Consider the following 110331-nt stretch of genomic DNA (forward strand, 5'->3'; position numbering starts at 1 on the left):
GAGTGCGGCGGCCCTAGCTCCCACACGTGCTCGCAGCACCGCCGCTAAAACGGCTTGCCGCACTCCGCTCTCACCTCAAGCCTACCCCGACGCAAAGACACAAGCCGCTTCAGCGGCGATGTGTGCTCGCGACAAGCGTGCCCGCTGCCGCGGGATCGCCGGCACAGCCGGCTCCCACAGGAAAGCATCCATCCATACAAGGCGGGCTGGATGTGGGCTGGAGCCGCTTTGGCGACTTCAGCCCTCGGGTTGCCGAAGCTTCTCCACGATGGCGTCCATCGCGCGGTCGAACAGCAGGGTGGAATCGAGCACGCGCGCCGTACCGCTGGCGAACGCCTGGGCGAGGCCGGCGAGGCTGTGGTCGGCCACCTTGAGGCCACGGCGGTTCACGAAGAGGTAGCGCCCGCTGATCGGGCTGATCCACGACAGCTTCGCGCGATCGGTGGTGCCATCGGGCGCCGTGAATTCCAGCCACTGGCCGACCTTGAGCTCACGCGCCTGCGCCAGGTAGCGTTCGTCGAACGCCTCGTCGGCCAGGGCTTCCACTTCCTCGTCCGGCTCCGGCGCGGCCAGCGGTTCTTCGATGGCCTGGATGGCTTCCGGCAGCGGCATGACGCTGGAAACGATGGTGCCCGAGGCGGTCTCGGGTGCGGCTTCGCCCAGCTGCTGGCGATAGAACGCATGCAGTTGCCCGAGCAGTTGCTCGGTATCCGCTTCCTGGAACGCCACCGCCGCGAGACCGCGGCGCAGCGTGCGCTCGATGCCGGGCAACATGGCACGAAGGTCGCGGCGGCCATTGAGGTCGTGCACCGGCCGCGCACTGGCGATGAAGTCGTCGATGAAGCGCAGCGATTCGCGGAACTCGGGCGATTCCTCACCCTGGCGCAGCACGGTGAGCACGATGTAGTTGGCCCACGCGCGCGTGAGCACGCCATAGACGAGAGGCGGCAGCGAGGTGCCGCCGATGCGGCCGACGATCTCCTGCGCGGCGCGGCGGCGGGCCTGCTCGAGTTTTTCGCGGCCGCGGGTGGATTCCGCCACGCGCTGCTCGGCCAGCTCCGCGCGCTTGCGGCTGACGTCCAGGAAGTCCTGCAGTTCGGCGGCGAGCTTCGTGAAGATGCCCACGTCGTCGTCGAAGTCGTGCAGCAGGCGTTCGACGATGGACTTCACCTTGTCGAACAGGCGTCCGTCGCGATCCGCCTCGACCGACCAGCCCTTCGCGGCGTCGGCCAGGGCATCCAGCAGTTGGCGCGCCGGATGCGTCTTGTGCGCGAACATGCGCCGGTCGAGCAGAGCGACCTTGAGATAGGGAATCTGCAGGCGCGCGAGCATCACCTGCATCTCGGTGGGGAGGTTGTGGTCCTCGAGGATGAACTCGAAGAGCATGCCCACCAGATCGATGGTGTCTTCGTCCATGCCGGACACGTGCGCGGTCTGCTGACCGCGCAACTGGCCGATCTGGGCGAGCAGTTGTTCTTTCAGTTGCGCCACGTCGCGCGTGACATCCGCCTGCGTGGCCAGCTGTGCCGCCTGGTTGGGCAACACGGCGATCTGGCTTTGCAAGAGGGTGAGCGCGCCGAGCAGCTCGGTGGGGCTGGGCAGCGGGCCCGTGGCGAGCGGCGTACCGGCGGCACCCGTTCCACCGTCGCTGCGCCGCGCGGAGAAGAGGGCATGCAGCGATTGCATGAACTCGGCGGCCGCGGCGTCCGTGACAGGCGCAGCGGCCTGGGCCGGCGCCGCGGCGGACACCGGACCGATGGGCGCGGGCGCATCGCTGCGGCGCGCGGGAATCTCGTGGCGCAGTTGCGGCAGCACGCCCGCGGCGGCCAGCTCGTTGTTGATGTCGTCGTAGAGCTCGTCGATGCCGGCGAGCACGTAGCGGTCGAACAGCTTGTAGATGATCAGCTTGACGCGGACCTCCACCATCAGCTCGCGCATCGCCTGCCGGAACGCCGCGGCGAGGGAGGCCGGCCCGACGGGGTTGCTGGCGTCGTCCATCCGGGTGCCGCCGCAGATCACCGAAAGTCGCTGGTTCACCGCGAAGAGCGCGCGGGCAAGGCGCTGCTCGTTCTTGCCGATCATGCTGGTGATGGCGAGCGATTCTTCCAATTCGTTCTCGCCGACGAGGCTGAGTTCGATATTGGCGAGCGGACGGGCGCCGGCGTCCGTGTCGGGCGCGCGAGTGCGCCCCGAGGAGAAATCGGCCAGATCGCGGGCGACCTGGCCGAGGAAGGTACGCTCGACGATCGCCCGTTTCTTGCGCACCTCGCGCATGCCGTCGAAGAACTGTGTCTGCGCGGCGTTGTTCTCGGCTTTCTCCGCCAGGTCGAACAGTGCGTCGTCGATGTTCTCGAACATGTTCGAGGCAAGCGCGTGCAGCCGCTTGGTGGCGAGGCCGCGCACCGTGACCAGCAGCGCGCCCACGCGCTCGCTGCGCGGGTCGAGGCGCTGACTCAGGTCGACGACGTTTGACGGCTCGCTCGCGTTATTCATCGCGCATCCTGGATGTGTTTCTGGCCCCCGCCCGAGGGGTCATTGTGCGGGAACGAATGCTTTATAGCGTGACCCGCGTCACGGATTTTGTGCGCGACCGCTTTCCTGAGTAAAGCCCGCCAGCTGGAGCGTGCCGATGCCGGCCTCGGGCAGCATGACGGGAATGCCGTCTTCCACCCGGTAGACGACCTGGCCGTCGGTAGTGATCAGGCCTTCGGAGACGGGATCGGCCACCTTTTCGCCGGCCACGGTGTCGACCGAGCCGGCCCGGATGGCATCGTTCAGCTGATCGCGCTCCTTCGCCGAGAGCGGACGGAGGGGGCGCTTGCTGACGGGGCAGCAAAGGATGTCGAGAAGACGCTTGTCCATGGCATGGGCCCCCGCAAGGGGCCACCTGATGAAAGGAATGCCTTTACAATAGCGACTTTTGGGTGCTCCGGCCATGACTTCCAACGGCGGTAACGAAGCGGACGCGCCACGCGTAGGCGTGGTGATGGGCTCGCGCTCGGACTGGGAAACGATGGAGCATGCCTCCTCCACGCTGGCCCGGCTCGGCATCGTGCATGAGGTCCGGGTGGTTTCGGCCCACCGCACGCCCGACCTTCTGTTCGATTACGCCGCCACGGCGCGCGACCGGGGCATCCAGGTCATCGTCGCCGGGGCCGGTGGGGCCGCCCACCTGCCGGGCATGCTCGCCGCGAAGACCCCGTTGCCGGTGCTGGGCGTGCCCGTGCAGTCCAAGGCCTTGAATGGCATGGATTCCCTCCTTTCCATCGCGCAGATGCCCGCCGGCATCCCCGTGGGTACGCTCGCCATCGGGCGCGCGGGTGCCGTCAATGCGGCCTTGCTGGCGGCGTCGGTCCTGGCACTGCACGACGCGGACGTGGCTGCGGCGCTGGACGAGTTCCGCGCGGCACAGACCCGCACCGTGCTCGACGACCCGGATCCGCGCACGTGAGCCGCACGCTTCCCACCGTAGGCATCCTCGGGGGCGGCCAGCTGGCCCGCATGCTGGCGCTGGCGGCGTCCCCGCTCGGCCTGCGCACCCTCGTGGTCGACCCCGTGGCGGACTCGTGCGCCGGCCAGGTCACCGACCTCGTCACGGCCGAGTGGGGCGATGCCGCCGCGCTGGCGGAGTTCGCCGGTCGGGTGGACGCGGTCACCTTCGACTTCGAGAACGTGCCCGCCGCCACGGCCGAGCGGCTGGCCGCACAGGTCGCCGTCCACCCGAATCCACGCGCCCTGGCCGTGGCCCAGGATCGGCTTTCTGAGAAAACCCTGTTCCGGGAGTCGGGTCTGAACACCCCCGAATTCGCCGCCGTGGACAGCCGGGACGATCTGGCCGCTGCGGTAGAGCGCATCGGCTTGCCGGCCATCCTCAAGACGCGCCGGCTCGGCTATGACGGCAAGGGCCAGTTCCGTCTGAAAACCCCGGCCGACATCGATGCCGCCTGGGCGGCCCTCGGCGAAGCCGGGGCGAAGCACGGCCTCATCCTCGAGGCGTTCGTGCCCTTCGACCGCGAGCTTTCGGTCCTGGCCGTGCGCGGGCGCGACGGCGAATTCCGCACCTGGCCGCTCACCCGCAATTGGCACGTCGACGGCGTGCTGTCGCTCAGCCTTGCGCCAGCGCCGGGCACGTCGGACGAACTTGAACAGGCCGCCGTTGCGCAGGCGAGGGCGATCGCCGAGCGGCTCGATTACGTCGGCGTGTTCGCCTTGGAACTCTTCGTTCGCAACGGCGAGCTGCTGGGCAACGAAATGGCGCCGCGCGTGCACAACTCCGGCCACTGGACCATCGAAGGGGCACACACGAGCCAGTTCGAAAACCATGTGCGGGCGGTGCTCGGCCTGCCGTTGGGCGATACGGGCGTGCGCGGCGCGAGTGCCATGCTGAACTGGATCGGCGAACTGCCCGATCCGGCGCCGGTGCTCGCCACGGCCGACGGCCACTGGCACGACTACGGGAAGGAAGCCCGTCCTGGCCGCAAGGTTGGCCATGCCACCATCTGCGCCAGCGACGCCGGCAGCCTGCGGGCGAAGCTTGTGGAGGTTGGCGCCGGGCTCGGCCGCGAGGAGCAGGTGGCGCCGGCGATCGACGTGCTGGGCTGAAGACTGTGGGAGCCGGCTTTGCCGGCGATCCCGCGGCAGTGGGCAAACCGGCCGCGAGCACCCATCGCCGCTGAAGCGGCTCCCACAGAAAGCAAAAGGCCGGGTCTTGCGACCCGGCCTTTCTTCTTTCCGGAAAGGAAATTCAGGCGAGATTCTTCGCCGCGAATTCCCAGTTCACGATGCTCCAGAAGTTCTCGAGGTACTTCGGGCGGGCGTTGCGGTAGTCGATGTAATACGCGTGCTCCCACACGTCGGCCGTGAACAGCGGCTTGTCGCTGCCCGTGATCGGGGTGGCGGCGTTCGAGGTGTTCACGATGGCCAGCGAACCGTCGGGGCGCTGCACCAGCCAGGTCCAGCCGGAGCCGAAATTGCCGGCTGCCTGCTTGTTGAACTCTTCCTTGAACTTGTCGACCGAGCCGAAAGCCTTGGTGAGCGCATCGGCAAGCTTGGCCGGCGGCTCGGCCTGCTGGGATGCCGGGCGCATGGAATGCCAGTAGAACGTGTGATTCCAAATCTGCGCGGCGTTGTTGAAGATGCCGCCGGAGGACGTCTTGACGATGTCTTCCAGGGACTTGCCCTCGAACTCCGTTCCCTTGATCAGGTTGTTGAGGTTCGTGACGTAGGTCTGATGGTGCTTGCCGTAGTGGAACTCCAGGGTCTCGGCGGAGATATGCGGCTCGAGGGCATTCTTTTCGTAGGGGAGCGGCGGCAATTCGAACGCCATAGCGGGACTCCTTAGCGGTGGCTGGGGGAAAGAGGGTAGGCAGGGAGGCAGGGTGCCAGCGCTGCTACACTACGCAACTAGTCGCATTCTAATGATGAAAACCGAGCTATGGACGTCGTAGACGAGATCAAGGCCATCGTGGCGGCCCATCCGATCGTGCTTTTCATGAAGGGCACGCCGGAATATCCCACCTGTGGCTTCTCCGACCGCGCGGTAAAGGCCTTGCAGGCGGCGGGCGCGACCTTCCACGACGTGAACGTGCTGGCCGATCCGCGCATCCGCGCGGGCCTGCCGCATTACTCGAACTGGCCGACGTTCCCGCAACTGTTCCTCCTCGGCGAATTCATCGGGGGCTGCGACATCGTCGAAGACCTGCACGCCGCAGGGGAACTCAAGCGCATGGCGGCCGATGTCGCGGGGGCCGCATCGTGAGTGCACTGCCGTCCGTGCGCCTGCCCGAGGGCTGGGCGCCGGCGCCCGGCGCGCTCGCCGGGCGCGTCGTCATCGTCACGGGGGCCACCGGCGGCCTGGGTGGCGAAACGGCGAAGGCCGCCACGCGGGCCGGCGCCACGGTGGTGATCACCGGACGCAAGGTGCGCGCGCTGGAAAAGGTGTACGACGAACTTGTGTCCCTGGGTGGCGGTGAGCCCGTCATCCACCCGCTCGATCTCGAAAGCGCCACACCGGCCGACTACGCCGCGCTCGCCGAGGGCATCGAGAAAGAGTTCGGCCGCCTCGACGGCGTCGTGCACGCGGCCGCGCATTTCAACGAACTCACGCCCATCGCCATGCACAAGCCGGACGACTGGCTGCGCGCGATGCAGGTGAACGTGTCCGCCCCCTTCGCGCTCACCCAGGCCTGCATGCCCCTCCTCACGCGGGCGGACGACAGCGCGGTGGTTTTCGTACTCGACGATCCCGATCTGGTGTCGCGCGCGCACTGGGGCGGCTACGGCGTTTCCAAGGCCGCCGTGGAACGCATGGCCGCGGTGCTGCACGCCGAGAACGGCCGCGGGCCGATGCGCGTGCACGCGTTCCTTCCTCCGCCCATGCGCACGGCCCTGCGCCGCGCGGCGTACTACGGCGAGAACACTCTGGAGAAGCCGCTGCCCACCGCTTCGGCCGATGCCATCGTCTATCTGCTTTCCGGTGCCGCGGCGGACGCGCGCGGTGCCGTGCTCGATACCCGCAATTAAGGAGCTCCACCCATGGAAACGCAGATGACGACCTTGTCAGCGGGCATCCTGCTGTTCCTGATCATGGATCCGCTGGGCAATATCCCGCTATTCCTGGCCCTGTTGAAGGACGTGCCGCCGCAGCGCCGGCGCAAGGTCATGGTGCGCGAGCTGCTCATCGCGCTGGCCGTGCTCGTGGCCTTCCTGCTCGGCGGTCAGTACATCCTCAAGGTGCTGCAGCTGCGCCAGGAATCGGTGAGCATCGCCGGTGGCATCGTGCTCTTCCTCATCGGCATCCGCATGGTCTTCCCGCCGGTGGAAGGCGGGGTGTTCGGCAAGCCCGGCGAAGGCGAGCCGTTCATCGTGCCCATGGCCATTCCCGGCGTGGCCGGTCCGTCCGCCATGGCCGCCCTGCTGCTGCTCACCAATTCCCAGCCCGGGCGCACGGCGGAGTGGGGTATCGCCCTGTTCCTGGCCTGGCTCACGACGTCGATCATCCTCCTGAGCTCCACGTTCCTGTTCCGTTGGCTGGGGGAAAGCGTGCTTACGGCCATGGAGCGGTTGATGGGCATGCTGCTGATTGCGCTGTCGGTACAGATGTTTCTCAGTGGTCTTTCCGCATACCTGCATATCGCCGTCTGATCGACGTTCGGCACATTGCCGCAAGAACATACGCGGCGGTAGGGTTACTGTCATAATTGCCCGCGAGCATGTGGACGTCTAAGGGAGCCCAAGCCATGCTGAGCATCGATCAGACCTTGCTGGAACGCATGCCGTGGTTGGCGCAGCATCCGCGCCTGCGCAAGCCGCTGGTCGGCATGCTGGAAAGCCTCGCGCACGAAGACCGTTTCAATCGCACGCTGGCCCTGGCCGGGCCGGCACAGGGCTTCGAGTTCTGCGAGAAAACGCTGGAAAACCTCGGCGTCAGCTGCCGTATCACCGAGCGCGAGCGGGAGAACATTCCGGTCGAGGGTCCGCTCATCGTCGTCGCCAATCATCCGCTGGGCATGGTCGATGCCATCGCTCTCATCCAGCTGATCGGGTCGGTGCGCCGCGACGTGCGCATCCTGGGCAACGATGTGCTCGCCGCCGTGCCGCAGCTCGGCTCGCTCCTGCTTCCCGTCGACGTGTTCGGCAAGGGGGCTACGTCCAAGATGCGCGCGGTGTTCCGTGCCATCGAGGCCGGCGAGGTCCTCATCATGTTCCCTGCGGGCGAGGTCTCGCGGATGCGCGCCGGCGGCGTGCGCGACGGCAAGTGGTCCGACGGCTTCGCGCGCATCGCCATGCGAGCCGGCGTGCCCGTGCTGCCGGTGCATATCGCCGCACGGAATTCCGTGGCGTTCTATGGCCTCTCCATGCTGGCCAAGCCACTCAGCACCGCCATGCTTCCCCGCGAAGCCACCTCGGGTCGCCAGCGTGTGGGCTTCCGCATCGGCAAGCTCGTGGACGCCGAAGAACTGAAGCAGGCCAGCGGCGGTTCGTCCGAACAGGCCGCCAAGCTCATGCGCCGTCACGTGTACCGCGTGGCGCGCCAGCGCGGGCTGGTGTTCGGCGGGCAGACGCCGCTCGCGCATCCGGAACCGGTGGAGCGCGTGGTGGCGGAGCTGGACCAGGCCGAGTGCCTGGCCGAGCTTGCGGACGGCAAGAAGATCCTGCTCATGCGCGGTTCGTCCGACAGCTACACGATGCGCGAGATTGGCCGCCTTCGCGAACTCACCTTCCGCCGCGTAGGCGAGGGCACCGGCAAGCGGCGCGACCTCGACGCCTACGATCCGCTTTACGAACACCTGGTGCTGTGGGACGCGAAGGCGCTGCGCATCGTGGGCGCCTACCGCTTCGGCCACGGCGGCCGCCTCATCGCCGAGCACGGCATGAGCGCGCTGTACACCTCGAGCCTGTTCGACTATTCGCCGGCGCTGGAGTCCCGCCTCGCACAGGGTCTCGAATTGGGCCGCAGCTTCATCGCGCCGGCGTACTGGCGTTCGCGTGCCCTCGACCAGCTCTGGCAGGGCATCGGCCTGTACCTGCAGCGTCACCGTGAGCTGCGCTACCTCTTCGGGCCCGTGAGCATGTCGGTCACGATGCCGCGCGAGGCCCGCGAGTGGATCGCCGCCGCCCACCAGCATTTCTTCGGCGCGCCCGGACTGGCCGCCGCCCGTCTTCCGTTCGTGATCCCCGAGACCACCATCGAATCGGTGCGCCGCGAACTGGAAGGCCTCGACCCCGCGACCGGCCTGGGCAAGCTCAAGCACCGGCTCGACGCGCTGGGTGTCACCCTCCCGGTGCTCTACCGGCAGTACGTGGACCTCGTGGAGCCCGAAGGCGTGCAGTTCCTCGCCTTCGGCGAGGACCCGGAGTTCTCCGGGTGCGTCGACGGCCTGGTCATGCTCGATCTGGCCTCGCTGAAGCCGGCCAAGCGCTCGCGCTACCTCGGCAAGAACTGACGAACGACGCCGGTTCAACGGCGTAGGACTCCGAAAGATGTGTAAGGTGGCTCTTACACCGATGCGCCTTCACATCTTTCTTCTGCACAAAATGGCTTGAAAAACAGTCATTTGGCCTGTCGTCACGCCCGACTAGGAAAAAGTGGTATTTATCAAATGGGCGTGAAAACGTTACAAATCTGTCATACAATGCCGTTAAAGTTGGCTTAACAACTGTCGCCACCGCGTCCATGGATCGGGCCGGCCCACACCGAGACGACGCAGCCAGAGATTGGGGTAACCGAACGAAACCGAGAGACCGGCCACAGGCCCGGCATCCGTTCGTTCGGCCAAAAAATTTTCATTGCAAGCCACAGGGTCGACCATTAATGAATAGCCGAGTCCGCGCCAAACTTCTGCCGTTTGCGATCGCATCGCTGCTTGCGGCACCTGCCTTCGCGCAGGAGACGTCCTCCACGATCAGCGGTCGCGTCGTCGACGCCAGCGGTCAGCCGGTCGCCAATGCCACCGTCGTGATCGTGCACGAGCCCTCGGGCACCACGAAGACCACCACCACCGACGCCAGCGGCCGTTATTCCGCGCAGGGCCTGCGTGTGGGCGGTCCGTTCGACGTCACGGCCACCAAGGACGGCATGCCGTCGGTCCGCCAGGACAACGTCTACCTGCAGCTCGGCAGCGACACGGCCGTGAACCTGAGCGCCAGCGCCGCCAGTGCCGCCGATGCCACCGCGCTGGGCGCGGTCACCGTGTCGGCCGTTTCCGGCCAGTTCACGTCGGAAAACAAGGGCCTCGGCACCAACATCTCGCAGCGCGAACTGAAGGCTGCACCGTCGCCGAGCCGCAACATCGCCGACATCGCCCGCCGCGACCCGCGCGTGAACGTCGACCACGGCACCGGCGCCATCTCGGCCAACGGCCAGAACACGCGCATGAACAACATCAAGGTCGACGGCCTTGGCGTGGGCGACCCGTTCGGTCTGAACTCCACCGGCATGCCGACAGTCGGCTCCCCGGTCTCGCTCGACACGATCGACTCGTTCAACATCTCCACGGCCAACTACGATGTCGGTTCGGACACGGTGGGCGCGGAAATCAACGCGGTCACCAAGTCGGGTACGAACGACTTCCACGGTTCGGTCTACTACGGCTTCAAGAACGCCAGCAGCATGGTCGGTGACGCCGGTTGGCTGGACAACAACAAGGAATACCGGGAGTTCGACCGCAACTGGACGGCTGGCGCCACCGTCGGCGGCCCGATCATCAAGGACAAGCTGTTCTTCTTCGCCGGTTATGAAAAGGAAGAAGTCACCGGCTTGAGCTCGGGCGCCGTGAACGGCCTCGATCCGTCCCTGTCCAGCTCCACCAGCAACCGCATCGCCCCGGGCGATCTCCAGAGCGTGATCGACGCCGCGCGCGGCCTCGGCCTGCAGCCGGGCTCGCTCGGCGCGAATGCCGGCACGCTGACCGACAAGCGTTACATCGCCAAGCTCGACTGGAACATCACCGACGGCCACCGCATGAACCTTGCGTACTCGCGTACCAAGGAAGTGAAGCCCAATCCGCAGGGTAACTTCAGCGATGCCGTGGGCCTGTCCAGCTACTGGTACACGGTCAACAGCGACATCAAGAACTACACCCTGCAGTCGTTCGACGACTGGACCGACAATTTCTCGTCGGAAACCAAGATCGGTTACAGCGATTACCAGCTGAACCGCTCGGTCGACACCCAGCAGCCCCAGGTTGCGGTGCGCATCAACAGCGTTCCGTTCGGCGGCACCGCCTCCGGTCCCACCGTGAACCTCGGCGAAGACCAGTACAGCCATTACAACTCGGCGTCGGTGAAGACGCTGAATGCCATGTGGGCCGGCACCCTGTACCTCGACGAGCACACCATCAAGGGTGGTTTCGAGTGGGAGCGTAACCGCATCTACAACCTGTTCGGCCGCACGGAATTCGGTGCCTACACCTTCGGCGCCGACGGCCTGACGAACTTCCCGCTCGGCCTGTACAGCAACTATTCGCTGTACCGTCCGGCACAGGGTTATTCGCTCAACGACATCGCCGCCCAGTGGGAACTGCGTCGCCACACGTTCTTCCTGCAGGACACCTGGCAGCCCACCGATAACCTGTCGGTGCAGTTCGGCTTCCGCGTCAACAAGTACCTGACCGACGACAAGCCGCTCTACAACGCCACGTTCCAGCAGCGCTTCGGCTTCAGCAACGCGAACACGATCAACGGTTCCAAGCTGGTCGAGCCGCGCCTGTCGTTCAACTACTCCTTCGACAGCGAGTACAAGACCCAGCTGCGCGGCGGCGTGGGCCTGTTCCAGTCCGATCCGCCGACCGTGTGGATGACGAACCCGTACCAGAACAACGGTATCAACATCGTCACCTACTCGTATGATCGCCAGGCGGACGGTACCTGCAAGCTCGGCAAGCAGCCGCTGCCGTGCCCGGCCTTCAGCCCGGATCCGTTCAATCAGCCGACCAGCGGCACCGGTACCACTCCGCAGATGGCCGTCGACACGGTCGACAAGAACTTCAAGCTGCCGAGCGTGTGGAAGTCGTCGCTGGCCTTCGATCGAGAGCTGCCGTGGCAGGGCATCATCGCCAGCATCGAGTGGCAGCATCTCGACGTGCAGGACGGCATCCTCTATCAGAACCTCAACATCGGTGCTCCGACCGGTATCATGCCGGACGGCCGCTACACCTATGCGGGCTGCATCGGCGGCTCGAAGCCGGTGGGTGGCGCGACGGGCGCAAGCTGCGGCAGCAACCTCAATGGTGCGAACACCGGCGGCTCGAACGCTCGTTACCGCCAGGACAGCCGCTTCGCCCAGGGCGTGACGTACCTGACCAACACCCACAAGGGTGGTGCGGATACGGTCACCCTGTCGTTCACCAAGCCGATGGAGAACGGCTGGTCGTGGAGCGTCGCGGCCACCGGCGGTCACTCGACCGAGGTGAATCCGGGTACGTCCAGCCAGGCCACGTCGAACTTCTCGAACAGCGCCTGGTACAACCCGAACGAAGACGTGGCCTCGACGGCCAACACGAATATCGCCAAGCGCCTCAATGCTTCGCTGACGTGGCAGCACAACTTCTTCGGCGACTACGCCACGACCATCAGCGCCTTCTACGACGGTCATAGCGGTGTGCCGTACAGCTGGATCTTCAGCAACGACGCCAATGGCGACAGCTACTCGAAGGACCTGGCGTACATCCCCACCCGTGGCGATGGCACCATCTTCAGGAACTCGAAGGGCACCGCCGCGGCTTCGCAGCAGCTGGTCGACCAGTTCTACAACTTCATCCAGAACGACGACTACCTGCGCAAGCACCAGGGCGAAGTTGCCCGTCGCAACGGCGCGAAGTCGGCCTGGGTGAACCAGATCGACCTGAGCCTGAGCCAGGAAATTCCGGGCATCTTCGCCGGCAACAAGGGCGAGATCCGTCTGGACATCTACAACTTCCTGAACCTCGTGAACAAGGACTGGGGCCAGCAGTCGTACGTCGGCTTCCCGTATACGCGTAACCTCGCTGCGTTCGGCGGCGTGGATCCGGCCACGGGCAAGTACGTCTACAACCTGCCGACCGACGCGAACGGCAACTTCCAGCCGGGTACGAAGACCATCTACGACGCGCCGACGGACAACAGCGCGACCAAGGTGAACCCGGTGTCCCGCTGGTCGGCCATGCTGACCGTGCGTTACACGTTCTAAGCGAAGGATTCGCCGAGCGATCCAGGCCGGCACCCGCAAGGGTGCCGGCCTTTTCTTTGGGCTTGACCCCCGGCGACCACTCGCGTGATCCTAGGCGGTCCGCTCCCACCCCGGGGCGGGGTTCGCCGCTAATTCGCGGTCAGAAGGACAGGTAACACCATGAATGCCATTCAGTTCGGGGAGCCCGTCAGCGGCAAAACCGTCAGCGCCCGCGTCTCGCCGGCCGGCGGCCTCGACATCCTTTCCCGTAACGAGGTGGCCCGCCTGCGCGACGCCAGCGGGTCGGGCCTGCACCAGTTGCTGCGCCGTTGCGCGCTGGCCGTGCTGACTTCCGGCAACCTCTCCGACGATCCGGGCAGCCTCTTCGAGCAGTACCCGGATTTCGACATCCAGGTGCTGCAGGAAGATCGCGGCATCAAGATCGAACTCAGGAACGCGCCGGAGCAGGCCTTCGTCGACGGCCGCATCATTCGCGGCATCAACGAACTGCTCGTGGCCGTCGTGCGCGACATCGTGTACGTGTCCACGCAGCTCGAAGCCGGTGCCTTCGATCTCGACGACACCGTGGGCATCACCCATGCGGTGTTCGAGATCCTGCGCAACTCGCGCATCCTGCGTCCGCAGGTGGATCCGAACCTGGTGGTCTGCTGGGGTGGCCACTCCATCTCGCGCGACGAATACGAGTACACCAAGCGCGTCGGCTACCAGCTGGGGCTGCGCAGCATGGATATCTGCACCGGGTGCGGTCCCGGCGCGATGAAGGGCCCCATGAAGGGCGCCACCATCGCGCACGCGAAGCAGCGCCGAAAGGGCAATCGCTACATCGGTATCACCGAGCCGGGCATCATCGCGGCGGAATCGCCCAATCCGATCGTGAACAACCTCGTGATCATGCCGGACATCGAGAAGCGCCTCGAGGCGTTCGTTCGTCTCGGCCACGGCATCATCGTGTTCCCGGGCGGCGTCGGCACGGCCGAAGAAATCCTCTACATGCTCGGCATCCTGCTGTTGCCGCAGAACAAGGATATTCCGTTCCCGCTGATCTTCACCGGCCCGCAGAACTCTGCCGCGTATTTCGAGCAGATCGACCGCTTCCTGCGCCTGACGCTAGGTGACGAGGTCGCCCGTCATTACAAGATCGTCATCGACGATCCGGCTGCCGTGGCCCACGCGATGGTTTCCGGCATCGAGAAGGTGCGCAACCACCGCCTGGACAACAAGGACGCGTTCTTCTTCAACTGGGCGCTCGACATTCCGTTGTCGTTCCAGCAGCCGTTCCGCCCGACGCACCAGGCCATGGCCTCGCTGGCGCTACACCGTGGCCGGCAGCGCCACGAGCTGGCGGCGGACTTGCGGCGTGCCTTCTCGGGCATCGTCGCGGGCAACGTGAAGGAAGAGGGCGTCAAGGCGATCGAGCAGTATGGTCCGTTCGTGATCGACGGCGAGACGGAGATCATGCGAGCGCTCGACGACCTGCTGAAGGCGTTCGTGGAGCAGCACCGCATGAAGCTTCCGGGCGGCACCGCCTACGAGCCTTGCTACGTCGTTCGCACCTGAGTCAACGGCCGGGTTCGGCTCCTGCCGTTCCCGGCCTTCCCATCGCTGAACGGGACACGCGAAAAGCGCCTTTGCGTCACGCGTTCTAGACGGTATGACGCGCGAGGATGCGGCCACCGAACCACGGCGGAGACGCGCAATGCTTTTCACCATCCTCATCATCGTTCTGATCATCGCCCTCATCGGCGGCCTGCCCACCTGGGGCTACTCCAGCGGCTGGGGCTACGGCCCGAGCGGCGGCATTGGCGTGATCCTCGCCATCGTGCTGATCTGCTGGCTGCTGGGCGTGTTTTGATGTGTGAACAGTGAACAGTGAACAGTGAACAGTGAACAGTGAACCGTAGGGCTGCCACTTACGGTTCGCTGCTTCACGGTTTACTCTTCCGGCCATGCCACGACCATTTCGTCCCGTACCCGATACCGAGACGCCTCATCCCGGCACCGCGCCGCCGCCGCTGGAGCACGAGCCTGTGGAACGGCCCGGGCCTGACCCGGACACCGACGGCGAGCCTGTGGAGCCCTGATGTCCTCGCGTCGACCTCGTTGGCCCGGCGCCGTGCTTCCCCGCTCCTTCTTCCATCGCGACGCGCGTGTCGTCGCTCCCGAGCTTCTGAACAAGGTGCTGGCGTGCGCCGATGGGCGGGCAGGGCGCATCGTGGAGGTGGAAGCATACGTCGGGGCCATCGACCCGGCCGCGCATACGTTTCGCGGTAAGACCAAACGCAACGCCGTCATGTTCGGGCCGCCCGGCCATATGTATGTGTATTTCACGTACGGCATGCACTGGTGCTGCAACACCGTTTGCGGCGATGAGGGCGAAGGCTCGGGTGTGCTCATCAGGGCGCTCGAACCTCTGTCGGGCATCGAACTGATGCGCGAGGCACGGCCCAAGGTCCGGCGCGATCGCGAACTGTGCAGCGGCCCGGCCCGCCTGACCCAGGCACTGGGCATCACGGGCGACCAGAATGGCATCGACCTCGTGCGGGCGCGGGACGGCTACACCGTGCTCGACGACGGCATGCCGCCACCGGACAACGTGCCCGGTTCGGCCCGCATCGGCATCCGCGAAGGGACAGACCTGCTCTGGCGATGGCTCGTCGCGGGCAATCCCCACGTGTCCCGGGCCTGACGAACCGCCGCCCCAGGCGCCGGTCGCTTGGACCGGACGCGGTAAGCGATATACCCTCCGCACATCCCCAGCCTGACAAGGAGCCGCCATGAAGCGCGCCGTCGTCGCACTCGTCCTCGCCTCGCTCGCCATCACCGCCACTGCGGCCGACACGTATCGTTTCGGCTCCCAGGTCATCTCCACCGGCGACAGCGAAGGCCGCCTGCGCCAGGTGGCCGGCAAGCCCGACCGCGAAACGCCCATCGAAACCCGCCGCGGCGGGCTCCAGGGCTATCGTCTGGAGTATTACCGCCGCGGCAAGTCGGTGCAGATCGAAGTGATCGACGGCAGGGTGGCTTCGATCACGCAACTGGAGAACTGAAACAGGGCTGCATCGTCAGAATTCGTTCCACACCGCTTCCTCCAGGACCCGCTCTTGACGGGGAGCGGCAGGCGGCGGCACCGGAGCGGGGCGCCGTACTTCGGGGGCGACGTCAGCCTCCATGCCCGTGATCCGGAAGAACGCGACCTGCCGCATCAGTTCTTCGGCCAGGTCCGACATCTGTTTACTGGCCGCACTGGCTTCTTCGACGAGCGCGGCGTTCTGTTGGGTGACCTCGTCCAGCGCCGTCACGGCGTCATTGACCTGCTCGATGCCGGCCGATTGCTGAAGCGATGCGGCGGCAATGTTGTTGACGATGCTGCTCACGCGGGTAGCACTGCTGCCGATCTCTGCCAGGACCTGTCCGGTGCGTCCGACCAGGACGGAGCCGCCGTCGACGCGATCCGCCGCTTCGGCAATCAGCCGCTTGATGTCGCGTGCCGCCGTGGCACTGCGCTGGGCCAGCGAGCGTACCTCCGACGCGACGACAGCGAAGCCGCGGCCTTGTTCGCCTGCGCGAGCGGCTTCCACCGCCGCATTGAGCGCAAGCAGGTTCGTCTGGAACGCGATCTCGTCGATGAGAACCGCGATATCGGCAACGTTGCGGCTGGTACGGGTGATTTCGCTCATGGCAGCCACGGCCTCGTCCGCCACGCCCTTTCCGAGCAGTGCCTCGTCCTGGAGCGTCGAGGTGAGAGCGCGCGCGGTGGCGGCACCCTCCGAGTTCTCTCGGACGGTCGCGGTCATTTCTTCCATCGACGCCGCCGTCTCTTCCAGCGAAGACGCCTGTTCCTGCGTGCGGCTGGAAAGGTCGTCCGTGCCGGCCGACACGTCGCGCGCGGCGTAGGCAACCTGCTGGGCATTGCTGCGCACCTGGCTCACGATGCTGGTCAACTGTTCGTCCATGGCCGTCAAGGCACGCAGCGTGTGGCTCAGTTCGTCGCTGCCGGTGACCTCGAGCTTGTGGTTCAGCTCGCCCTGACTGATGCGGTGGGCGAGATCCCGCGCGCGCAGCAGCGGACGCATGACGGCTCGCGCGAGTGCCCAACCCAAGGCGAGCACGACAAGTGCAGCGCCCAGCAATACAGCAAGGGTGACCCAGACCGTGCGCTGCTCACGGACACCTGCCTCGTCGAATCCTGCCTTTGCCTGACCCTTGTTCACCGACACAAGCGCGGCGATTTGCCCGGCCGCCTGTTCCAGGACGGGAGCGACATGCTGAATGTGATAGGCAACGCCGTCCTTGTCGCCGTGACCGAGTTTCTCGAGCAGCAATCCCATCTGCTCTTCCGCCGCGCCACGCGAGGCGATGAACGCTTTCGCCTGAGCACGCTCGTCTTCGCTCGTCACCAGGGCTGGGTAATACGCGCCCCAGTCCTTGTCCAGCCTGTCATGCGCTGCCGCGACCCGTTGCTTGGCGTTTGCCACCGACTCCGGGGTGCCGACGATCATCGCCCGGTTCACGGCGTTACGTTGTTCCGCAAGGTCGTCGCGTACGTCCGTGACGTGGACGATGGGCATGAGGTTTGTGTTGTACATCGCCTCCAAGCTGGCTTGGGTCCGATTGAGGGCGGCCAGCCCGGTGAGACCTACGGCGATGGCGGCAAGAAGGGCCGCGGCCATGGTGATCACGATTCGCCATTTGATGGTCATGCTTTTGCCTGCACTGAGTGTGTAAGTGCTAACGGCAGACCGAGGTCATGCTTTAGGTGAAAAGGCGACGTAAGTGGCTGATGCGACGAGTGAATCTACACATTGCTTAGGTGCGCCTTACGTCCGGTCGCGGCCACCCATCTCGTTCGCCAACCACGGAGGGCGCAGTGCCTTCCGCGCGGGTGAATCCAAAACGCCGCTTGGGCCGTATCAGGAAGATGGGCAGCCCTGGCAATCGGCGGCTCCTTTCTCCCGGGCGCCATGAGTGGAAACTTTGCGTATGATCGGCTTGGTCACAACTGTTTCCGGGGTGGTGCCTTTCGGGGCGAGGCGATCCGTGACTCATGCGATCAACAATACCCCGCTCGACGCACACTACTGGTCGGCGCAGATGTCGGCCGTCTCGGCGCAGCGCGACCGCGCCAGCTTCATGCGCATCTACGACCATTTCGCGCCACTCCTGAAGCGTTACCTGCGCAACCTGGGCGTGCCCGATCCGGAGGCGGACGAGCTGGTTCAGGAAGCATTGCTGACATTGTGGCGAAAGGCGGGCATGTTCGATCCGACACGCGCCAGCCTGTCCACGTGGCTGTTCCGCGTGGCGCGCAATCTTTACATCGACCACGTGCGGCGAGAGCCGCACTGGTTGCCGGTCCAGGAAGGTCTGGACCGCCTCGATCACGCCGAATCGGTGCGAATCGACTCACAGCCGGAGTCGTCCCTCGATCAGGACCTCCTTCTTCAAGCGATCGATCGTCTTCCGGCCATACAGGCGAAGCTGGTTCGCATGTGTTATCTCGAAAGCAAAAGCCACAGCGAGATCTCCTCTGAACTGGACATGCCGCTGGGTTCGGTCAAGTCGTCGTTGCGGCGCGCTTTTGCGAAATTGCAGCGCAGCATGAGGGCGCCGCGATGAAGCCGACTCATCATCTGGATGATGCCACCGTGCTCAGCTACTCCTCCGGCGCGCTGCCCGGGGCACTCGCGGTGGTCGCCTCCGCGCATCTGGAGCGCTGCGCCACCTGTCGCGACAGGCTGCTCGACGCCGACCGGATCGGCGGCCTGCTGTTACAGCAGCAGCGCGTCGAACCCCCGACGGAAGAGGCACGCTCCGCCATGCTGGCCCGGCTCGACAGCGAACCGGTCATCGCACCGGAGCAGGTCGGAGACATGGTGGAGGATCACGACCCTGACCGGCTCCCCCATGCGCTGCACCCTTGGTTCGGCCATTCCATGCGTGCCTTGCGCTGGCGCCGCGTGGCCCCGGGTGTGCAGCGCATCCGCGCGACCGGCATCGGCGGCGGCGACCTGATGCTTTTGCGCATCGCCCCAGGCAGCAAGCTGCCGCTGCACAGCCACGGGGGCAGCGAACTGACCATGATCCTCGATGGCGCCTACGATGACATGCTCGGTCATTTCGGTCCGGGCGATGTGGCCGATCTGGACGGCGAGATCCTTCATCAGCCGGTGACGTCGCCGGGCGTGCCGTGCATCTGCGTGGCAGCCACGGACGCGCCGCTCAAGTTCTCCGGCTGGGTTGCCCGCGCGCTGCAACCTCTGTTCGGATTCTGAGCCGCCAGCGGCACAGCTTTTATTAGCCAGCTGCCGCGCGCCGAAGGGAAGGGCTGGTCGGCACACAAGGTCGGGTGCATCCAATCGCCGCCGCCATGCGTATCTGTCATGAGCGCACAGGAACCGCGATGGACAATGCCCCGAAAACTTCCAGCCCCAAGCCGTCGCTACGGCGGTTGCGCCAGTGGTTCGACGCCGGCGCGGTCGCGCTGCCGGCGGACGATCCGCGTGCCGACCGCATCGACTGGCTGCGAGCGGCCCCCTTCCTGGCGATGCACTTCGCCTGCGCTGGAGTGATCTGGGTCGGTGTGTCGCCCATTGCCCTGATCGTGGCGGCCACGCTTTATGCGGTTCGGATGTTCGCCATCACGGGGTTTTACCATCGCTATTTCTCGCATCGCACGTTCCAGACGTCGCGTCGCGTCCAGTTCGTGTTCGCCCTGATAGGCGCGTCTTGCGTGCAGCGTGGACCGCTTTGGTGGGCGGCGCACCACCGCCACCATCATCGGCACGCCGATACCGCGCTGGATCCTCATTCGCCCGGCGTGCACGGCTTCGTGTGGAGCCATGTGGCTTGGTTCCTTACGCCGCGCAACTTCCGCACCGATCTGTCTCGCGTGCCCGACCTGGCGAAATATCCGGAGCTGCGCTGGCTGGACCGATTCGACATCGCCGTTCCCGTCGCGCTGGCCGTGGGTCTCTACGCGCTCGGCGTCCTGCTCCATCGCGTCGCTCCGCAGCTCGGCACCAGCGGGGGGCAGATGCTCGTCTGGGGGTTTTTCATTTCCACGGTTGTACTTTTCCACGCCACCGTGACGATCAACTCCCTGGCGCATCGCTTCGGCAAGCGTCGCTTCGAAACAAGGGACGACAGCCGCAACAACCTCTGGCTGGCCCTGCTGACCTTCGGAGAGGGCTGGCACAACAACCATCATTTCTTCCCTGGATCCTGTCGCCAGGGCTTTCGCTGGTGGGAAGTGGATGTCACCTGGTACGTGCTCAAGCTGATGTCCGCTCTTGGACTGGTGCACGGACTCAAGCCGATACCGGCGTGGGTCATGGCCAAGGCGAGGGGCTGAGCCATGCGTATCGCCGTGGTTGGATCGGGCATCTCCGGGCTGGCGTCTGCATGGTTGTTGTCGCGTAAGCACGACGTGACGCTGTTCGAAGCCGACGGCTATATCGGCGGGCACACGCACACCCATGACATCGAGCAGAAAGGTCGCCGTTTCCGGATCGACAGCGGTTTCATCGTGCACAACCCAGATCACTATCCGCTGCTGACGCGTATGTTCGACGATCTGGGTGTGACGTCGCAGCCGACCACCATGAGTTTCTCGGTGCACAGCGAGGCCAGCGGTCTGGAATACAACGCCAGCACGCTGGACTCGCTCTTCTGCCAAAGGCGGAATCTGCTTTCGCCGCGCTTCCTGGGGATGGTTCGCGATCTGGTGCGGTTCTACCGCGAGGCACCGGCGCTTCTGCTACAGCCGGACGACACGATCACACTGGGCGCTTACCTGGACAAGCAGCGCTATGGCGCGGCGTTTCGCGACGAGCACCTGATCCCGATGGCGTCCGCGCTGTGGTCGTCGCCGGCGACGCAGATTCTCCAGTTCCCGGCGCGCTACCTCGTGCAGTTCATGGCCAACCACCAGATGCTGCAGGTCAGCGGGCGCCCGCAGTGGCGCGTGGTGCAGGGTGGCTCTTCGACCTATGTGGCGGCGCTGCGGGCGCGCTGGTCTGTCCGCGAACGACTGAACTGCCCGGTGTTCTCGGTCCGTCGCGACCACGGCCTCGTTTGCATTCAAAGCGCCGCCGGCGACGAGCATTTCGACCAGGTGGTGCTGGCCTGCCACAGCGATCAGGCGCTGCGCCTGCTGTCCGACGCGAGCGAGCGTGAGCAATCGATCCTGGGCGCGATGACCTATCAGGCGAACGACACGGTGCTGCATACCGACACCCGCGTTCTGCCTCGGCGGCGCAAGGCGTGGGCGGCGTGGAATGCCTGGGTGCCGCGTGACGCCGGAGCTGCCTGCACGGTGAGCTATTGCATGAACCTTCTGCAGGGAATCGACTCGGCGGAACCGTTCATCGTTACGCTGAACCGAAGCGAGGCCATCGCGCCTGACAAAGTGCTGGCACGCATGCGCTACCACCACCCTGTATATACGCGGGCCTCGGTACGTGCGCAGTCGCGAAAGGCCGAGATCCAGGGCAGGAGCGGTACCTGGTTTGCCGGCGCTTACTGGGGCTGGGGCTTCCATGAAGACGGCATGCGCAGCGCGGTCGAGGTGGCGGCTGCGCTGGGAGTCCATTGGCCGTCCGACACCGCGGCGGGCGCCGTGGGGGAAGCGCATGGGCTGGAGGCGGCGGCGTGACGGCGAAGGCCGCCAGTACAGCGCTCCCCTGGGCCAGCGCCGTCTATGAGGGCGTCGTGCGCCATCGTCGCCATGCGCCGCATCCGCACGCTTTCACCTATCGCATGGCGCAGCTTTATCTTGATCTCGACGAGGTCGAGCAGGTCTTCCGCGGACGCTGGCTGTGGTCGGCCACGCACGCCAACGTGGCACAGTTCCGCCGCAGCGATTACCTCGGCCCCGATGATCTGCCGCTGGTCGAGGCCGTGCGCCGTCGCGTCGAACAGGCCACCGGTCGGCGGCCGATGGGGCCGATTCGTCTGCTGACTCACCTGCGCTACTTCGGGCTGGTCTTCAATCCGGTCAGCTTTTACTACTGCTTCGCCGAGGACGGCCAGACCCTGGTCTCGGTGCTGGCCGAGATCACGAATACCCCCTGGAAGGAACGGCACGCGTATGTACTGCCGGTCGACGGCGCCATCGATAGGGATGGCGCACTGCACTGGCATTTTTCCAAGACGTTTCACGTCTCGCCGTTCATGGCAATGGACTGCGAGTACGACTGGCGACTCAACATGCCGGACGAGCACTTGCGGGTGCACATGAATGTGCTGCGCGAAGGACGGCGAGAGTTCGATGCCACGTTGAGCCTCGAACGGCGTGCACTCTCCCCCGGATCGCTGGCGCGCGTGCTCTGGCGCTACCCCTTGATGACCGCGCAGGTGGTCGGGGCGATCCACTGGCAGGCGCTTCGGCTCTGGTTGAAACGGAATCCGGTCCACGATCACCCCGCGCTGCATGCGCGTGGTCCCGAATGACATTGCTTCCCCGAGGTTTGCCATGAACGAGATCGCCACACCCGTCGCGCAGGAAGCCGCCCCGTTCGGCGCCCTTGATCGCTTCCTGCGTCGACAATTGCTCGACCGCATGCGCGGGCTGCGCCATGGCCGTCTGGTGCTTCACGACGCCTGCGGTTCGGTGGAGTTCGGCGACCCCGCGAATGTCCAGACGGATCTGCAGATCCGTCTGCAGGTGAAGGACCCCGCCTTCTATCGCGCCGTTGCCCGTCGTGGCAGCGTCGGCGCTGGCGAGTCCTATATGGACGGTCAATGGAGTTGCGACAACCTTGTGGGCCTGATTCAGCTGCTTGTCCGCAATCGCGATCTCCTCGACGGCATGGAAGGCGGGCTGGCACAACTGGGCGCCGTGGCCCTGCGCGCCTGGCATGCGCTTCGCCGCAACACGCGCAACGGCAGCCGGCGCAATATCTCTGCACACTACGATCTGGGCAACGATTTCTTCGCCTTGTTCCTCTCGCAGGATCTGATGTACAGCTCGGCTATCTGGGACGATCCCGCCGATACGCTGGACACGGCCTCGGCCCGCAAGCTCGAACAGATCTGCCGCAAGCTCGACCTGAAGCCCACCGACCGGGTGATCGAAATAGGTACCGGCTGGGGCGGCTTCGCGCTGTATGCCGCCAGGCACTATGGATGCCACGTCACCACGACGACGATCTCCCGCGAGCAGTTTGCGTTTGCCGGCAAGCGCGTCGCGGAGGCGGGCGTGGAGGCGCATGTCCAATTGTTGCTCCAGGACTATCGGGACCTCGAGGGCCAGTACGACAAGCTCGTCTCGATAGAGATGGTGGAGGCGATCGGCGCGCAGTATCTGGATACCTATTTCGAGAAGCTCGGTCGCTTGCTCAAGCCCGATGGGCTGGCGCTGGTGCAGGCGATCACGATCGAGGACCACCGCTACGAGCAGGCCCTGACGTCGGTCGACTTCATCAAGCGCCACGTGTTCCCCGGCAGCTTCATTCCGTCGATCAGTGCATTGATGGCAGCGAAGACCCGTGCCAGCGACCTGGCGCTGATCCGGATGGAGGACTTCGGAAGTTCTTATGCACTCACCCTCAAGGCCTGGCGTGAGCGTTTCATGGCGAAGTTGCCGCAGGTCCGCTCGCAAGGGTTCGACGAAAGGTTCATCCGCCTCTGGGAGTTCTATCTGTCCTATTGCGAAGGCGGGTTCCGGGAGCGCTCGATCGGCGTGGCCCATCTGCTGTTGGCCAAGCCCGGACACCGTCCGTCCGCGCGCGACCTCGGGTAAGGGACGTTTCCATGAGCATCGGGTGGCAATGTCTGATCCTGTGGCTGTTGGCGGCGACGGTCATGACCCTTGGCTGGCAGTGGCAGCGCAGTCGTTCCAATGCCGGTATCGTCGACGTGCTCTGGGCGGCGGGCGTAGGGGCCGGCGCCGTGCTCATGGCGCTCTTCGGCAGCGGTGCGCCGATGATCCGGGCAGCGCTCGCGATCCTCGGCGGCGTGTGGGGTATGCGCCTGGCCCGCCATCTGTGGAAGCGTGTGCGCGGTGAACCGGAGGACGGTCGCTACAAGCACCTGCGCGCGCACTGGAAAGGCGCGCAATGGAAATTCTTTGCTTTCTTCCAGTTCCAGGCCTTGCTGATCGTGCTGTTCGCGCTGCCTTTCGCAGCCGTGGCGAAAAATCCGCAGGTGTCCGTTGCATGGCTGGCCGCAGGTGCTGTCGTCTGGTTGCTCAGCGTGGTTGGCGAGTCGGTCGCCGATGGGCAGCTGGCGCGTTTCCGCGCGGACCCGGCGAACAAGGGGCGTACCTGCCGCGAGGGTCTGTGGCGGTACTCGCGCCACCCGAACTATTTCTTCGAGTGGCTGCACTGGTTCGCTTACGTCTTCCTTGCCGTCGGATCGCCTTTCTTCTGGCTGGCGTGGTCCGGCCCGTTGGTGATGTACGTCTTTCTGCGCTGGATCAGTGGCGTGCCATACACCGAGGCACAAGCCTTGCGCAGTCGCGGCGATGAGTACCGCGAATACCAGCGCAGCACACCGATGCTGATTCCCTGGTTTCCCAAGAGGTCGGAACAATGAACGTCGCCAAGCCTGCTCCCCACGAACGGTCCAACGAACGACCGGCTACCGGTCTGCTCGGCATGGCCGAACGCGGCCATCTTCCGGATGCCCTTTTGCGCCAGGGGATTCGACGCCTCTGCGCGCAGCGCCTGCGTGAAGAGCGGGACGGCGGCTTGGAGGCTCAGTCGGCGCGTTACGCCGAGCGCATCTCGATGTTGCGGAGCAGCCCGCTGGCGGTCCATACCGACGAGGCCAATGCGCAGCATTACGAGTTGCCGCCCGCATTCTTCGAGCTTTGTCTGGGCAAGCGCCTGAAGTACTCGGGGTGCTATTACCCCCGCGGCGACGAAACGCTGGATCAGGCGGAGGAGGCCATGCTCGAGCTGTACGGCGAGCGCGCCGAGCTGGCAGATGGCCAGTCCATCCTGGAACTGGGTTGCGGCTGGGGTTCGCTGACGTTGTGGATGGCGCAGCGCTATCCACACGCCCGGATCACCGCGGTGTCCAACTCGAGTTCGCAGCGTGAGCACATCGAGGGACAGTGTCGCGCGCGGGGGCTGGCCAATGTGCGGGTCATCACCTGCGACGTGAATACCCTGGAGCTCGATCCCGCCCAGTTCGACCGCTGCGTGTCCGTCGAGATGTTCGAGCACATGCGCAACTACGACATGCTCATGAGACGCATCGCCCTATGGCTGCGGCCGGGCGGCAAACTGTTCGTGCATATCTTTGCGCACCGGACCCTGATGTATCCCTTCGAGACCCAGGGCGACGACAACTGGATGGGCCGCCACTTCTTCACCGGTGGCCTGATGCCGGCATCGGACACGCTGCTGTGGTTCCAGTCTGTCCTGCACATCGAGCAGCGCTGGCATGTCGACGGTACGCATTACCAACGCACAGCCAACCATTGGCTGGCGAATCAGGACGCCCGGCGCGAGCAGGTCATGCATGTGCTGAGCCAGGCCTACGGTGCGAAGTCTGCATCGCTGTGGTTTCAGCGCTGGCGCATGTTCTGGATGTCGTGCGCCGAGTTGTTCGGGTACGCCGACGGCCAGGAGTGGCTGGTTGCGCATTACCGCTTCGTGCGGCCCTGAGTCCATTCCCACCCATAGGAACCCGCCATGAAACTGCCCAAAGCCCTGCTGCTGGCGTGTGCCGTGATGGTCAACACCAGTGCGTGCGCCACCAAGTTGCCGCCGATCGACCCGGTGGCCCACGTCGACCTGCCTCGTTACATGGGTAGCTGGTACGTGATCGCCGCCATTCCCACGCGTTTCGAGAAAGACGCGTACGATGCCGTCGAAACCTACACGCTGAAGCCCAATGGCGAGGTCGCGACCTTGTTCCATTTCCGCAAGGGCAGCTTCGATGGCAAGCTGAAAGAATTCCGCACCACCGGGATCGTGAAGCCGGGCACCGATAACGCGGTGTGGGGAGTGCGGGTGTTCTGGCCCCTGAAAGCACAATACGTCGTTGCCTACCTCAAGGACGACTACAGCCAGGTGATCGTGGCCCGGGACGCGCGCGACTACGTCTGGGTGATGGCGCGCACGCCGACGATTTCCGAGGCGGACTACGGCGCCCTGTTGAACAAGGTGAAGGCCCTTGGCTATCCGATGGACAAGATCCGCAAGGTGCCGCAGAGGCCACGTGGGGCCGATCTTGGGACGGGCGCCCGGTGAGAGCGTTGGCCAGAAACAAAAAAAACCAGCAATCGCTTGCTGGTTTTTCCGAATTTGGCGCCCGAAGTTGGACTCGAACCAACGACCCCCTGATTAACAGTCAAGTGAACGATGTAGATATTTCGCGAGCATGCAGGCGGCAAATTTACATAAATGACCTATCTACGCGGTAGATCGGTCAACTACTTAGCCGGCTTTTTTACACGCTTCCCGGCCACGTCGACGACCGGGATCGAGTGGTCGTAGTGGTGCACCATCTGCTGCGTCTTGTGGCCACTGGCCTGCTGCTTTTCAGCCGTGTCGCCCTCGGTGTCCGTGATGCCGCGATGCTTCAGCCCGTGCAGCCCGAAGCGTTGCTCCTCGACGATCAACCCGGCCTCCTTCGCTGCGGCCATCGCGCGCCGCCAGGCACTGCTCATCGCACCCTTCGATAGTGGGGCACCGTCTTCCGAGATGACCAGCGGCCGGTCCTTCGCCTGTAGCGGGATGGGCATGCGCTTCCGCGCCCAGACCTCGGTGCGCCTCGCCGCCAACCAGTCGCAAGCGTCACGCAGCTCCGCACTCCAGCGAACCAGGGTCGGACGGCTACCCTTCCTTCGAACGACCATCAGGCCCTCGTCCGTGACGCTGGCATCAGTCAGGTCGCGCACCTCGACGCCGCGCATGCGGCAGAGGTAAGCGAGCGCAGCCACCGCCCATACGTACGGCGCGAGCGAACCCTTCCGGCGGCCGGACATCGCGCCACGCGCGCGCAGGAACGCCGCCACGCCCTTCATGACGTCCTCCTCTGGCATTCGGTGCGCGCGGCGCTCCTTGGCCTGCGCGACGCCCTTCGCGGGGTTGCCGGCGCAATGGCCGCGCCGCACCCCCCAGTTGAAGGCCACGGACAGGTAGCGCTTGATGGCGTTCGCCTTCGTGGGGAACTCCTCGGCGATCTGATCGACCAGGCGCTGTAGCAGCGGCGTGGTTATCGTCGAGAGCGGCAATTTCGCGAAGGGGATGCCCAGCTTCGTTGGATGCTTCCGCAGCGCCTCGTGGGCGTAGGCGTAGCCCTCCTGCGTCGCGGCCGCCAGGCCTCGGAAGTGCGCGGAGCCGTCGAACTTGTCCAGCAGGTAGTCCAGGGTGTCCGTCTTCACCCCTCGGACGGCTTCCATGGCCTTGTGCAGGTCCGACATCAGGACATCGGCCTCGGCCACGCGGATCCGCTTCGCCGGCTTGCCGGCGAGCGTGTACCAGTAGCGATCGCGCCGGTTCCAATAGATACCGACCGGCAGCTTCTTCTGGTCGATGTGGCCGGGGATCGTGGGATCGAACCGGCGCTTACGTCCTCGCGTCAAAGCACGTCCTCCGTGCGGTAGCGCGGCTCGTTCGACGGCGTCAGGCCGAGGGCCGCATTAACGGCCTCGATCGTAGTCCAGGGGAGGGGGCCGGCCCCCAGTCGGATCCCTTGCTCGCTGGCCCACTTCCGCACGGCCGAGGGCTTCGTTTTGTGCGAGAGCCGGCAGAGGTCGTCGAAGTCGACGAGGTGGGTGTTACTGCTCACGGCTTCGCCGCCTCCTGGAACAGGTCGCCGGAAGCCTTGCGCGCCGCGATGGTGGCGCGCCGAGTCTCGGCATGGTGGTCTTTGTCGTAGGCGAGGTGGCACCGCTGGCACCACGCACGAAGGTTGTCGGGCTCACAGTTCTCGGGCTGGTGATCGAGGTGGCCTATCGTCAGCACGATGGTCACGTAGCGCCCGGCCGGGTAGTCCACCAGGTGGACCTGGCCGAGGGCCTCCCCAGTGATGGCATCGAACACCTCGCCCGTGTCGAGCATGTAGGTGGCGCCGCTGTCTTCCCTGCAGATGCGCTCGCCGTTGGGAACCTTGCACTGTTCGCAGCAGTTGCCGGCGCGTTCGAGGATGGCCGGCCGGATCTCGGTAAACCAGTTCGACGGGTAGCGAGCGCGGTTCTCAGGCTTGATCGGCACGCGGCACCTCCACGAGTCGAAACTCGATGCACCACACCCAGGGGTTGTCGGCCCAGGTCGTTCCCGGCTTGGCTAGCCCATCCCAGAGGTCGGCGAACTGCTGGCGCAGGTCCACCACGGCGTCGTGCTCGCGCAGGTGGCTGACCATGCCCTCGGCGATAGCCTGTTCGGCGGTGATGCCCTGCAAACGCTCCACGCGCACGGCGGTCACTTCAAGGGTGATCCGGCTGGCCCATCGAGGCATGTGGATGGCCGGCCGCCAGTGCGGGCCCGTGTCGTGGTCGCGGCATTGGGCGCAGCTCGGGCGGTCGCAGCACAGATCCGGCGCGGGGTCCGTGGCGCGGTAATGCGCCTGGGTCCACAGTGGCAGCAGGCCGTCTACGTCGTCGTCCGGCCTGCGCCGCACGGGCCGCCCGTCAGCGTGCGGCGGCTCGCCTCCTTCGACGTCGTGCTCTAGGGCGAAGGTCTCGCGCACCCACAGCCGGTCGCCGGGCGCGCCGTAGGGGCACGGATACCAGTAGTCAGTCGCGCGGTTGAGATCTTCGCGCCACGGCCACAGGGAGCCGTCATCGCGTTCCTCGATGCTCTGGTAAGTCGGCTTCACCACCCGCCGCGTCACGGTCTTGCGGCCTTCGAGGATGGCGTGCACCATCGGCGCACTGAAAAGGATGGGGAGTTCACGCATGGTCAGTACCTTCGGGAAGTACGAGCTGCACACGGGCTTCATGCGCATCGAGGCCGATGGGGTGGAATTCGCGGGAACCTGGTCGGCCTTCGAGATGCTGGAAGACGGGATGAAACGGCGAATCCAAGACGCGTGGACCACAGGGCGGTATCCGAACGAGATACTCGCCTCCCGGGCCGCCGAGGACGAGGGCACGGCGTTCATCCGCACGCTTCCTCCGTGACGTCATGACTGCACCGCCTTTGCCTTCTCGGCAGCCAGCTCGCCGGCGGCGTGCGCATTCGCGAGCACAACGAAGTCGGCGATCTCGTCGGGAAGCTCCAGGCCGTTCCCTACCTCGGGACTGATGCGCTCCCCGTCGGGATCGTATAGCGTGGGCACCGCCGCGCCGCGCTCCAGAGCAAGTTCGATGATGTAGCCGTCAGGGAGATCGCGGCAGGCCGCCTCTACCGCCTCGCCGATACGGTGAAAGAAGGTTGCACTCACGACCGCACCTCCCCATCCCCCGCCGTGGGGGTGTCCTTCGGTGCTGGCCTACGCTTGCCTTTCACCGCGCGCTTGGCCTCTTCGATCACATTCTCGTAGGCCATCTCAATCGCTTCTTCAGGCGTGAGGCCATACTGTTTTTCCGCACCCCGCCTCAGGCGCTCGGGCGACTGATAGCTGGCAATGCGTTTGAGCGCGTCGAAATAAGCGGCTTCGTTGCTCACGGTTTCACCTCCGGCGCGGCGGCGAGCATTTCAGCGTAGCGCTCGCCGAAGTCACCGATGAAGACTGTGGTTCGAGCGAAGGAAAGCGGCGGCTCGTCGGATTGGAACGCCGAGCGCATTTCCGGCGTAGGCTCGACCGGCACGAGCTTCCACCCCTCCGGCACCACCGCCCCGGCGCTGGGCGAGGCGAGGGCGGTGCGCGCCAGGCACGCGCTGCACGTGTGACCGGCATTCTCCGGCACCGGACGGCAGCCGCATGCTCCGGGACCGTGGTCGAGGTCGTGATCGACAAGAAGGGCGGTCAACGCGCGACGAAGCTCCGTCACCTCGCCATCCTTGCGGACCTGACATTGGGCGGTGAGGGTACGGATCACGCTTGCATAGCAATCATGCATGTCAGCCTGACTGTCATGGCCCAGCTTCCGCTGCGTATCGCGTTCGCGTTCGTGCCATTCGATCACGTTCGATAGCCCATCCGTCACCTCGGCAGGCGTGGCGCCACTGCCGTGCACGAAGCCCTGGTCGTAGCCGTCCGCGAAAGCCTTACGCACGACCGGATCGGGGCTGCACTCGTTGGTGTCCGGGTCCAGCTTCAGACCTTCCTCGGCAGGCGTGGCGACAGCCGGGCGCGGTGCACATAGGGCGGCTTCCACACGGGCCACCGCTCTCCCGAACGAAATCTGGTCGCTGGTATCGCCGTCGAAACCTTTGCGAGCAATAGGAAGAAGGGATCGAACAGCGGCCCTAAGTTCATCATCCTCGTCAAGCGCGGCACACCGAGAGTCGATGATGGCTCGTACCTCGTTACGCACGTTCAAACGCGCTCTGTGATGCCCACGCTGGTATTCCGACAGTGTGTTGAACTCGTCTAGGTCAATATCTGGCCACGCCACGGCTTGCTCTATCCGAGCCACCACCCCATCGCCCACCGCCTGCTCGGGCTTCGGCTGGGCATTTCGTTCCAACCAATCGTTGTGGCGAGCTACGTCGTACCCTTCACCACTCGGCTGCTCGGCAGGCTGGGAGGCGAGGCTGGCGATCATGGCGTTGAGGCTCGCAACGGCCTGACGCACGCGAGTGACGTGGAGTGAGACGCGCGATAGGTTGCCGCCAACTTGCGCGGTTTCCAGCAGGTTGCGGATGTCGGTGAGGGTCATCGTGCTCATGGTGATCCTTAGAACTTGCCCAGCAGCGGGACGACCTTCCCCGACTGGTAGGCGATGGAGACGGTGGGAGCGACCTCGTCGTGCACGGTGCGTCCGTTGGGCAGCACGATGTGCGCAAGGAACTCGGCTTCGAAGGTGGTGATGCCGGACTCGACGGCTTCGAGCTTGGCCTTGATGCAGAGCGCGAGGGCGCGCCACTTCTGGCGCACGGCCGCTTCGTAGGCCTTGGCCGCGTCGGCAGGGCTGCGTAGATGGTTGCGGCCTGGCGTGCGCGTGAACTCCGTCGCCTGCGGATTCGGCATCGGAAGCTCGAACTTCACCCGCCGATCGAAGGCCTCGAAGGCGATGATTGCGCGGTCCGGCGCGGAGCCGTACATGAAGGACGTGGCGCCGTAGCGGCGGAGCGTGGACTCGATCTCCGCGCGGCTCTTGTCGCTGCTCACGGTCGTGCCTTGGGCGTACTTCGTCATACCTTGACGGCCTTCTTCTTCGGCGGCGGCGGAGGTGTGGCCGGCCGCGCATAGGTGGGAGGTGGGTTGGTATTCGGCGCGCGGCGGAGTGCCGGGGAATCCGTCAAGGCTTCACACCCCGCGCCGATAGCGCCCGGGTCGCTGGGATCGGTGAACTTCTGCCAGGGCACCCAGCCGCTCATGCAGTGGAAGCCCCACTCGCGGAACCGTGGACCGGTGATGAATAGCGTCAGGCACGGCCCGTCCACCAGCTCGATGCGATGGGCGGTGCTGGCGCCTCGGGCCACGACGTCACCCTCGCAACGCTCGGTGCGCGTGTGGATGCCGCCGGCGTTGATCCGGTGCTCGACATAGCGGCCGGCCAGCAGCATGCTGACGTTCCACCACGGGTGGTCGTGGAGCGCGCGATCGTCGTCCGAGCGCATGAAGACGTGCAGGTAGACATTGAACAGCCGGTTGCGCGGGATCACCCACCAGCGGAGCAGGTAGGGGCGATCCTGGCCGCCGATGACAACATCGGGTGCGCGCTTCAGGGTGCGGGAGGCGAGGCGATCGAGGAAGCGCATCATGCCGGAACCTGCACAGCGGCGGCGTATTTGAACGCTTCGGGAAGCGTCTGGACGAGCGCGACGAGGTAGCCGTAGATAGTCACCTGAAGGAATGGATGCCAGCGTCCGTGCTCATCGAACCATCCCTCAACGGAATGGCTGATTCGCGGCTTCTGGGGCTTGGGGCGGATGGGCAGGTCCATGGTCATCCCTCCACCGCGTGCGGGATCTTGGCGTTGTCGATCGTGACCTCGGCGACCCACTCGCGCACGCCGCTATGTCCGATCTCACGCTCATCGAAGTAAACGGATTTCACTGCCTCGCGAGGCGTGTCGGCCATGCCGGCGGCATGAAGAACTGCGTTCGCCACCAATCGCTCCATCTCGGCGCGGGCGAACGTCATGGCGACCTTGGTCGTGTGTGTGTGCTGGATCGTGGGCTTAGCCATGGTCACTCCGAAATACCGTCTTCGACGAGACGGGCGTTGTAGGCGTCACGGATGCGCTGGCGCTGCTGCTCCGCGTCGAGGTCGAGGTCGTCCACCGCGGCAAGGGCGGACTGGAAGGCTTCCCGGGCTTCGCTGGTGGAGCAGTCGCGGGCCACGCCCAGGACGTCGCTCCAGTGCTGGCGCGCGGGACCTGGGGCGGGAGCCGTCACACCCTGACGGGGAGCCGTGGACGGCGAAGGCGTGGCGTGCACGGTCGGTACGAATGGCGGCAGGCTGATCGGCGCCGGCGGCGCCGCTGCAGGGCTGGGAGCCAGACCGACGAGCCACCAGCACGTCGACCCGCCTCGCGTGTCGTGGCGCAAGACCTTTCCCGCCTCCTGCAGCTTCTGCATGCGCCTGCGCGCTTGCGGAACCGACAGGCCAGCCTCACGAGCAACCTCGTCCAGGTGCGGCCCGGTGAGCACAGCGGTCCGGTCGCCGCAGCGGAACGGGTCAACTATCATCCAGCGGTTCGCGGCCTTCATGCACGCACGTGCCAGGGCCTTCTCGAACTCTTCGGGCGTGATGGTGGTGGTCATGCTGTCTTCTCGAACAGGCTGGTCTGGCGGGACGCCTCGTCGTGCTCGCGCTGCGCATCGGCGATCCGGGCGAGGGCGATAGCCGCGTAGTCACGGTCCATTTCCATGCCGATGAATCGCATGCCTTCGAGCACGGCGCCGCGGCCGGTACTTCCCGAGCCCAAGAACGGGTCAAGCACGACGCCGCCTGCCGGCGTGACCAGGCGACATAGGTAGCGCATCAGGTCGGTGGGCTTTACGGTCGGATGGTGGTTAGCGCGCTTGGGCGGCTCGTACCCCTCGTCGCGGCGCGTGATGTGCTGGCCAGAGGTATTCGAGACCATGCCTGCGGCGCGCTTCTCGAAGTCAGCCAGGCCGGCCTCGCGGTCTTTCGCCGTAGCCTTGGCGCAATAGAAGAAACGGGCGGCACTGCCACTATCGTTCCGCGCTGGCGCGTCTGGCGCGGCGGGCATATCGCCGTAGATGCCGCGCGACACGCGCTTACGGGATTGCCCGCGCAGATCGCCCTGCTGGCCCGGGGCGTCCGGGAAGTAAGCCACAACCGTATCGCTTCCGTCGTGGATGACGTTCGCTGGCCAGCGTCCCGCGATATCACCACCGCGCGGGCCGGGCGCCGCAGCGAAGTTGGTGGCGCCGTTCTCCGCGTACCGTGCGTTCGCGCTGGGCTGGCCTGCGCGGCCGCGGGGCGTGTGCTCATCGTGACGGCACGGGATCAACCCCGCGCCGGCGCGCAGGGTCTCATCGGTCGGGATGCGGCAGCCGTCGATGTCGAGGCCACCAGTGCCCCACTTGGCGAAGTTCTGCGCGACGGTGCCTTCAAGGGGCTTGCGGGCCATGACGACCGGCTCGTGCGCAGGCTTGCAGGCGGTGCCGCCCCATTCGCCGTTGTGCGACTTCGGAAAGCCGCTGCCGAAGATCCACATGATCTGATCGCGCACTTCAAAGCCTGCATCCTCGATGCCGCATGCCATGCGGTGGTATGTGCGCGGGCTGGCGAATGAGAGAAGCAGGCCGCCGGGCTTGAGCACGCGGAAGGCTTCTGCCGCCCAGGCTTCGCTGAACCGCTGGAATGCCTTCATTGCTTCCGGCGCAAGGTCGTACATTCCCGCTGCCGCTGCCTTGCCATTGCGCGTGCGTCCTGCCTCCGAACTGTCGGCGCTGGCATGCCTGCGTTCAATGTCCGCGCCATCCCACGCCTTGCCCATGAACCGGATGCCATAGGGCGGGTCGGTGACCACCGAATCGACGCTGTTGTCGGGCAGCGTGCGCATCAGTTCCAGGCAGTCGCCGGTGAGGATGGTGACGCTCATTCCGGCCTCGGCAGCTTGAAGATCTCGGCGAGCCGATCGAGCAGGCGCCGGTGTTCGAGAGCCATCAGGGCGAAGGTTGCATCCCGCTCCGCCTCGCCGCTCTCGGGCTCCGTCTTCTCGTCGAGCACCACGTCGGTGAACCGGACTTTGCGGATCACCAGGTCTTCGCCGAGCACGAAACTGATGCGGTCGTCGAAAGTCAGGCCGATGCGGAAGACCTGCTTTCCGGTGCGAATGTGCTCGCGCACCTCGTCGGTGTCCAGATCCTGCCGGCGGCAGCGGGCGACGGCGCCGTAGGCGGTAGCCGGGTAGCGCAGTTCGATCTCGTCACCCAGGGCGAAGCCCGCCGGCAGTTCGCCAGTGGCGACCCAGTGGGTCATGAGGATGCGGGGCGATTCCTCCGGCGCGAGCGGCACGGCGGGGAAGCTGCCGAGGGCTTCGCGCAGCTGGGACAGCAGGCCTTCTGCGGTCTTGCGGCTGGCGGTGTTCACCACGACCCAGCCGCCAGTGAGGTTGGTGTAGGCAGCCGTCAAGGTCTGACGGACGAAGGCTCGCGGCAGCAACTCGTTGAGCACGTCGTCCTTGATCTTCCTCCGCTCGCGCCCGCTGACCTTGCGGCCCTCGTTCTCGGCGATCTTCTGCACGCGGCTGGCCAGTTCGTCATTCACGACCGAAGGCGGGAGCATGCGGGACTCGCTGCCCACCATGACCATCGTGTCGTGGCCCACCATGTGCGTGAGGCGGTCGCCGCCACGTCCGAAGGGCGAGACAAACCCGCGCGTCGACATCTCCATCGGGCCCACGGCGCGCAGCTGGTGCTCGGGTAGCACATAGTCAAGGCGTGACAGGTCGTCAGCGACGGCCGGCGAGAAGCGGAACAGGGTGAGGTTGCGAAAGAACATGCTCAGTCCTCCTCGCCGTCGTTTTCGCGCTGGAGGCAACGCAGCACGAAGTCGTCAGGGACATCGATCTCAAGGACTGGGTTGTAGAAGAAGCGGGCATCCGTAGCCGGGACGAAACGTGCCGGCCAGTTCGGAATCGGCCGGTCCGTGAAATCGGGGTCGAAGTTCGCGATGCCGATCAGCCAGGAGCCGCTGTGCTCGGGGCAATGCTGGCCGGTCACGATCAGTCCAGCATCCGGCTCGCTGGGCGCGGTGATCAGATACTCGATGGGTTCGCCGCTGGCGCAGTTGTCGAAGTCATCCTTCGTCACCGCGTACTCGCCGAACGTGTCGTCGCTGTAGCCTTCGAAGCGGAGCGTTTTCACAGGAATCCTTTGCCAGCCGAAGCTGGCGCAGCGTTGAAGATGGACAAGGAAGCCGCCTCACGGGCGAGGCCTGACGGGGGAGGGAGGAGAACCAGTTCCCGCGCCGAAAGGCGGCTTGCTTGTGCCCCGTTGCCCACGGGGCGAGGGCCTTACGGGTGGGAAGAAGCGGGATCGATGACCCAGCAGGCGGCGCCGAGAAGCCAAACGCCCACGATGAGCGCTACAGCGGTCTTCTCGTCGAAGGGCGCGGACGACCACCAGGTGAAGAAGCGGCGCATCACCAGTTCCCCACGGGAGCGAGCAGGGCGAAGAGCGTGAGGCCAACGATCAGCAGCACCGTGATGCCGCGCGGGCTTTCGACGAGCCGCTGCAGGTTCGGTGTGGACGACTGGGCGTGCTGGTGCGCTTCGGCTGCACGCAAGTCCCGGTCACCTTCGGACTTGAGCGTGGCGTAGCGCAGGGCCTGCCGCTGGCGGACGGTGAGGGCGCTCATGCGGCACCCCCGACGCGGGCGAGGGCGGCGCGGCTTTCGATTTGCGCCAATTCGGAAGCGCGGGCGATATTCATGGCGGCGATCACGGCGTCATTTCCCGCGACCTTCGCGACTGCATCGTCGTATCGATCATTCACCTCGTCCACCTGTTTGCTGTAGTAGCTCGGGCAGACGCGATGCACGCGATAGCGGCGCGTCGGCGCACGTGAACCCTTGAATCCAAAGCTGTCCGACTTCGCCCACCACTTCGATGGCTGGTCGGCCTCGATGGGAAGACGGCAGTGCGGACACACATCCACCCTCTGCGTCTCGTTATCCATGGGACGCCTCCAGGCGGGCAAGTGATTCGCGTAGCTTGCGCGTCCGTGGGTGTGTTGGCGCCAACACTTCGAGAAGATGGAGCGCATCGATTGCACGGATTGCCATCGCGGCGGTCGCATCTCGACGCTCCGTATAGACCGCAACGACAGTCTTCGGGCACAAGCCTTTATTGGCCGCGTGCTGCAAGCAAATCTCGATGGAATCAACCCTCTGCGTCTCGGTGCTCATCGCGCACCCTCCGCATCGGTGTAGCCCTTGGCCCGAAGGCAGGCGGGAACCGCTTCGTGCTGGATGTACGCCTCACGCTCGCGTTGCGAGATGTTGTCCGGCACGACGACGCCGTAGGTGCACTGCTCGATGTCGCGGTCGCGCTGGGTCTTCTGGACGGCGCAGCCGAAGGCGGCGAGGCAGGCTAGGGTGACGAGGCAGGTGCGAAGGAAGGCGTTCATGCGGCGTCTCCCTGCGCAATGACCTGATCCGCTTCATCGAGTTGTTTGATGAGGGCCGACGCGAAAGCGCGCCATTCGTCATTGCTTCCGTGAAATCCGCAGCGGAGGCTGCCCGCGCCCGTATCGAATTCGACGGCACAGCGACCTTCGCCACATGCCCGGCGCATGGTGTGGACGCTGACGCTGACATTGCCAATGGTCAGCGCCTCATGTTCTGCGCGAATGGTGTCGGTGCTCATGCAGCACCCCCAATCGCATCCCAGCACGACTCGACCGCCATCCGGCTGTAATGCCGCACCGCCTGCTCGCGCTGGGCGTCGAGTAGGGCAAGGTGCGCGGCATTCAGGGCGTCGAACGCGTCCTTCGCACGGAAGGCGGCATCGCCCGGGGCGTTGAGGTCGGACTCGATGTCCGCGATCAGTTGGTTGGCGACTCGGGCCAGTTCCCACGCGCGTTCGGCGAGCGTCTGGCAGTTCGGCTTGTTAAGGCTGGTGCCCATGGTCCTCTCCCTCGCCGGTGTTTGGCGGCGTGGAAGTGAGACTATGGCATTCCATAGATCACTGTCAATGGGATTCCATAACTTTTTTCGGCAGGCGAGAAAAAGGCCGCCGAAGCGGCCTCAGATGGAGCGCGGGCGTCAGACCGTTACAGGGTGGTGGGCGTGATCTCGACGCCCGAATTCGGGTTGATCGTGATCCGGAAGCGCTTCTCGTCGCCAGGCTTCAGGATCGTGGACACCTCGCGGCGATCCTTACCCTCCCTGTAGCCGCAGAGGCCGGAGCCGGTATTCCAGGTGCCGACGATGTGCTCGCCCGCGGGGACGTGGAAGGTGGCGCGCTCGCCGGCGGCTACTTTCGCCACGACCTTCCCGTCGATGAAGATGGCGCCGTAGCAGCCGCTGCCGGACATCCCGACGTCACGGGTAACCACGATGGTGGCGTCACCCTCGGTCGGGGACTGGAAGGCGAGTAGCCGTTCAGGGGGTGGCTGGCGCAGCTGGTCGGGTCGGGGCGGCTTCGTGACGCAGCCGGCAATGGCGATCGAGCAGGCGACAAGAATCCAGGCGTGGCGCATTCCCTTTCCCCTGTGGATGGTCGGTCCCGATGATACGAAAAAGCCCGCCGGAGCGGGCTTTTCGAGGCATTCAGCTACCTACGCCGAACCATCTCGCTATGGTAGCTGCTCCGCCATTGGCGAGCCATGCGATGGCCGTGCCCACCAGGCCAACTGCGGCCGATGCGGCACCGAACGCCCCCTTCCATGTGGGCAGATCTTCGACATCCTTCTTCACCAGCTTTATGTCGCTTTCGACAGTATTTATCTGCAACTTCATCGCACCAACGTCTTCCGAAACCTTCTGGAGTCGGGTGTCGATGCTCCGAAGCAGGGCGTCAGACATGGTTATGAATCCTGGAGTCTTGGTACCGAATGAGGCGCCAGCATACCCGGTGGGCGTGGCATTTAAGTTAAGCTGACCGGTATTGCCGAAAGTGCCTAGCGTTTTTGGCGGCGGCGCGGAGCCGGCCCCAGAAGTTACCATTGGGGCGATCCAGGCTGGCGGCGTCGCGCCGCTCGACACAGCATCGACGCTCATGCCTGGTTCTGATTCTCAGTCGCGGCTGCATGGGCTGCCATGGCCTGATCAGCTGCGTCAGCGTGGGTTATAAGGAGGGCTGCCAGCTGTCGAGCAGCCGCCGGCGCCATCTTCATGCGTCCGAGAATCGTGCGGGCGGGCAAAGTCGTGGGGAACTCGAATCGCGGGTTCGCCAAGCCATCTGAGGGTTGCGTCCCGACCATGTCACCTGTGACGCGCATGGTCGGGTAAACAATATGGTCATCGGCGAAGTCGACCTGTAGCGTTCCGTCCGAGATGGGGCCCGTGACAACCACCGCCGGGTTGGTGATGAAGAAATAGTTGGGTGCCAGGGTTACCGGCACTTCGAGATGACCTTCCATATTGTTCCCCTGCTTTGAAGCCAGATTTTCGCATTGAGGACTGCGCCCGTCTGTAGGACTTCGCCTACAACGATCGGCTAGTCCTCCCAGCTCCCGATCCACCGCACCCGGCCATGGATCTCGAACTGCCTCGATTCGTCGACCGCTACAGGCTTACGCCACTTCGGGTCGTCCTTATTGTCGCTGGCGATGAACCAGCGGCCGCCCAGCTCGACCAGCCGCTTGGCCATGAGGTCGCCCTCGTAGCTGATCACGTAGATCTTGTCGTCCCGCGGCTCGATATCTGAAGTGTCGAAGAGGATGGCGTCCCCGTTCTTTATGGTCGGGGACATGGAGTCGCCCCGGCCATAGAGGACTGCGAGGCGGTCGGCGTGGAGCTTCTTCCGGCGCAGGCTCTCGGCCCGAAACTTCAGTTTATGTGTCTCGGCGTATTCGTCGACCACGGCGCCATCGCCCAGGGCGGCCGCCTGGCGAACCCCGACGATGTCGGCCCAGCCTTCCTCGGCCGGCGGCTCGTCGCTCGCTTCCATGGGGCCTTTGCCGGTTTCCAGCCACTCCACGCGCACGCGGAGAGCCTTCGCCAGCACGTGGAGCTTCGTGCTTGACGACTGATCGCTGTTCTCGATACCGGCCAGTGTCGGATATGGCAGGTCCGCAGCCTTTGCCAGAGCAGGCCGAGACATCTTCAGGCGCTGGCGCGCCTCCTTGATTCGTTCACCCACGGTCATGGGCGAATGGTTATGGAAAGACGTTATGGGATGCCGTTGACAGCGAGTTATGGGATGCCATAGGCTTCGCCCCATGAAGCCATGGTCCGAACGAATCGCAGATTTGCAGAACGACGGCTGGTCGCTCACCGCGCTCGCCTCAGCCATTGGCTGCTCGCCTCAAGCCCTGTCGGACATCAAGCAGGGCAGGTCGCAGGAGCCCAGGGGAATGGCAGCTGTGCGCCTGCACCACCTGCACCTTTCCGGCGCGAAGCCTCCGGTCGACCCAGTCCCCGCCGGGAAGGTGGCCTGACGTGCTCACCGACATCCTCTGCCTACTGACGTTTGCCTCTCCGTCCATGTGGATGGTGTTCAAGGCGACGACCCCGAATCGAACTGAGAGGCGCCCATGAGCCTGATCGTTTCCTTGCTGGCGCTGGCCATCGCCGCTGGCAACCTTGTGTGGCTGGCGCGCATGCAGCGTCGATCGACTCGCGTCGGCGAGTTGACCGTAGACGTCAAGGTCGACGGTGCCGAACTCGGCCGGCGGATGGCCGAGGTGGCGCGTAAGACCATCGTAGGTGCATGGCTCGGTATACGAATCAGCGACGTTGCCGGTGAGCGCCGCCAGGACGGGTTCGAAGAGATAGACCCCTTTTCGCCGTCGCCTTTGGCCGCTACCCGCGATTTCATGAGGAGCCAGGTGCTCGCACAGAAGGCGAGCACCTGCAAGGACCCGCTGGTTAGCGCGCGTCTTTTGGCAGAAGCCAGCCTGCTTGCTCTTCGCTCAGCGCGAACTGCAAGTCCTCGTAGCTCATCGCCTTCACGTCCCTCGGGAGCCAGTGATGCTTCTGCATGAGGTAGTAGCGCACCGCGTCGAGACCGTGAAGGTCCGACTTGTACCCCTGTTTCTCCGCGAGAGCGTCGCCGAAAACGTCCAGTGAATAGGTGAGGTCCGCGTCCGCGTGATGCAGGCCCTTCCTCAGTTCGTAGTGCTCTTTCATGGGTTTCCTTTCGTTGATGGGTCGTGGTGTCGCAGCTCGATTCTGCCACGAAGGGAAACCCGCCTTTTCCGTACGCCGTGATGTCCATGGCGTAAGTGTCTCAACCAGTGAGATTCACCACCATGACGAAGCGTTTTCACGAAACTCGGATCGAACTGGTTCGCCGCATTGCCCGCGAGGCACAGGCCGAACGGCAGCTGGTGGTCACGGCGTTCGCCGACACGTTCGTGACCCTGGCCCACACCATGGCGGCCGCGGCGTTTGATGAGTCGAACCTGCGCCTGCCGCACCCGACCGACGGCACGCAGCACGAGAAGGATAGGGCACATAACCGCCAGATCGTTGATCGTTGGCTGCGCGGCAAGGTGGAGGAGTTCCCGGCCGAGTTCGAGGAACCGTGGGTGATGGCATTGCCCGAGCCTGCGCGCGAGCGCGCGCTGTTGGCGCTGTTCGATCGCTACGACCGTCTGCCGGCGAAGAAGCTGGCGCCCGACCAGGGGCTCTCGTCCTTCAGCGACATGCTGGCGCACGCGGCGCGCGTCACCGACGCCATGGCGCCGATCGTGGCCGACGGAAGGATCGATGAAGGCGACCGACCGCACCTGAAGCCCGCGCTCGAGGCCGTGTCGCATCTCATGGCGAGCCTCGCCGGCATGCAGGCCCAGCTCGCCGCGGCGTTGCCGGACGAGGCGAGGAACGTCGTGCTGATGCGGAGCGCCGGCTGATGCGTCACACCTTGACGATCCGCGAACGCCTTGTGTGGCTTCGCACGCTCCGGGCCCTCAAAGCATTCACCCCATGAACCGCCTGTCGTCCCCTGCCTACCTGCGCGCGCTGGCCTCCATGCCTGCCGTGCTGGCCCATGGGGCGACACCTGAGCAGCTTGTGGCTGCCGAAATGCACCTCGCCTCGCTGGCGCCATCGCCGCAGGGCTCGTTGTTCAACCCGCAGCACGCTAACTCGGGAGTAGCTGCCCGAGGACAGCCGGATCCGGCCGGTTGCGTGTCTGCACTTTCCCGGAACCCGGAGTAGGTATGGCCGTTTCAGCCGACGCACGCATTTCCACCGCGCTACCCGCGCACCCGAAGACAAAGAAGCTTGTGAAGCGCCTCGGTGGCGCGGCGGCGTGGCACCTGGTGTGCCTGTTCCTCTGGGCTGCCGCGAATCGCTCCGATGGCGACCTGACCGGCATGAGCGATGAGGACATCGAGCTGGCGGTGGACTGGGCTGGGCCCGACGGCGAGCTGGCGACAACGCTCGCGGATGTCGGCTTCCTCGACGGTGAGCCGGGCGAATATCGCATCCATGACTGGGCCGAGCATAACCCATGGGCAGCTGGCGCCGAAGCGCGCAGCGAGCGTGCCAGCTTCGCCGCGCTGACGAAGCAATACGGCCGGGCCGAGGCTGCTCGACGGATGCCTGAGTACGCCGCGCGCATCCTCGAAGCACGCGCTCAGCACGCTGATGGCGTCCCGCCGCGTGCTAATAGCACGCATGTAGCATTGCGAGAGACTGCTAATAGCAGTCAGTTGGCAGTGCTAGATGGTGCTAGTAGCAGTGCGGTTAGCACGAGTGAGCAGTGCCCCGTCTCCGATACCGTCTCCGTCTCCGTCTCCATTACCGAATCCAAAGATCAACAGCAGGCGGCGCAAGCTTCGCCTGCACCCTCGTCGGAGGCATCGCCGAAGCGCGGGAAACGCCTTCCCGACGACTGGCAACCGTCTCCGGCCCTGATCGCATGGGCTGGTTCTGACCACCCGCAGGTCGACCTTCGCATCGAGGTGCCGAAGTTCTGCGACTACTGGCACGACAAGGCCGGGAAGGATGCGACGAAGCTGGACTGGGACGGCACGTTCCGGAACTGGATTCGCACCGCTGCCGAACGACTTCCGCGGATTGGCGGTGGAAACGGCGGCGGCGTAGCGCGCCCACGGCGTGAGCTGACGCGGGAGATGGCCCGATGAGCAGCTTCCGCAGCGAAGCGGCCACCATGGGTCTGCGCATCCCTCCACACTCGACCGAAGCCGAGCAGGCGGTGCTGGGTGGCCTGATGCTGGCCCCGGGTGCGCTCGACAAGGTGTCCGGCCGCATCACGGCCGACGACTTCTACCGTCGCGACCACCGGCTGATCTTCAAGGCGATGCTTGGCCTGGCGAATCGCGGCGACCCTTGCGACGCGATCACCCTGGGCGAGTGGTTTGAGCGAAACGGCTTCGTCGAGGTGGAGCCGACCTACCTCATGGAACTGGCCAACTCCACCCCGAGCGCAGCGAACATCGGCGCATACGCTGCCATTGTGCGGGACCATTCGACCCGCCGGCGTGTCATCGACACCGCGACGCGTCTGGTCGAGCAGGCCTTCGCCGCGAACGACGACACCGGCGAGCTGATCGACAGCGGCATCACTGAGCTGATGGGCATGCAGCACGTCGAGTCCAGCAGCGAGTTCACGCTGAAGCAGGCCTTGTCCATGGCGTACGAGGCCGCCGAGCAGGTGAAGAAACTCGGCGGGCAGATACCTGGCGTATCCACGGGACTGTCAGACCTTGACGACGTGCTCGGCGGCCTGCACGACTCGGACCTCATCGTCATCGGCGCCCGCCCGGCCATGGGCAAGACGGCCCTGCTGCTGAACCTTGCGCTGGCGGCGTACCGCGGCCCGGTACAGTTCGACGAGAACGGCAACCCGTTCCGAACGCCACTGCCTGGTGGGCTCATCTCGACCGAGCAGCCGGTCGTGCAGATCGGCGCACGACTGCTGTCCCTCGAGGGTGGCGTCAAGGCCTCACGCCTCCGCAACGGCGCGCACGACGAGAGCGACCTGGAGCGACTGTTCTTCGCCGTGCGCCGCCTTCAAGACCGCCAGCTCATGATCAACGACCGTGCCACCGTGACCATCACGGACGTGCAGCGGCAGGCCCGGCGCTGGAAGCAGGAGCACAACATCGGCGTGCTGTGGGTGGACTACATCCAGCGCATCCGTGGCAGCGATCGCCGCGCCCGCAAGCACGAGCAAGTGGCCGAAGTGGCAGCCGGGCTGAAGGACATTGCGCGCGAGTTGGACATTCCCGTGGTGGCACTGGCGCAGGTGAGCCGCGAGGTGGAGAAGCGCGTGAAGGACTTGCGCCCGAACATGGGCGACCTCTCCGACTCCAGCGAGATCGAGAAGGAAGCCGACCAGATCCTGATGCTGTACCGCGACGAGGTCTACCACCCCGACACACCCGACAAGGGGCTGGCCGAGATCCTGATCGAGAAGAACCGCCATGGACCGACGGGCCTCGTTCGGGCCCAGTGGATTCCCGAGACGATGAAGTTCAGCGACTGGCGCCCCGGGAGGGACTGGGATGCCTGACGACCTGCTGGCGCGGATCGATGCCGAGCGGAAGCGCTACGACCAGGAGCGCGAGGCAAATCGTGCGCGGTTCCCGTTCGCGATGTCGATGATGGACCCGATCCGCGCTGCAGGCCTTGAGCCGCGTCTGAAGCACGCCGTGAATGCCGCCGGCGAAGAACTCGGCCGTCCCGTGCCGCTTCCCGGCATCGGTGTCGATGGCGACAAGCTGGCGCACCTCCCCGAATTCGAGGCGAGCTGGCGCCGGTTCTACGCGAAGCAGCCAGACGACCGGAAGACCTACAACGAGCGCATGCAGCGCGCTATCCGGCCCCACATGAGAGGCAACGAGGAATGAGACACACCAACCGCCTGAGCCGCAGCAAGGTGAGCGACCTGCGCGTGCACATCGGCAACTTCAACCACGTGGACGGCGAGTACCTGGTGAAGCGGGTAAAGGCTGCCATCGGGGATCACGGCCGCGTCGCCCTGTTCGCCGGCGAGAACGGGGAGGTGGCCGCGTATTCCTGGCGCCACGTCGACTATGACCGGCACTGCCGCGTGCACGCCCACCATCTCGTCGGGATCTACCAGGCGAAGCGAGAAGGCGAGCGGCTGACCGTGGCCGACCTGCAGGAGATCTAGATGGACCTCGTCTGCCACATCGCGGGGCTGCGCGGGAGGACGGCCGCATGAAGCGCATCGACCTGGAAAGTGCGAAGAAGATGGCCACCGAGGCCGCGAAGACGTCTTCGTCCTGGGCATACCAGCACAACTATGCGAGCGGAATGCGGACAATCTCCGTCCGGGCGCCAACGCCGCACACGCTTCATCTGACCAGTCTCCACTCATGGGATTTCGCGAAGATCGCCGGGTGCAGCGGGGTGGCTGCCTTGTCCAGGCTCCGAAAGCTGGTCGCAGCCGGCTTCCTCACTGAGGAACGCCGCTACAGCACCGCTTGCCGTTTCAGGCTTTCCGATGATGCCGCAACCCAGATCGGCCAAGAGATCATCGCTGAGTTGCAGGCCGAGGGCGTCCCATTCGAGGACGACTGGCGCGCGGGCACAGCCTCGCAGAAGGTCCCTGCATGAAGCGCACCCCTCTCATCCGGAAGACGCCGCTCCGGGCCCGTCGCGGTTTCGCTGCCACTGCGGTCATCCGCGAGGCGAAGAAGCGCGTAACGGTGGCATTCGACGTCACTGGCAAGGCCTTGACGGCATACCCCCGTAAGACCCTAACGGCCAAGCCGAAGCCCAGGCCCACGAAGGCGGAGCGGGAGCGCTGGGTGGCGGCTCGCGTTCGCGGGTGCGTGGCGTGCTACCTCAACGAGACGGAACGATTCTGCTGCCGCGCCAGCTATGGACAGAGCCTCGAGATCCACCACCTGCTCAGCGGCGGTCGCCGGCGTGGCCACCGGTTCACGGTGTGCCTCTGTCATTACCACCACCAAGGCAAGCGGCTCGTATTCGAGCGCCTCGGCTACGAAGACCACGCCGTCGCCTATGGCCCGAGCTTCGGCCACCAGCCCCGCCTCTTCCGCGAGGTGTACCGCGACGACGCCGCGTTGCTGGCGCTCCAGGACTGGATGATCGCGAACCTGCCCGTACGCTTCCCGGAGGCCGCATGCAGCCGCTGATCGTGGAAATCGAGGATATGCGCCTGAAGGGCAGCCAGAACATCCGCGAGCACTGGCGTGCACGGTCCCGTCGCGTCCGGCGAGAACGAGAGGCAGCACACTGGACGTTGCTCGATGCGAAGCGGCCACCTCTGCCGGTGGTCGTCCGGCTGGTGCGTATCGCGCCGCGCACGCTCGACGACGACAACCTGCTGGGCGTCTTCAAGGGCATTCGCGACGGGGTGGCCGACGCTTACGGGATCGACGACCGGGACAAGACAAGGATTCGGTTCGAGTACGACCAGGAGCGCGGCGCTCCCCACCAATACGGCGTACGCATTGAGGTGTCGCCAGCATGATCCAGATCGGCAGGATCCATGCATCGGGTCGCATAGCTGAGCGGTTAGCGCGCCGGTTAGGTACGGCCATGCGCCTCGCCAAATGCCTGTCAGACCCTAACACCGAGGTCGAGGCCATGGCGAAGGCCTGCGATAACGCGGCCCGTGACCTCGTGAGCGCCGCCGCGCTGCTGCGCCGGATCGATAAGCAACAGAAGAAGAGCGGCGCCGCTGGCGCCGTGCACGACACGCGGAAGTAACCAGGGGAAAACCATGCACACCGGAAAGCGACTCGCCATGCTCAATCCAAAGAACTGCCGGTTCGACATCGGCTCGGGTGGCATCCCCGACATCGTGGCCACGGACGTCGCCGCCGCCCTTGGTATGGTGCCCGATGGCATCGGCCGTGAGGTGCTGTGCCGGGTATGGTGGCCGGATGGCGCGAAGCTGACCGCGAGCCAGTTGCGCGACCTCGTCGATGCGAAGATGCGCGAGGAATGGGCGCGCCGCGAGGCGGCCATGCTCGACGGCCTGCTCGCGATCGCCGCGCGCGGAAGCAAGGGGCAGCGGAGCTACGCCGATGCTCATGCCGCGCGCTGGCCCAGGCTGGTGGTGCGTGAGCATGAGGTTCCGCAACTGGCACCCGGATACGCCAAGGTCCGTGACGCCGTGATCGACGAGCTGGCCAGCGCAGGCCTTTGCCAGACGTGCCACGGGCGGTGTCAGGTCGCCAACGACATGGGCGTGTACCGCGCCTGCAAGGAATGCAGCGGGGAAGGGCACATGCGCCTCAGTGAGCGCGGACGCGCCGACCTGTGTGGGTTCTCGTGGAAGACCTACCGCGAGGGCTGGGCCAGCGTCTACGATTGGACCTTCCAGGCGTGCACCGATGACCTTCACAGCGCGGAGCGCCAATTTCACGGGGCTCTGGCATGAAAACATCGGGCGAATGGCTGGATATTCTGGAACACAGCTGGCGTGAGGCTATGGAAACGCACGGTGGTCCGGAGCAGACTCGCGACGAGTTCCTTTCGATGCACGTCTTCGGCTTCACCACCTACGATGGCGACCAGGATGCGACCCTTGCAGCCCGTGCCGTTGACGTTTGCCGCGCCATCAGTGCCAAGGCTACCTACGAATATATCAACCGAAGCCAGGAGGACTACACCTGGTATTTGGTCATGTGCAATATGCCGTTCTTCTCGCAGGCGATAAGCTGGGGTACATCGATCCGGGGCGCGTGGTGGTCGGCACCCTACGACAGCCGCGGCCACCGGCCAATCAAACTGGACAGTTGCGGCATATACGACGGCGATGAACAACTCCTCGGTCTTGAATTCACCACTGCAGAGTGGGAGGTCTTCATTGAGGCCGTGATCGACTTCGCGAGTGCCACCTAATCTTGGGTGGGTGATGCCCACCCAAAAAATCACTACACTCGCGCCTAGTGATACAACCCACTGAAGCCCAGCCAAGCGCTGGGCTTCGTCGTTTTCGTCCCGCCGCGGGGACGATCGGTCGTCTCGTCGCCTCCCCTGGCGAGGCGGCCAACCTATTCGGAGAAGCCATGGAAGCCCAGACGCTGAGCAAGGTGGCGGGTATCTCGCTGCCGCGCGCCAAGCTGTGGGCGGAACCGCTCTCCACGGCCATGCATCTGTACGACATCGAGTTCGACTGGCGCATGGCGATGTTCATTGCGCAGGTCGGTCATGAGTCGGCTGGATTCTCGCTTACCAGGGAAATCTGGGGGCCGACTAAGCAGCAGAAGGGCTACGAGGGTCGCGCGGACTTGGGCAACACCCAGCCGGGTGACGGTGAACGGTTCAAGGGCCGTGGCCTGATCATGATCACCGGCCGCGCCAACTATGCGGCAGCGTCGAAGGAGTTTGGCGTGGACTTCGTCCATAGCCCGCCGCTGCTGGAGCGCGAGGACTACGCCGCGCTGACCGCTGGCTGGTGGTGGAAGAAGCACGGCTGCAACGAGATCGCCGACGAACGCGACTTCGTCGCCCTCACGCGCCGGATTAACGGCGGCCTGACGGGCCTCGAAGACCGCACCCTGCGCTGGGAGCGCGCCAAGTTCGAGCTGGGTGTGAAGTGACGGAACAGGACGACGAAGTTGCCATGGTTCACGAGCGGGTCGAAGCCACCGAAGCGCATGCGACGGAAGTTGCCATGCAGCACATCAGTGCCTATGCCCCGTTCCTTGGCGCCGCCGAGTCGATCGAGGAGCGCGGCATCGGCTCGTTCGAACGCATTGCCTCCACGCGTGCAGTGAGCAAAGCCGAGATGACCGACCTTCTGGGACGCGATATCCGTCGTTTCGTTCGCTCCCTGCGCCCTCGTACAGCGATCTACCCGCAACTGGGTTCGGTCCGACTCGCCGTGCTGGCGCACGTCGCCATGGTCATCGGGACGCACACATTGATGGAGTGCCGCGATCTCTGGGACGCGATCAGTCAGTCGCGCTGGGACGATGCGCAGGACATCCTTCTGATGACGCGCTGGCCCGAGCGGGCCACGGCCAGCGACGAGCGGCGCCGCATGCTTGAACTGGCGCGGATGATGCGCACGGGCCTCGTGCCGTTGGCCTGGACGCACTGAACATGGGCGGCATCGGTCGCGGACGTGTGCGAGAGGCGAAGGCTCTCCAAGGCGGCGTCGCGCTGATCCTGCTCCTGATGCTGTTCATCTGCATATGGGCGCTGATTTATGTGCCGATCCCCGCAGCCAATAAGGACACGTTCAACCTGATCATAGGCGGCTTGCTGAACGCCATCGGCATGCTGACCGCTTACTTCTTCGGCACGAACCAGAGCACAGACTTCCGCCTGTCCAGGCCGAAATCCAGCGAGGCAGACAACGCATGAACGCCTGGGCGAAGGTAGCCAGCTACCTCGTGGCGCTCGCCATGGGCTTCTCGGCTGGCTGGTATGTGCGCAGCGAAGGCGCGAGGGCAGACCTCGCGGAGGCGAATCGCGACCGCGCCGCCGAGCAGACCGGCTGGACGTTGGCCAGCGCACAGGCGGAAGCGGCTCAGCGCGCCAGCGAAGAACACCAGGCTGCCGGTATCCAGTCGGCGGCCGAGAACTACCAGAAGGGCAAGGCCGATGCGGAACGTGCGAGCGACAAGCGTGTGGCTGATCTCGTTGCTGGCAATGTCCGGCTGCGCGACCAGTGGGCTACGTGCCGCGCCGCCACCGGCGTTGCAGTGTCGGCTGCCTCCGGTGGACAGCGCGCTGATGGAGAAGCCGGACTACGTGCAGCAGGTGTCGGACGAGTTCTTCGAATCGTTGGGCAGTGCCAAGCCCAGCGTGATGCCCTCCAGCAAGCCCTGATCGCCGAACGTGCCCAAGCTCCGGACGCTCGGTAGCCGGGTTGCGATGGCGCCGTCCAGGCAGCCAGCAACCCAGCGCGCCGCAGACCGTCGGACGACGGGCAGGGCGCTGCAGGAGCGCCGGCTGCGCATCTGGTCGCGCGATCCGCACTGTGCTGGCTGCGGTCGGCTGGTCGCGATGCATGAGTTCGAGCTCGACCACATCGTGGCTCTGATCAACGGCGGCACCGACACCGACGACAACTGCCAGGTCCTGTGCGTCGTGGAACCCGAGGCGTGTCACCGCCGGAAGACGCAGGCCGACCTCGGTCGGTCGAGGTGAACGCGAACGAGTCGCAACGCGCTTAGCGCCTCTCGCGGGGCGAGGCAGAATGCGAACGAATCTCATCTGCGGGGTGGGGGCACCCGAAAAGTTCGGGCCGAGATGGACCGGAAACCGACCGTCCCCGCACGCAGAGAAAATTTCCCCTGTTTGATTAATCGCAGCAGGGGCAGGAAATCAAACAACCCGCGCCGCGCAAGGCTTTCCGGCCTATCGGGCGCATCGAGGTGAGGCATGCCGCGAGGTGGCCCCCGCCCGGGTGCTGGCCGACCGAAGGGCAGCACTTCGAAGGGCAAAAAGACGTCCGCACCGAAGGCGTGCGCGAAGACGACGAAGAAGAAGGTGGCCGGGCGCGTCGCGGCGCTCCCGCCTGGCCCGCCGCCGACCGATGAGCTGTTCGAGGGTGAGGTACTGCCAGCGGAGCTGACACCGCTGGAGTACATGCTCAAGGTGATGAACAACCCGAGGGCGGAAGCGGATCGACGGGACCGCATGGCGGTCGCCGCCGCGCCATTCGTGCATGGGAAGATGGGCGAGAAGGGCAAGAAGGACGCCAAGCGCGAGGCAGCAGCGAGCGCTGGAGGCGGGCGATTCGCGTCGGCGCCGCCGCCGCCGCGCACCGGACGGGTGAACTAGCCCTATGGAGTGGACAACGGCCTGCCCAGACTGGGCAGATCGACTGCGCGCAGGGGAGTCGATCATCCCTCCGCCCATTTTCCCGGACGAGGCGGAGCGAGGATTGAAGGTATTCCGCCAGCTGCGGCTGGTGGATGTGCCCGGCTCGCCCACGATTGAGGAGTCTTGCGCGCCCTGGGTGTTCGACTTGGCCGCCTCGATCTTCGGCGCATACGACTCGGAGACCGGCCGCCGGCTGATCACCGAGTGGTTCGTGTGCGTGCCGAAGAAGAACTCTAAGTCCAGCATCGCGGCAGCCATCATGATGGCGTCGCTGGTGCTCAACTGGCGCCATTCGGCCGAATTCACGATCTTGGCGCCGACGATCGAGATCGCCGGCAACAGCTTTGCCCCAGCGCGCGACATGGTCCAGTACGACGAGGACCTGGAAGACCTGATGCACGTTCAGGTGCACGTGAAGACGATCACGCACCGCGGTAATGGCGCGACGCTGAAGGTCGTCGCTGCGGACAACAACACAGTCGGCGGAAAGAAGTCCGTCGGCACACTGGTGGACGAGATATGGCTGCTTGGCAAGCAGCCGAACGCTGAGAACATGCTGCGGGAGGCCACCGGCGGCCTGGCCTCGCGGCCCGAGGGCTTCATCATCTACCTGACCACGCAATCGGATGACCCTCCGGCTGGCGTCTTCAGGCAGAAGCTGCAGTACGCACGCGACGTGCGCGACGGGAAGGTGGTGGATCCTCGCTTCGTGCCGGTGATCTACGAGTTCCCTCCCGACATGATCGCGCGCGGAGAGCACCGGAAGCCCGAGAACTTCCACATGGTGAACCCCAACATGGGGTATTCCGTGGATCGAGAGTTTCTGGAGCGCGAGTTCCGGAAGGCAGAGAACGACGGCGAAGAGTCCATGCGTGGCTTCCTTGCCAAGCACCTCAACGTCGAAATCGGCCTAGCGCTTCGCTCCGACCGCTGGGCTGGCGCGGACTTCTGGCAAAGGCGTGCAGCCAAGGTCGGTTTGGCCGACCTGTTGCGCGACTGTGACGTAATCGACGTCGGAATTGACGGCGGCGGCCTGGATGACCTGCTTGGCTTCGCGGCCATCGGGCGCCACCGGGATACGAAGGACTGGATGGTATGGACCCGTGCCTGGGCCCATCCGTCCGTGCTTGAGCGCCGGAAAGAGGTCGCGCCGGCGTTGCGTGACTTCGAAAAGCAGGGTCACCTGGTGATCGTCGAGAAAATCGGCGATGACGTCGATCAAGTGGCGGGATTCGTCGCTCAGATAGAAGAGGCCGGACTTCTGGATATGGTCGGTGTGGATCCGGCCGGACTCGGCGGCATTCTGGACGCCATCGAAGACGCAGGCGTGCCGAAGGACAAGGTTGTAGGCATCAGCCAGGGCTGGAAGCTAGGCGGCGCGATCAAGACGGTAGAACGGAAGCTAGCCGAGGGCACGATGACTCACGGCGGCCAGCCGATGATGAACTGGTGCGTCGGTAACGCCCGCATCGTTCTCACGAGCAACGCCATCAACATCACGAAACAGGCCAGCGGCACGGCGAAGATCGACCCGCTGATGGCCGTGTTCAACGCAGCGTCACTCATGGCGCTCAACCCGGAATCGAGAGGCGGTATGGACGACTGGCTGGGTGGCATCGTCCGGGGCGGTCGCGCATGAAGGTGGCGCCGAAGATGGGTCTTATTGCCCGTGTGCGCGCCGCCGTTGACGGCTGGGTGCGCTCTTTCACGCCTGCGGACCGAGACCTCTACATCGACCGTGCTATGGACACGGAGGCCGGCGTTTCGGTCACCGCAAAGACCGCCATGCAGGTCGACGCGGTCTGGTCATGCGTGCGCCTGATTTCCGAGACGATCGCGACCCTCCCGCTGTCGATGTATGAGCGGACCAGTGCCGGAAAGCGAATCGCGGCGCAGCACCCGCTGCATTTCGTCATCCACGACCAGCCGAACGTCGACTCAACGGCCGCGGTTTTCTGGGAGGCGCTGGTGGCCTCCATGTTGCTGCGTGGGGCAGGTCGCGCCGAAAAGTTGTACGCGGGCACGAAGCTGATCGGCCTCTCGTTTCTCGACCCAGAGAAACTGGTCATCACCTGCGACGTGAATGGGAACAAGGTCTATCGTTACCTCCGGCCCGATGGGAACCAGCGGATCATCCCTCCGTCACGGATATGGACGGTTCCCGGGTTCACCCTTGACGGCATCAACGGTGTTTCGGTGATCGCCTACGGCGCGAAGGTCTTCGGCAACGCCATCGCGGCCGACAAGGCGGCTGCGCAGACGTTCCGTAACGGCCTGCTGCAGACGATCTACTACAAGATCAGCTCGTTCCTCACGCCGAAGCAGCGCACGGAGTTCAAGACCAACCTTGTCGGCTCCATCGAACGCGGCGAGGCGCCCCTGCTGGAGGGAGGGACCGAAGCCGGCACGCTGGGCATCAAGCCGTCCGACGCGCAGTTGCTGGAGTCGCGCTCGTTCTCGGTGGAGTCGATCTGCCGTTGGTTCCGCGTGCCCCCATGGATGGTCGGCCACACGGAGAAATCGACCAGCTGGGGCACCGGCATCGAGCAGCAGATGATCGGGTTCTTGACGTTCACGCTCGCGCCATGGCTCCGCCGCGTGGAGCAGGCAATCTCGAAGGACCTTCTGCTGCCGTCGGAGCGGCTCCGCTACTACCCGAAATTCAACGTGGAGGGGCTGCTGCGCGCTGATAGCGCCGGCCGCTCTGCCTTCTACGGCGTCATGGTGGACAAGGGCATCTTGACCCGCGACGAGGTGCGAGAGCTCGAGGACAGGGAGCCGATGGGCGGCAACGCCGGCGTGCTGACCGTCCAGTCGGCCATGACCACGCTCGACGCGTTGGGATCCGCCCCTGATGCACAGCAGGCACGCGCAGCCCTGCGCGCGTTCCTCGATATCCCCGAAGAGAAGAGGGCGTAAGACGATGACCATCAAGACGCTTCCGGGTGCTCCGGAGGGTCGCCCGTGCGCGGGCATCAGCAGCCAGCTGCAGCCGCGTGCGATGGACCGCTGGAACGCCGGCGTGCGTGCCGCAGCCAACGACGAGGGCGACCGCTCCATCAGCGTCTACGACGTCATCGGCTACGACTATTGGACTGGCGATGGCGTGACCGCTAAGCGCGTCGCTGCGGCCCTCCGCAGCATGGGGGCGGGTCCGGTCACGGTGAACATCAACTCGCCAGGTGGCGACATGTTCGAGGGCCTCGCTATCTACAACCTTCTCCGTGAGCACGATGGCGAGGTCACGGTGAAGGTCCTCGGTCTCGCTGCGTCTGCGGCCTCGATCATTGCCATGGCCGGCGACACCGTCGAGATCTCGCGCGCTGGCTTCCTGATGATCCACAACGCGTGGGTCATGGCCGTCGGCAACCGGAACGACCTGGCCGAAGTTGCAGCCACGCTGAAGCCGTTCGATGACGCGATGGCAAGTATCTATGCCGCACGCACCGGCGCCGACCAGAAGGCGATGTCGAAGCTGATGGACGCGGAGACGTGGATCGGCGGCCAAGCGGCGATCGACGACGGCTTCGCCGACAGCCTCCTGCCCTCCGACCAGGTCGAGAAGGGCAGCGGCAAGGCCTCTGCCTCAGCCGCGCGACGCATCGAAGCCGGCCTGCGCGCCTCCGGCATGCCGAAGTCCGAAGCCATGCGCCTGATCAGTGAATTCAAGTCCAGCTCGGGCGACCCGGCTGGCGGCGGTGAGGGCGATCCCACCGAACACGGCCAGCAGGCCGTTGCTCAACCCAGCGAAGCGGATATCGCCGCCGCGCTGCGCAGCTTCACCCTCTGACCCCCGCAAGGAGTACCACCATGAACAAGCGCATCGTCCTGCTGGCGGCCATGGCCGTCCTGGGCATCCTCCTCGCGATCGACGCATCCGCGGCGACCGCGCTCTACCACCTGGTCACCACCCACCCCTCGCACCTGCTCGCTGCCGCACCCGCGCTGGCGGCACTTCCGGAGGGCATCCAGGCCGAACTGAAGCGCATCGGCGACGAGGTGAAGTCCTACGCCGAGAAGGCCGAGAACGAGGTCAAGGCCAGTGCCAAGCTGTCGGAAGAGACGCGCGCCAAGGTCGACGAACTTCTGCTGGTGCAGGGTGCCCTCCAGGCTGACCTTCAGCATGCCCAGCAGGCATTGGCGAAGATCGAGGCGAATGGCGCCGGCGGCGACGTCCAGCACCAGAGCTTCGGCGAGCAGTTCGTCAACAGCGACCAGTTCAAGTCCTTCACGGCGAACACGACGCCGCGCGGCCGCGTCGACATGACGTTCAAGGCTGCCATCACCTCCGTGACTACGGACACCGATGGGGCCGCTGGCGACCTGATTCAGGTGACCCGCGTCCCGGGGGTGATCGCGCCGCCGGACCGCCGGATGACCGTCCGCGACCTGCTCACCCCCGGCCGCATGGACGGCAACGCGCTCGAATACGTGAAGGAAACCGGCTTCACGAACAACGCCGGCATGGTCGCCGAGGGTGCGAAGAAGCCCGAGTCCACCATGAAGTTCGACCTGGTCAGCACCACGGCTAAGGTCATCGCGCACTTCATGAAGGCTTCTCGCCAGGTGCTCGACGACGCTGCGCAGCTGGCGAGCTACATCGACGGTCGCCTTCGCTATGGACTGGCATTCAAGGAAGAGCAGCAGCTACTCAACGGCGACGGTACGGGCCAGAACCTGCTCGGCATCATCCCGCAGGCAACGGCTTACGTCGCCCCGTTCGATCCGGGTAGCGCTACGGTGATCGACAAGATCCGCCTGGCCATGCTGCAGGCAGAGCTCGCTGAGTTCCCGGCGACTGGCATCGTCCTCAATCCGACCGACTGGGCTCGAATCGAGCTCACGAAGGACACCACCGGCCGGTACATCATCGGCAATCCCCAGGGTGTCATCGGCGCGACGCTGTGGAACCGCCCTGTGGTCGCCACGCAGGCGATCGAGGTCGACAAATTCCTCACTGGCGCCTTTCGTCTCGGTGCGCAGATCTTCGACCGCTGGCAAGCGCGCGTCGAGGTGGCTACCGAGAACGAGGACGACTTCGTGAAGAACCTGGTCACGATCCTCGCCGAGGAGCGGCTCGCGCTCGCCGTGTACCGCCCGCAGGCGTTCATCTACGGCGACCTGGGTAACGTGGCCGACGCCTGATCCATCGGCGGCCCGGATCTCCGGGCCGCCCTCAGGAGAGACGACATGCAGATCAAGTTCATCCCGCCGGACCCGCGCGCCGGCATGATCGCGACCATGGACAGCAGCCTCGGCGAGCTGTTCGTCCGTAAGGGAAACGCGGTGCGAGTCTCCGAGCAGCACGTCGACGCGGCCTCCGTGCCTCCGGCCCCGGCGCCGGCTGAGCCGGCTGGCGAGACGGATCTCGACGAGGAAGAACAGGAGCAGGATACCAAGCCCGCCCGCGATCTTCCCACCCTCGCTGCTGCCTTCGTCGACGGCACGGTCCCTGATGTCACCGCACGGATCGAAGGTGCCGACGAGGAACTGCTCAAGGCCGCGCTGGCGACCGAAACCGCGAGCGAGAAGCCGCGCAAGGGTGTCGTCGATGCCCTGACGTCCGCGCTGACTCCGCAGGCCTAACGTGGACCTGGTCACGATCGATGAGGCCCGCGCGCACTGCCGGGCCGATAGCGACGACGACAACCTGCTCGAGGTATACGGAGCCGCGGCCGAGGAGTCTGCGCAGAACTTCCTCAACCGGCGCGTGTTCAAGGACGCCGATGCGCTCGACGCCGCCGTTCTCGACAACGTTGCCGGCGATGACCCTATGGTCGTGACGCCGGTGGTAAAGGCGGCGGTTCTGCTGATCCTTGGTCACCTGTACCGCAACCGCGAGGAGGTCGTCATGGGCGACAGCGCGTCCGCTGCGCAGCTTCCCGTCGGTGCCACGACGCTGCTCTGGCCTCACCGCATTGGACTCGGGGTTTGACCATGGGGCTTGCGGCTGGATCGCTGAACCGGCGCATCGCCATCCAGAAGCCTGGCACGGTCAAGGACCCCGCGGGCCAGCCCATCAAGGGATGGGTCGACCACGTCATCACCTGGGCGAACGTGAAGAGCCAGACCGGCATGGGGACGATCGTCGGCGAGCAGTACGGCGTAGCCACCTCGGTCACGCGCTACAGCTTCCGGATCCGCTACCGGCAGGGGATCGACGCGAGCATGCGCGTGCTGATGGGCGGCGTTCCTTATGACATCACCTCCGTGCAGATGGATGAGGCAGGCAGGGAGTGGACGGACCTTGTGTGCAACCGTGGAGCGAACAATGGTTGATCCCAACATCCATACCCCGGGAGATGTCCGTGGAGCGCGCCGGGTCTATGTCGACGGGAAGCTCGTCGAGAGAGTCGTATACGCGGATACTCGGCGCGGCATCGTGCGCTATGAGGTGTTTCCCCGTCGCCTCGATAAGTGGGGAGAGCGATTCATCACGCGCACCCGTCGCGGGAAGGTCCGCGTGGAGCCCATCAGTGTCTGACGGGTTCCGGGCCAAGGCCGACACGGGCAGCGCGCTCGCTGGCCTTGACCAGCTCAAAGGGCCGCTAGGGCTGAGCCTTGCTCGCTCCATGGCCGTGGCAAGCGGAACGGTCTATCGCGACGAGGCGAAGCTGCTCGCGCCGGAAGAAACCGGCCTCTTGAAGGGAGCTATCTACCTAGCGTTCAAGGACGACCGGTCGAACAACGACCACGTTACCTATTCGATCACCTGGAACGCGAAAAAGGCGCCGCACGGCCATCTCGTCGAGTTCGGCCACTGGCGCTACAACAAGATCATCAACGGTCATGCGCAGAAGAGCCTTCGCGAGGGTCTGAAGCGTGGCCGCGGCCCCGAAGACCATGTCGGTCCGGGTGCCCTGGACGTGCCCGTCTGGGTGCCTGCGCATCCCTTTCTTCGGCCTGCATTCGACTTGGCCAGCACACGTGCCACGGCGGCAGGTATCGCCCGCGGCAGGGAGCGCCTCCCGGAGCTTTTGAGGGCGGCCTACCAGCCGCGGGACGACGAATTCGTATGAGCCTGGAAGAGATCATCTTTTCGGCGCTTGGCCCGCTTGTCGATGGCCGTTGCTCTCCCGACATCACCGACGATAACCCCCAGTACCCGCTTATCGTGTACCAGGGGGTCGGCGGCGTTGCCATCGACTACGCCGACCAGACCGCCGCGGACAAGGACAACGCCAGGGTACAGGTCTGGGTGTGGGCCGAGACGCGGCTTTCGGCAAGCGATCTTTCTCGCCAGGTGCGCGACGCCATGATGGCCATCGACCTGCCCGTGAAGACTTTGGGCTCTCCGGTTTCGGAGATGAACGACGTGCTCAAGCTGTACGGGGCACGCACCGATTTCAGCATCTGGTACCCGCGGGCATAGTCCTGCGTCCAATGCGCTCCACAGGCCGCCTTCGGGCGGCTTTTTCATGCCCGCCGTTTGGCGGCGACTACTCCACCGTCAAGCACTGAGGACTCACGCATGAGCCTGAAATTCCCCAATGGCGCCGTGTTCGGCATCTCGACTGCACTTTCCGCGGCCATCATCGCCACGGCCGTGTCGAACGCGAATCCGGCCGTCGCCACCGTCCCTACCGGGTCCGTCGTAGAGGGCGATGTACTGGTCATGCTCTCGGCGTGGCCTGACGCAAACAATACGGCAGTGGAGGCCGGCGAGGTCACCGAGGGCGCATCCGACACCGTGCCGCTCTTGGGGTTCGATGCATCGGACCTCGAGGTCTTTCCCGCTGGCCTGGCCGCCGCGCAGTTCATGGTTGCCTCGGATTTCATCGATTTCAGCCAGCAGGGTGATGTCTCGACGAGCGGCGGTGACCAGCAGTTCTGGACCGGCCAGTTTCTCGAGGCCAGCCGTCAGATCAGCGTGCCGACGGTCAAGAACGCGAAGACGTTCACCCTTCCGCTGTATTTCGACCCGAAGCTGCCCTGGTATGCCGCTGCGAAGGCCGCCGACCGTAAACGGAAGCCGATCGTTCTGCGCTGCAAGCTGCCGGACGGCGACACGATCTACCGCTACGGGTACTTCTCGTTCGACGCTGACCCGACCACCGCCGCCAACAACCCCATGGGCAATACGGCGACGTTCACCGCCCTTGGCGACGCCGTGCTGGTGGAGGCTGCATGAGCCTGAAGAAAGGCAACGGCCCCAAGGTGCTGCCGGCGACCCTGACCATCTCAGGCCAAGGTTCCACGGACAAGCTGGAAGTCACCTACCACAACAGGAAGCAGTCGGAAGTTCGGGAACGCTTGGAATCCGGCGCGACGATGGCCGGGCTGATCGCGTTCCTGGTGGACTCGTGGGACACGGACTTCGACCTCACCGAGGAAGGCGTGATGGCCTTCGAGGATGAATACCCGGGGATCGTCGAGATTCTGTTCGCCGGCTTCCACCAGGCGCGCCGGAAGGAACTGGAAAAAAACTGACGGCCGCCACTCGGGCGCTGTACTGGCGGCGCCCGAGTGAAGCGGAACTCGCCGGCACTGGCCTGAAGCTGAAGCACTTCCCCGAGCCACACGTGGACGTGTGGCCGGAGGCTTGGGACGCTATCCAGTTTTTCAGCCGCATCTGGCGGCAGTGGAACGTGGGCCCCGGCGGGGCCTACGGGCTGAACTACACCGTCGTGTTTCACGAACTCGACCGCATGAACCTCACCCCCGACCGCTACGACGAGATGCTCGCGCACCTGCGCGTCATTGAGGACGCGGCCCTCGACGAGATCCACAAAGGCTGACGATGACCGAAGCAGAGAGCATCGGCACTGCCCGAATCGACGTCACGGTTAATACCGCGACGATGGAGACGGGCGTCGAGGCCGCCAAGCGGAAGGTTTCCGGTCTCGGTGCCGAAGCCGCTGCGCAGTTCGACAAGGCCAACGCGAGCACGAAGCGTTACGCCGATAGCCTGCTTCGTCAGGCCGAGCTGCTGGGGAAGTCGCGCGCCGAGCAGATCGCCTATAACGCTCAGGTCCGCATCGGTGGCGAGCTCGGCGACCAGATCGCGAAAAAGGCGCTGGCGAACGAGAAGGCTCTGACGCAAGCCAGCGAAAGCTACGTCATGAGCGAGCGAGCGCGCGCCGCCGCCATGCGTGGCGTCCCGGCGCAGATCACCGATATCGTCTCGGGGCTAGCCACGGGTCAGCGTCCCCTTACGGTCTTGCTCCAGCAGGGCGGCCAGCTCAAGGACATGTTCGGCGGCGTGGCCGGCGCGGCGAAGGCGCTGGGCGCGTCGCTGCTAGGGCTTGTGAACCCCGCTACGCTGCTCGCCGGCGCGGCCGTGGCGCTCTTCGCCGCCTGGAAGTCGGGCAGCGACGAGCAGGTGGCGTTTCAGAAGGCGCTGATCAACAGCGGCAACTACGCAGGCGTCACCACGCAGCAGCTCCAGGGCCTTGCCGAAGAGCTGTCGCGGACAAGCGGCACACAGCACGACGCTGCCGCCGTCCTGGCCGAGGTGGCTGGCTCGGGCAAGTTCACATCCGACCAGCTGCGGCTCGTCGCGTCTGCGGCGATCGCCGCCGGCGATGGCGCCGAGGACATGGTGGCGCGATTCGCGAAACTGGCGGATGACCCGGTCAAGGCGTCGGCTGAACTCAATTCGTCCTATCACTACCTCACCGCCGCGGTCTACGACCAAATCCAGGCGCTCGAGGATCAGGGCCGGACGCAGGAGGCTGCCCGGCTTGCCATGGAAAGTTACAGCGCTGCCGTGGTCTCGCGCTCGAAGGACGTAAAGGAGAACCTCGGATTCATCGAGCAAGCCTGGAACGGCATCACGGGCGCGACGCGGCGAGCCATCGATGCGGCGCGGGACCTTGGCCGTGCGCAGACCGACCAGCAGAGATTCGACGTCCTCTTCGAAAACCGCGACGCGGCGAAGAAGCTGGTCGACCGCGGGCTGGGTAGCACGACGTTCCTCGGGAAGACCGCCCAGCAGTTCTATGACGACGCCACGAAGGAACTGGGCGCGATGCAGGACGCCCAGGTGGCTGCCCAGAAAAAAGCGTCTCGAGACGCCGCTACGCAGCAGGCCAACGACGCGGCCATCCGCCTCGCCCAGGAGGCCCAGCAATACGAGTCGGACGAGACGAAGCGCGCGCGACAGATCGCCGCCATCCACCAGCAGGCGAACGACGCGATCGCCAAGGCGACCCAGGTCGGGGACAAGGCGCTGGCCGACAAGATCCGGGCGAGCGAGGCGGCGGCGGTCGCCGGCATCATGTCGAAGGGGCCGAAAGAAAAAGACCTACGCATCGACGTGTCGGATGGCTGGAAGGAGATGGTCGCCCAGATCGAAAAGGGCATCTCGGCCGATAAGAAGGAGATAGAGCAGCGCGCCCGCGCGACCGTCGAACTGAACAGCTACCGCGAGGCCATGCAGCAGCGCCTGCAGACCGACCGCATGGCGCTCGACATCCAGGTGCAGAGCCTTGGCATGGGGCAGCACCAGATCGACATCCAGCGGCAGCTGGTGGATATCCAGCGTGATGCGGACCGCGAGCTGGCACGGCTCAACGACCCGGCCAACCGCCGCACGCTGACCGACGACGAGTATCAGGCGCGCCTCTCCGCGATCAAGGATTATGAGGATCAGCGCGTCCAGCTGGTCTACGACGCGGATGCGCGCCTCAACGCCGCGCGCGCCGACTGGACAAACGGTGCCCGACGGGCCCTTGCCGACATCACCTACGATGCCAGCGACACCGCGACCAGCTTCGCCAACCTGGTCCAGAGCACCTACGGTAGCCTGTCTGACTTCATCGTCGATGCCGCGACCACCGGCAAGGCCAGCATCAAAGACCTGGTCTCGTCGATCCTCAAGGAAGTGGCGCGCCTCCAAGCGAACAAGGCCGCAGCGAGCCTCCTGAATTATGGCCTGAGCTACTTCACCGGCGGTTACGGCGGCACGAACGGCCAGGGCGGCGTCGATTACAACTCGCAGGGCTTCGTGTCGAAGGTCTACGCCAAAGGCGGCGTGGTGGATGGCGCCTCCCTGTCGAACTGGTCGAACACGATCGTGGATCGACCAACGATGTTCGCCTTCGCGCGGGGTGCGGGTCTCATGGGAGAGGCGGGACCGGAAGCCATCATGCCCCTCACCCGTACGGCTGACGGGAAGCTTGGCGTGAAGCAGGTTGGCGGCAGCGACAGCGCATCGGTGAATGTGAGCGTTGTCGTCAATGCCGACGGCAGCGGTGGCACCGAGTCTGAGGGGGATTACCAGGCCTGGGGCAAGCAGCTGGGCGAGAACATGCGCGCGATCGCGCAGCAGGAGCTCGCAAACGCCATGCGCCCTGGTGGCGCCCTGTGGCGAGCGAGGGGCTGACCATGGCCGAAACCTTTACCTGGATTCCGGTGGGTACCCCAAGCGGCACGTCAACTTTCCGCTTGCTCAAATCGCAGTTCGGTGATGGGTACTCGCAGGAAGCGGCCGACGGTATCAACAACAAGGTCCAGTCCTGGCCGCTCCAGTTCTTCGGCAGCGGCCAGGAGATCGACGCCATCACGGCATTCCTAGATAGCCACGCCGGCGCCATTGGCTTTCTGTGGACGCCGCCACGCGGGCAGCAAGGGCTCTACAAGGTCACGTCCTATGCGATGAATCCGCTGGGTGGTGGGCGCTACACGCTCTCGGCGACGTTCGAGCAGAAGTTCGCCCCATGACGATCTTTGCCGATATCCAGACCCTGGAGCCTGGGGCTTGGGTCGAGCTGTTCGAGATCGATGCTCGGCCGATCACCAACGGCGGCGCGGGCGACATACTACGCTTTCATGGCTACACGCAGGTGGGCCCGATCATCTGGCAGGGGCTTACCTACGAGCCGTGGCCTATCGCGACGCAGGGCTTCAAGATCGACCCGGATCAGCCGCCCGTGCCCACATTGGCCGTCGGCAACGTCAACGGGCGAATCACGGCGCTCTGCCTGGCCTTCCAGGACTTGGTCGGCGCCCGCCTGACGCGCCACCGCACGCTCGGCAAGTACCTGGACGCGGTGAACTTCCCCGGCGGCAACCCGACGGCGGATCCGGAGCAGGAGGTAGCCCCGGAACTATGGTTCATCGAGCGCCGTTCGGCGGAGGACTCGACGCAGGTCACGTTCGAGCTCTCGAGCCCGATGGACTTCGGTGGCCGACAGCTGCCGCGTCGGCAGATCATCGCGAACGTCTGCAGCTGGCTGGCCATCGGTGGGTACCGTGGGCCGTATTGCGGCTACACAGGCCCAGCGGTGGCAAAGGCGGACGACACGCCCACCGACGACCCCGTCCTCGACATGTGCAGCGGACGCCTTGTCGGGTGTGGTCTTCGGTTCGGCCCGGACGCCGAACTCCCCTATGGCTCGTTCCCCGCCGCGACACTGATCAAGTGATGAAACCCAGAACCCAGACCGCCATTCATGCACACGCGCTGGAGGCCTACCCGCGCGAGGCCTGCGGTGTCATCGTCGTGCGTCGCGGGCGGGAGCGATACGTGCCGTGCGAGAACCTCGCGGCCACGCCGGACGAGCACTTCGTGCTGTCGCCTCGTGACCTTGCCGCGGCGGAGGACCAGGGCGAGGTAACGGCCATCGTGCACTCGCACCCGAACGTGCCTGCCAGGCCTTCGGAGGCCGACAGAGTGGGGTGCGAGCGGTCGGAACTGCCATGGGTGATCGTTTCGGTAATGCCCGGGGAAGGTGGGCCGGTGGTGGCTGACACGCAGATCATCGAACCGAACGGCTACGAGGCCCCGCTGGTCGGGCGCGCCTGGGCGCATGGTGTGCTGGACTGCTGGGCGCTTTGCCGCGACTGGTACGCGCGCGAGCGCGGCATCCTGCTGCCCGACCCGCCCCGTGCCGACGGCTGGTGGGACGACGGCATCAGCGACCTGTACAGCGACAGCGCGATGGAGGCGGCTGGCTTCCGCAAGATCGACCTGAAGGACATCTCCGCCGGCGACCTGATCCTCATGCAGATTCGGTCGAAGAACCTCGTGCCGAACCACGCGGCGGTCTACATCGGCCAGGGGCATATCCTGCACCACCTGCACGGTCGGCTCAGCTCACGCGACGTCTATGGCGGCTACTGGCAGGAGGTGACGCGCTCCGTATGGCGCCTGGTGTACCCTTCGTCTCTCTCGGAACGGTAGGGACATCATGGTGAAGCGTCTGATGCTGATTGTTGCCTCCGTCGCGCTATCCGCGTGCGCGACAAAGCAGATTCCACTCGCCGAGGCGAAGCCGGTACCGAAGGATCGGGTGTTCTTGACATCGGCCGTGCAGGGCGGTGGATCAGTGCAGTTCGTAAGAGACACTGGAATGATGGGCGGCGGTTGCGACCTGGACCTTCGGATCGACCGCGATGTCGTGGCGAAGGTGGCGACGGGGGAGACCATCACAGTTCCCCTGGCCGCTGGCGCCCACGTCGTCGATGCTCGCTTCGGCGGAACGGGCCTATGCAACGGCGGCAAAGCTGACCGCAACGTGAGGGCTTCGCAGGTCGTCGTGTCGCCAGGCGACAAGCTCATCTACCGAATAGCGGTAGATGACCACGGGATCATCACCGTAACACCGAGAATCGACTGAGACAGGCCCGCTTCGGCGGGCCTCATCTTTTATGGAGACGTATGTCGCCAACCACTGTGCTGCTATCAGGGCCTCTGCGAAAGCGGTTCGGTAGAGAATTCAAGCTTCACCTCGACACAAAGACCCCAGCCGAAGCGATCCAGGCTCTTTGCATCATGATCGACGGCTTTCGGGCATACCTCCTAGGTGCAGCCGACCGCGGCGTCGAATTCGCGGTTTGGCGTGGGCGAGGAGAGCATGCGGAGAACATTGGTGTCGAACAGCTTCGTGAGCCCGCTGGTTCGGTTATTCGGATCGCTCCCGTACACGTGGGCGCCAAGAATGGCGGGGTACTTACGACGATCGTTGGTGCGGTTCTGATCATCGTTGGCGTGATCGGCATGTACACCCCGTTCGGCCAAGCGTTCGGCGGTGCAGCGTGGGGTCCGTTCGCAATTAAGCTCGGTGTCGCCATGGTCGCCGGCGGCGTCGTGCAGATGCTCAGCCCGCAGCCGAAGATGGGCAAGGGCAGTGCGGACTCGGCGAACAACCAGGCCAGTTACATCTTCAATGGCCCGGTGAACGTCACCGCTCAAGGCGCGCCGGTCCCGATCCTCTATGGCGGCCCGATGGAGATCGGAAGCGTGGTCGCCTCGGCCGGCATCGAGGCCGTGGACTACAGCTCGCGTCCATCGAACGTCGGATTCGGCACGCCGGGCGGCAATGGCAAGAAGACCCCGTACGACCCCGACTGATTCTTCCATCACGAGATACCACCAGGCCCGCCATGCGCGGGCCTTTTTTATGGGATATCCATGGGCTTCGACCTGATCTACGGCGCCAAGGGCGGCGGCAGCACGCACACGCCCGTCGAAGCACCGGACACGCTGCGTTCCATCTCGTTTTTCCAGATCGAGGACCTTCTCTCAGAGGGCGAGATAGGCGGCCTGGTGAACGGTCTCCAGTCGGTGAAGCTGGATGGCACGCCGGTGGCCAACGCCGACGGCACGCTGAATTTCAGCGGCGTCTCGGTGCAGATCCGCACCGGCACACAGGACCAGAGCTACATCCCGGGCTACGGATCGGTGAAGAACGAGATCGCCGTCTCGACCGAACTGAAATCGAACACGCCCTGGGTCCGCGCACTGACGAACACGGCCCTATCCGCCTTCGCCGTGACGCTGCAAGTGGACGCGCTGCAGAAGAGCAATACAAAGAACGGCGACATCAACGGCTACATGGTCCAGTACGCCATCGACGTCTCTACGGACGGTGGCGCGTACCAGACCGTGCTCACGACGGCCTTCAACGGCAAGGCTAGCGGCCCGTACCAGCGCACCCACCGCGTCGATCTGCCCAAGGCCGACCTGGGCTGGAATGTGCGCGTGCGGCGCCTCACGCCCAATGCCAACAGCGCGACCACGGCTGACACGACCCGCATTGTCTCGATCACGGAGATCATCGACGCGAAGCTGCGCTACCCGAATACCGCCTATGTGGCGATCAGCGGCGACGCGTCACAGTTCAGCAATATCCCTGTCCGCTCCTACGTGTGCTGGGGACGAACGATCCGCGTCCCGACGAACTACGACCCCGCTACCCGAGCCTATGCCGGGGTCTGGGACGGGTCGTTCAAGATCGCATGGACGGACAACCCGGCGTGGATCCTATACGACCTGGTAACGAACGACCGCTACGGCATAGGCGATCTCGTCGACGCCTCCCTGATCAACAAGTGGGAGCTGTACCGGATCGCCCAGTACTGTGACCAGTTGGTTCCGGACGGGAAGGGTGGCCAGGAGCCTCGGTACCGGTGCACGGCTTATCTGCAGTCCCGCGAAGACGCTTTCCGGCTTCTCGGCGACATCGCCTCGGTCTTCAGCGGCGTGAGCTACTGGATGGGCAGCGCGATCACCACGGTCGCAGATATGCCACAGGACCCGGTCTACACCTATACCGCGGCGAACGTGATCGATGGCCGGTTCACGTACCAGTCCAGCGCGAGGAAGACCAGGTTTTCGACGGCACTGGTGACGTGGAACGACCCGGCCAACAGCTACAAGCAGGCCGTCGAATACGTCCCCGACAATGACGCCATCGCACGCTACGGTGTGCAGCCGACCGAGTTCGCGGCCTTCGGATGCACGAGCCAGAGCCAGGCGCACCGCCGCGGCCTCTGGGCGCTGACGACCAGCCAGTATGAAACCGACTCGGTGACCTTCGCCGTGGGCCTGGAAGGGCTGCGCGCGGCTCCCGGGCAGATCGTGCGCGTGCAGGACCCGAAGCGCGCCGGCATGCGGCAGGCCGGCCGCCTGAGCGATGCGACGACAGCCTGGGTGCTCGTGGACCGTGAGCCGGGCCAAGCCGCCGTGGGGGATACGCTGACGATCCACTTGCCGTCGGGCACGGCCGAGACGCGCACGATCAGCCAGGTCGACGGCCGCCGCCTCTACGTGGGACAGCCCTTCAGCCAGCCTCCGGTGCCGCAGTCAGTGTGGACCGTGGAAAGCGCCGAGCTGATGAACCAGACGTTTCGCATCCTCAGCGTGTCCGAGGACTCAGGGCAGGGTGAGATCCGCTTCACGATCACCGCCGTGCAGCACAACGCGAGCAAGTTCGCGCACATCGACAATGGCGCGACGATCCAGATCCCGCCCATCAGCCAGCTGCCTACCGGCGTCCAGAAACCACCGACAAACGTTCGCATTTCCGGCCACGTGGTGGTCGAGCAGGGCATCGCCAACAACGTAATGACCATCGAATGGGATGCGGCCGAGAGCGCCGTCTCCTACAAGGTGGAGTGGCAGAAGGACAACGGCCAGTGGATCCAGGCCGGCACGGTATCGACGACCTCCTACGACGTCGTCGGCATCTACACGGGAACGTATATCGCTCGCGTGACCGCGTTCAACGTGGGGCGCACGCCGTCTATCGCCGCTCTGAGCGCGGCCACCGACATCACAGGTAAGACCGGCGAGCCGCCGCGGCTCACGACACTGACGACCAAGACCCTTATTTTCGGCATCGGTATCGATTGGACGTTCCCGCCCGGCGCCGAGGACAGCCAGCGCACGGAGATATGGGCCAGCACCAACGCCGTTCGCCCTGATGACGAAGACACCATCGCGTACCACCTCGGCGACTATGCCTACCCAGGAAACCACACCGAGCTGCACGGTCTGTCCGCCGGTGCCTCGCTCTTTTTCTGGGGCCGGATTGTCGACAAGGCTGGCAACATCGGCGGCTGGTATCCCGAGACTGGCGCGGTCAATGGTCAGAGCAGCAGCGATGCCGGCCCCATCCTCGAGTACTTGACCGGGCAGATCACGAGGAGCCAGCTTGGGCAGGAGCTCGCGGAAGCCATCGATTCGATCGACGGGCTCCAGGCCTTCATTGAGCCACCCACGGCCTGGGCCGATGACGTCGCCTATTCGACGGGCGCCTTCGTCAGCCATAACGGCCAGCTCTGGCTGGCTCTGGAAGACGTTGCCGCCGGTGGCGCCGAGCCTGGCACGGACCCGGAGATGTGGCGCGACGTCGGAGCAGTGGCGCAGACGGCAGCTGGCCTGGCGCTCCAGATGTCCAATGTGAACCTCACGGTCGAGGAGCTCGACGGACAGGTCCAGGCAACCGCCGAAAAAACCGAATCGGTCTATGCGCAGCTCAATCCCAAGAAAATCGGTGCGGAGACTGGCGGAACCATCGGCGGCGAGAACGATCTGCCGCCGACGGCCGGATACTTCGCCCAGACGTTGGCCCAGGTGGCCGACAACCACGTCCTCGGCAAGCGCGTGGAGACCGTCCAGGCGACCATCGGGGCGGTCAGCGCTGCGGTGACGACTGAGACACAGGCGCGCGTCGATGGCGACCAGGCGCTGGCCTCGCAAGTGACAACCGTCCAGGCGACCGCTGGAGCGGCCCAGGCCTCCGCTCAACTCGCTTTCCAGACGGCCGCCAATGTCGATGGCAAGGTCTCTGCCGCGATCCTTGGCAAGGTCGGAATCACCAGCGACGGCAAGTATTACCAAGCTGGCTTCGCTGTCGGCATCGACAACAGCGGCGGCACGGTGCAGTCGCAGTTCCTGGTCACGGCCGACACTTTCGCAATCCTACCGACGACCGCGGGCGGTACAGCCGTCGCGCCGTTCGTAATCCAGGGCGGGCAGACCTTCATCAGCCAGGCGCTGATTGGCACCGGCTGGATCACCAACGCCATGATCGGCAACACGATCCAGTCGACGGCGGTGGATAGCACGGGCAACCCACTGTGGTCGCTGAACAAGACCACGGGGCTCGTGATGCGCGGCTCAAGCGCCGCCGGCCGGACGGAGATCGATGGAAATGGCGGCCGTACCTATGACTCGGCAGGGACGCTTCGCGTGCGCTGGGGCATCTGGTAATGCCTGCCGGACTTCAGACCTTCGATGCGGCAGGAAATCTCATCGTGGACATCACCACGCGCATAACGCGCGTAGGCGGCACGGCGGTCATCCCGGCGGGAAGCACAGGCTCTGTCGTCGTGCCCAATGCATCTCAGGGAAACATTTGGTACGCCTTTTGCCACCAATCAGGTGAGCGGTACTACCCGGTCATCACATTGAGTGGATCAACCATCTCGTGGGGCCCATCATCGCAGGGAACGCCAAGCGATAAAACCATCATTTTCGGTGTCTACTGATGCCGGCCGGCCTTCAGATCATGAACGCGGATGGCGTCACCGTGCAGGTGGACGACACGTACGCGAACCTTGCCGTTGTCGAAATGGGGGCGATTGCTACCGACACACCGACATCCGCTGGTGGAAACTCGGGTGTGACCTTTTCTCGGTCAGGGCTGAAAAATCCTCTGATCGCCGTTGCGGGGCCCGGATCGCAGGTCGCTGTTGCATGGCTTCAGAACGCGGCTAATGGCACCTGGGGATTCAACATAGCCGCAGGTGGCGTCGTCGGCACCCAGTGTAAGTACATCATCTTCGACAATCCGCCTGATGCTGGCCCTAACTACGGGTTTCAGGTCTTCGACGCCAATGGGAAGAAGACCTTCGACGGCAGCCTTCGGTATCTGCGCGTGGTCGATATGCAGCTAAACGTGCCCACCGGAGACCTGAATTACCCCGCTGGGCGGCAGTACGCGGTCTGTCATCTTCGATTCGGCTTCCGCGTCTGGAACCAGACAGGATTCAACGACGTCGTCACATCCAGCGTGTCAGGCGGAACGATCTCCCTGGGGTACATGCACGTGAACACCGTGCCCGGCAGCCCCACCCAGCTAAACCAGATGTCCTCGTCGATCCTGGTGATCGACATCACCAACTACGGCCTCTGAGGCACCCATGCCACTGACCATCCAGCGCATCAACTTCAACCCGGTGACGGGCGACAACCCCAGCGAAGGGTTCATGAAGACGGACCTCAACATCGTCGAGATAGCCACGGCGATTGACGGCGATGGGACTCCAGAGAATCCAGGCGTGCAGGGGCGGATCGATGCTGTCGAGGGACAGATTGATGACCTCAACGCAGCGCTCGATGGGCTTGGCAATGCGTCGGCGAGGGACGTCGGTACGGCAGCCAACACCGTCGCGGCGGGCGACGACGCTCGGTTCGCGAGCCGAGGCCGCCGCCAGTTGCTGATCAACGGCGACACAGCCATAAACCAGTTGGTGTTCGCCGGGGGTGCCATGGGGGCCAATTCCTACGGCTACGACATGTGGCGCACGTTCGGCGCCGCCGCATCGTTCACCCGATCGGCGGACGGCAGCACGCTTACCTTGAACGGGACCATCGGCCAGGTGCTGGAAGCGCCGGCGTTGCCCAATGCCACCGTGACGGCGTCGGTGCGAAACCCTTCTGGGCCCATCACGGTCAACCTGCGTCCGGATGCCACGACGGCCGGGGCCACTGGCGTCATCCCTGCCGGCTCGGGCATTCAGTCCGTGACACTCGCTGTGCCGGCGAGCCTGACGGGGAACGTCTTCCTGCAGCTCGTGACGACCGCCGCGGTTTCCTTCGACGGTCCCAGCAAGCAGGGAGGCATCCAACTGGAACTGGGATCGTTCGCGAGCAACTTCGAGAAGGTGACGCCGGCTGAGGCCATGGCGCAGTGCCAGCGGTACTACTGGAAGTCCTTCCGAGATTCGGTGGCTCCTGGTAACGGAACGGGTAGCCTGACAGGCGCCATAAGCTACGTCGTGCCGCCGGGCGGTGGCGGCGCAGGCGTCTTTGCCGGCGTGCGAGTCCCGTTCCCGCAGCGCATGCGGGCTATCCCGGCGCTCACCTTCTTTAACCCGCTCGGCTTCAGCGTGAACTGGATCAATGTCAGCCAGAATGCCAATAGCGGCTCTGTATCGATCGGCCCGACGGGAACGTCGGAACTCGCGACTTTCCTCATCAACCAGCAGGTGTCCACCGACCAGACGCCCCACACCATTTGCGTCCACATGGTTGCCGACGCGAGGCTATGACGATGCGCTATATCCACACCGACAACCCGGACATGATCATTTGCGTGGACACCGGCACGGTGATCCCTCGCGGCCACTACCTATGGCCGGAGGACGAATCGCTGATCGAGCCCGCGCCCGCGCCGAACTTCGCCGACTATGTCGCGCGTTTCACGCCCGGACTGCAGGCGTGGATGGAGGCTGTTGCTCGAAGCAATAACTACGATTCGGTGATCTCATGCGTGTCCTACGATGGCGATGAGGTCGCTCAATTCGCCGGTGACGCAGCTGCGATGAAGCGCTGGCGCAGTGCCCTTTGGAAATGGGCTTCGGATTGGCAGGCTGGGTTCAATGGCCAGCTGCCCAATCCCATCCCGACCCTGGAAGAGATCATCGCCCTGGCGCCGCAGCCGGGCGACTTCGGGTGGGTGGTGCATCCACCGGGGACGATCATCGAGTCACAAGTGCCGCCCGTCGCCACGTCCTGATATCCAGCGCCTACGGCGGGTTACCGCCGAAACTTCCCGTCACACCCTAACGCCGTCCACATTCCTGAGATTAGGCCCGCGTATCGTCCCCGCGCATGGCCCGCGCCTACACCGACCTCGTCTTCTGGAAGCACCACGCCCACGGCTACGAGGCGAGGCTGACGCCGTACGGCCGCGCTTTCGCGATCGCGCGCATGGTGAAGGACGTGCCGGGCATCCACTACGAGCTGGCGTGGATCTACGGCCCGCGCGTCTGGCGTCCGTTCCAGGTCTTCAACCTGCTCACGATTCAGCGCATGGTGGATCGCTGGGTCGCGTGCCACCGAGACAGCCTCCTGGCCCGCATGCCGGCCGATCCGAACCTGGTGCCGTTTCCATTCCCGTGGCGCGAGCCTGAGCCGCCCGCCGAACCCGACCCCAACCCAGCACGCACGTGTCCCGGCTGTGGGCGCCTATGGGGTATGTGCGACGTGACCGCTCCACGCGCGGCAAGACAGCGAGGCAACGTCGGATGGCGCTGCTACCGCATGGCGGGTTAGGCCTTCGCTTTCTCTTCCGCCCAGCGACGAATGGTCGCCTCATAGCGCTCAGCCGCGCACTTCTGGCACCCGCCCAAACGCCAGCCGCCCAGGGTGCGCTGCCATGGGTTGTGGCCGCCGTGCGTTGGGCAGATCACCCAGGCGTTCTCGCGCTCGTTCTCTTCGCGCCGCGCCCGCTGACCGCGCCGGTTACCGTAGAAGGCCATCAGCGACACCCCGGGTGGCAGCCAGGGCATCCGTTCGCCACGACTTCTCCGCGGCGGAGGACGTTCAGACGGTACTCGCCATGCACGCGGCATTTGCCACGAAGGGAGAGGGCACGCCGGCGATATGCTGCGGCGTCGAAGGGGAGGGTGGGCCGCTTCGTTTTGCGCTGGCCAGATGCGGTCAGATAGTAGCTCATGTGGCGATTTTCTCGCCACCCATTCTCACCGTTCGCGACGGCAACCGCCTGTAAATAGGCCGTCTTTTTTACACATCAATTTACACATGGGGCAAAAGAAAAGGGCCAGCATCGCTGCTGACCCTTGGTATCTCTGGCGCCCGAAGTTGGACTCGAACCAACGACCCCCTGATTAACAGTCAAGTGCTCTAACCGGCTGAGCTATTCGGGCGGGGAGCCACGTATTTTGTGGAACTGGCGGGGGGCTGTCAAGCGTCGTTAATGCTGCCGCGCGGGGGCCGCGGCGCACGCGGCCGCTTCGTGCGGCCGAACGGGGTGCCGGTGCGCCAGCCCGGCATTGCCGACGACCACGGCAAGGGCCGTGGCGGGGCGCGATGCCACGCAGAGCACGATCCGCTGGTTCGTGCCGTAGGCCGCGCCGCGGCGGGTGAAATGGATCTCATGTCGCCCGGAGGGTCGAATGACGCGCAGATGTCCCGGCATGGGCGGAGCCGATACGAGGATGTTCCCTTCCTTGCCCTCGTTGAACCCGCGAGCGGTCCAGCCCGCGGTCCAGTCCACCGCAGGAGCGCACTCGAACCCCTCGCGGCCGGGGCACACGCGGACATCGACATCCCGCCATAGTGCGACCGATCGGGCGTGACGCAGGGTGTCGAGCAGGCTGTCCGCGGCCGCCCGCAGGCGGTAGCGGGCGAGGGCCTCGGTCATGGCGGGAAGGGCGAGCGTGGCGGCAATCGCCGAGATCGCAAGCACGGCCACCAGTTCCGTGAAGGTGAAGCCGGGCGAACGGCGTGAACGCATGGGCCAAGATGGCAGCGACAGGGCCACCAACCATGTCTGGGACGAATACGATCGGCCAGTCGGTGCCCCACATCACGGCACGTAGGCGCCAGCGCTTTAAACTCGACGTCCGAACCAGCATATCGTCAGCCATGACCGATCGCTTCCAGCTCGTTTCCCCGTACAAGCCCTCCGGCGACCAGCCCGAGGCCATCGCACGCCTTGCCGAGGGCTTCGAGGCCGGCCTGGCCGCGCAGACCCTGCTCGGCGTGACCGGCTCAGGCAAGACCTTCACGATCGCGAACGTGATCGAGAAGGTCCAGAAGCCCACCATCGTCCTGGCGCCGAACAAGACCCTCGCGGCGCAGCTTTATGGCGAGTTCAAGGAGTTCTTCCCGCACAACGCGGTGGAGTACTTCGTCAGCTACTACGACTATTACCAGCCTGAAGCCTATGTGGTCGCCTCGGACACCTTCATCGAGAAGGATTCGAGCATCAACGACCACATCGAGCAGATGCGGCTTGCCGCCACGAAGGCGCTGCTGTCCCGGCGCGACGCGCTGATCGTCGCCACGGTCTCGGCCATCTACGGCCTGGGCGATCCCGAGGACTACATGAGCCTTCGCCTCATCCTCTCGCGAGGCGAGCATATCGAGCAGCGCGCGCTGATTCGCCAGCTCACCGAATTGCAGTACGTGCGCAACGAGATGGAACTGCGGCGCGGTACCTATCGCGTACGCGGCGAAGTGATCGACGTGTTTCCCGCCGAGTCGGAATCCGAGGCGCTTCGCATCGAATTGTTCGACGGCGACGTGGAGAACCTGTCGCTGTTCGATCCGCTCACCGGCGAGGTGCTGCGCAAGGTGCCGCGCTACACCGTGTATCCGAAGACGCATTACGCGAGCACGCGCCAGAGCGTGTTGAACGCGATGGAGACGATCAAGGTCGAGCTGTCCGAGCGTCTGGAGCAGCTGTACCGCGACAACAAGCTGGTGGAGGCGCAGCGTCTGGAACAGCGCACCCGCTTCGATCTGGAAATGATGGCCGAAGTGGGCTTCTGCCAAGGCATCGAGAACTACTCGCGCCACATGACCCGCCGCGGCCCGGGTGAACCGCCGCCGACCTTGTTCGACTACCTGCCACCGGACGCCCTGATGGTGGTGGACGAATCGCACGTGACCGTGCCGCAGCTGGGGGCCATGTACAAGGGCGACCGCTCGCGCAAGGAAACGCTGGTGGAATTCGGGTTCCGTCTGCCCTCGGCGATGGACAACCGGCCCCTGCGCTTCGAGGAGTGGGAACGTCGCGCGCCGCGCGCCATCTACGTGTCCGCCACGCCGGCGAAGTACGAGCTGGAGCGCTCGGACGACAACGTGGTGGAGCTCGTCGTACGCCCCACCGGACTTATCGATCCCGAGGTGGAAGTGCGCCCGGTGCGCACCCAGGTGGACGACCTGCTCGGCGAGATACACAAGCGTGTGGCCATGGGCGACCGCGTGCTGGTCACGACGCTGACGAAGCGCATGGCGGAGAACCTCACCGATTACCTCTCCGAGCACGACGTGAAGGTGCGCTACCTGCACGCCGACATCGACACCGTCGAGCGCACGGAAATCATTCGCGACCTGCGCCTGGGCGAGTTCGACGTGCTGGTGGGCATCAACCTCCTGCGCGAAGGCCTCGACATGCCCGAGGTGTCGCTCGTGGCGGTGCTCGACGCCGACAAGGAAGGTTTCCTGCGTTCCACCCGTTCGCTCATCCAGACGATCGGCCGCGCGGCCCGCAACGTGCGCGGCAAGGCCATCCTCTACGCCGACGAGATCACGGGCTCGATGAAAGAAGCCATGGACGAGACGGCCCGCCGCCGCGAGAAGCAGATGGAGTACAACGCGGCGCACGGCATCACCCCGAAGACGGTGGTTCGCCGCATCGCCGACATCATGGAAGGCGCACGCGCCGACGTGGGTTCGCGCGGCGGCAAGGGCAGGAAGGGCAAGGAGACGAAGAAGGTCGCCGAGGAGGCCACGGACTATGGCGCGCTAAGTCCGGAGCAGGTCGGCTCGACAATCAAGAAACTCGAGGCCCGCATGTACAAGCATGCCCAGAACCTGGAGTTCGAGGAGGCAGGCAAGCTCCGCGACGAAATCCACCGCCTGCGTGAAAGAGCCCTGCGCTGAGGCAGTCGCCCCTGCGAAGGCAGGGGCCCAGTGACTCGGGCTCGCGGCGGGGCGGCCGGCAATCTGTCGCCCCCTTGCACGCCCCGCCGCCGCCCGCTAAACTGCGCAGCTCTTCGGGCGGTTAGCTCAGCGGTAGAGCACTACCTTGACATGGTAGGGGTCACAAGTTCGATCCTTGTACCGCCCACCACTTTCCCTTTGGAAGTGGCACGAAGACCACAAAAAGGAGCCTCGGGCTCCTTTTTTTGTGCCTGTCGCACCGTAGGCTAAACTCGCCGTTTTCCATGACGGAGCGATGCCGGTGGCCTACCTTCTGACCAAGTCCCTGCACATCGTGTTCGTCATCGCCTGGATGGCCACGGTGTTCTACCTGCCGCGCATCCTGGTGAATATCGTCGAAGCGGGCGCCGAGCCGGCGGTGAAGGCGCGCCTCGAACTCATGGGCCGCCGCCTCTACAAGTTCGGCCACAACATGTTCGGCCTCGCTTTCATCTTCGGCCTCGTGCTGTGGCTGTACTTCCACGTGACCGGTGGCTGGCTGCACGCCAAGATCGCGCTGGTGATCCTCATGCTGGCCTATTTCATCTGGACCGGGCGTCTGCTGAAGAAGAGCATCGCCGGCGGCGCGCTGCCGGCTCCGAAGACCCTTCGCATCCTCAACGAGCTGCCGGTGCTGGTGCTGCTCGCCATCGTGTACCTCGTGGTGGCCAAGCCATTCTGAGGTCTCACCCGGGGAGACGCGGATCGGCGATGATGCCCATCGCGAAGTTTCGCCCTGGAGCCGCCCATTGAGCGACGTGGACACCATCGTGCCGGGCCTGATGGTCCTGCACGGCAACCGCCTCGAAGAACTGCGCGACGTGCTGGTCGGCTGGCTGGCGCGCACGCCGCTGCGTCCGCTGGAAGACGAGCGCGTGCTCGTGCAGTCCAACGGCATTGCGCAGTGGTTCCGCATGGCGCTGGCCCGCGGGCGCGACGAGGGTGGGTTGGGCATCGCCGCAGCCGTGGACGTGGAGTTGCCCGGCCGTTTCCTCTGGGAAGCCTATCGCGCGGTGCTGGGGCGCGACGCGGTGCCGCAGGCATCGCCCTTCGACAAGTCGCGGCTGGTGTGGCGCCTGATGCGGCTGCTGCCTGCCGTTTCGCATGAGCCCGGGTTCGAGCCCCTGGCGGCGTTCCTCGGCGACGGGACGGACGCGCGCAAGCGCCACCAGCTGGCCGAGCGCCTTGCCGATCTCTACGACCAGTACCAGGTCTATCGCGCCGACTGGCTCGACGACTGGGCGGCATCGCGCAACGTGACGCGCGACGCGCGCGGCGGCGCGCCGACCCTCTCCGAGGCCGATCTCTGGCAGGCCGAGCTGTGGCGGCGCCTCCTGGCCGACGTGGGCGAACAGGAGGCCCATGGCCACCGGGCCGCGGTGCACGAGCGCTTCCTCGCCGCCGTGTCCGGTGCCACCGAACGCCCCAAGGCGCTTCCCAGGCGCATCGTGGTCTTCGGCATGTCCTCGTTGCCGCGGCAGACGCTGGAAGCCCTTTCCGCACTCGGCCGCTGGGCGCAGGTGCTGCTCGTGGTGATGAACCCGTGCCGGCACTATTGGGCGGACATCGTGGACGATCGCGAACTGCTGCGTGCCGAGCGTCGGCGCCAGCAGGCCAAGCCCGGCATGCCCGCGCTGCCCTCGGAAGAGGACATGCACATGTTTGCCCATCCGCTGCTGGCGGCGTGGGGCAAGCAGGGGCGCGATTACATCCGCCTGCTCGACGAATTCGACAACCCGGAGGCTTACCGCGACCGCTTCACCGCGTGGGATCAGCGTATCGACCTGTTCGCGGAGCCGCGCACCGATACGCTGCTTGGACAGGTGCAAGGGGCCATCCTCGATCTGGAGCCGCTGCCCGTCACGCCATACGCGTTGAAAGAGGGCGACACGTCCATCGCCTTCCACGTCACCCATGGCCCGCAGCGCGAAGTGGAAGTACTGCACGACCAGTTGCTGGCGCGCTTCGAAGAGGCCTCGCGCAAGGGCGATCCCATCCTTCCCCGCGATGTCATCGTGATGGTGCCCGACATCGAAACCTACGGGCCACACATCGATGCCGTGTTCGGCCGTGTGCCGCGCGACGATGCGCGCTTCATTCCGTACAGCATCGCCGACCGCACCGCGCGCGGCACGGCGCCGATGGTCATGGCGCTGGACATGCTGCTGGCGTTGCCCGAGTCGCGTTTCGGTGTGAGCGACATGGCCGACCTGCTCGACGTGCCGGCCGTGCGCGAACGCTTCGGCCTCGGCGAGGACGATCTTCCGCTCCTGCATCGCTGGATCGAAGGTGCCGGCGTGCGCTGGGGACTGGATGCGGCGCAGCGCGCTTCCCTCGGCCTCCCCGCCCTGGAACAGAACACCTGGTTCTTCGGCCTGCGGCGCATGTTGCTCGGGTACGCCGCGGGGCAGGGCGAGGCCTGGGGCGATATCGAGCCTTACGGCGAAGTGGGCGGCCTGGATGCGCGTCTGGTCGGGCCGTTGGCCGACCTCTTGGACGCGCTCGGCATGCACTGGCGTCAACTGGCGGAACCTGCGTCTCCCGGGGCGTGGGGCGAGCGCCTGCGCGCGCTCCTGCGCGACCTGTTCGCGCCGTCGAGCCCCGATGACCGCATGCTCCAGGAGCGTCTGCTGGATGCATTGGAGACCTGGGAAGGCGCCTGTGCCGAGGCCTCGTTCGCCGAGCCGCTGCCGGTGGAGGTCGTGCGCGAGGCCTGGCTGGCGCCGTTCGACGAGGGCGGCCTTTCGAAGCGATTCCTCGCCGGCGCGGTGAGTTTCGGCACGCTGATGCCGATGCGCGCGATCCCGTTTCGTGTCGTTTGCCTGCTCGGCATGAACGACGGCGACTACCCTCGTGCGCGGCCGCCGATGGACTTCGACCTGATGGCGCGATCGGGTGCGTGGCGTCCGGGCGATCGCTCGCGCCGCGAGGACGATCGCTATCTGTTCCTGGAGGCGCTTCTCTCGGCGCGCGACGCCTTGCATGTGGGTTGGGTGGGGCGGAGCGCACGCGACAACGCGGAACTCGCGCCGTCGGTACTGGTGGGCCAGCTGCGCGACTATCTCGCGGCAGGGTGGCGGATGGAAGGCGGCGGCGACGTGCTGTCGGCCCTTACGGTAACCCACCCTCTGCAACCGTTCAGCCGGGCGTATTTCCAGGAAGGCGATCCGCGCCTCTTCACCTATGCGGGCGAATGGCGGGTGGCGCACGACGCGCGCGACGAGCACCGTGACGCCGCCCTCGATCCCCTGTCCGTCGAGGGGGCCATACCCATCGCCACCCTGCGCCGCTTTCTGCGTCATCCCGTGCGCGAGTTCTTCAATGCCCGGCTTGGCGTGCGTTTCGATGCGGCGGAGGCGGCGACCGAAGACAACGAGCCCTTCTCCCTGGGCGGTCTCGACCGCTACGGAATGACCGACACGCTGCTGCGCGCGGCGCTGCGTGAAGAGGGCGACGACCCCGTGCGTGCCATCGAAAGGGCGAGCGCAAGGCTGCAACGTAGCGGCGCGCTTCCCATGGGCGGCTTCGCCGGTATGGCGCGGCGTACGCTGGAAGAGGGTGCGATAGCCGTGCATGCGCGGTACGCGGCCGAACGCGCGCGCTGGCCGGTGGATGCGGGCAAGCGCGAACTGGCCGTCTCGATCGATGGCCTGGTCATCGAGGACTGGCTGGCCGGCTTGCGCATGGATGGCGGCGGGCGCCTGGTGTCCTTACGCGCCTCGCCTACCGCCGTCATCGACAGGGAAGGGCGCCCCGCGGCACATCGGCTGGTCGAGGCGTGGGTCGAGCATCTCGTTGCGCAGGCCGCGGGCGTCGTCGTGGAAACGCGCTATGTCGGCCCGGACAGCACCATCGTGATGCCCCCGCTCGATAGCGACATGGCACACGATTTTCTGCTCCGCGTGGTGCGGATGTGGCGGGAGGGTATGCGCCGTCCGCTGCCCGTCGCCGTACGCACGGCGCTGGCATGGCTTGGAGCGGACGAGGACAAAGCCGAAACGGCCGCACGCGTGGCCTACGGCCCCGCGGCGCCCGGCACGCGCGTTCCCGGCGAGGTCGACCAGGATGCATACCTGCGTCGTGCCTTCCCGCAGTTCGGGGCGTTGCTGGCAAGTGGCTTCGTGGACTGGCTGCCCGCCTATGCGGATTTCCTTGGCGCGCTGCGCGTGGAGGCGGCATGAGCGTCGCACCGCTGCAGCCCGTGTCCATGCCGCTGCATGGCGTGCGCCTCATCGAAGCGAGCGCCGGCACCGGAAAGACCTGGACCATCGCCGCGCTCTACGTGCGCGCCGTGCTTGGTCACGGTTTGCCGCAGCCGTTGCTGCCGCCGCAGCTGCTCGTCGTCACGTTCACCGAAGCCGCCACGCAGGAACTGCGCGAGCGCATCCGCGCGCGCCTCGTCGAGGCCGCCACGGCTTTCCGCGCGTCGGCCTCCGCGGAACCGTTCCTCGCGGAACTGATCGCGGCCTACCCGGCGGAAGCGCATGCAAACTGCGCGCGACGACTCGAACTGGCGGCACAATGGATGGACGAAGCCGCCATCTTCACCATCCATGGCTGGAGCCAGCGCATGCTCACGCAGCACGCCTTCGGCAGCGGCCATGCCTTCGCGCTCACGCTGGAGCCCGACGAAAGCGAACTGCTGGCAGATTGCGTGCGCGATTACTGGCGCCAGGCGTTCTATCCCTTGTCGCCGCGCCAGGCGGAAGCCGTTCTCCAGGAATGGCGTTCGCCCGACGATCTGCTGCGCTCGCTGAAGCCGCTGTTTCATGGCGGCGACGTGACCCTGCGCGTCGACGGGCAGATCCTCGACGCCGTGACCGACCCGCGGGCATTGCTTGCCGCGCGCGAAGCATGGGAGGCGGAGAACGAGCGCCTGCTGGCGGAGGCCGCCTCGGCGTGGCGCGCCGATGTCGACCGCATCGAAGCGCTGCTGACGGATGCTTCCGCATCCAAGGTGCTCAACAACAACCGTTATCGGCCCGACCGCATGCCGGGTTACCTCGCGCCCTTGCGCCGCTGGGCGTTCGGTGGCGAGGCGAGCGAAGAAGAACTCCAGCGCTTCACGGCCACGCGCCTGGGCGATGCCACCGGCAAGGGCAAGGCGCGTCCCGAACATCCGGCCTTTGCCGCCCTGGATGCCTGGCAAGCGGGAACCGAAGGCAGGGTGGAAATTCGCCATGCTCTGCTGGTCGATGCGCTGGCTCGCGTGCGCGAACGCTTCGCCACGCTGAAACGCAAGCGCGCACAGATCGGTTTCGACGACCTGCTGCAACGCCTGGATGCCGCACTGGGCAGCCCCACTGGCGACGTGCTCGCGGAGACCATCCGCAGGCAGTTTCCGCTGGCGCTGATCGACGAGTTCCAGGACACCGACCCTATCCAGTACCGCATCTTCAGCCGCGTGTACGCAGGCGTGCAGGATGTGGGTCTGTTGCTGATCGGCGATCCGAAGCAAGCGATCTACGCCTTCCGCGGTGCCGACATCCACACCTATCTTTCCGCGCGGAGGCAGGCGAGCGCCCCGCATTACAGCCTCCATACCAACTTCCGCTCCACCCAGGCCATGGTGGAGGCGGTGAACGCGGTATTCCTGCATGGGGAGCGACACCCCCAGGGCGCGTTCCATTTTCCGGAGCGCAGCCTGCCGTTCGTGCCCGTCGAGGCGAAGGGCAGGGCCGAACGCTTCGTGGCCGGCGGCGCAGACCAGCCCGCATTGCGCCTCTGGCTGCTCGACGACGAGGCACCCGTCGGCGTGCGGCACTATCGCGAGCAGATGGCGGATGCCTGCGCCAGCGAGATCGTGCGATTGCTGGAAGGCGCCGCGCGCGGGGATACCGGGTTCGCGGAGGGCGGGGACCGCCTCGTTCCCCTGAAGCCTGCCGATATCGCCGTGCTGGTGCGCAGCCGCGCCGAAGCGGCGCAGGTGCGTTCGTCGCTGGCTGCACGGCAGGTTCGCAGCGTTTTCCTCTCCGACCGCGATTCCGTGCTGGAGAGCGTCGAGGCCGGTGACGTGCTGGCATGGCTCCGTGCTGTGGCGTCGCCCGCATCCGATGTCGCGATGCGCGCCGCGCTTGCCACGCGCACGCTCGATCTCGGGTATGCGGAGCTGGAGCGGCTGAATACCGACGAAACCCATTGGGAGCGGCGTGGCGAGCTGTTCGTTGGCCTGCATCAGGTGTGGCAACAGGCCGGCGTGCTCGCGATGCTGCACTCCCTGCTGCATCGCTTCGACCTGCCTGCGCGCCTGCTGAGCCGCACCGGCGGCGAGCGGGCGCTCACCAATGTGCTCCACCTTGCCGAACTGTTGCAGCACGCCGCATCCACCCTCGACGGCGAGCAGGCGCTCATCCGCCATCTCGCCGAACGCATCGCGGACACCGCCGGCCATCACGGCGACGACCAGCTCGTGCGGCTGGAAAGCGACGACGACGTCGTGAAGGTCGTGACCATCCACAAGTCCAAGGGCCTCGAATATCCGCTGGTGTTCCTGCCCTTCGTGTGCGCCAGCGGCGGCACGCATCCCGGGCAGGCCGCCTATCGCTACCACGACGGCACGGGCAGCCAGCTGGAGCTGGTGAGCAAGTCGAAAGGTGGCGAGGCGTCCGAGCGCGCCAAGGAAGCGGCCGACCTGGCCGAGCTCCAGGAAGACCTGCGCCTGCTCTACGTGGCCATGACTCGCGCCCGTCATGCCTGCTATGTCGGCGTGGCGCCGGTGTGCCACAACAACTCGCGCACCCCGCAGGTGCACCGCAGCGCGTTCGGCCACCTGCTGGGCGGTGGCAAGGAGATCGGCAACGGTGCGATCGCGGGCCTGCTTCGCGAACTCGCGAACGATGTCCCGTCGATTCGCGTGGAGTACATGCCTGTGCCCGACGAGCATCGTTACGTCCCGGCCGAGCGGGAGGTGGCGCCGCGGGTGGCACGCGAACCGTCCATGGGGCGCGCCGAGCCGTGGCGCATCGCCAGCTATAGCGGTTTGCGCTATGCGAAGGACATCGCGGCGCCCGAGACCGCGGCCGACGATGTCATCGTCGAGTATGCGACCGAGCCCGTTGTCCCGGTGCCGGCGGTCACGGGCATTCACGCCTTCGAGCGTGGCGCCGAAGCCGGCACGTTCCTGCACGATCTGCTCGAATGGATCGCCGACGAAGGCTTCGCCGCCATCGCCTCCGAGCGCGACCGCCTGCGCGACACGGTGGCGCGCCGTTGCGAGCGGCGTGGCTGGTCCCGCTACATCGACCTGTTGACCGACTGGCTGATCGTGCTGCTGCGCACACCGATGCCCTTGCCGGAAGGACGCGCCGTGGCGCTCGCCGACCTCGACGAACCCACGCGCTACCGCGCGGAGCTGGAATTCCTCTTCGAATCCCGCAAGGTGGACACGCTGGCGTTGGATCGCATCGTGCGCCAGCACACGCTGGGCGCCGAGGGAAGGCCGCACCTCGCGGCGGATACGATCAACGGCATGCTCAAGGGCTTCATCGACCTGATCGTCGAGCATGACGGGCGCTGGTATGTCGTCGACTACAAGTCGAACTGGCTCGGCGCGGACGAACGCGCGTACACCGCGGCCGCCATGCGGCAATCGATCCTGGAATCGCGTTACGAGCTTCAGTACGCGCTGTATCTCCTGGCGCTGCACCGGCAATTGCGCAGCCGGCTCGGCGATGCCTACGACTACGACACCCATGTAGGCGGCGCGGTGTACCTCTATCTGCGCGGTGTGGACGGCCGTGGCCACGGCGTACACGTGGAGCGGCCTCCAAGGGCGATGATCGAAGCCATGGACGCCCTGTTCGAAGGAGCGGCCGCATGATCGCGGACAGTGCCGTCTGGCTCGACCAGGCCCTCGCCGAAGGCCGCATCGCGGCCGTCGATCGCGCCTTCGCGCGTTTCCTGCGCGAACTGGACCCGGGGGTCGATCCTCGCGTGCAGATCGCTGCGGCATGGCTGAGCCATGAACTGGGCGAAGGGCATATCTGCATGCCACTGGAGACCTTGCGCGAACGGGAGCCGGACCTCGGGGATCCGATCTCCTTCCTTTCCGCCTCGAAGGTGGTCGCGGACCCGTCGGGAGACCCTGCCGCTCCGCTGGTCATGGAGCACGGCATGCTCTACATGCGCCGCTTCTGGCGCGACGAGGCCCGCGTGGCGCAAGCCATCCAGGAGCGCATGGGCGTTCACGAGGCCGACGCCGGCCTCGGCGCGGAACTCGCCCGCCTTTTCCCGGCCGACGCGTTGCACCCGGATTGGCAGAAGATCGCGTGTGCCCTCGCGGCGCGCTCCGGCTTCGCCGTCATCACGGGCGGGCCCGGTACCGGCAAGACGACCACGGTCGTGCGCCTGCTCGGTCTCTTGCAGACGCTGGCGTTGCGCGACGGCGGAAGTCGCCTGCGTATCCGCCTCGCCGCGCCGACGGGTAAGGCCGCTGCGCGCCTCAACGCATCCATCGCGGCGCAGGTGGCCCAGTTGCAGGTGGATCCGTCGGTGAAGCAGGCCATCCCCGCGGAGGTGACCACGCTCCACCGCCTCCTCGGCACGCGTCCGGATTCGCGTGCCTTCCGGCACAACGCGGAGAATCCGCTCCACCTCGACGTGCTCGTGATCGACGAGGCGTCGATGATCGATCTGGAAATGATGGCCGCGACGCTCGAAGCGCTGCCGCCCGATGCGCGCCTCGTATTGCTGGGCGACAAGGACCAGCTGTCGTCGGTGGAAGCGGGTGCCGTGCTCGGCGATCTCTGCGCACGCGCCGACGCCGGTCACTACGCTCCGTCCACCCGCGACTGGGTGCAGGCGGTTTGCGGCGAGGACGTCACGCCATGGACGAACGGCGACGATGCCGCGGCACTGGACCAGCACGTGGCGATGCTGCGCTTCAGTCGCCGTTTCGGCAGCGACAGCGGCATCGGCGCGCTTGCCGCTGCGATCAACGAGGGCGATGCCACCCGGGCGCGTTCGGCGTTCGACATGTTCGACGACGTGGTGCTCGGCACGCCGACGCCGACGGCGATTGCCAAGCTCGCCATCGAGGGCCGCGACGATGCCCCGGGATATCGGCACTATCTCGACTGGATCGAACGCGAGCGTCCGCCGGTCGGAGCCGACGACGCAGCCGTCGCGGCGTGGGGCCGCGGCGCCCTGCGCGCCTACGCCGGTTTTCAGCTCCTCTGCGCCACGCGCCTCGGCGACCATGGCGTGCTGGCACAGAACGCGCGCATCGCCCAGGGGCTGCTTGATCGGGGTCTTATCGAGGCGACGGGCGGCTGGTACGAAGGCCGCCCTGTCATGCTCACGCGCAACGACTACGCCCTGGGCCTCATGAACGGCGATGTGGGAGTGACGCTATGGGTGCCGGATGGGCAGGGCGGCATGGCACTGCGCGTCGCCTTCGCCGTGATGGACGAGCATGGCGGCGAACGCATCCGCTTCGTCGTGCCGAGCCGGTTGGCCGCCATCGAAACGGTCTATGCGATGACGGTGCACAAGGCGCAGGGTTCCGAGTTCGAACACACCGCCCTGGCGCTGCCGCCCGACGCGTCGCCCGTGTTGACGCGTGAGCTCGTTTATACCGGGGTGACCCGCGCGCGGCGTTGGTTCACGTTGCTGGCCGGCACCGACATCCTGGGTTACGCCGTGCAGCGGAAGACCAAACGCGCCTCTGGCCTGCTGCGCCGGTTGCTGTGACGGCTAGAAGGATTGTGGGAGCCGGCTTCGCCGGCGATCCCGCGGCAGCGGGCAAGCTTGCGGCAAGCAGCCATCGCCGCTGAAGCGGCTCCCACATCGAGCGCAAGCGGTCAGGCGTGGGAATAGAACGCCTTGTACCACGCGGCGAACTTCGCCAACCCCTCGTCGATCGACGTCGAGGGCGCATAGCCGACGTCCCGCCGCAGCGCCGACACATCCGCCCACGTATCCGGCACATCGCCCGGCTGCATGGGCAGCAGGCGTTTCTCTACCGTGCGGCCGAGGTGTTTTTCCAGCGTCGCGATGAAATCGAGCAGCTGCACCGGTTCGTCGTTACCGATGTTGTACACACGGTAGGGCGCGGCGGACGATCCCGGGTTCGGTGCGACCGGATCGTAGGAAGGGTCCGGCGTGGCAGGGTGGTCGAGCGTGCGGATCACGCCTTCGACGATGTCGTCGATATAGGTGAAGTCGCGGCTGTGCTGGCCGTGGTTGTACACGTCGATCGGCTCGCCGCGCATGATCCGGCTCGCGAACAGGATCGGCGACATGTCCGGACGCCCCCATGGGCCGTAGACGGTGAAGAAGCGCAGGCCGGTCGTCGGCAGCCCGAAAAGGTGGCTGTAGGTATGGGCCATCAGCTCGTTCGACTTCTTGGTGGCCGCGTAGAGGCTGACGGGATGGTCCACGGCGTCTTCCACCGCGAAGGGCATCTTGCGATTGGCGCCGTACACGGAGCTGGACGATGCATACACGAGGTGCCCCACCTCGTGCCGGCGACAGGCCTCGAGCACGTTCACGAAACCCACGAGGTTGCTCTGCACGTAGGTATGCGGATGCGTGATCGAGTAGCGCACGCCGGCCTGCGCGGCGAGATTCACCACACGCTCGGGCCGGAAGTCGGCGAACGCGCGATCCACCGCCGCCTGTTCGGCGAGATCGGCGCGGAGGTGCGTGTACGCCGGGTGCGTGGCGAAACGTGCCAGGCGGGCTTCTTTCAGCGCGGGATCGTAGTAATCGTTGTGATTGTCGAAACCGAGCACGGTATCGCCACGGGCGAGCAGGCGCTCGGTCAGGGCCGAACCGACGAAGCCGGCGCTGCCGGTAACCAGGATGCGCATGGGGAAGGCCTGAGGGTGAGGAAGGGGAATCGTCAAAGTGTAACGGACGCCGCATTTGACACCGAGCCGGCCCTGAACTAATTTCCGCCCGATATCCATGCAACGAAGGTGGCCCGCGGCAACGCCGGCCGAGTGTGCGACATGCGGACTACGCGCTTCCCAACCTGAGCCCCCCGCCACGTCTTCGTCACCCGAAGGGCGCCTGGCGCCCTTTTTGTTTGTCCGGAATTCCGCCCATGATCCAGATCACGCTCCCCGACGGCAGCCAGCGCCCGTTCGACCACCCCGTTACCGTGCAGGATGTCGCCGCCTCGATCGGCGCCGGCCTCGCCAAGGCCACCCTGGCCGGTAAGGTGGACGGCAAGCTGGTGGACGCCAGCTACACCATCGACCGCGACGCCGCGCTGGAGATCGTCACCGAGAAGAGCCCCGAGGCGCTCGACATCCTGCGCCACTCCACGGCGCACCTGCTGGGCCAGGCCGTGCAGCGCCTCTTCCCCGGCGCGCAGGTCACCATCGGTCCCGTCGTGGAAAACGGCTTCTATTACGACTTCGCCTACGAGCGCCCGTTCACCCCGGACGACCTTGCGGCCATCCAGGCCGAGATGGAGAAGATCGTGAAGGAGCAGATCCCCGTCACGCGCTCGGTGAAGAGCCGCGACGAGGCCATCCGCTTCTTCCGCGACATGGGCGAGGAATACAAGGCGCAGATCATCGAGTCCATTCCGGCCAACGAGGAACTGTCGCTCTACACGCAGGGCGAGTTCACCGACCTCTGCCGCGGCCCGCACGTGTCCAACACGGGCAAGCTGCGCGCGTTCAAGCTGATGAAGGTGGCCGGGGCCTATTGGCGCGGCGATTCCAACAACGAGATGCTCACGCGCATCTACGGCACCGCCTGGCTCAACGACAAGGACCTGAAGGCATACCTGCTCCAACTGGAGGAGGCAGAGAAGCGCGACCATCGCCGCATCGGCAAGCAGCTCGACCTCTTCCATCAGCAGGAAGAAGCCCCGGGCATGGTGTTCTGGCATCCGAAGGGCTGGGCCATCTGGCAGGCCGTGGAACAGTACGTGCGCGGTGTGTACCGCAGGAGCGGCTATCAGGAAGTGCGCGGCCCGCAGATCATGGACGTGAGCCTGTGGAAGAAGTCCGGCCATTGGGACAACTACCAGGAAAACATGTTCTTCACCGAGTCGGAGAAGCGCACCTATGCGCTGAAGCCGATGAACTGCCCGGGCCACGTGCAGATTTTCAACACCAGCCTGCACAGTTACCGCGACCTGCCCATCCGCTACGGCGAGTTCGGCGGCTGCCACCGGAACGAGCCTTCGGGTGCCCTGCACGGCATCATGCGCGTGCGCGCCTTCACCCAGGACGACGGCCACATCTTCTGCACCCCGGCCCAGATCGAAGGGGAAGTCGCGGCCTTCCACGCGCAGGCCATGAAGGTGTACGAGGACTTCGGGTTCAACGACATCGCCATGAAGATCGCCCTGCGCCCGGAGAAGCGCATCGGTTCGGACGAGGTCTGGGACAAGGCCGAGCACGCCCTGCGGGCCGCCCTGTCGGCCGCCGGGGTGGTCTGGGAGGAACTGCCGGGCGAGGGCGCCTTCTACGGTCCGAAGATCGAATACCACATGAAGGATTCCATCGGCCGCGCCTGGCAGGTGGGCACCATGCAGGTGGACTTCATGATGCCCGAGCGCCTGGGCGCCGAGTACGTGGACGAACACAGCCAGCGCCAGCATCCGGTGATGCTGCACCGGGCCATCGTGGGCTCGATGGAGCGCTTCATCGGCATCCTGATCGAGCACCATGCGGGCTTGCTTCCCACCTGGCTTGCCCCCATTCAGGCCGTGGCGTTCAGCATCACCGACGCCCAGGCCGATTATGTGCGCGAAATCGTGCAAACCCTTGTCGGACAAGGCTTCAGGGTGGAAGCCGATTTGCGCAACGAAAAGGTCGGATATAAAATCCGCGAGCATACGTTGCAGAAGGTCCCCTATCTCATCGTGGTCGGCGACCGCGAGCGGGAGACCGGTACCATTTCCGTACGTACCCGCGGTGGCGAAGACCTCGGCAGCATGCCGGTGGCCGACTTCGTCCAACGTTTGGAAGCCGAGACCCGCCGCTAGGCCGCGGGTCCGGTATTGGGATCATTCTTCTGGAGGATAGCGGTATCGCTACGACCGATAACAAGGGCAATCGCAAGAACAACGAGATCCGCGTCCCGCGGGTCCGCGTGCTGGGCGCCGAAGGCGAGCAGCTTGGCATCATGGACACCCGTGATGCCATTCGTGCCGCCGAGGATCTCGGCATGGACCTCGTCGAGATCCAGCCGAACGGCGATCCGCCGGTCTGCAAGATCATGGATTACGGCAAGTTCAAGTTCGAAGCCCAGAAGAAGGCCTCCGCTGCCAAGAAGAAGCAGAAGCAGGTCGAGATCAAGGAAGTGAAGTTCCGCCCCGTCACCGACGAGGGCGACTACCAGATCAAGCTGCGCAAGATGCGCGAGTTCCTCGAAGAGGGCGACAAGGTCAAGGTCACGATCCGCTTCCGCGGTCGCGAAATGTCCCACCAGGACCTCGGCCAGAACCTGGCCCGCCGCGTTCAGACGGACATCGGCGAAGACGGCGTGGTCGAGTCGTTTCCGCGCCTCGAAGGCCGCCAGATGGTCATGATGATCGGGCCTAAGAAAAAGGCGTGAGCGCGCCCATGGCGCTTGTAAGTCGGCCGCTGCGCGGCCTGTAAACCGTAAGCTGCCACACGAAGGCTCTTACTTACGGTTCGCAGGCCGCGCAGCGGCCGACTTACAAGCAGGCGCTCCGCGCCGCTGACTCACGCACCCCGGCGCACCCTCTGGCGCGCCCCTCACGCTTCCGTTACAATCGCTGGCTCGGTCCGTATGGATGGGCCGAATCACCGTACCCGGCAGGATGGAAAGTGCAGGCCCTTCAAGGCCTTGCCGCCGGATCAGTCAGCAACCGAATACGGAGCATTCCGATGCCCAAGATCAAGACCAACCGGGCGGCGGCGAAGCGTTTTCGCAAGACCGCTTCCGGCAAGTTCAAGGCCGGTCACGCCTTCAAGTCGCACATCCTGACCAAGAAGTCGACCAAGCGTAAGCGCGGCCTGCGCGCTCCCAACCACGTCAAGGCGTGCGACACCAAGGGTGTGGCTCGCATGTTGCCGTATCTCTAAGGGAGGCTTGAACCATGGCTCGTGTTAAGCGTGGCGTTACCGCACGTCGTCGTCACAAGAAGATCATCGGCCGTGCCAAGGGCTACTACAACGCCCGCCGCAAGGTATTCCGCGTAGCCAACCAGGCCGTCATCAAGGCCGGTCAGTACGCCTACATCGGTCGCAAGCAGCGCAAGCGCCAGTTCCGCGCGCTGTGGATCGTCCGTATCAACGCCGCCGCCCGTCAGTTCGGTCTGTCCTACAGCCGTCTGATCAACGGTCTGGCCAAGGCCAACATCTCGGTCGACCGCAAGGTCCTCGCCGACCTGGCCGTGCATGACATCAAGGCGTTTGGCGCGATCGCAGAGAAGGCCAAGGCCAGTCTGGCTGCGTAATCCGCTTTACCACGCGCGGTAGTCTTATCGCGCGATGATGGATGACGTGGGGAGAAGGCCTTGCCTTCTCCCCATTTTATTTTCCACGTCAGGAAAACCGATGGAATCGATCGAGCATATCGACGCGTCCCTGCGGGACATCGAAGCCGCCCCGTCGCTCGAGGCGCTGGATGCCGTGCGCGTGGCCCTGCTGGGCAAGAACGGCGCCGTCACCGCGGCGCTCAAGGCGTTGGGCCAGCTTTCCGGCGACGAGCGCAAGGCGCGCGGCGCCGAGGTGAACCGGGCCAAGGAGCGCCTCACCGACGCCATCGCGCTGCGCAAGCAGGCGTTGGAGCAGGCCGAACTGGACCGCCGCCTGGCCTCGGAACGTATCGACGTCACCCTGCCGGGGCGTGACGGCGAATACGGCGGCATCCACCCGATCACCCGTGCCCTCGAGCGCATCGCCGACATCTTTGGCCGCCTGGGTTACCAGCGCGCCGACGGTCCGGAGATCGAAGACGACTGGCACAACTTCGAGGCGCTGAACTTCCCGCCGCACCATCCCGCGCGCGCCATGCACGACACCTTCTACTTCGGTGATGGCCGGCTGCTGCGCACGCACACCTCGCCGGTGCAGATCCGCTCGATGCAGGGGCGGCAGCCGCCGATCCGCATCATCGCGCCGGGCAAGGTCTATCGCAGCGACTCCGATCAGACCCACTCGCCGATGTTTCACCAGATCGAGGGCCTGCTGGTCGACGAGACATCGAGCTTCGCCGACCTGAAGGGCACGCTGGCCGAGTTCGTGCGTGCGTTCTTCGAGCGCGATTTCGAAATGCGCTTCCGCCCCAGCTACTTCCCCTTTACCGAGCCCTCGGCCGAAGTGGACATCCGCTGGGACGCCGAGGACGGCAGCACGCGCTGGCTGGAAGTCCTGGGCTGCGGCATGGTGCATCCGACGGTGCTGGCGAACTGCGGCATCGATCCGGAGCGCTATACCGGCTTCGCCTTCGGCCTGGGCGTGGAGCGCTTTGCCATGCTCCGCTACGGCGTGGGCGACCTGCGCGCCTTCTTCGAGAACGACCTGCGCTTCCTGCGTCAGTTCGCCTGATCGATCCCAAGTTCAACGAGTCGCTCCCATGAAATTCTCCGAAAACTGGCTGCGCGAACTGGTGGCCATCGATGCCGACCGGGCCGCGCTGGTGCACGCACTGACGATGTCGGGCCTGGAAGTCGAAGAGGTCACGCCGCTGGGCGAGGGGCTCGACGGTGTCGTCGTGGCCGAAATCGTCGAGGCGGCGAAGCATCCCGAGGCCGACCGCCTGCAGGTCTGCACCGTGGACGCGGGGCAGGGCGAGCGCCTGCAGATCGTCTGCGGCGCGCCGAACGCGCGCGTGGGCATTCGCGTGCCGCTGGCGAAAGTCGGGGCAACGCTCCCCGGCGGTATCCAGATCAAGGCGGCGAAGCTGCGCGGTGTCGAGTCGTTCGGCATGCTCTGCTCGGCGAAGGAGCTCGGCATCGACGCCGACGCTTCCGGCCTGCTCGAGCTGCCTGCGGATGCGCCGGTGGGCACGCCGCTTGCCGATTACCTCGGGCTGCCCGACGCCACCATCGAACTGAAGATCACGCCGAACCGTCCCGACGTGCTCGGCCTGAACGGTCTCGCCCATGACGTGGCCGCCCTGTTCGCCAGCCGCGTGAAACCCGTCGGCGGCACCGAGGCGGCGATCGGTTCCAGCCTGTCGCGTCCGGTGCGGCTCGAAGCCGGTGCCGACGCACCGCGTTACCTCGGCCGCGTGATCGAAGGTGTGGACGCGACGGCGCGTTCGCCTCTCTGGCTGGCGGAGCGCCTGCGCCGCTCGGGTATTCGCCCGATCAGCGCCATCGTCGACATCACCCAGTACGTGATGCTCGAACTCGGGCATCCGCTGCATGCCTTCGACAACGACACGCTTTCCGGTGCCATCCGCGTGCGCCATGCCGGCGAGGGCGAGACCCTGAAGCTTCTCGACGGCAACGACGCCAGACTCGATCCGTCCTTCGTGGTGATCGCCGACGAAGCGCGGCCGCTTGCCGTGGCCGGCATCATGGGTGGCTTCGACTCGCGCGTGACCGACGGCACCCGCAACGTGTTCCTCGAAGCGGCGCATTTCGCACCGTCCGCCATCATGGGCCGTGCCCGCAAGCTGGGCCTGCACACCGATGCCTCGCACCGTTACGAGCGCGGCGTGGATCCTGCCCTGCCGAAACGCGCCATGGAGCGCGCCACGGAATTGCTGCTGCAGATCGCCGGCGGCAAGGCAGGCCCGGTCACGGTCGCCGAACGGCCGGAAGATCTGCGTGAGCATGCGCCGGTATTCCTCCGCCATGCGCGCCTGCGTCGCGTGCTGGGCATCGAGGTGGCGGCTGGGGAAGTGACCCGTATCTTCACCGCCCTCGGCATGGCCGTGGAAGAAGTGGCGGACGGCTGGCGGATCACCCCGCCCAGCAGCCGCTTCGACATCGAGCGCGAGGAAGACCTCATCGAGGAAGTCGCCCGCATCCACGGCTACGAGCGCATTCCCACCCACGTGCCGGCGGGCGAGATCGCCCTGCGCGCCGAGCCCGAGGCCCGGCTGAGCGAGATGGCATTGCGCGACCAGCTCGCCGCCCGAGGCTACTTCGAAGCGGTGACGCTCTCGTTCGTCAGCGCCGAACTGCTCGCTACCTGGCAGCTCGACGGCGACGCCGTGCCGCTGGCGAATCCGCTGTCCGCCGATCTGGCGGTCATGCGCACCTCGCTGCTGCCCGGCCTCGTCGAGGCCCTGCGCCATAACCGCGCCCGTCAGCAGGACCGCGTGCGCCTGTTCGAAGTGGCTCGCAGCTTCCACGCTACCGGTGGCGCGCCGGACGAGGTGGGCCGCGTCGCGGTCGTCGCTTCCGGCGGCGCACGCGCCGAGCAGTGGGGCGAGGCCAGCCGCACCGTCGATTTCTACGACCTCAAGGGTGACCTCGACGCCCTGATCGCCCATACCGGCGAGCCGCAGCGCTGGTCGGTGGACGCCGAGAGCCTGCCTTCCTGGCTGCATCCGGGACGCGGTGCGCGCGTCCTGCGCGACGGGCAGCCGGTGGGTTTCCTGGGCGCATTGCATCCGGCACTCGCGAAGGCGCTCGATCTGGGCGCGGACGTCCACGTGATGGAATTGGCCCTCGAACCCATCCTGGCCCGCAGGCTGCCGAGCGCGGCACGCGTGCCGCGCTTCCCGGCCGTGCGTCGCGACATCGCGGTGGAACTGCCCGAGGACGTGTCCTGGGCCGCGGTGGAGGCGGCCGTGCGCGGCGCGCTTGGCGACGTCCTGAAGGAGGTTCGCCTGTTCGATCGCTATGCCGGCAAGGGGATCGATGAAGGGCGAAAGAGTCTCGCTATGGGCTTGATTTTACAGGACGCTTCACGCACCCTTACCGACGACGATGCCGACGCTCGCGTGGCAGACGCGGTGGGGGCATTGGAGAAATCATGCAAGGCGAGACTGCGAGGATAAGATGGCGCTGACCAAGGCGGAAATGGCCGAGCGGCTTTTCCTCGACGTGGGCCTCAACAAGCGTGAGGCCAAGGAGTTCGTTGACGCGTACTTCGAAGTCGTGCGCGAGGCACTGGAGCGGGGCGAACAGGTGAAACTGTCGGGTTTCGGCAATTTCGACCTGAGGCAGAAGAATCAGCGGCCCGGTCGCAATCCGAAGACCGGCGAGGAAATTCCCATCTCTGCCCGGCGGGTGGTCACCTTCCGCCCCGGCCAGAAACTCAAGGTAAGAGTCGAGGGCTATGCTGGATCCAGGGAATAACACCGAACTTCCCGCCATTCCGGCGAAGCGCTACTTCACCATCGGTGAGGTCAGCGAGCTTTGCGGCGTCAAGCCGCATGTCCTTCGCTATTGGGAGCAGGAGTTTCCGGCCCTGAAGCCCGTCAAGCGCCGCGGCAACCGCCGCTATTACCAGCGCCACGACGTGCTCATGATCCGCCAGATCCGCTCCCTGCTGTACGACGAGGGCTTCACCATCACGGGCGCCCGCGCCCGGCTGGAAGGCTCGCAGGCGCGCATGGAGGCCAGCATGTCGCACCAGATCGTCCGCCAGGTACGCCTGGAGCTCGAAGAAGTCCTGACCCTCCTTCGTCGCTGATCCGCTTCCGCAGATCGCGGCGATGCTGTTACAATCGTTAGCTCGTCGGGGTGTAGCGCAGCCTGGTAGCGCACTACGCTGGGGGTGTAGTGGTCGCGAGTTCGAATCTCGCCACCCCGACCATTATTCAAAAAAGCGTCCTTCGGGGCGCTTTTTTTTGCTCGGAAGCAAGGCGAGCATGGCAAGGCCCAGCAAGATCGCCACGTCGATCCAGGCAAACCAGTTGCCCCAGCGCGCATAGGGCGTCCGCGTCTCGCGTATCGCAAGGTCTCCGACCAGTTCTGCGTCGTCGTGTTCGCTGGATGCTTCCGCCATCACGCGGCCGCGGTCGTCGCTGAGGGTAAGCCGGCCGGAGCGGGCGGCACGAGCGATGGCGAAACCGCCTTCGACCCCTCGCATGATGGCCATGCGGCTGTGCAGCCAGCCGTCCTCCACGAAATCCCAGGCAGGCACGAGCAGGAGTTGCGCGTTCCGTTGGCCGTAGGCTGCCGCGAAATCCTGAAAGTCCATGTCCTTGCAGATCGCGAGGCCGACACGCGGGTTGCCCGGGAGCATCCGGAACGAGGTGCCGGGCGTGAATCTGTCTTCGAAGCCGGGAATCAGGTGATGCTTGTGGTACGTGGCGGGTGACATCGCCCCCGGTTGGAAGACCATTGCCGTGTTCCGTTCCGCACGGTTCTCCACCTGGAAATCGACGCCGACATCGACGACAACGCCGCGCTCCTTCGCGAAGCTGGCGAAGGCAGGGATAGGGGCTGAGGCGGCGAAGCTGCCTTCCGGGATAACGATCACCTGGGCTCCCTTGCCGGCGGCGCGATCCATGGCCGCGAGGTAGCGATCCTGGCGCGACTTGCCTTCCGGCGAATCCGCGGCCACAAGTTTGCCGCTCTGGTCGAGCGAGATGAGTCCCACGCGAATCTGGGATGTGGCCGGGGTGGCGAGGCGCCAGAAGCCGTAGGTGAGGGCAGCCGCCAGGACCAGCACCGCGCTTCCGGCTATCGCGATCCGGACCCTGGTCGCGACATGCGTCGCACCCAGCATGGCCACCGCAGTCGCGACGAGGAGCAGCAGCGCACCGATGCCCCAGATGCCCGTCAGCGCGGCCAACTGGATGACCGGCAGCGCGTCCATCTGGGTATAGGCGATGTCGAAGAAGGTGCCGTGGGGAGAGAGCAGGTTATTGAAGAATGCCAATGCCACCCAGGTGACCGGCAGGGCGAGTGTCGCCGCGACGGGCCGGCCGCGCATCAGCAGGCGTTTATGAAGCAGGACGCAAAGCGCGGCCATCGCACCGGGTAAGGCCATGGCGTAGATGACGACAGCCAGCGGCAGGCGGATGTGGCTGTACATGTAGGACCAGAGGTTGCCCGAGCCGACTGCCATCGCCAGGAAGGCGGCGGCGACGGCCCACGATGTCCGTACCCTCGATGCCAGCCACAGCACGGGAAGAGGCGCCAGCCAGATGGCCCACCACACCGGGTGGGTGCCGCTCCCGTACCACCAGCCGATGGCCGTCAGGGCGGTCGCCAAAAGCCATGCCGGCATGGCCGAGCGCTCAGGTTGCGAAGGCATCGATCAGTCTTCCAAGGGACGCGAGGTAGAAGACCCGGAATTGCGTTTCGTCATAGCTGAAGCGGCCCGCCCGATACAAAACGATGAGCCCATGGGCGTGCGCCCACAGATCCATCGCCAGATCCCATTCGTCGAGTTGTCGCAGTGCGCCTTGCGCGATGCCTTCCACGATGGCGTCGGCGATGAGGTTCAGCGTGGGCGAACGACGCGCGTGGAAGTCCTCGGGGAAGCGCCTGGCATCGTCCCGCGGCAGCCCGAAGGCGTGGTCGAACAGGTGCGGATGCGCCACGGCGTAGTCGAGGTAGGACGCCAGCATGGCCAGGAGTCGCCGGCGCGGATCGCGCTGCCGCGCGTGGCTTGCCCATGTCCGCGCTGCCTCCTCGAAGCTGTCGTTGGACAGGCGCTCCAGCAGCGCTTCCCGATTGGGAAAATGGCGGTAGATCGCCATGGCCGACAAGCCAAGCTCGCCCGCCACGCGGCGCATGGTCACGGCCTCGGCGCCATGAGCGTCGAACAGGGCATGAGCGGCGGCGAGGATTCGGTCGGCGGTCTTGGCGGTCGGCATGTTTACACTGTAAACGATGGCGTCCGGGTGACGCAACGCCCCCCATGGTTCAAGCTTCGCGAAGCCCGACCGATAACGGGAGGTGCGACTATTCGCGGCTGCGGCCGCCACGGGGAAAAAAGGCCATGAGCGTTGACGACTCGCTTCTTCGCGAGGACCCAGGGGTTTACAAGACCTTGCTGGAGTCGACCCGCGCCATTCCCTGGAAAATAGACTGGGCCACGCTGCGCTTCGCCTATATCGGCCCGCAGATCGAGGAGCTGCTCGGGTGGACGCCCGATTCCTGGGTCACGGTGCAGGACTGGGCTGACCGCATGCATCCCGAAGACCGCGAGCGGGTCTTCAATTTCTGCGTGGCGCAATCGCAGGCAGGTGTGGACCACGAGGCCGATTACCGTGCCCTGCGCAAGGACGGGGAATTCGTCTGGATCCGCGACGTCGTGCACGTGGTGCGCAATCCCGACGGCACGCCGCATGCGCTGATCGGTTTCATGTTCGACATCAGCGAGCGCAAGCGCACCGAAGAGCGGCTGCTCGACATGCAGCGCGAACTGGAGGAACTGTCGTACAAGGACGGCCTGACAGGCCTGGCCAACCGTCGTCGCTTCGACATGATGATGGACGCGGAGTGGCGCCATGCGCAGAGCCTGCGCCAGCCGGTGTCGGTCGTCGTGCTCGATATCGATTACTTCAAGCAGTACAACGACCACTACGGCCACCTCGAAGGCGACGAGTGCTTAAAGCGCGTGGCGAGGACGCTGGAAGGTGTTCTGCGTGGGCCGCGCGACATGCTCTGTCGCTTCGGTGGGGAAGAGTTCGTGCTGCTGCTGCCGGATACCGACGAGGGCGCGGCCATGGCCATGGCATGGCGCTGCCTGGATCTCGTGGACAAGGCTCTCATCGCTCACGCCGGGCATGGTTCCGGCAGGCGGCTCACGTTGAGCGCGGGTGTGAACACCGTGGTACCTAAAGAGCACGACGAGGTCACCCCGTTCCTCGCCACGGCCGACCGGCGGCTCTATCTGGCGAAGGAACGTGGCCGTGCGCGGGTGGTGTGCGACGACGGCGTGCTTTAGCGCCGCTCCACGGTCGACGTACTTCCCCGGGCGCTGGCGCTAGTACAGCGCGCGCGCCTTCAGCGTGCCTTCGATGGCTGCCAGCTCGTTGCGTAGCGCGGCCGCATGTTCCTCGGATGTGGTCACGTCGATGACCACGTAGCCCACTTGTGCCGAGGTTTGCAGGTACTGGCCGTCGATGTTCACCGCGGCACGGGAGAAGACCTCGTTCACCCGTGACAGCACGCCGGGAATGTTCCGGTGGATGTGCAGCAGGCGCCGGCTGGTGGGATGCCCCGGCAAGGAGACCTCGGGGAAATTCACCGCCGAGAGCGTGCTGCCGTTGTCGCTGTAGCGAACCAGCTTCGAGGCCACCTCGATGCCGATGTTCTCCTGCGCCTCGGCGGTGCTGCCACCCACGTGCGGCGTGAGGATGACGTTGTCCATGCCCACCAGCGGCGAAACGAAGGGATCGTCGTTGCCCTTGGGCTCCACCGGGAAAACGTCGATGGCCGCGCCCGCGAGATGCTTCGAATGCAATGCGGCGGCCAGGGCGTCGATGTCGACGACGGTGCCGCGGGACGCGTTCACCAGCATGGCGCCGGGGCGCATGCGGGCGATCTCCGAGGCACCGATCAGGTTCTTCGTCTGTGGCGTTTCGGGCACGTGCAGGGTGACCACGTCCGCCCTTTCGAGCAGGTCGTCGAGGCTGGCGGCGGCACGGGCATTGCCGAGCGAGAGCTTCGGCTCGATGTCATGGAAGATCACGCGCATGCCCAGAGCCTCGGCCAGCACGCCCACCTGCGTGCCGATATGGCCGTAACCGACGATGCCCAGCACCTTGTCGCGAACCTCGTAGCTTCCTGCGGCGGATTTCGACCAGCCGCCCCGGTGACACAGCGCGTTCTTCTCGGGGATACGGCGCACGAGCAGGATGGTTTCGGCGATAACCAGTTCCGCCACGCTGCGGGTGTTCGAATAGGGCGCATTGAACACGGGCACGCCGAGGCGCTCGGCCTCGCCGGTATCGACCTGATTCGTGCCGATGCAGAAGCAACCCACCGCGATCAGGCGGCGGGCTTCCGCCAGGACCGGGGCCGTGAGCTGGGTGCGGGAGCGGATGCCCACGATATGGGCATCGGCGATGCGCTCCATCAGCTCGTCCTCGGGGAGGGACTTCTCATGGAACTCGATTTGCGAATAGCCGGCCTGGCGGAAGGTGTCCAGCGCGCTTCGGCTCACGCCTTCCAGCAGCAGGACCTTGATGTCTTCCTTTGGATACGAGGTGCGCGTCATGGCCGGTACGTTCTGTTCCACGGGAGGAAGGACCACTATGCCAGATCGCGGCACGCATGTTGCGGCGCACCCAAAGGGCTGGCACGCTCGACACGACACCCGAGCGAGCTTTCCATGACCGACCCCCGCCTGGCCGAGCTGATCCGCCTGATCCCCGCCCTCAAGCTGTCCGTGGAGGCAGGCGATCTGGAACACCACGGCCGCGACTGGACGCGGCGCTGGACCCCCGCGCCGCTGGCGGTCGCGTGGCCGGCGTCCATCGACGAGGTGCAAGGCGTCGTCCGCTGGGCGAGCGCGCACGGCGTCGGCATCGTGCCCTCGGGAGGACGCACCGGCCTTTCCGGGGGCGCCGTGGCCGCGCAGGGCGAACTGGTGCTCAGCCTCGATCGCATGAACCGCGTGCTCGGCTTCGACCCCATCGACCGCACGCTCACGGTCGAACCCGGCATCGCTTTGGAGGCGGTGCAGAATGCCGCACGCGAGCATGCGCTGCTTTATCCGGTGAACTTCGCCGCGCGCGGCTCCTGCCAGATCGGCGGAAACATCGCGACCAACGCCGGGGGTATACGGGTCATTCGTTACGGCAACACGCGGCAGTGGGTGGCAGGCCTGAAGGTGGTCACCGGTACGGGCGAACTGCTCGACCTCAACCGCGGGCTGGTGAAGAACGCTTCCGGCTACGACCTGCGCCACCTGGTCATCGGTTCCGAAGGCACCCTGGGCATCGTGGTGGAAGCGACGCTTACGCTCACCTCACCGCCGCCGCCGTCCCAGGTCATGCTGCTGGCGGTTCCGGCCATGGACGCGCTGATGAAGGTGTTCGCGGAAGCGCGCCACCGCCTCGCGCTCGAAGCGTTCGAGTTCTTTACGGAAAGGGCGTTGCATCACGTGCTTGCGCACGGCGCGCAAAGGCCCTTCGCCGAGGATCACCCGTTCTATGTCGTGACCGAGTTCGATGCGGGCGACGAGAAGGCGGAGGCGGAGGCGCTGGATTTCTTCGAATTCTGCCTCGGCGAAGGCTGGGTGACCGATGGCGTGATCGCCTCCAGCGAAGCACAGGCGGCGTCGCTGTGGCGCTTGCGCGAAGGCATCACCGAGAGCCTCGCCCCGCACAAGCCGTACAAGAACGACGTCTCCGTGCGCATTTCCGCCGTGCCGGCCTTCATGGAAGAGATGCACGCCCTCCTTTCCGCCGAGTACCCGGCATTCGACGTGGTGTGGTTCGGACACATCGGCGACGGCAACCTGCACATCAACGTGCTGAAGCCCGCGGAACTCGACAACGGCGTGTTCGTCGAGCAATGCGAGCATGTCACCTCGTTGCTCGTGGAGACGCTGGCCCGCCACGGCGGCAGCATCTCGGCCGAGCACGGCATCGGCCTCGTCAAGAAGCCCTGGCTGGGCAGTGTGCGCAGCGAGGCCGAGATCGCCCTGATGCGCGGTATCAAGGCGGTGTGGGATCCGAACGGCATCATGAATCCCGGGAAGCTTCTGTAGGAACGCGCCCTGTGGGAGCCGCTTCAGCGGCGATCCCGCGGCAGCGGGCAACCTGCCGCGAGCACCCATCGCCGCTGAAGCGGCTCCCACACAAAGCCCGGTGGTCGCAAGACAAGCAGGTGCTGGTGTCGCAAGGCTCCGCTCGTTAGCCTTGGGGTTTCCACGCCCCACAGGACCCCGCCATGCCCCAGGATTCCCCCGACCTCTACCCGCCGATCGAGCCCTACAACAGCGGCATGCTGAAGGTCTCGCCGCTGCACACTCTCTACTTCGAGGAGAGCGGCAACCCGAAGGGCAAGCCCGTGGTCTTCCTGCACGGCGGTCCCGGCGCCGGCACCAGCCCGCGCGGCCGCTGCTTTTTCGATCCGGCCAAGTACCGCATCGTGCTTTTCGACCAGCGCGGTTGCGGCAAGTCCACGCCGCACGCGGAGTTGACCGACAACACCACCTGGGACCTCGTGGCCGATATCGAGCGCCTGCGCGAGCATCTCGGCATCGATCGCTGGCAGGTATTCGGGGGTTCTTGGGGTTCCACGCTGGCCCTTTCCTACGCTGAGACCCATCCGGAACGCGTGACCGAACTGGTGCTGCGCGGCATCTTCATGCTTCGCCGCTCCGAGTTGGAATGGTTCTACCAGTCAGGCTGCGATGCGCTCTTTCCCGACGCGTGGGAGCATTACCTCGCGGCCATTCCGTCCGCGGAGCACGGCGACCTCATCAGCGCGTATCACCGCCGGCTCACCAGCGACGACCCGGCCGTGCGCCTCGCCGCCGCGCGTGCCTGGTCGGTATGGGAGGCGGCCACCAGCCACCTCTACCAGGACGAAAGCCACATGGCCTCGAACGGCGAGGACGAGTTCGCGCTCGCCTTTGCGCGCATCGAGTGCCACTACTTCGTCAACGCGGGTTTCTTCGAGGTCGACGGCCAGCTGCTGCGCGATGTGCACAAGATTCGGCACATTCCCACGGTGATCGTGCAGGGCCGTTATGACGTCGTGTGTCCCGCGCGCAGCGCCTGGGACCTGCATCGCGCGTTCCCGGAAGCGGACCTGCGCATCGTGCCGGACGCCGGGCATTCGGCGTTCGAACCGGGCATCGCGAAGGAACTGGTGAAGGCCACCGACCGCTTCGCCATGTAGGAGCGAGCCCTGTGGGAGCCGCTTCAGCGGCGATCCCGCGGCAGCGGGCAACTTGCCGCGAGCACCCATCGCCGCTGAAGCGGCTCCCACAGTAACGACGGGGTGCCCCCGGGAGGGCACCCCGTTTCCATCAGAACAACCCCAGCGGCAGCGCCAGCATGTCGACCACGAAACCGTCATGGTCCGACGAGCCGATGGCCTTCTGCACGCCTGTGGCGGACGCCGAATCGTCGATCGTCTGCACGGGTGCGTCGAGGTTGCCGCGGCCGTACTGCATCTGCAGGAAGAGGCCACGTGCCACGGTGTTCAGTAACGCATGGTCCAGCACCTGGTGGGTGGGCACCTTGCGGGGGCCTTCGCCCTGGATGTTGCCGAAGTTCTCGGTGAACAGGAACGAGTAGCGGTCCTGCGCCGGCACCGAGTCCACGGCATTCCAGAGCGACGGCCTCACCAGGTTTCCGCCCAGCTTCAGCAGGTTCTGGCTGTCGTCGTACTTGCCCGAGATGAGGCCCACCACGTCGGTGAAGCCGTCGCTGAACTGGTAGGCGTTGAAGTCGCCCACCACCAGCAGCGGTGCGAGCAGGTTCTTCCTGTCCGTCTGGATCGCCTGCACCTGCGTAGCCAGCGATTTCGCCTGGAGGAACCGCTTCTCGCGGTCGCGCTCGGCGGTCGGGCCGGTCTTGTCCACGTTCTGCCGTGCCTTCGGATGCACCGAGATCACGTTGATCCGCATGCGTCCTACGATCGACGGCACGTCGGCGGTGAGCAGCAGGGGCGGGTGATCGTGCACGAACGCGGTCTGGTCGCCGTCCTGCCAGGTTTCGTCGGCACCGAGCTGGCGCACGGAGAGCACACGAACGCGATCGGTGCGAACGAGGAAGCCCACGTTGATGCCGCTCGGATCGTGGCCCGGCTGGAGGAATGCCTCGTACTGTGCCGGATAGTCGTCACCCAGCTGCTTCGCGAGGCCTTGCAGCACCTGCAGGCTCTTCACCTCTTCCACGGAGAGGATGTCCGGCAGCTTCAGCACGCTACCGATATAGGCCGACAGCCGCTGGGTCTTGAGCTTCACCTCGTCGGCGGTCGGCTCCGTGTCGCCACCGCTGCAGGTATAGGTGGTGTTGAACTCCGTGTCGCAGAAGCGCTCGGTGTTGAACGCGCCGATGCGCACCGCGTAGAACGGCCGCGAATCCACCGCGCGGGGCAGCTTGGCCGCCTTCTTGATATCGATCGATGTCGGAATGAAGGTGTATGCGCCGAACGCATAAGACATCACGCCTTCGGCGCGGAAGGTGGTGCCGGCGTTGAACGGTGTGTTCGGAGCGACGGCGCCGAAGTCCGCGGTGTTCATCTTGAACACCTGCGGATTACCCGACCAGTTCGGCAGGTTCACGCCCTCCGGCACCGGCACGGTGTAGCGCACGCCCGGTTCGCGCAGCGACCGCTTGCCATTGGCGGTGATGTACACCTCGGCGAAGGGTTCGTTGCTGAAGCGCAGGTTGCCGGTGGTGATCATGCCGTTGTCGATCGAGACGCGCATGCCCACGTAGCACTGGAAGTTGGTCTCGCCGCAGGACAGCGCATTCGGGTCCGACGAAGGCACCTTGTCGCCGAAGACCACGGCCTTGGGCAGACGCACACCGCGCTGCGTGGTGGTGATCTGGGCGTTCTTCAGTTCCGGCAGGTTGAAGTAGTTGTCGACGGTGGCTTCCACATCGACCATGTCGCCGGCCTTCACCGTCGGCGTCGTGCTCGTGAACACGTAGATGCCGTTGGAGGTCAGGCGATCGTCGTCGGCGCGGTTGTCCGGCGTCTGCATCGTGAAGCCCGCGGGGCCCACGGCGGTGACGATGTTGCCATGCGTGGAAACGCGCTTGCCGAGTAGCGGCGACACCTGGCCGCGCCCCGTGACCTGCCAGATCTCGGCGGCGACGGGAATCTCGTTGAGGATGGCCCCGATGGCCGAGCCCTTGGCGATGGTGACATCGCCGCCGGTGGCGTCGCTCAGGTTGACGCGGAAGGCCTTGTCGGGGCCAGCGGCTTTCGCACCGTGCACGTTGACGTTGAACGTCGTGCTCGTGCTTCCGGCCGGAATGGTGACCGTCGTGTCGACGGCGTCGTAATCGCCGGCGGCGACGGTCGCGGTGTCGTCGGCGGTCGCGGCATGCACGGCGATGTCGGTCGAAGCCGCTTCGCTCAGCGACACCGTAAACGGCATGGGCTGGTCGTCGCCATTGCGCACGCTGACCGTGGCGTCGGCGATCGAAAGGCTCAGGCCCTGGACGGTGCAGGGCGATGTGCTGGCGCGCGGCGAGGTGGGTGCCACCTTTACCCAGTCGGCCGAGTTGTCGCCGCTGTTCTGCGGCAGGCCCGCGCCGTTGACCTTGCGTCCGTAGCCCTGGTCCGCATTCGCACTGCCCAGGCTGGCGAGCGGCGTGCCTTGCTTGTACGCCGAGCCTGCGCTCAAACCTACCTGGTCGACGATCGTCCCGGAGGCGTTCAGCAGGGCGAGGCCGCCGTCGTCGGTGATGCCGGTGGAATACTTCAGATCGGGCGTCACGGCGCCCGAGTAGCCGGACGAACCGCCGTTCGCCAACAGCAGGAAACATCCCGGGGCCACTGACGTGCCGGCGGGGAAGGTGAAGCGCGTGCCGGTGGTGCCGCTGGCGTTGGAAGCGTTTAACTTATAGCCGGAAACGTCCAGTGCGGCCGTGCCGGTGTTCTGCACTTCCACGAATTCGTCGTTGCCGCCGCTGGGGCCGCGAACGCGGAATTGCGTGATGGAAAGATCCGCCGCCTGCAGCGGCAGAACGGTAAGAAGGCCTGCCAGCGCCGCCCATGAGGCACGCCGTGAAGTCGTGGAACGCATTCGATGTCCCCTCGAGTCGTTGGTTGCGTGCGACCCGAAAGCACCCCGCATCCCCTGCGCGGCGTTCCCCCTGTCGAGCCCACCCGCCGAGTGTGCCCCGAATTTGTGACAGCGGGATGTGACGGAGCCGTCGCCTTAGGAATCGACCAGCCGGCGATCCCGCGAACCCGGCAGGCTCGCGACGAGCACCCATCGCCGCTGAAGCGGCTCCCACAAAAAGCCAAGCTGCTCCGTGTGGGAGCCGGCTACGCCGGCGATTCCCGCGGCAGCGGGCCGTCTGGCCGCGAGCACCCATCGCCGCTGAAGCGGCTCCCACAGAAGGTGACTTTAGCCAGCCTTCTGTTTCGTGCCGAAGATCTTGTCGCCCGCGTCGCCCAGGCCGGGGAGGATGTAGCCCAGTTCATTGAGGCGGTCGTCGATGGAGGCCACGTAGATCTCGATGTCCGGATGAGCGGCCTCGATGCGCTTCAGGCCCTCCGGTGCGGCTACGAGGAACAGGCCCTTGATCTTCTTCGCACCCGCCGCCTTAAGCATGTCCACCGTGGCGACGAGCGTGCCGGCAGTGGCCAGCATCGGGTCGACAATCAGCGCCGTGCGTTCGGCCATGCCGCCGCTCAGTTTTTCGTAATACGCGACCGGTTCCAGAGTCTCCTCGTCACGCTGGATACCCACGACGCTGACCTTGGCCGAGGGGATCAGCTCCAGCACGCCCGAGAGCATGCCCAGGCCGGCACGGAGGATCGGTACGATGGTGACCTTCTTGCCCTTGATGTGGGTGACTTCGACGGGGCCGGCCCAGCCGTCGATAGTCTTGCACTCGGTCTCCATGTCGGCCGTGGCTTCGTAAGTGAGCAACGCGGCGACTTCGGACGCCAGTTCGCGAAATTCCTTCGTGCTTATGCCGGCCCGGCGCATCAGGCCGAGCTTGTGCTGGATGAGGGGGTGGCGAACTTCGACGATCTTCATGGCACGGGCTTCGCATGGCGGTGACCCGCGCATTGTCGCACCTGCCTTGGGACGGGGGACACATGTGGGAGCCGCTTCAGCGGCGATCCCGCGGCAGCGGCAGGCTGGCCGCAAACACCCATCGCCGCTGAAGCGGCTCCCACACAAAGCTGGCTGTGTACAGGCGAGGTATGCCTCTTGCTGCATTCGCGCCTTCGGCGCCCGACGAATCAGTGCTTCAGACAACTGCTCATGAAGCTCTTCCGCGCGTCGCCCTTCAGACCCTTCGCGGACGCGTCGGCGTTGCACGACTTCATCCTTTCCTGCGGCGACGACTTCGCCGGCTGCTCGCCCTTGAGGCAGCTGCTCATGAAGGCTTTTCGTTCATCGCCCACCTTCCCGGAGGCCTGCGAGTTGCAGGTGCTCATCCGCTGTTGCTGCGGGGTCAGGTCTTTCTTTGCGGGCATCTGCTGCGCGGCAACGGTGCCGGCGGCGAAAAGGGACAGGGACACGACGGCAAGGACACGGAGCTGCGTACGCATGGCAAACCCTCGACGTGAAGCCGGGCGAATCCGGCCGGTGGAGCTTACCGCGGTCACGGGATCGGTGCTGCCCCTCCCGCAGACGGGGGCTTTGTGTGGGAGCCGCTTCAGCGGCGATGGGTGCTCGCGGCAGAGTTGCCCGCTGCCGCGGGATCGCCGGCAAAGCCGGCTCCCACAAGGGTTCCTGGCCCCAGGATACCGGCGGTCACGCCGCCTTGGTCGACGCCCGGCGCGGGCCTTCCTTCAGCGCGTGGCGGACCTCTTCCACGATCAGGTCCACTTCCGCGCTGGTGACGCGGAAGTGCGGCGTGAAGCGCAGCGAGTTGGCGCCGCCGTGAATCACGCCGATGCCACGCTCACGCATGTATTCCTCGGTGGAACCTTCGCCATAGCACTTGAACTCGGGCGCCAGTTCGCAGGAGAACAGCAGGCCGGTGCCCTGCACCTTGGTGATGAGCCCGCCGAGTTCGTTCTTGAGGGCCTCGAACTTCCTCAGGAATTCCTGGCCCTTCTCGCGAATGTTCGTGCGCACGTCGTCGGTCAGTTCGTCCAGCGTGGCCACGGCGACGTCGAGCGCGCGCGGATTCGCGGTCATCGTGTTGCCGTAGATACCCTTGCGGTAAAGACCCGCCACGCGTTCGGTCACGGCCAGCACCGACAGCGGATACTGCCCGGCGTTGAGCGCCTTCGAGAAGGTTTCCATGTCCGGGGCTTCCATCGATTCGAAGCCCGGGTAGTCCACGATGGACAGCACGCCGTGCGCGCGCAGGCCGGCCTGGATCGAATCGACCAGCAGCAGCGTGCCGTGCTCGCGGGTGAGTTCGCGCGCCGCCGCGTAGAACTCCGGCGTCACGGCACGACCCGGGTCGCCTTCGCCCATCACCGGCTCGAGGAACATCGCCTCGATGAACCAGCCCTGGCGATCGGCCTCGGCGAACGCGGCCTTCAGCTGGGCCACGTTATACGGCTCCACCGTGATCAGCGTGTCCTCGTTGCGGAAGCTGGCGAGGTGCTGCTGGTAGTTGCGGCGCGAGGAATCCGAATAGAGCGCGGGGCGCTCCGTGCGGCCGTGGAACGCGCCCTTGACGGCCAGGCGCTTGATGGTGCGGCCGGCATGCCGTGCGCCAGGGTCGGTCATGAGACGTGCGTTGACGTCGGCGATGCGTCCCGCCAGCGTGACCGACTCGGAGCCCGAATTCAGGCACAGGAAGTGTGTGTACGGGCTGCCGCCACGGTTGCGACCGAGTTCCTTGCGCAACGCATTCGAGAGGCGGATCTGCGCGACGTTGGCCGTCATGACGTTGGCCATGACCTGCGGGCGAGACATCGCTTCGAGCACGTGTTTCGGATTGTGGCCAAAACCGAGCATGCCGTAGCCGCCGTCGTCGTGCAGCACGGCACCCTTGAGCGTGACGATCCAAGGACCGCGCGCGGCGGCCGGCATGTACGGGTTCACGCAGTCGTCGGGGTAGAAATTGACCAGCCCCGACTGCGCGCGATGGATCTGTTCCGCTTCGTCGAGGCGGAGGAAATCGGCCATGTCGTTGCGCAGGGCGCGGTGATAGGCGACTGCTTCCTCGATGGCTTCCACGAGGGACGCGTCGGTTGCCGCGAAGCGGGCGATGGTGTCGTCCGGCAGGCCGCGCGTACGCGGCGCACCGCCGAAGTCGCGCAACTCACGCAAAAGACCGATGACGTCCATAAACCACTCCTCGCACTGGTGACGCGGCACTGATGGCAACGATCCCTTAAGAGGCCGCTAAGTATCTATATGTAAAGGGATTATCAACCCAGCATAGCACGCGCATTTTGGCGGCGTAACCCCCGGGTGACGCTTGTCACATGCGCACAATGACGCAAGCGACTGCCGCCAATGGCTTGCGAGGGAATATGTTGCGCTGCAAGGAGGGGACCATGAACGACACTCGCATCGCACGCCTCGTCAAAGCCCGCAAGAGCTACGGCGCCATTACCGCACTCGACGGCATCGACCTCGACGTCCACCGCGGGGAAATCCTGGCCTTGCTCGGCCCCAACGGCGCGGGCAAGAGCACCAGTATCGCGTTGCTTCTGGGCCTCCACCGCCCGGACGGCGGGTCCGCGACGCTCTTTGACAAGGATCCTCAGGACATCGACGCCCGCCGCCGTATCGGCGTGTTGCTGCAGGCGGCGAACCTGCCGGCCACGCTGAAGGTGGACGAGTTGCTCCGGCTTACGGCGAGCTACTACCCCGAGCCGCGACCTGTGGCGGAGTGTGCAGCGCTGGCGGGTATCACGGACCTGCTGTCACGCCGGTACGGCGCACTGTCGGGCGGTCAGCAGCGCCGGGTGCAGTTTGCCCTGGCGATGGCGGGCCGGCCCGACATCCTCTTTCTCGACGAACCGACCGTCGGCATGGACATCGATGCACGGCAGTCGCTGTGGGTGTCCATTCGTCAGCTGGTTGCGGAAGGCTGCGCGGTGGTGCTCACCACCCATTACCTCGAAGAAGCGGAGGCCTTGGCCGATCGCGTCTGCGTCATCGCCAAGGGGCGCGTGGTGTCCGAGGGAAGCGTGGACGCCATGCGCGCGCACGTTTCGCTGCGCCGGATTCGCTGCGTCACCTCTCTGGGGATCGACACGTTGCAGGCATGGCCGGAGGTCGTTTCGGTGGACACGAAGCAGGGCCGGACGGTCATCGCCACCGCGCAAGCGGAAGCCGTGGTGCGGCGGCTCCTCGATGGCGATCCCGGCCTTTCCGAACTGGAGGTGCAGCGCGCGGGACTTGCCGAGGCCTTTCAGGAAATCACGCGCGACACCGAGAATCTGCAGGAGGCCGCATGAGCACGATCGACAGCACCGCCACGCCCGCCATGACCACCGCACGCGTGGTTGCAGCCTACGTGGAGGAGGCGAGGGCGGAATGTCTCCGTTACCTGCGCAATCCCGGCTTCCTGTTGCCGACGCTTCTGTTCCCGTCGGTGTTCTATGTGATGTTCGGTATCTTCCTGGCCCACGCGAACAGTGCGGACGCGCCGCGCTACCTGCTGGCGTCCTATGGCACGTTCGGCGTCATGGCGCCCGGCCTGTTCGGCTTCGGCGTGTCTCTGGCGCTGGAGCGCGACACGGGCCTGCTCACGCTGAAGCGCGCGCTCCCGATGCCGCCCGGGGCCTATCTGCTCGGCAAGATGTGCATGGCCTTGCTGGTCGCTGCGATCGTGTCGGCCATCCTGTTGTGCCTTGCGATCTTCGTCGCGGGTGTGCAGTTGCCGGCGTGGCGCATCGGCGGATTCTTCCTGCTCGAAGTGCTCGGCGTGCTTCCGTTCGCCGCCCTCGGGCTGCTGGTGGGAACACTGGTGAAGGGGCAGGGCGCCCCGGGCGTGATCAACCTCATCTACCTGCCCATGGCATTCCTCTCCGGTCTCTGGTTTCCGCTGCCGGTGATGCCTGCGTTGCTGCAAGCGATCGCGCCCCTCTGGCCGGCTTACCACCTCAACCAGCTGGCGCTCTCGGCAATGGGCCTCGGTCAGGGCGGCGAGGCGCTCCACGTTGCCGTGCTCGCCGGTTTCACGGTGGCCTTCGTGGCCATTGCTACGCGTCGCCTGCGCCGCCACGGTTGAAGTAGCATGACCGCACGCCTTTCCACGGATACACGCATGTCGCCCTCGTGGTTCAAGCCGACCCCGGACTCGCTCTGGAACCGCTTCCGCGAGCGGCCCAGGCTGCGCGTCGCCAGCCTGGTGAACCTCGTATGGGCCGTGTACGTGTTCGGCGACGTCATCTTCGCCAACGAGCTCGGCCCCTGGTGGGGGCTGGCCACGGGGCTTTCGTTTCCTATCTTCCTGCTGTTGTATGCGGCGGCCTATACGCGGCCCTTGCGGCACGTGTCCTGGTACGCCGGCGGCGTGGCGCTGCTTGCGTACGCCACCCTGCATTTCAACCATAGCGCCGGCGGCACCTATGTGATCTACGCCTGCGCCATGCTCGGCTTCGAAGGTGCGCCGAAGAAATGCATCGCCGGCATGGTCGCGGTCATCGGCGGCTTCGTGGGTGTAGCGTATTTTCTGATGGGCTGGCCCATTCCCGTCATTGCCACCCTCTCGTTCATCGCCTTGTCGGTGGGCACGATCAACGTGGTCTACCGGTTCAACGCGCAGCGCGATGTGGAGTTGAAGCTCTCGCACGACGAAGTAAGGCGACTGGCGGCCACCGCGGAACGCGAGCGTATCGGGCGCGACTTGCACGACCTCCTGGGGCACACGCTCTCGTTGATCACGTTGAAGCTGGAGCTTTCCCGGCGCCTGTTCGACCGCGACGCCGATGCCGCCCGCCGCGAGATCGAAGAAGCCGAGCAGGTCGCGCGGCATGCGCTGGCCGAAGTGCGCTCTGCCGTGACGGGCATCCGTGCCTCCGGTGTCGTGGCCGAACTCGCCTCCGCGCGTCTCCTCCTGAACACCTCGATGATCGACTTCGTCTACCGCGCCGACGTGCCCGAACTGCCGCCACGCGTGGACAACGAACTTGCCCTGGTGTTGCGCGAGGCCGTGACGAACATCCACCGCCATGCGGGGGCCTCGTTCGCGGAGGTGACCGTGAGCATGGACGACCGCGCCTGCACGATGACCATCGTGGACAACGGGCGGGGGTTCGCAGGCAGCGAGGGGAACGGTATCTGCGGCATGCGCGAGCGGGTACGCGCCCTTGGCGGCACGCTTGCCTTCGCCTCGGACGCGGCGAAGGGAACCGTGGTGAACATTCAGGTGCCGCTGCTGCCTGCCGATCGGCGTCCGGCGCTGTCGGACATCCGGGCAGACAAGGGCCTGCCCGTCAGCGGCGACAACAGACTCGCCTCGTGATGCGCATCCCGCCGCCGCACAAGGACTCGCTTCTCGGCGTACTGCGCTCGCCCGTGTATCTGCGCTGGCAGGCCGGCCTGCAGGTGTTCTGGCTGATCGCGCTCATCCAGGCGCCGCTCGCCGTTAAGGGATTCGACTGGGAGTGGATGGCGCCGACGCTCGCGTCCATTCCGGTGTACCTCGTCTGCTATACGGCGGTTTACACGGCGCCGGTGGCACGCCTGCCTTTCCATGCCGGCGCCATCTCCGCCCTGGGTTTCGTGCTGTGGCCCGTGAATCCGCTGGCCCTGGGCTATGTGGTGATCGGCGAGGTGCTGCTGGCCTACTCGAATCGTCTGCGCGTCTGGCTGGGCGGTGTTGCCATCGCGACACTCGTGACGCTTGCCTGGGTTCCTGCGTTTCACGTGCCGCCGGTGCATGTGCTGGTTGTGTTCGGGGTGGGCCTCGCCGCCGGATTCAGCAACTACCTGTATGTACGCGGTGGCCGCCGCGACGCGGAGCTTCGCCTTTCGCAATCGGAAGTGCGGCGGCTGGCCACGCTGGCGGAACGCGAGCGCATCGGCCGTGACCTGCACGACCTGCTCGGCCACACGTTGTCGCTCATCACGTTGAAGTCCGAGCTCGCCAAACGGCTTGCCCTGGCCGATCCGCCGCGAGCGCAGCAGGAGATGGAAGAAGTGGAGCGCGTCGCCCGGCATACGCTGGCGGAAGTACGCAGCGCCGTCACCGGCCTTCGTGCGGGCGATCTTTCCAGCGAGCTGGTATCGGCCCGTTTGATGCTGGAATCGTCCGGCATCGCATTTGTTCACGAAGTTCCGGCGGACTTCAGCCTTCCGGAAAAGATCGAGGCGATGCTTTGCCTCGTGCTCCGCGAAGCCGTCACCAATATCCACCGTCATTCGCGCGCCACCGAGGCGCGCGTGGTCATCGCCCGGAACGGGCAGGAGTTTTCGATGCGAATCACGGACAACGGCTGCGGCGGACTCGCGGCGCACGGCAATGGCGTCTCGGGCATGCGCGAACGCGTGCGTCAGATCGGCGGGCGCCTCGCCATCGAGTCGCCCCTCCGGCACGGCACGGCGCTGGAGATCGGCGTACCCATCGGAGAACCTCGCATGGAGCGCCTCGCATGATCCGCGTGTTGCTGGCCGAAGACCAGGCGATGGTGCGCGGTGCACTGTCGGCACTGCTGAACCTGGAGCCGGACATCGAGGTACTGGGTTCGGCGGCCGACGGCGAAAGCGCCTGGCGCGAGCTTCAGCGCCTGAAGCCGGATGTGCTGGTGACCGACATCGAGATGCCGGGCCTCACGGGCCTGGAGATTGCCCAGCGGGTGCGCCGGCACGAGCTGCCGGTGAAGGTGGTCATCGTCACCACCTTCGCTCGCCCGGGCTTCCTGCGCCGCGCGCTCGACGCGGGCGTTGGCGGATACCTGTTGAAAGACGCCCCCGCCGAAAATCTGGCCGACGCACTGCGGACCGTGCATCGCGGCGGCAGGGCCATC

The 110331-nt window shown here is 65.6% G+C and carries 124 protein-coding genes and 3 tRNA genes (1 of these 127 only partly in view); 86 read left to right on the plus strand and 41 right to left on the minus strand.

The window, feature by feature from the left end; genetic code table 11:
• Window positions 1-237: 237 nt before the first annotated feature.
• Both HBF26_RS16905 and HBF26_RS16910 read right to left on the minus strand, forming a co-directional pair.
• Window positions 238-2493, minus strand: coding sequence for a DUF1631 domain-containing protein (locus tag HBF26_RS16905; RefSeq protein ID WP_167129114.1), 2256 nt, complete (start codon window positions 2491-2493; stop codon window positions 238-240).
• A 78-nt stretch (window positions 2494-2571) separates the two neighbouring features.
• A complete protein-coding gene (locus HBF26_RS16910; RefSeq protein ID WP_167022519.1) occupies window positions 2572-2862 on the minus strand; it encodes a Trm112 family protein in 291 nt (96 codons plus the stop codon).
• Between the two features lie 73 nt (window positions 2863-2935).
• On the opposite strand from HBF26_RS16910, the gene purE reads away from it, so the two are divergent.
• Complete coding sequence (gene purE, locus HBF26_RS16915) at window positions 2936-3451, plus strand: 5-(carboxyamino)imidazole ribonucleotide mutase (protein WP_167022522.1); 516 nt, start codon at window positions 2936-2938, stop codon at window positions 3449-3451.
• Entirely contained in the window at window positions 3448-4602 is a 1155-nt protein-coding gene (locus HBF26_RS16920) for a 5-(carboxyamino)imidazole ribonucleotide synthase (RefSeq protein ID WP_338039698.1), read from the plus strand. Before purE ends, HBF26_RS16920 begins: the two co-directional genes overlap by 4 nt.
• A 142-nt stretch (window positions 4603-4744) precedes the next feature.
• On the opposite strand, the gene HBF26_RS16925 is transcribed toward HBF26_RS16920, so the two are convergent.
• Window positions 4745-5326 (minus strand): Fe-Mn family superoxide dismutase, encoded by a 582-nt coding sequence (locus tag HBF26_RS16925; protein ID WP_167129116.1) that lies wholly within the window; start codon window positions 5324-5326, stop codon window positions 4745-4747.
• A 108-nt stretch (window positions 5327-5434) separates the two neighbouring features.
• On the opposite strand from HBF26_RS16925, the gene grxD reads away from it, so the two are divergent.
• The 9 genes from grxD to HBF26_RS16970 all read left to right on the plus strand — a co-directional run bounded on the left by grxD (window position 5435) and on the right by HBF26_RS16970 (window position 15714).
• Complete coding sequence (grxD, locus tag HBF26_RS16930) at window positions 5435-5758, plus strand: Grx4 family monothiol glutaredoxin (RefSeq protein ID WP_167129118.1); 324 nt, start codon at window positions 5435-5437, stop codon at window positions 5756-5758.
• Window positions 5755-6522, plus strand: a complete 768-nt coding sequence (locus tag HBF26_RS16935) for an SDR family NAD(P)-dependent oxidoreductase (protein ID WP_167129120.1) — start codon at window positions 5755-5757, stop codon at window positions 6520-6522. The genes grxD and HBF26_RS16935 overlap by 4 nt, the downstream gene beginning before the upstream one ends.
• 24 nt (window positions 6523-6546) lie before the next feature.
• Complete coding sequence (locus HBF26_RS16940) at window positions 6547-7143, plus strand: YhgN family NAAT transporter (protein WP_167129341.1); 597 nt, start codon at window positions 6547-6549, stop codon at window positions 7141-7143.
• Between the two features lie 95 nt (window positions 7144-7238).
• Window positions 7239-8945, plus strand: a complete 1707-nt coding sequence (gene olsF, locus HBF26_RS16945; RefSeq protein ID WP_167129121.1) for a bifunctional ornithine lipid synthase OlsF — start codon at window positions 7239-7241, stop codon at window positions 8943-8945.
• A gap of 368 nt (window positions 8946-9313) precedes the next feature.
• Window positions 9314-12667, plus strand: coding sequence for a TonB-dependent receptor (locus HBF26_RS16950; RefSeq protein ID WP_167129123.1), 3354 nt, complete (start codon window positions 9314-9316; stop codon window positions 12665-12667).
• A 159-nt stretch (window positions 12668-12826) separates the two neighbouring features.
• Window positions 12827-14224, plus strand: a complete 1398-nt coding sequence (ppnN, locus tag HBF26_RS16955) for a nucleotide 5'-monophosphate nucleosidase PpnN (protein ID WP_167129125.1) — start codon at window positions 12827-12829, stop codon at window positions 14222-14224.
• Between the two features lie 139 nt (window positions 14225-14363).
• Entirely contained in the window at window positions 14364-14519 is a 156-nt protein-coding gene (locus tag HBF26_RS16960; protein WP_167022543.1) for a DUF3309 family protein, read from the plus strand.
• 228 nt (window positions 14520-14747) lie between these two features.
• Window positions 14748-15353: a DNA-3-methyladenine glycosylase gene (locus tag HBF26_RS16965; protein ID WP_167129127.1), complete on the plus strand. Its 606-nt coding sequence runs from the start codon at window positions 14748-14750 to the stop codon at window positions 15351-15353.
• 88 nt (window positions 15354-15441) lie between these two features.
• Window positions 15442-15714 (plus strand): DUF2845 domain-containing protein, encoded by a 273-nt coding sequence (locus tag HBF26_RS16970; RefSeq protein ID WP_167129129.1) that lies wholly within the window; start codon window positions 15442-15444, stop codon window positions 15712-15714.
• Between the two features lie 15 nt (window positions 15715-15729).
• Here the strand turns inward: HBF26_RS16970 and HBF26_RS16975 are convergent, their stop codons facing one another.
• On the minus strand, window positions 15730-17367 hold the full coding sequence (locus HBF26_RS16975) for a methyl-accepting chemotaxis protein (RefSeq protein ID WP_167129131.1): 1638 nt from the start codon (window positions 17365-17367) through the stop codon (window positions 15730-15732).
• Between the two features lie 337 nt (window positions 17368-17704).
• Between HBF26_RS16975 and HBF26_RS16980 the strand changes: the two genes are divergently transcribed.
• The 9 genes from HBF26_RS16980 to HBF26_RS17020 all read left to right on the plus strand — a co-directional run bounded on the left by HBF26_RS16980 (window position 17705) and on the right by HBF26_RS17020 (window position 25869).
• The gene (locus HBF26_RS16980; protein ID WP_338039699.1) at window positions 17705-18283 is read left to right on the plus strand and encodes a sigma-70 family RNA polymerase sigma factor; all 579 of its coding nucleotides are present in this window, start codon (window positions 17705-17707) and stop codon (window positions 18281-18283) included.
• Window positions 18280-18939, plus strand: coding sequence for a ChrR family anti-sigma-E factor (locus HBF26_RS16985; protein WP_167129135.1), 660 nt, complete (start codon window positions 18280-18282; stop codon window positions 18937-18939). Before HBF26_RS16980 ends, HBF26_RS16985 begins: the two co-directional genes overlap by 4 nt.
• Window positions 18940-19067: 128 nt before the next feature.
• Window positions 19068-20018 (plus strand): acyl-CoA desaturase, encoded by a 951-nt coding sequence (locus HBF26_RS16990; protein ID WP_167129136.1) that lies wholly within the window; start codon window positions 19068-19070, stop codon window positions 20016-20018.
• A gap of 3 nt (window positions 20019-20021) precedes the next feature.
• Window positions 20022-21320: an NAD(P)/FAD-dependent oxidoreductase gene (locus HBF26_RS16995; protein ID WP_167129138.1), complete on the plus strand. Its 1299-nt coding sequence runs from the start codon at window positions 20022-20024 to the stop codon at window positions 21318-21320.
• A complete protein-coding gene (locus HBF26_RS17000) occupies window positions 21317-22117 on the plus strand; it encodes a DUF1365 family protein (RefSeq protein WP_167129140.1) in 801 nt (266 codons plus the stop codon). The genes HBF26_RS16995 and HBF26_RS17000 overlap by 4 nt, the downstream gene beginning before the upstream one ends.
• A 22-nt stretch (window positions 22118-22139) precedes the next feature.
• Entirely contained in the window at window positions 22140-23408 is a 1269-nt protein-coding gene (locus tag HBF26_RS17005; protein ID WP_167129142.1) for an SAM-dependent methyltransferase, read from the plus strand.
• A gap of 11 nt (window positions 23409-23419) precedes the next feature.
• A complete protein-coding gene (locus HBF26_RS17010) occupies window positions 23420-24202 on the plus strand; it encodes a DUF1295 domain-containing protein (RefSeq protein WP_167129144.1) in 783 nt (260 codons plus the stop codon).
• Window positions 24199-25281: an SAM-dependent methyltransferase gene (locus tag HBF26_RS17015; RefSeq protein ID WP_167129146.1), complete on the plus strand. Its 1083-nt coding sequence runs from the start codon at window positions 24199-24201 to the stop codon at window positions 25279-25281. Before HBF26_RS17010 ends, HBF26_RS17015 begins: the two co-directional genes overlap by 4 nt.
• A gap of 27 nt (window positions 25282-25308) precedes the next feature.
• A complete protein-coding gene (locus HBF26_RS17020) occupies window positions 25309-25869 on the plus strand; it encodes a lipocalin family protein (RefSeq protein ID WP_167129148.1) in 561 nt (186 codons plus the stop codon).
• 182 nt (window positions 25870-26051) lie between these two features.
• Here the strand turns inward: HBF26_RS17020 and HBF26_RS17025 are convergent, their stop codons facing one another.
• Genes HBF26_RS17025 through HBF26_RS17040 form a run of 4 tightly spaced genes read right to left on the minus strand, consistent with a single transcriptional unit; the run spans window position 26052 to window position 28522 of the window.
• Window positions 26052-27206: a site-specific integrase gene (locus tag HBF26_RS17025; RefSeq protein ID WP_167129150.1), complete on the minus strand. Its 1155-nt coding sequence runs from the start codon at window positions 27204-27206 to the stop codon at window positions 26052-26054.
• On the minus strand, window positions 27203-27412 hold the full coding sequence (locus HBF26_RS17030; RefSeq protein WP_167129152.1) for a hypothetical protein: 210 nt from the start codon (window positions 27410-27412) through the stop codon (window positions 27203-27205). The genes HBF26_RS17025 and HBF26_RS17030 overlap by 4 nt, the downstream gene beginning before the upstream one ends.
• Window positions 27409-27837 carry a hypothetical protein gene (locus tag HBF26_RS17035; RefSeq protein ID WP_167129154.1) on the minus strand — a complete coding sequence of 143 codons (429 nt, stop codon included), beginning with the start codon at window positions 27835-27837 and terminating at the stop codon, window positions 27409-27411. Before HBF26_RS17035 ends, HBF26_RS17030 begins: the two co-directional genes overlap by 4 nt.
• Window positions 27821-28522, minus strand: a complete 702-nt coding sequence (locus tag HBF26_RS17040) for an ASCH domain-containing protein (RefSeq protein WP_167129156.1) — start codon at window positions 28520-28522, stop codon at window positions 27821-27823. Before HBF26_RS17040 ends, HBF26_RS17035 begins: the two co-directional genes overlap by 17 nt.
• Here HBF26_RS17040 and HBF26_RS17045 point away from each other — a divergent pair.
• A complete protein-coding gene (locus tag HBF26_RS17045) occupies window positions 28521-28745 on the plus strand; it encodes a hypothetical protein (protein ID WP_167129158.1) in 225 nt (74 codons plus the stop codon). The two genes, HBF26_RS17040 and HBF26_RS17045, sit on opposite strands and share 2 nt — an antisense overlap.
• A gap of 2 nt (window positions 28746-28747) precedes the next feature.
• On the opposite strand, the gene HBF26_RS17050 is transcribed toward HBF26_RS17045, so the two are convergent.
• The 21 genes from HBF26_RS17050 to HBF26_RS17145 all read right to left on the minus strand — a co-directional run bounded on the left by HBF26_RS17050 (window position 28748) and on the right by HBF26_RS17145 (window position 38966).
• Window positions 28748-29008 (minus strand): hypothetical protein, encoded by a 261-nt coding sequence (locus HBF26_RS17050; protein WP_167129159.1) that lies wholly within the window; start codon window positions 29006-29008, stop codon window positions 28748-28750.
• Window positions 29005-29232, minus strand: coding sequence for a hypothetical protein (locus tag HBF26_RS17055; RefSeq protein WP_167129161.1), 228 nt, complete (start codon window positions 29230-29232; stop codon window positions 29005-29007). The genes HBF26_RS17050 and HBF26_RS17055 overlap by 4 nt, the downstream gene beginning before the upstream one ends.
• On the minus strand, window positions 29229-30398 hold the full coding sequence (locus tag HBF26_RS17060) for a hypothetical protein (protein ID WP_167129163.1): 1170 nt from the start codon (window positions 30396-30398) through the stop codon (window positions 29229-29231). The genes HBF26_RS17055 and HBF26_RS17060 overlap by 4 nt, the downstream gene beginning before the upstream one ends.
• Before the next feature lie 8 nt (window positions 30399-30406).
• On the minus strand, window positions 30407-30868 hold the full coding sequence (locus HBF26_RS17065; protein ID WP_167129165.1) for a hypothetical protein: 462 nt from the start codon (window positions 30866-30868) through the stop codon (window positions 30407-30409).
• Window positions 30865-31437: a hypothetical protein gene (locus HBF26_RS17070; protein WP_193569952.1), complete on the minus strand. Its 573-nt coding sequence runs from the start codon at window positions 31435-31437 to the stop codon at window positions 30865-30867. The genes HBF26_RS17065 and HBF26_RS17070 overlap by 4 nt, the downstream gene beginning before the upstream one ends.
• A complete protein-coding gene (locus HBF26_RS17075) occupies window positions 31434-31619 on the minus strand; it encodes a hypothetical protein (RefSeq protein WP_167129167.1) in 186 nt (61 codons plus the stop codon). Before HBF26_RS17075 ends, HBF26_RS17070 begins: the two co-directional genes overlap by 4 nt.
• A gap of 2 nt (window positions 31620-31621) precedes the next feature.
• Window positions 31622-31864 (minus strand): hypothetical protein, encoded by a 243-nt coding sequence (locus tag HBF26_RS17080; protein WP_167129169.1) that lies wholly within the window; start codon window positions 31862-31864, stop codon window positions 31622-31624.
• A gap of 2 nt (window positions 31865-31866) precedes the next feature.
• Window positions 31867-32442, minus strand: a complete 576-nt coding sequence (locus tag HBF26_RS17085) for a FaeA/PapI family transcriptional regulator (RefSeq protein WP_167129171.1) — start codon at window positions 32440-32442, stop codon at window positions 31867-31869.
• Window positions 32439-33752 carry a DNA-methyltransferase gene (locus tag HBF26_RS17090; RefSeq protein WP_167129173.1) on the minus strand — a complete coding sequence of 438 codons (1314 nt, stop codon included), beginning with the start codon at window positions 33750-33752 and terminating at the stop codon, window positions 32439-32441. Before HBF26_RS17090 ends, HBF26_RS17085 begins: the two co-directional genes overlap by 4 nt.
• On the minus strand, window positions 33749-34654 hold the full coding sequence (locus HBF26_RS17095) for a recombination-associated protein RdgC (RefSeq protein WP_167129175.1): 906 nt from the start codon (window positions 34652-34654) through the stop codon (window positions 33749-33751). Before HBF26_RS17095 ends, HBF26_RS17090 begins: the two co-directional genes overlap by 4 nt.
• Before the next feature lie 2 nt (window positions 34655-34656).
• A complete protein-coding gene (locus HBF26_RS17100) occupies window positions 34657-35019 on the minus strand; it encodes a hypothetical protein (protein ID WP_167129177.1) in 363 nt (120 codons plus the stop codon).
• A gap of 149 nt (window positions 35020-35168) precedes the next feature.
• Window positions 35169-35297, minus strand: coding sequence for a hypothetical protein (locus tag HBF26_RS19805; RefSeq protein WP_275690600.1), 129 nt, complete (start codon window positions 35295-35297; stop codon window positions 35169-35171).
• Complete coding sequence (locus tag HBF26_RS17105) at window positions 35297-35512, minus strand: hypothetical protein (RefSeq protein WP_167129178.1); 216 nt, start codon at window positions 35510-35512, stop codon at window positions 35297-35299. Before HBF26_RS17105 ends, HBF26_RS19805 begins: the two co-directional genes overlap by 1 nt.
• The gene (locus HBF26_RS17110; RefSeq protein ID WP_167129180.1) at window positions 35509-35832 is read right to left on the minus strand and encodes a hypothetical protein; all 324 of its coding nucleotides are present in this window, start codon (window positions 35830-35832) and stop codon (window positions 35509-35511) included. Before HBF26_RS17110 ends, HBF26_RS17105 begins: the two co-directional genes overlap by 4 nt.
• A 225-nt stretch (window positions 35833-36057) precedes the next feature.
• Window positions 36058-36282, minus strand: a complete 225-nt coding sequence (locus HBF26_RS17115) for a hypothetical protein (protein ID WP_167129182.1) — start codon at window positions 36280-36282, stop codon at window positions 36058-36060.
• Window positions 36279-36521 (minus strand): hypothetical protein, encoded by a 243-nt coding sequence (locus HBF26_RS17120; protein WP_167129183.1) that lies wholly within the window; start codon window positions 36519-36521, stop codon window positions 36279-36281. Before HBF26_RS17120 ends, HBF26_RS17115 begins: the two co-directional genes overlap by 4 nt.
• Complete coding sequence (locus HBF26_RS17125; protein ID WP_167129185.1) at window positions 36518-36781, minus strand: hypothetical protein; 264 nt, start codon at window positions 36779-36781, stop codon at window positions 36518-36520. The genes HBF26_RS17120 and HBF26_RS17125 overlap by 4 nt, the downstream gene beginning before the upstream one ends.
• A 146-nt stretch (window positions 36782-36927) precedes the next feature.
• Window positions 36928-37356 carry a hypothetical protein gene (locus tag HBF26_RS17130; protein ID WP_167129187.1) on the minus strand — a complete coding sequence of 143 codons (429 nt, stop codon included), beginning with the start codon at window positions 37354-37356 and terminating at the stop codon, window positions 36928-36930.
• Window positions 37357-37426: 70 nt separating this feature from the next.
• Entirely contained in the window at window positions 37427-37681 is a 255-nt protein-coding gene (locus HBF26_RS17135) for a hypothetical protein (RefSeq protein WP_167129189.1), read from the minus strand.
• A gap of 191 nt (window positions 37682-37872) precedes the next feature.
• The gene (locus HBF26_RS17140) at window positions 37873-38238 is read right to left on the minus strand and encodes a hypothetical protein (protein WP_167129191.1); all 366 of its coding nucleotides are present in this window, start codon (window positions 38236-38238) and stop codon (window positions 37873-37875) included.
• A gap of 77 nt (window positions 38239-38315) precedes the next feature.
• The gene (locus HBF26_RS17145; RefSeq protein ID WP_167129192.1) at window positions 38316-38966 is read right to left on the minus strand and encodes an XRE family transcriptional regulator; all 651 of its coding nucleotides are present in this window, start codon (window positions 38964-38966) and stop codon (window positions 38316-38318) included.
• 73 nt (window positions 38967-39039) lie between these two features.
• Between HBF26_RS17145 and HBF26_RS17150 the strand changes: the two genes are divergently transcribed.
• Window positions 39040-39258 carry a helix-turn-helix domain-containing protein gene (locus tag HBF26_RS17150; protein WP_167023503.1) on the plus strand — a complete coding sequence of 73 codons (219 nt, stop codon included), beginning with the start codon at window positions 39040-39042 and terminating at the stop codon, window positions 39256-39258.
• Between the two features lie 430 nt (window positions 39259-39688).
• On the opposite strand, the gene HBF26_RS17155 is transcribed toward HBF26_RS17150, so the two are convergent.
• Window positions 39689-39949, minus strand: a complete 261-nt coding sequence (locus tag HBF26_RS17155) for a hypothetical protein (protein WP_167129194.1) — start codon at window positions 39947-39949, stop codon at window positions 39689-39691.
• Window positions 39950-40071: 122 nt separating this feature from the next.
• Here HBF26_RS17155 and HBF26_RS17160 point away from each other — a divergent pair, with 122 nt between their 5' ends.
• From HBF26_RS17160 to HBF26_RS17360, 41 genes are all read left to right on the plus strand, one after another.
• Window positions 40072-40674: a DUF8585 domain-containing protein gene (locus HBF26_RS17160; RefSeq protein ID WP_167129196.1), complete on the plus strand. Its 603-nt coding sequence runs from the start codon at window positions 40072-40074 to the stop codon at window positions 40672-40674.
• 73 nt (window positions 40675-40747) lie between these two features.
• Window positions 40748-40981, plus strand: a complete 234-nt coding sequence (locus HBF26_RS17165; RefSeq protein ID WP_167129198.1) for a hypothetical protein — start codon at window positions 40748-40750, stop codon at window positions 40979-40981.
• A 2-nt stretch (window positions 40982-40983) separates the two neighbouring features.
• Window positions 40984-41913 (plus strand): hypothetical protein, encoded by a 930-nt coding sequence (locus HBF26_RS17170; RefSeq protein ID WP_167129199.1) that lies wholly within the window; start codon window positions 40984-40986, stop codon window positions 41911-41913.
• Complete coding sequence (gene dnaB, locus HBF26_RS17175; RefSeq protein WP_167129201.1) at window positions 41910-43304, plus strand: replicative DNA helicase; 1395 nt, start codon at window positions 41910-41912, stop codon at window positions 43302-43304. Before HBF26_RS17170 ends, dnaB begins: the two co-directional genes overlap by 4 nt.
• Window positions 43297-43641, plus strand: coding sequence for a hypothetical protein (locus HBF26_RS17180; protein WP_167129203.1), 345 nt, complete (start codon window positions 43297-43299; stop codon window positions 43639-43641). The genes dnaB and HBF26_RS17180 overlap by 8 nt, the downstream gene beginning before the upstream one ends.
• Window positions 43638-43928: a hypothetical protein gene (locus HBF26_RS17185; RefSeq protein WP_167129205.1), complete on the plus strand. Its 291-nt coding sequence runs from the start codon at window positions 43638-43640 to the stop codon at window positions 43926-43928. The genes HBF26_RS17180 and HBF26_RS17185 overlap by 4 nt, the downstream gene beginning before the upstream one ends.
• A 47-nt stretch (window positions 43929-43975) precedes the next feature.
• Window positions 43976-44374, plus strand: coding sequence for a hypothetical protein (locus HBF26_RS17190; RefSeq protein WP_167129207.1), 399 nt, complete (start codon window positions 43976-43978; stop codon window positions 44372-44374).
• Window positions 44371-44919 (plus strand): Ref family recombination enhancement nuclease, encoded by a 549-nt coding sequence (locus tag HBF26_RS17195; RefSeq protein ID WP_167129209.1) that lies wholly within the window; start codon window positions 44371-44373, stop codon window positions 44917-44919. The genes HBF26_RS17190 and HBF26_RS17195 overlap by 4 nt, the downstream gene beginning before the upstream one ends.
• The gene (locus HBF26_RS17200; RefSeq protein WP_167129211.1) at window positions 44907-45257 is read left to right on the plus strand and encodes an endodeoxyribonuclease RusA; all 351 of its coding nucleotides are present in this window, start codon (window positions 44907-44909) and stop codon (window positions 45255-45257) included. The genes HBF26_RS17195 and HBF26_RS17200 overlap by 13 nt, the downstream gene beginning before the upstream one ends.
• A 68-nt stretch (window positions 45258-45325) precedes the next feature.
• Window positions 45326-45496 (plus strand): hypothetical protein, encoded by a 171-nt coding sequence (locus HBF26_RS17205; RefSeq protein ID WP_167129213.1) that lies wholly within the window; start codon window positions 45326-45328, stop codon window positions 45494-45496.
• 13 nt (window positions 45497-45509) lie between these two features.
• Window positions 45510-46172 carry a hypothetical protein gene (locus HBF26_RS17210; protein WP_167129215.1) on the plus strand — a complete coding sequence of 221 codons (663 nt, stop codon included), beginning with the start codon at window positions 45510-45512 and terminating at the stop codon, window positions 46170-46172.
• A complete protein-coding gene (locus tag HBF26_RS17215) occupies window positions 46169-46636 on the plus strand; it encodes a hypothetical protein (protein ID WP_167129217.1) in 468 nt (155 codons plus the stop codon). Before HBF26_RS17210 ends, HBF26_RS17215 begins: the two co-directional genes overlap by 4 nt.
• 167 nt (window positions 46637-46803) lie before the next feature.
• Window positions 46804-47337: a glycoside hydrolase family 19 protein gene (locus HBF26_RS17220; protein ID WP_167129219.1), complete on the plus strand. Its 534-nt coding sequence runs from the start codon at window positions 46804-46806 to the stop codon at window positions 47335-47337.
• 74 nt (window positions 47338-47411) lie between these two features.
• A complete protein-coding gene (locus tag HBF26_RS17225) occupies window positions 47412-47840 on the plus strand; it encodes a hypothetical protein (RefSeq protein ID WP_167129221.1) in 429 nt (142 codons plus the stop codon).
• Between the two features lie 2 nt (window positions 47841-47842).
• Window positions 47843-48106, plus strand: coding sequence for a hypothetical protein (locus HBF26_RS17230; RefSeq protein ID WP_167129222.1), 264 nt, complete (start codon window positions 47843-47845; stop codon window positions 48104-48106).
• Window positions 48103-48609 carry a lysis system spanin subunit gene (locus tag HBF26_RS17235; protein ID WP_167129224.1) on the plus strand — a complete coding sequence of 169 codons (507 nt, stop codon included), beginning with the start codon at window positions 48103-48105 and terminating at the stop codon, window positions 48607-48609. The genes HBF26_RS17230 and HBF26_RS17235 overlap by 4 nt, the downstream gene beginning before the upstream one ends.
• Before the next feature lie 10 nt (window positions 48610-48619).
• The gene (locus tag HBF26_RS19810; protein ID WP_167129226.1) at window positions 48620-48895 is read left to right on the plus strand and encodes an HNH endonuclease; all 276 of its coding nucleotides are present in this window, start codon (window positions 48620-48622) and stop codon (window positions 48893-48895) included.
• A 342-nt stretch (window positions 48896-49237) separates the two neighbouring features.
• The gene (locus HBF26_RS17245) at window positions 49238-49531 is read left to right on the plus strand and encodes a terminase small subunit (RefSeq protein WP_167129228.1); all 294 of its coding nucleotides are present in this window, start codon (window positions 49238-49240) and stop codon (window positions 49529-49531) included.
• A 103-nt stretch (window positions 49532-49634) separates the two neighbouring features.
• Window positions 49635-51212, plus strand: coding sequence for a terminase large subunit (locus HBF26_RS17250; RefSeq protein WP_205287668.1), 1578 nt, complete (start codon window positions 49635-49637; stop codon window positions 51210-51212).
• On the plus strand, window positions 51209-52492 hold the full coding sequence (locus tag HBF26_RS17255; RefSeq protein WP_167129231.1) for a phage portal protein: 1284 nt from the start codon (window positions 51209-51211) through the stop codon (window positions 52490-52492). Before HBF26_RS17250 ends, HBF26_RS17255 begins: the two co-directional genes overlap by 4 nt.
• 4 nt (window positions 52493-52496) lie before the next feature.
• Window positions 52497-53363, plus strand: coding sequence for a head maturation protease, ClpP-related (locus tag HBF26_RS17260; protein ID WP_167129233.1), 867 nt, complete (start codon window positions 52497-52499; stop codon window positions 53361-53363).
• Window positions 53364-53383: 20 nt separating this feature from the next.
• Window positions 53384-54718 (plus strand): phage major capsid protein, encoded by a 1335-nt coding sequence (locus HBF26_RS17265; RefSeq protein WP_167129235.1) that lies wholly within the window; start codon window positions 53384-53386, stop codon window positions 54716-54718.
• A gap of 45 nt (window positions 54719-54763) precedes the next feature.
• The gene (locus HBF26_RS17270; RefSeq protein WP_167129237.1) at window positions 54764-55159 is read left to right on the plus strand and encodes a hypothetical protein; all 396 of its coding nucleotides are present in this window, start codon (window positions 54764-54766) and stop codon (window positions 55157-55159) included.
• Window position 55160: 1 nt separating this feature from the next.
• Window positions 55161-55508, plus strand: a complete 348-nt coding sequence (locus HBF26_RS17275; RefSeq protein WP_167129239.1) for a head-tail connector protein — start codon at window positions 55161-55163, stop codon at window positions 55506-55508.
• A 2-nt stretch (window positions 55509-55510) separates the two neighbouring features.
• The gene (locus tag HBF26_RS17280; protein WP_167129343.1) at window positions 55511-55852 is read left to right on the plus strand and encodes a phage head closure protein; all 342 of its coding nucleotides are present in this window, start codon (window positions 55511-55513) and stop codon (window positions 55850-55852) included.
• A gap of 197 nt (window positions 55853-56049) precedes the next feature.
• Window positions 56050-56592 (plus strand): HK97-gp10 family putative phage morphogenesis protein, encoded by a 543-nt coding sequence (locus tag HBF26_RS17285; protein ID WP_167129241.1) that lies wholly within the window; start codon window positions 56050-56052, stop codon window positions 56590-56592.
• The gene (gene gp17 / locus HBF26_RS17290) at window positions 56589-56945 is read left to right on the plus strand and encodes a tail completion protein gp17 (RefSeq protein WP_167129243.1); all 357 of its coding nucleotides are present in this window, start codon (window positions 56589-56591) and stop codon (window positions 56943-56945) included. The genes HBF26_RS17285 and gp17 overlap by 4 nt, the downstream gene beginning before the upstream one ends.
• 99 nt (window positions 56946-57044) lie before the next feature.
• On the plus strand, window positions 57045-57704 hold the full coding sequence (locus tag HBF26_RS17295) for a phage tail tube protein (RefSeq protein WP_167129245.1): 660 nt from the start codon (window positions 57045-57047) through the stop codon (window positions 57702-57704).
• Window positions 57701-58003 (plus strand): phage tail assembly chaperone, encoded by a 303-nt coding sequence (locus HBF26_RS17300; protein WP_167129247.1) that lies wholly within the window; start codon window positions 57701-57703, stop codon window positions 58001-58003. The genes HBF26_RS17295 and HBF26_RS17300 overlap by 4 nt, the downstream gene beginning before the upstream one ends.
• A gap of 68 nt (window positions 58004-58071) precedes the next feature.
• Entirely contained in the window at window positions 58072-58311 is a 240-nt protein-coding gene (locus tag HBF26_RS17305) for a DUF1799 domain-containing protein (protein ID WP_240151410.1), read from the plus strand.
• A 2-nt stretch (window positions 58312-58313) separates the two neighbouring features.
• Window positions 58314-60899, plus strand: coding sequence for a phage tail tape measure protein (locus tag HBF26_RS17310; RefSeq protein WP_167129249.1), 2586 nt, complete (start codon window positions 58314-58316; stop codon window positions 60897-60899).
• 2 nt (window positions 60900-60901) lie between these two features.
• Window positions 60902-61237 (plus strand): phage tail protein, encoded by a 336-nt coding sequence (locus HBF26_RS17315; RefSeq protein WP_167129250.1) that lies wholly within the window; start codon window positions 60902-60904, stop codon window positions 61235-61237.
• Window positions 61234-61941 carry a phage minor tail protein L gene (locus HBF26_RS17320; protein ID WP_167129252.1) on the plus strand — a complete coding sequence of 236 codons (708 nt, stop codon included), beginning with the start codon at window positions 61234-61236 and terminating at the stop codon, window positions 61939-61941. The genes HBF26_RS17315 and HBF26_RS17320 overlap by 4 nt, the downstream gene beginning before the upstream one ends.
• Complete coding sequence (locus HBF26_RS17325) at window positions 61941-62699, plus strand: C40 family peptidase (protein ID WP_167129254.1); 759 nt, start codon at window positions 61941-61943, stop codon at window positions 62697-62699. The genes HBF26_RS17320 and HBF26_RS17325 overlap by 1 nt, the downstream gene beginning before the upstream one ends.
• 7 nt (window positions 62700-62706) lie before the next feature.
• Window positions 62707-63135, plus strand: a complete 429-nt coding sequence (locus HBF26_RS17330) for a hypothetical protein (RefSeq protein ID WP_167129256.1) — start codon at window positions 62707-62709, stop codon at window positions 63133-63135.
• Window positions 63136-63176: 41 nt separating this feature from the next.
• The gene (locus HBF26_RS17335; protein ID WP_167129262.1) at window positions 63177-63869 is read left to right on the plus strand and encodes a tail assembly protein; all 693 of its coding nucleotides are present in this window, start codon (window positions 63177-63179) and stop codon (window positions 63867-63869) included.
• 60 nt (window positions 63870-63929) lie between these two features.
• Window positions 63930-67514 carry a TipJ family phage tail tip protein gene (locus HBF26_RS17340; protein WP_167129264.1) on the plus strand — a complete coding sequence of 1195 codons (3585 nt, stop codon included), beginning with the start codon at window positions 63930-63932 and terminating at the stop codon, window positions 67512-67514.
• A 277-nt stretch (window positions 67515-67791) separates the two neighbouring features.
• On the plus strand, window positions 67792-68439 hold the full coding sequence (locus HBF26_RS17345; protein WP_167129266.1) for a hypothetical protein: 648 nt from the start codon (window positions 67792-67794) through the stop codon (window positions 68437-68439).
• 7 nt (window positions 68440-68446) lie between these two features.
• A complete protein-coding gene (locus HBF26_RS17350; RefSeq protein WP_167129268.1) occupies window positions 68447-69577 on the plus strand; it encodes a hypothetical protein in 1131 nt (376 codons plus the stop codon).
• Between the two features lie 2 nt (window positions 69578-69579).
• Window positions 69580-70044: a hypothetical protein gene (locus HBF26_RS17355; protein ID WP_167129270.1), complete on the plus strand. Its 465-nt coding sequence runs from the start codon at window positions 69580-69582 to the stop codon at window positions 70042-70044.
• Between the two features lie 95 nt (window positions 70045-70139).
• Window positions 70140-70583 (plus strand): hypothetical protein, encoded by a 444-nt coding sequence (locus HBF26_RS17360; protein ID WP_167129272.1) that lies wholly within the window; start codon window positions 70140-70142, stop codon window positions 70581-70583.
• On the opposite strand, the gene HBF26_RS17365 is transcribed toward HBF26_RS17360, so the two are convergent.
• From HBF26_RS17365 to HBF26_RS17375, 3 genes are all read right to left on the minus strand, one after another.
• Window positions 70580-70819: a hypothetical protein gene (locus tag HBF26_RS17365; protein WP_167129273.1), complete on the minus strand. Its 240-nt coding sequence runs from the start codon at window positions 70817-70819 to the stop codon at window positions 70580-70582. The two genes, HBF26_RS17360 and HBF26_RS17365, sit on opposite strands and share 4 nt — an antisense overlap.
• 301 nt (window positions 70820-71120) lie before the next feature.
• Window positions 71121-71197, minus strand: a tRNA-Asn gene (locus HBF26_RS17370).
• A 47-nt stretch (window positions 71198-71244) separates the two neighbouring features.
• Window positions 71245-71787 carry a GspH/FimT family pseudopilin gene (locus HBF26_RS17375; protein ID WP_167129344.1) on the minus strand — a complete coding sequence of 181 codons (543 nt, stop codon included), beginning with the start codon at window positions 71785-71787 and terminating at the stop codon, window positions 71245-71247.
• Window positions 71788-71918: 131 nt separating this feature from the next.
• Here HBF26_RS17375 and uvrB point away from each other — a divergent pair, with 131 nt between their 5' ends.
• The 6 genes from uvrB (at window position 71919) to recD (ending at window position 83672) form a co-directional block, all read left to right on the plus strand.
• Entirely contained in the window at window positions 71919-73943 is a 2025-nt protein-coding gene (uvrB, locus tag HBF26_RS17380; RefSeq protein ID WP_167129275.1) for an excinuclease ABC subunit UvrB, read from the plus strand.
• Between the two features lie 115 nt (window positions 73944-74058).
• A tRNA-Val gene (locus HBF26_RS17385) sits at window positions 74059-74133 on the plus strand.
• A 105-nt stretch (window positions 74134-74238) separates the two neighbouring features.
• Window positions 74239-74664, plus strand: coding sequence for a CopD family protein (locus HBF26_RS17390; RefSeq protein ID WP_167129277.1), 426 nt, complete (start codon window positions 74239-74241; stop codon window positions 74662-74664).
• 76 nt (window positions 74665-74740) lie between these two features.
• A complete protein-coding gene (recC, locus tag HBF26_RS17395) occupies window positions 74741-78163 on the plus strand; it encodes an exodeoxyribonuclease V subunit gamma (RefSeq protein WP_338039700.1) in 3423 nt (1140 codons plus the stop codon).
• Complete coding sequence (recB, locus tag HBF26_RS17400) at window positions 78160-81801, plus strand: exodeoxyribonuclease V subunit beta (protein WP_167129279.1); 3642 nt, start codon at window positions 78160-78162, stop codon at window positions 81799-81801. The genes recC and recB overlap by 4 nt, the downstream gene beginning before the upstream one ends.
• Window positions 81798-83672, plus strand: coding sequence for an exodeoxyribonuclease V subunit alpha (gene recD, locus HBF26_RS17405; RefSeq protein ID WP_167129281.1), 1875 nt, complete (start codon window positions 81798-81800; stop codon window positions 83670-83672). The genes recB and recD overlap by 4 nt, the downstream gene beginning before the upstream one ends.
• Before the next feature lie 110 nt (window positions 83673-83782).
• On the opposite strand, the gene HBF26_RS17410 is transcribed toward recD, so the two are convergent.
• Window positions 83783-84793 carry an NAD-dependent epimerase gene (locus HBF26_RS17410; protein ID WP_167129283.1) on the minus strand — a complete coding sequence of 337 codons (1011 nt, stop codon included), beginning with the start codon at window positions 84791-84793 and terminating at the stop codon, window positions 83783-83785.
• A gap of 236 nt (window positions 84794-85029) precedes the next feature.
• On the opposite strand from HBF26_RS17410, the gene thrS reads away from it, so the two are divergent.
• The 9 genes from thrS (at window position 85030) to HBF26_RS17455 (ending at window position 92635) form a co-directional block, all read left to right on the plus strand.
• Complete coding sequence (thrS, locus tag HBF26_RS17415) at window positions 85030-86931, plus strand: threonine--tRNA ligase (RefSeq protein WP_167129285.1); 1902 nt, start codon at window positions 85030-85032, stop codon at window positions 86929-86931.
• 44 nt (window positions 86932-86975) lie between these two features.
• Window positions 86976-87503: a translation initiation factor IF-3 gene (gene infC / locus HBF26_RS17420; protein WP_338039701.1), complete on the plus strand. Its 528-nt coding sequence runs from the start codon at window positions 86976-86978 to the stop codon at window positions 87501-87503.
• A gap of 296 nt (window positions 87504-87799) precedes the next feature.
• Window positions 87800-87997 (plus strand): 50S ribosomal protein L35, encoded by a 198-nt coding sequence (gene rpmI, locus HBF26_RS17425; protein ID WP_036114929.1) that lies wholly within the window; start codon window positions 87800-87802, stop codon window positions 87995-87997.
• A gap of 14 nt (window positions 87998-88011) precedes the next feature.
• Window positions 88012-88371 carry a 50S ribosomal protein L20 gene (gene rplT / locus HBF26_RS17430; RefSeq protein WP_072322974.1) on the plus strand — a complete coding sequence of 120 codons (360 nt, stop codon included), beginning with the start codon at window positions 88012-88014 and terminating at the stop codon, window positions 88369-88371.
• A 100-nt stretch (window positions 88372-88471) separates the two neighbouring features.
• Window positions 88472-89464 (plus strand): phenylalanine--tRNA ligase subunit alpha, encoded by a 993-nt coding sequence (gene pheS / locus HBF26_RS17435; protein WP_167129287.1) that lies wholly within the window; start codon window positions 88472-88474, stop codon window positions 89462-89464.
• A 28-nt stretch (window positions 89465-89492) separates the two neighbouring features.
• Window positions 89493-91874 carry a phenylalanine--tRNA ligase subunit beta gene (gene pheT / locus HBF26_RS17440; protein ID WP_167129288.1) on the plus strand — a complete coding sequence of 794 codons (2382 nt, stop codon included), beginning with the start codon at window positions 89493-89495 and terminating at the stop codon, window positions 91872-91874.
• Window position 91875: 1 nt separating this feature from the next.
• Window positions 91876-92175, plus strand: a complete 300-nt coding sequence (gene ihfA, locus HBF26_RS17445; protein ID WP_036114917.1) for an integration host factor subunit alpha — start codon at window positions 91876-91878, stop codon at window positions 92173-92175.
• Complete coding sequence (locus HBF26_RS17450) at window positions 92156-92512, plus strand: MerR family transcriptional regulator (RefSeq protein WP_167022616.1); 357 nt, start codon at window positions 92156-92158, stop codon at window positions 92510-92512. The genes ihfA and HBF26_RS17450 overlap by 20 nt, the downstream gene beginning before the upstream one ends.
• A 46-nt stretch (window positions 92513-92558) precedes the next feature.
• Window positions 92559-92635: transfer RNA gene (locus tag HBF26_RS17455), tRNA-Pro, on the plus strand.
• On the opposite strand, the gene HBF26_RS17460 is transcribed toward HBF26_RS17455, so the two are convergent.
• Window positions 92636-94084 carry a nitrilase-related carbon-nitrogen hydrolase gene (locus HBF26_RS17460; protein ID WP_167129290.1) on the minus strand — a complete coding sequence of 483 codons (1449 nt, stop codon included), beginning with the start codon at window positions 94082-94084 and terminating at the stop codon, window positions 92636-92638. It lies immediately after the preceding tRNA gene.
• A complete protein-coding gene (locus HBF26_RS17465; RefSeq protein ID WP_167129292.1) occupies window positions 94068-94649 on the minus strand; it encodes a TetR/AcrR family transcriptional regulator in 582 nt (193 codons plus the stop codon). The genes HBF26_RS17460 and HBF26_RS17465 overlap by 17 nt, the downstream gene beginning before the upstream one ends.
• Window positions 94650-94774: 125 nt before the next feature.
• Here HBF26_RS17465 and HBF26_RS17470 point away from each other — a divergent pair, with 125 nt between their 5' ends.
• Window positions 94775-95725, plus strand: a complete 951-nt coding sequence (locus HBF26_RS17470; RefSeq protein ID WP_167129293.1) for a GGDEF domain-containing protein — start codon at window positions 94775-94777, stop codon at window positions 95723-95725.
• A gap of 39 nt (window positions 95726-95764) precedes the next feature.
• On the opposite strand, the gene serA is transcribed toward HBF26_RS17470, so the two are convergent.
• Window positions 95765-97000 carry a phosphoglycerate dehydrogenase gene (gene serA, locus HBF26_RS17475; RefSeq protein ID WP_167129294.1) on the minus strand — a complete coding sequence of 412 codons (1236 nt, stop codon included), beginning with the start codon at window positions 96998-97000 and terminating at the stop codon, window positions 95765-95767.
• A gap of 114 nt (window positions 97001-97114) precedes the next feature.
• On the opposite strand from serA, the gene HBF26_RS17480 reads away from it, so the two are divergent.
• Complete coding sequence (locus HBF26_RS17480; RefSeq protein WP_167129296.1) at window positions 97115-98497, plus strand: D-2-hydroxyglutarate dehydrogenase; 1383 nt, start codon at window positions 97115-97117, stop codon at window positions 98495-98497.
• A gap of 182 nt (window positions 98498-98679) precedes the next feature.
• On the plus strand, window positions 98680-99636 hold the full coding sequence (gene pip, locus HBF26_RS17485) for a prolyl aminopeptidase (RefSeq protein WP_167129297.1): 957 nt from the start codon (window positions 98680-98682) through the stop codon (window positions 99634-99636).
• A 130-nt stretch (window positions 99637-99766) separates the two neighbouring features.
• Here the strand turns inward: pip and HBF26_RS17490 are convergent, their stop codons facing one another.
• The 4 genes from HBF26_RS17490 to HBF26_RS17505 all read right to left on the minus strand — a co-directional run bounded on the left by HBF26_RS17490 (window position 99767) and on the right by HBF26_RS17505 (window position 105694).
• Entirely contained in the window at window positions 99767-102505 is a 2739-nt protein-coding gene (locus HBF26_RS17490) for a lamin tail domain-containing protein (protein ID WP_167129298.1), read from the minus strand.
• Window positions 102506-102832: 327 nt separating this feature from the next.
• Window positions 102833-103471: a uracil phosphoribosyltransferase gene (gene upp, locus HBF26_RS17495; protein ID WP_167129300.1), complete on the minus strand. Its 639-nt coding sequence runs from the start codon at window positions 103469-103471 to the stop codon at window positions 102833-102835.
• A gap of 209 nt (window positions 103472-103680) precedes the next feature.
• The gene (locus HBF26_RS17500; protein ID WP_167129301.1) at window positions 103681-103992 is read right to left on the minus strand and encodes a PsiF family protein; all 312 of its coding nucleotides are present in this window, start codon (window positions 103990-103992) and stop codon (window positions 103681-103683) included.
• Window positions 103993-104197: 205 nt separating this feature from the next.
• Window positions 104198-105694, minus strand: a complete 1497-nt coding sequence (locus HBF26_RS17505; protein ID WP_167129303.1) for an aminotransferase class III-fold pyridoxal phosphate-dependent enzyme — start codon at window positions 105692-105694, stop codon at window positions 104198-104200.
• A 212-nt stretch (window positions 105695-105906) separates the two neighbouring features.
• Here HBF26_RS17505 and HBF26_RS17510 point away from each other — a divergent pair, with 212 nt between their 5' ends.
• The 5 genes in view from HBF26_RS17510 to HBF26_RS17530 are tightly spaced (at most 6 nt apart) and all read left to right on the plus strand, a layout consistent with a single transcriptional unit that may run on beyond the window.
• Window positions 105907-106815, plus strand: coding sequence for an ABC transporter ATP-binding protein (locus HBF26_RS17510; RefSeq protein ID WP_167129304.1), 909 nt, complete (start codon window positions 105907-105909; stop codon window positions 106813-106815).
• Window positions 106812-107591, plus strand: coding sequence for an ABC transporter permease (locus HBF26_RS17515; protein WP_167129306.1), 780 nt, complete (start codon window positions 106812-106814; stop codon window positions 107589-107591). Before HBF26_RS17510 ends, HBF26_RS17515 begins: the two co-directional genes overlap by 4 nt.
• Before the next feature lie 6 nt (window positions 107592-107597).
• The gene (locus tag HBF26_RS17520; protein ID WP_167129308.1) at window positions 107598-108827 is read left to right on the plus strand and encodes a sensor histidine kinase; all 1230 of its coding nucleotides are present in this window, start codon (window positions 107598-107600) and stop codon (window positions 108825-108827) included.
• The gene (locus HBF26_RS17525) at window positions 108827-109960 is read left to right on the plus strand and encodes a sensor histidine kinase (RefSeq protein ID WP_167129309.1); all 1134 of its coding nucleotides are present in this window, start codon (window positions 108827-108829) and stop codon (window positions 109958-109960) included. Before HBF26_RS17520 ends, HBF26_RS17525 begins: the two co-directional genes overlap by 1 nt.
• Window positions 109957-110331, plus strand: partial view of a response regulator transcription factor gene (locus HBF26_RS17530; RefSeq protein WP_167022659.1) — the 5' portion only. Its footprint extends 228 nt past the window's final position; only the first 375 of its 603 coding nucleotides appear in the window; its start codon is at window positions 109957-109959; its stop codon lies off the right edge, out of view. Before HBF26_RS17525 ends, HBF26_RS17530 begins: the two co-directional genes overlap by 4 nt.

The organism is Luteibacter jiangsuensis (genome assembly GCF_011742555.1).
In the GTDB taxonomy this organism is placed as follows: Bacteria; Pseudomonadota; Gammaproteobacteria; order Xanthomonadales; family Rhodanobacteraceae; genus Luteibacter; species Luteibacter jiangsuensis.

Excerpts from the sequence above, each read along its gene's own strand:
- HBF26_RS17340 (WP_167129264.1), top strand. The coding sequence starts at position 63,930 with ATGGGCTTCGACCTGATCTACGGCGCCAAGGGCGGCGGCAGCACGCAC.
- HBF26_RS17390 (WP_167129277.1), top strand. The coding sequence starts at position 74,239 with ATGCCGGTGGCCTACCTTCTGACCAAGTCCCTGCACATCGTGTTCGTC.
- olsF (WP_167129121.1), top strand. The coding sequence starts at position 7,239 with ATGCTGAGCATCGATCAGACCTTGCTGGAACGCATGCCGTGGTTGGCG.
- HBF26_RS17065 (WP_167129165.1), bottom strand. The coding sequence starts at position 30,868 with ATGACGAAGTACGCCCAAGGCACGACCGTGAGCAGCGACAAGAGCCGC.
- HBF26_RS17480 (WP_167129296.1), top strand. The coding sequence starts at position 97,115 with ATGACCGACCCCCGCCTGGCCGAGCTGATCCGCCTGATCCCCGCCCTC.
- HBF26_RS17020 (WP_167129148.1), top strand. The coding sequence starts at position 25,309 with ATGAAACTGCCCAAAGCCCTGCTGCTGGCGTGTGCCGTGATGGTCAAC.
- HBF26_RS17235 (WP_167129224.1), top strand. The coding sequence starts at position 48,103 with ATGAACGCCTGGGCGAAGGTAGCCAGCTACCTCGTGGCGCTCGCCATG.
- serA (WP_167129294.1), bottom strand. The coding sequence starts at position 97,000 with ATGACGCGCACCTCGTATCCAAAGGAAGACATCAAGGTCCTGCTGCTG.
- HBF26_RS17460 (WP_167129290.1), bottom strand. The coding sequence starts at position 94,084 with ATGCCTTCGCAACCTGAGCGCTCGGCCATGCCGGCATGGCTTTTGGCG.
- HBF26_RS17215 (WP_167129217.1), top strand. The coding sequence starts at position 46,169 with ATGAAAACATCGGGCGAATGGCTGGATATTCTGGAACACAGCTGGCGT.
- HBF26_RS17345 (WP_167129266.1), top strand. The coding sequence starts at position 67,792 with ATGCCGGCCGGCCTTCAGATCATGAACGCGGATGGCGTCACCGTGCAG.
- HBF26_RS17045 (WP_167129158.1), top strand. The coding sequence starts at position 28,521 with ATGGTCAGTACCTTCGGGAAGTACGAGCTGCACACGGGCTTCATGCGC.
- HBF26_RS17520 (WP_167129308.1), top strand. The coding sequence starts at position 107,598 with ATGACCGCACGCCTTTCCACGGATACACGCATGTCGCCCTCGTGGTTC.
- HBF26_RS17335 (WP_167129262.1), top strand. The coding sequence starts at position 63,177 with ATGTCGCCAACCACTGTGCTGCTATCAGGGCCTCTGCGAAAGCGGTTC.
- HBF26_RS17125 (WP_167129185.1), bottom strand. The coding sequence starts at position 36,781 with ATGGGCACCAGCCTTAACAAGCCGAACTGCCAGACGCTCGCCGAACGC.
- HBF26_RS19805 (WP_275690600.1), bottom strand. The coding sequence starts at position 35,297 with ATGCGCCGCTTCTTCACCTGGTGGTCGTCCGCGCCCTTCGACGAGAAG.
- HBF26_RS17330 (WP_167129256.1), top strand. The coding sequence starts at position 62,707 with ATGGTGAAGCGTCTGATGCTGATTGTTGCCTCCGTCGCGCTATCCGCG.
- HBF26_RS17160 (WP_167129196.1), top strand. The coding sequence starts at position 40,072 with ATGACGAAGCGTTTTCACGAAACTCGGATCGAACTGGTTCGCCGCATT.
- HBF26_RS16940 (WP_167129341.1), top strand. The coding sequence starts at position 6,547 with ATGACGACCTTGTCAGCGGGCATCCTGCTGTTCCTGATCATGGATCCG.
- uvrB (WP_167129275.1), top strand. The coding sequence starts at position 71,919 with ATGACCGATCGCTTCCAGCTCGTTTCCCCGTACAAGCCCTCCGGCGAC.
- HBF26_RS17140 (WP_167129191.1), bottom strand. The coding sequence starts at position 38,238 with ATGGAAGGTCATCTCGAAGTGCCGGTAACCCTGGCACCCAACTATTTC.
- HBF26_RS17200 (WP_167129211.1), top strand. The coding sequence starts at position 44,907 with ATGCAGCCGCTGATCGTGGAAATCGAGGATATGCGCCTGAAGGGCAGC.
- HBF26_RS17170 (WP_167129199.1), top strand. The coding sequence starts at position 40,984 with ATGGCCGTTTCAGCCGACGCACGCATTTCCACCGCGCTACCCGCGCAC.
- upp (WP_167129300.1), bottom strand. The coding sequence starts at position 103,471 with ATGAAGATCGTCGAAGTTCGCCACCCCCTCATCCAGCACAAGCTCGGC.
- HBF26_RS17190 (WP_167129207.1), top strand. The coding sequence starts at position 43,976 with ATGAAGCGCATCGACCTGGAAAGTGCGAAGAAGATGGCCACCGAGGCC.
- HBF26_RS16990 (WP_167129136.1), top strand. The coding sequence starts at position 19,068 with ATGGACAATGCCCCGAAAACTTCCAGCCCCAAGCCGTCGCTACGGCGG.
- HBF26_RS17450 (WP_167022616.1), top strand. The coding sequence starts at position 92,156 with ATGCTGGATCCAGGGAATAACACCGAACTTCCCGCCATTCCGGCGAAG.
- dnaB (WP_167129201.1), top strand. The coding sequence starts at position 41,910 with ATGAGCAGCTTCCGCAGCGAAGCGGCCACCATGGGTCTGCGCATCCCT.
- HBF26_RS17040 (WP_167129156.1), bottom strand. The coding sequence starts at position 28,522 with ATGCGTGAACTCCCCATCCTTTTCAGTGCGCCGATGGTGCACGCCATC.
- HBF26_RS17150 (WP_167023503.1), top strand. The coding sequence starts at position 39,040 with ATGAAGCCATGGTCCGAACGAATCGCAGATTTGCAGAACGACGGCTGG.
- gp17 (WP_167129243.1), top strand. The coding sequence starts at position 56,589 with ATGAGCCTGGAAGAGATCATCTTTTCGGCGCTTGGCCCGCTTGTCGAT.
- HBF26_RS17515 (WP_167129306.1), top strand. The coding sequence starts at position 106,812 with ATGAGCACGATCGACAGCACCGCCACGCCCGCCATGACCACCGCACGC.
- HBF26_RS16970 (WP_167129129.1), top strand. The coding sequence starts at position 15,442 with ATGAAGCGCGCCGTCGTCGCACTCGTCCTCGCCTCGCTCGCCATCACC.
- HBF26_RS17120 (WP_167129183.1), bottom strand. The coding sequence starts at position 36,521 with ATGAGCACCGACACCATTCGCGCAGAACATGAGGCGCTGACCATTGGC.
- HBF26_RS17145 (WP_167129192.1), bottom strand. The coding sequence starts at position 38,966 with ATGACCGTGGGTGAACGAATCAAGGAGGCGCGCCAGCGCCTGAAGATG.
- HBF26_RS17525 (WP_167129309.1), top strand. The coding sequence starts at position 108,827 with ATGCGCATCCCGCCGCCGCACAAGGACTCGCTTCTCGGCGTACTGCGC.
- rplT (WP_072322974.1), top strand. The coding sequence starts at position 88,012 with ATGGCTCGTGTTAAGCGTGGCGTTACCGCACGTCGTCGTCACAAGAAG.
- pheS (WP_167129287.1), top strand. The coding sequence starts at position 88,472 with ATGGAATCGATCGAGCATATCGACGCGTCCCTGCGGGACATCGAAGCC.
- HBF26_RS17360 (WP_167129272.1), top strand. The coding sequence starts at position 70,140 with ATGGCCCGCGCCTACACCGACCTCGTCTTCTGGAAGCACCACGCCCAC.
- HBF26_RS17220 (WP_167129219.1), top strand. The coding sequence starts at position 46,804 with ATGGAAGCCCAGACGCTGAGCAAGGTGGCGGGTATCTCGCTGCCGCGC.
- HBF26_RS16960 (WP_167022543.1), top strand. The coding sequence starts at position 14,364 with ATGCTTTTCACCATCCTCATCATCGTTCTGATCATCGCCCTCATCGGC.
- HBF26_RS16985 (WP_167129135.1), top strand. The coding sequence starts at position 18,280 with ATGAAGCCGACTCATCATCTGGATGATGCCACCGTGCTCAGCTACTCC.
- HBF26_RS16950 (WP_167129123.1), top strand. The coding sequence starts at position 9,314 with ATGAATAGCCGAGTCCGCGCCAAACTTCTGCCGTTTGCGATCGCATCG.
- HBF26_RS17320 (WP_167129252.1), top strand. The coding sequence starts at position 61,234 with ATGACGATCTTTGCCGATATCCAGACCCTGGAGCCTGGGGCTTGGGTC.
- HBF26_RS17135 (WP_167129189.1), bottom strand. The coding sequence starts at position 37,681 with ATGTCTGACGCCCTGCTTCGGAGCATCGACACCCGACTCCAGAAGGTT.
- HBF26_RS17130 (WP_167129187.1), bottom strand. The coding sequence starts at position 37,356 with ATGCGCCACGCCTGGATTCTTGTCGCCTGCTCGATCGCCATTGCCGGC.
- HBF26_RS17165 (WP_167129198.1), top strand. The coding sequence starts at position 40,748 with ATGAACCGCCTGTCGTCCCCTGCCTACCTGCGCGCGCTGGCCTCCATG.
- HBF26_RS17500 (WP_167129301.1), bottom strand. The coding sequence starts at position 103,992 with ATGCGTACGCAGCTCCGTGTCCTTGCCGTCGTGTCCCTGTCCCTTTTC.
- HBF26_RS16995 (WP_167129138.1), top strand. The coding sequence starts at position 20,022 with ATGCGTATCGCCGTGGTTGGATCGGGCATCTCCGGGCTGGCGTCTGCA.
- HBF26_RS17185 (WP_167129205.1), top strand. The coding sequence starts at position 43,638 with ATGAGACACACCAACCGCCTGAGCCGCAGCAAGGTGAGCGACCTGCGC.
- HBF26_RS17080 (WP_167129169.1), bottom strand. The coding sequence starts at position 31,864 with ATGGCTAAGCCCACGATCCAGCACACACACACGACCAAGGTCGCCATG.
- HBF26_RS17280 (WP_167129343.1), top strand. The coding sequence starts at position 55,511 with ATGGGGCTTGCGGCTGGATCGCTGAACCGGCGCATCGCCATCCAGAAG.
- HBF26_RS17060 (WP_167129163.1), bottom strand. The coding sequence starts at position 30,398 with ATGAGCACGATGACCCTCACCGACATCCGCAACCTGCTGGAAACCGCG.
- HBF26_RS17015 (WP_167129146.1), top strand. The coding sequence starts at position 24,199 with ATGAACGTCGCCAAGCCTGCTCCCCACGAACGGTCCAACGAACGACCG.
- pip (WP_167129297.1), top strand. The coding sequence starts at position 98,680 with ATGCCCCAGGATTCCCCCGACCTCTACCCGCCGATCGAGCCCTACAAC.
- HBF26_RS17075 (WP_167129167.1), bottom strand. The coding sequence starts at position 31,619 with ATGGACCTGCCCATCCGCCCCAAGCCCCAGAAGCCGCGAATCAGCCAT.
- ihfA (WP_036114917.1), top strand. The coding sequence starts at position 91,876 with ATGGCGCTGACCAAGGCGGAAATGGCCGAGCGGCTTTTCCTCGACGTG.
- HBF26_RS17270 (WP_167129237.1), top strand. The coding sequence starts at position 54,764 with ATGCAGATCAAGTTCATCCCGCCGGACCCGCGCGCCGGCATGATCGCG.
- HBF26_RS17470 (WP_167129293.1), top strand. The coding sequence starts at position 94,775 with ATGAGCGTTGACGACTCGCTTCTTCGCGAGGACCCAGGGGTTTACAAG.
- recB (WP_167129279.1), top strand. The coding sequence starts at position 78,160 with ATGAGCGTCGCACCGCTGCAGCCCGTGTCCATGCCGCTGCATGGCGTG.
- HBF26_RS17090 (WP_167129173.1), bottom strand. The coding sequence starts at position 33,752 with ATGAGCGTCACCATCCTCACCGGCGACTGCCTGGAACTGATGCGCACG.
- HBF26_RS17110 (WP_167129180.1), bottom strand. The coding sequence starts at position 35,832 with ATGGATAACGAGACGCAGAGGGTGGATGTGTGTCCGCACTGCCGTCTT.
- HBF26_RS17230 (WP_167129222.1), top strand. The coding sequence starts at position 47,843 with ATGGGCGGCATCGGTCGCGGACGTGTGCGAGAGGCGAAGGCTCTCCAA.
- HBF26_RS17465 (WP_167129292.1), bottom strand. The coding sequence starts at position 94,649 with ATGCCGACCGCCAAGACCGCCGACCGAATCCTCGCCGCCGCTCATGCC.
- thrS (WP_167129285.1), top strand. The coding sequence starts at position 85,030 with ATGATCCAGATCACGCTCCCCGACGGCAGCCAGCGCCCGTTCGACCAC.
- HBF26_RS17505 (WP_167129303.1), bottom strand. The coding sequence starts at position 105,694 with ATGGACGTCATCGGTCTTTTGCGTGAGTTGCGCGACTTCGGCGGTGCG.
- HBF26_RS17265 (WP_167129235.1), top strand. The coding sequence starts at position 53,384 with ATGAACAAGCGCATCGTCCTGCTGGCGGCCATGGCCGTCCTGGGCATC.
- HBF26_RS17255 (WP_167129231.1), top strand. The coding sequence starts at position 51,209 with ATGAAGGTGGCGCCGAAGATGGGTCTTATTGCCCGTGTGCGCGCCGCC.
- ppnN (WP_167129125.1), top strand. The coding sequence starts at position 12,827 with ATGAATGCCATTCAGTTCGGGGAGCCCGTCAGCGGCAAAACCGTCAGC.
- HBF26_RS17095 (WP_167129175.1), bottom strand. The coding sequence starts at position 34,654 with ATGTTCTTTCGCAACCTCACCCTGTTCCGCTTCTCGCCGGCCGTCGCT.
- HBF26_RS17310 (WP_167129249.1), top strand. The coding sequence starts at position 58,314 with ATGACCGAAGCAGAGAGCATCGGCACTGCCCGAATCGACGTCACGGTT.
- purE (WP_167022522.1), top strand. The coding sequence starts at position 2,936 with ATGACTTCCAACGGCGGTAACGAAGCGGACGCGCCACGCGTAGGCGTG.
- HBF26_RS17070 (WP_193569952.1), bottom strand. The coding sequence starts at position 31,437 with ATGATGCGCTTCCTCGATCGCCTCGCCTCCCGCACCCTGAAGCGCGCA.
- HBF26_RS17295 (WP_167129245.1), top strand. The coding sequence starts at position 57,045 with ATGAGCCTGAAATTCCCCAATGGCGCCGTGTTCGGCATCTCGACTGCA.
- HBF26_RS17325 (WP_167129254.1), top strand. The coding sequence starts at position 61,941 with ATGAAACCCAGAACCCAGACCGCCATTCATGCACACGCGCTGGAGGCC.
- HBF26_RS17010 (WP_167129144.1), top strand. The coding sequence starts at position 23,420 with ATGAGCATCGGGTGGCAATGTCTGATCCTGTGGCTGTTGGCGGCGACG.
- HBF26_RS16910 (WP_167022519.1), bottom strand. The coding sequence starts at position 2,862 with ATGGACAAGCGTCTTCTCGACATCCTTTGCTGCCCCGTCAGCAAGCGC.
- HBF26_RS17315 (WP_167129250.1), top strand. The coding sequence starts at position 60,902 with ATGGCCGAAACCTTTACCTGGATTCCGGTGGGTACCCCAAGCGGCACG.
- HBF26_RS17410 (WP_167129283.1), bottom strand. The coding sequence starts at position 84,793 with ATGCGCATCCTGGTTACCGGCAGCGCCGGCTTCGTCGGTTCGGCCCTG.
- HBF26_RS19810 (WP_167129226.1), top strand. The coding sequence starts at position 48,620 with ATGGCGCCGTCCAGGCAGCCAGCAACCCAGCGCGCCGCAGACCGTCGG.
- HBF26_RS16925 (WP_167129116.1), bottom strand. The coding sequence starts at position 5,326 with ATGGCGTTCGAATTGCCGCCGCTCCCCTACGAAAAGAATGCCCTCGAG.
- HBF26_RS17195 (WP_167129209.1), top strand. The coding sequence starts at position 44,371 with ATGAAGCGCACCCCTCTCATCCGGAAGACGCCGCTCCGGGCCCGTCGC.
- HBF26_RS16975 (WP_167129131.1), bottom strand. The coding sequence starts at position 17,367 with ATGACCATCAAATGGCGAATCGTGATCACCATGGCCGCGGCCCTTCTT.
- HBF26_RS17490 (WP_167129298.1), bottom strand. The coding sequence starts at position 102,505 with ATGCGTTCCACGACTTCACGGCGTGCCTCATGGGCGGCGCTGGCAGGC.
- HBF26_RS17225 (WP_167129221.1), top strand. The coding sequence starts at position 47,412 with ATGCAGCACATCAGTGCCTATGCCCCGTTCCTTGGCGCCGCCGAGTCG.
- HBF26_RS17375 (WP_167129344.1), bottom strand. The coding sequence starts at position 71,787 with ATGCGTTCACGCCGTTCGCCCGGCTTCACCTTCACGGAACTGGTGGCC.
- HBF26_RS17205 (WP_167129213.1), top strand. The coding sequence starts at position 45,326 with ATGCGCCTCGCCAAATGCCTGTCAGACCCTAACACCGAGGTCGAGGCC.
- HBF26_RS17210 (WP_167129215.1), top strand. The coding sequence starts at position 45,510 with ATGCACACCGGAAAGCGACTCGCCATGCTCAATCCAAAGAACTGCCGG.
- HBF26_RS17300 (WP_167129247.1), top strand. The coding sequence starts at position 57,701 with ATGAGCCTGAAGAAAGGCAACGGCCCCAAGGTGCTGCCGGCGACCCTG.
- recD (WP_167129281.1), top strand. The coding sequence starts at position 81,798 with ATGATCGCGGACAGTGCCGTCTGGCTCGACCAGGCCCTCGCCGAAGGC.
- grxD (WP_167129118.1), top strand. The coding sequence starts at position 5,435 with ATGGACGTCGTAGACGAGATCAAGGCCATCGTGGCGGCCCATCCGATC.
- HBF26_RS17510 (WP_167129304.1), top strand. The coding sequence starts at position 105,907 with ATGAACGACACTCGCATCGCACGCCTCGTCAAAGCCCGCAAGAGCTAC.
- HBF26_RS17155 (WP_167129194.1), bottom strand. The coding sequence starts at position 39,949 with ATGAAAGAGCACTACGAACTGAGGAAGGGCCTGCATCACGCGGACGCG.
- pheT (WP_167129288.1), top strand. The coding sequence starts at position 89,493 with ATGAAATTCTCCGAAAACTGGCTGCGCGAACTGGTGGCCATCGATGCC.
- HBF26_RS17350 (WP_167129268.1), top strand. The coding sequence starts at position 68,447 with ATGCCACTGACCATCCAGCGCATCAACTTCAACCCGGTGACGGGCGAC.
- rpmI (WP_036114929.1), top strand. The coding sequence starts at position 87,800 with ATGCCCAAGATCAAGACCAACCGGGCGGCGGCGAAGCGTTTTCGCAAG.
- HBF26_RS16905 (WP_167129114.1), bottom strand. The coding sequence starts at position 2,493 with ATGAATAACGCGAGCGAGCCGTCAAACGTCGTCGACCTGAGTCAGCGC.
- HBF26_RS17260 (WP_167129233.1), top strand. The coding sequence starts at position 52,497 with ATGACCATCAAGACGCTTCCGGGTGCTCCGGAGGGTCGCCCGTGCGCG.
- HBF26_RS17005 (WP_167129142.1), top strand. The coding sequence starts at position 22,140 with ATGAACGAGATCGCCACACCCGTCGCGCAGGAAGCCGCCCCGTTCGGC.
- HBF26_RS16965 (WP_167129127.1), top strand. The coding sequence starts at position 14,748 with ATGTCCTCGCGTCGACCTCGTTGGCCCGGCGCCGTGCTTCCCCGCTCC.
- HBF26_RS17365 (WP_167129273.1), bottom strand. The coding sequence starts at position 70,819 with ATGCCCTGGCTGCCACCCGGGGTGTCGCTGATGGCCTTCTACGGTAAC.
- HBF26_RS17105 (WP_167129178.1), bottom strand. The coding sequence starts at position 35,512 with ATGAGCGCCCTCACCGTCCGCCAGCGGCAGGCCCTGCGCTACGCCACG.
- HBF26_RS17085 (WP_167129171.1), bottom strand. The coding sequence starts at position 32,442 with ATGACCACCACCATCACGCCCGAAGAGTTCGAGAAGGCCCTGGCACGT.
- HBF26_RS17115 (WP_167129182.1), bottom strand. The coding sequence starts at position 36,282 with ATGAACGCCTTCCTTCGCACCTGCCTCGTCACCCTAGCCTGCCTCGCC.
- HBF26_RS17180 (WP_167129203.1), top strand. The coding sequence starts at position 43,297 with ATGCCTGACGACCTGCTGGCGCGGATCGATGCCGAGCGGAAGCGCTAC.
- HBF26_RS17355 (WP_167129270.1), top strand. The coding sequence starts at position 69,580 with ATGCGCTATATCCACACCGACAACCCGGACATGATCATTTGCGTGGAC.